The following is a 113,818-nucleotide window of genomic DNA, read 5'->3' as shown; positions in this document are numbered from 1 at the left end:
AAATAGCATCCTGCGGGGTGCTTTTTTTGTTCCCTGTAAACTGCTTCCGGTGAAGAATCTCTATAAAAAGCATCGGCTTAAAGGTAGAGTGCGGCGGCAGTTTAGAGCGAACAAATTAAAAGGGGGTAGGGTGATATGCAATGAAACTGACAGAAAAACAGAAGCGCTTTGCTGACTACTACATCGAACTAGGAAATGCTACAGAAGCCGCTAGGAAAGCAGGGTACAGCTCTAAGACCGCTAAATCAATCGGTCAAGAGAACCTGACTAAACCTGACATTAAATCCTATATTAAAGAGCGGTTGAATGAAAAGGATGCTGAAAGGATAGCTTCACAGGACGAGATCCTTGAGTTTCTAACAGCTGTCATGCGTGGAGAGAAAACAGAGCAAATACCTGTTGGCTTAGGTGAAGGCGCACAGCAACTAGAAGACAAAGACCCTTACTTGAAAGACCGAGTGAAAGCCGCTGAACTATTAGGGAAGCGTCATTCCATGTGGACAGATAAAGTTGATATGGTGGGGAATGTTGGCGTTCGTATTGTTGATGATATAGGTGATGACGATGACCATGATTAAAATATCAGAAGTGTTGGCACCTGCCTTTCATGAGTTTTGGAGGTACAGGAGAGCAAAAGAGCATCTTCATTACGTTATGAAGGGCGGCCGTGCTTCTGGTAAATCATTCAGCGTGGGCGTTGGTGTGGTAACAGACATCATTGAGTACCCTGTTTCCGCTCTCGTGCTGCGTAAAGTACAGAATACGCTTGTTAAATCAGTTTTTGCACAGATAAAGCAAGCAACGGTAACGCTGGGTGTCTCTCATCTATTCAAGTTTGTTCCTTCCAGGTTAGAGATCACATACAAGCCAAGAGGGAACAAGATTTACTTTGCTGGTGCTGACGATCCTGACAAGCTCAAATCAATCAAAGACGCTGATTTTCCAATAGGTGTTATGTGGATTGAAGAGCTTGCAGAATTTAAATCAGATGAAGAAGTAAGCACAATTATGAACTCGGTTCTACGTGAAGAACTAACACACAAAATAAAGCCGGACAACCCACGTAAACGGGCAGGGAAGTTTGATTATACGTTCTATTACACTTATAACCCGCCAAAGCGTAAGCAAAATTGGGTTAATAAGAAGTATGAAACGGCATTCCCTGCTGAGAACACGTATATTCATCATTCAACATACCTAGACAACCCTCATCTATCAAAAGCGTTTATCAATGAGGCTGAGGAAACAAAAGCCAAAAATGAAAAGAAATATAGATGGGAATATCTTGGTGAAGCGATTGGAACTGGTGTTGTTCCGTTTGATAACCTTCAAATCAAGAAAGGCAGCATAACTGATGATATGGTCCGCTCCTTCGACAATATACGACAAGGCGTTGACTTTGGTTATGGTCCAGATCCGCTCGCTTTCGTCAGATGGCACTATGATAAGAAACGAAGCAAAATATATGCACTTGATGAATTATATGATCACAAAGTTTCTAACAGAGAACTAGCGAAGTGGATTAAATCAAAAGGCTATGAAAGCAATGAGATTACAGCCGATAGCGCTGAGCCAAAAAGTATAGACGAGCTTAAAAAGGAACACGGCATTAGAAGGGTTTCAGGAGCAAAGAAAGGCCCTGACTCGGTTCAATATGGTGAGGAATGGCTTGGTGATTTAGATGAAATAGTCATTGATCCGTTGAGAACACCAAATCTAGCCCGTGAATTTGAGAACATTGATTATCAAACAGATAAAGACGGCAACCCTAAACCACGCCTTGAGGATAAAGAAAATCACTCTATTGATGCGACTAGATACGCATTTGAGCGTGATATGAAACAATCGGGGGTGAGGGTATTAACGTGAAAAAGATTAGCTTTGAAACTGAAAAACCGAATGATTGGCGCAAAAAGAATCGTGTGCAGCTTAATGAAGATCAGAAAAGCATAGTGGAATCATTAGAAAAGATGCTTGCTGATGCAAAAAGCGGAAAGATACACAAAATGATTGCTGTTTCTGAGGTTGAACAAGATCAGTACACATTGTTTTATCGAGGCGCAACCTATCAAGAGGCGTTAAACATGACACATACGCTCATGAATCACATGTTTGAACAATGGTATGGAGAGGAGGAATGACCATGTACCCAACATCGCCAACACACACAGAAGAGTTGATAAAAGTCATCGAAGACAGCGCAGAAACATCTGACAAGCTACCCGATACAACCATTCTTCAAAAGATGATTGATAAACACGCTGTAGAGCGGGATCAGATGCTCGAAGGTGTCGCTTATTATCTTAACCAAGCGGACATTAAGAAACGCGTTCGCTATTACTATAAACATGGCGTTAAAATGGTTGATACAGATAAACCGAACAATCGAATTTCTCATAACTGGCATAAGCTGCTGGTGCAACAGAAGGTCCAGTATCTTCTAGGCAAGCCAATCACCTTTAACGCAGAAGATGAAACGTTCCTTGAAGTTGTAAACGACTTTATAGACGAAGATTTTGATGATTGTATGCAAGAATTGCTCAAAAATGCTAGTAACAAGGGTAAAGAATGGCTTCATCCATTTGTTGATGAAGAAGGTAATTTTGATTATCTTCGCATTCCAGCAGAGGAAGTCATACCGGTTTATGATTCAACAAAAAAACGCAGCCTGCTTTATGCTATCCGTTACTATGATGTTAAAAACATTGATGATGAGATCACTCGCAAAGTGGAATTATACACAGATGAACAGATTTTCTACTATGTTGAGCACAACGGGTCTTTGATTCAAGATTTCGACTATAAAAACAACCCTGAAAGCCATTTCTACGACAAACGAGGGAAAGGGTATGGCTGGGGTAAGGTACCGATGATCGAGTTTAGAAACAATGAAGAGGGTGTCAGTGACCTTATCTTCTATAAAGACTTGATCGATCAATATAATAACAACATTTCAAATAACGCAAATACGTTTGATGAAATGCAAGACTTAATCTATGTCCTGAGAAACTTCGCAGGGCAAGATTTAAGCGAGTTTACAACAAATCTACGTCACTATAAAGCTGTGGAAGTGTCTGGTGATGGAGGACTAGAAATGAAGAGTGCTGAAATTCCAATGGATAGCGCAAATTCACATCTAGACCGATTAGAAGAGAATATTTACCGCTTTGGACAGGGAGTAAACAACAACCCTGACAAAGTGGGGAATTCACCTACCAATGTTGCAATTAAAAATCTATATTCATTGCTTGATCTAAAGGCGAATGAAGCAGAGCGGAAATTCCGGCCAGCTTTAAGCGCCTTTTTTTGGTTCTTCACCGAATATCTAAAAATGACAGGTCAAGGCGAATACGATCCCACGCTTTTACAGATGACATTTAACCGCTCCCGAATGACAAACGAGCTTGAGCAGGTTCAAATGTCGAATCAGAGCACAGATTTAAGCCGTGAAACACGCCTTGCGAATCATCCGTGGGTAGATGACGTGGAAGCGGAATTAAAGCGTATCGAGGCAGAGGAAGCCGAATACAGAAACAGCATGCCGCCGTTAACTGATATTGAACCAGAAACGGACGGTGAGGAAGATGAACCAAAACGAGATTGATAAACTGCTCGACGACATGATCACAGAGGATGCCAAGAAAATTGATGCTGTCTTTGCTAAGAGATTGAAAGAAATCAATCAACAAATCGCGGCACTTTATGCGAAATACAGCATAGATGGCAAGTTGTCCATGGCTGATCTCAACAAATACAACCGCTTCAAAAAAGAAATGGAGCGGATGACAGAGGAATCAAGCAAAGCATTTAAAACGGTTCTTATAATTGTAGAGGCGTTGGCTGCCAAGCAGTTTCTTGAGAACTATATGCGTTCTGCCTATCTCTACGAGATAGAAGCAGCCGTGAAAATGGGTTATACGTTGCCAACCACTGCGATGATTCAGCAGGCAATATTAAACCCGATAGCTGAATTGACTTTATCCGCTTTATATAAGCGTCACCGTGATGATTATGTCCGTCAGATTCAAATTTCCATTGCTCAAGGCATTCAAGCGGGTGAGGATTATAGCAAAATAGCCAAGCGAATTGAGAGAAGCACAGAATTCGCGAGAAAAAAAGCCCGTGACGTAGCGAGAACGGAAGTTCATAGGGTACAAGTCTCGGCGAGGATGAAAAGCGCTGAAAAGGCTTCTAAGCACGCCAATTTAGAAAAGGTGTGGAATTCTACCCTTGATCTAAAAACAAGGCTGGGGCACAGAAAGCTAGATGGGAAGACCGCTAAAAATGGATTGTTCGTTTCTATTTATGGCGGTGTTGGCCCCGCTCCCGGTCAAATGAACAACGCCAAAGATGATATAAACTGCCGCTGCACAATCTCATTTAAGGTAAATGGCAAAATGCCGGACACGAGAAGAGCGAGAAAGGGCGGTTCTGGAGCGGGCGAGGTTATCCCATACCAAACCTATGAAGAGTGGTACAAAACAATAGAGAACAAATAATCAACTGTCCTGAGCATGACATAAAAAGGCTCTTTTGCTCATTCTAAAGGCTTGGAGCCAAACTAAGCGTAAATCCTGTGCGTGAGGTGGACACGCAAAAAAACATCAAAGGAGAGGTTGAAATGAGTTTAAAAGAATTACTTGGTGATGATCTGTATGCGCAAGTCATTGAAAAAGCAGGAGATCAAAAAATTGATATTGTTAGTAACGGTCAATGGTTCCCTAAAGAGCGGTTTGACGCAGTGAACAATGAAAAGAAGGAATTGAAAAGCCAGCTTGACGAGCGGGATCAGCAGTTAAGCACACTGCAAAAGCAAGCAAAAGGGAACGAAGAATTACAATCAGTGATCGAGCAGCTGCAAGAAGAAAATAAAAAAGCGTCTGAGGAATACCAGCAAAAGCTGGACAAGCAAGCCTTTGACTTTGCTCTCGAAAGTGCTTTACGTGATGCAAAGGCGCGAAACATTAAGTCTGTGAAAGCTAATTTAAACGTTGAAGAACTTAAATTGGCTGGCGATAAGGTCATTGGTCTTGATGAACAGTTAACCGCTCTTAAAGAGAGTGACAGCTATCTATTTGAAACCGAAAATGAAAGCCCCCCGGGTTTAGCTGGAAGACAGCCACATGGAACAGGAAATTCAGTGGCTAATTTGCCAACAGCTAAAAATCCATTCAGTCAGGACCATTTAAACCTAACTGAACAGGGTCAAATTTTAAGTAATGATCCAGAGCAAGCTAAAAAATTAATCATCCAAGCAGGCGGGAATCCTGCAATCTATGGATTATAAAGGAGAATTTAAATGGCAGTAACTAGAGTTCAGGATGTTATCATCCCGGAAATTTTTAACCAGTACACAATGAACAACACTGTTGAACAAACAGCAGTATATCGAAGTGGAATTATTCAGCCTGTACCGGGCCTAATTGTTCCGAATGGCGGAGATACAGTGAATATGCCTTTCTGGAATGACCTTGAAGGAGATCCAGAAGCTATTCAATCAGACTTTGCTTTAACTCCAGAGAAAATCAAATCAGGTAAAGACGTCGCCCGGGTATTTGAGTATGGAAAGGCTTGGAGTGCGGAAGATTTAGCAGGAGAGCTTGCAGGATCAGATCCAATGAGAGCAATTGGGGATCGTGTGAACTACTATTGGGATAGACAGTTTCAAAGAATGATCTTCCTTATGTTGGATGGTGTCTTTGGTAGCAACATCACTAATAACGAAGGTGATCTAGTATTAGATATTTCGAGCGGCGACGGGAAAAAGTACACAACTTACCTATTTGCTGGCGGTGCTGTTGGTTATGCTCCAGGAATGCCTAAAACACCAACGGAAACAGATCGAAATTCATTAAAAGGTGAGGACATTCTGATCAATCGTAAGAAGTTTATTATGCATCCACGTGGTTTCAAATGGACTGAAGTTGATGTTGCTAAAGAAATGCCTACATTCAAAGAGTTGGCGAGTGCAAAGAACTATGAACGTGTTTATGACAAAAAGAAAGTCCGAATTGTGAAGATTATTTCCAATGAAGGACCAGATGCAGCAGCTAAATCAAAATTAAGCGGTGAAGTGATTCTTGATGCAGCTCAATTACTTGGGGATGCTAAAGGGAAATTCACTTCAATTGCAATGCATTCAGTAACGCATACAAATTTACAGAAACAAAACTTGATTGAGTTCATTCCTAACAACAGAGCTGATGTAGGTTTCGGAACATACCTTCAAAAATCTATTATTGTTGATGATTCACTTCCAGTGGTAGAGCCTATTCCTACGCCCTAATGCGCCCCAAAATCTACGGTTTACAAGCACAAGTAAATCTGTGACTGTTAATTGGGATGCCGTAGCTGGGGCGGATTCATACAATGTTTATCGGGGAGCAGACAAACGTCTTGATAAGAATGTAACCAAGCCTGAATACAGCACGGACGGTCTAACGCCTGATACTAAGTTAACAATCAATGTCACTTCTGTTAATGAGAGCGGCGAATCTGCAATGTCAGAAATCGCAACTAAAACGGAAGCAGAAGGGGGCACCGAGTAAATGGGAGCAACAACCTTTTGGCTCTTGGAACAAGAATTGAAAAGGCGCGCGAAGATTGAAGAAAATGCTCAAGACGACCTGTCTTATGAAGAAATGACTGTTGAGCAGCTAAAGCAGGAAGCGAAAGATAAAGGTATTGCTGGTTATTACAACATGAAGCGTGAAACACTGCTTGAAAAATTGAAAGGGTGATCCAATGGACATCCAACAGATTAAAAGAATGATAGGAATGACCACAGATAAGCACGATGATTACTTGTCTGAGGTTGTTCCTATTTTTGTTGAATATGCTTCTGATTTTTGTAAGAACAAGTTTGATGCAGATGACCTGCCGGCGGGTGTAAAATTCTTTGTTGCGAAAGCCGCTGAGTACAACTTAAAGCCAGCAGGTTTGGCAAGTCGAAGTATGGGTGATGTGTCGTACTCTTATGACACTGATTTTCCTGAAACGGTCACTAAGTACCTGTACCCGTATAGGAGGGCTTATTGGTGAGTTATGTATTTGAAGAGTTCCCACATAAAATCACGTTTCAAAAATTTGAAAAAGTGCCGGACGGTGGCGGTGGATTCACAGAAAAGTATGTGGACTATCTGACAATACCTGCTAGGGTCACGAGTGTTTCATCAAGAGAATTTTACCAAGCTCAACAACTACAATATCCAGTTGACCACAATGTGTATTTTGAATATAGGGAAGACATTGAAAAGACCATGCGAATTAAACACCAAAATAAAATACTCACATTGAAGTCAGATCCTATCGACCAAGGCGGGGAAAATGAAATCATGTGTCTCAAATGCCAAGTTTCTGAGGTGCTCAATGGCTGAGGTATCCGGGAAATGGGCTAAACAAATGGCGAAAACGGTTGAGAAATTCGAGCGAAAAGTCATAGATCGAGCAAAACAAATTGTCACAGAAACAGCAGAACTGATTTACAGTCATGCTGTCATTAATGCGCCAACAGCAATGATCGATGGTGGGAACCTTAAAAACTCGATTGAGGTTGAATATCGAGACGAAGGGTTAAAAGCCATCATCACCGTTGGTGCTGATTATGCGATATATGTTGAGTACGGAACGGGTATTTATGCAGAGGAAGGCGGCGGCCGTCAAACACCGTGGGTTTATTATGATGAAAAGCTAGGCCGATGGGTGATGACTAGAGGTATGAGGGCGCAGCCATTCTTTAACCCAGCTGTCGAAGAGGGTATGAGGCACTTTGCCCGTGAAACGCAATAGAAAGGAGCTGCTCAAATGCGCTCATCATTGTGGCCGTTACAGGCTGCTATATTTGAAAGGCTATCTATGGATAAGCGGTTAAACGAACGTGTCACAGGCGTTTTTGATGCGGTTTCCAAAGATACTAAAAAGCCTTATGTCTCTATGGGTGATGACGATGTAGCCTTATTCGAGACCAAAACGTCTGCTGGCGAGGTTGTAAACGTGGTTTTACACTGTTGGTCAGATTACAACGGAAAAAAAGAAGCACAGCAGGTCATAGACCTTATGTTGCAAGCATTAACGAAAAGGCCCCTAGAAATAGAGGGCTTTTCTTTATGCCGTTCTGAGCTGAGAGGGATGCAGGTCATCACAGACATAGACGGATATACAAAACACGGTATCTTGCGAATGAGATACACGATAAACAATTGAGAGGATGGTTTTAGTGGTAAACCTATTGAATGGTAAAGATGAAATCTATTTTGTTCAATCGATGGATGCGGCAGATGATGAGGGTTTATTTATTGCATTCCAGACGGAAGGCTCTCACACAAAAGAGCAGGACACGCTGGATGAAAGTACAAAGTCAGGCCGTATCGTTGGGTATGGCACAAAAAGTGAATCTGTTGAATTATCTTTCTACGCCGCGGACAATGATCCGGGTCAAAAAGCCATTGAAGCGGCATTTGATAATGAAGAAGCTATCCAGGTTTGGAAAGTGAATCTCAACTTAAATAAAAATGGGAAGCATGATTCGGAATATGGTCATGCCATTATTGAAAACCTTGAGAAAAGCGCGCCACAGGATGGATTTATTGAGGTTTCAACAACGTTACCTGTATTGGGTAAAACGCAAAAAGGTGAGCTAAATGCGTTAGATCCTGCTTTCATTGCTCAAATCCGCTCTACCGCTGGAGCTGACAGCTTCAAGCAGTTCGGCGAGCTTAACAAGAAAGTTGAGACACCCTAAGGAGCCCCAAAATCTATCGTTTACCGCCACGTCAGACAGTATTTCAGTAAAGTGGGATGCGGTAGAAGGGGCGACTTCATATAACGTATACAGAGGCGCAGACAAGCGTCTTGATAAAAACGTCACTGACACAAGTTATGTCGCAACAGGTATGAATCCTGATACCAAACTAACAGTGAATGTGACAGCAGTGAATGAAGCTGGCGAGTCTCCAATGAGTGAAATCGTTACACAGACGGCACCAGCTGAAACAGGAGAATAACACTTGAAGGGCCTCTATTATCTGGAGGCTCTTTTCTATTACAAAAAACAAATCGGGGGTTTTTATAAATGGCTACTTTAACAATTGGAGATAAGGAATATGCAGCAAGATGTGACTTTGCATTTGATCGTACAGCAAACGAGAAATACACAACGAAAGAGGAAGACAAAGCAGGCGGCACAATGAACATTTATATGGGTTTACTCAATGAAGATGCTTTAATGCTTTCAGCTTTTTGGGATTGTGCTCTCTCTCATTTGAAGAGTGGTAAACCAACAGCAGATCAAATTGAGGAAGCAATCATGAAAATCATTGACGAAGACACTAAAGGTGATGCTACTGACCGTTTGATTAACGAAGCATTCCAGACGCTTGAGAATGCCGGTTTTTTCAAAGGCAAGATCCGTCAGCAATGGACCATGATGGAGAAAATGGGGGCACCGAAGAAAGCGGCACCGAACGAGACACCAGAAATGGCGGCGAAACGGATCGAGGAACAGGAACAAGCGAAAGAGTACATGGAAATGCTCAAGCAAGCCCGCAAAGAGCGGATGGGATCGACTACCTCAAAGTCATAGAAGATGCAGCTCGTTGGATGGGTGTCTATGACAACGATCTTATCATGTCATGGACTCCAAACGAGTATAAACGCAAGTTAAAGGCAGCTAAGATGCGAGAAATTGATGAAATAGAGCGAATGACAATTAACGCAATGTTTCATCGGTATGCGAATAACGCCAAAAAAGTTAAACCGTCACAAATGTTTGATGCACAAAAAGCTAGGGCAGAGCTTGAGCGTGATGTCACTAGCAACCGTTTCAAAAATCAAGTGGATGCCAAACGCTTGAACGATCTCAACATTGGTTTACGGAACATACTTAGAAAATCAAAAGAAGAGGGGTGAGGGTTTGATCGAAAAATTAACGGCGGTTGTCGAGGCGCAAACACGTAAATTCAAAAAGCAAATGGACAAAGTGAATGATATGATGCGTCGGATGCGTGATCATCATACGGTTGAAGTAGATGCTGAAATTGCTGACTTCCAAAGGCGTGTAAGGGAAGCTGAACAGCAAATGGATAGTTTCTTACGCCGACACGAACGCAACCGGGTTGACCTAGACGCAGATGCAGATCCTTTAATAAGGGCGGTTCGTATTGCCCGTCAAAAATTGCGAGAAATACCGCAACGGATCAATACTTACTTTACGGGTGATAACAATCCATTAACCAGTTCAATAGCTCGTGCTAAAGCGGGGCTGAGGTCTATCGCTCAACGAGTGACGACCGTCATTGCCGGAAATCCTACTCCTTTAGGACGTGCTGTTATCGTAGCTCGAACGGCATTATCTACTATTTCTCAAAGGGTAACGTCAATCATTGCAGGGAATGCAAGCCCGCTAGTTTCAACGGTTGCTGTTGCTCGTACCGCTCTTTCTTCGATAGCGCAGAGAGTGACGACAATGATTGCTGGAAACGCAAGTAACTTAAATTCATCTGTCGCCGCTGCTCGTGCTGCATTAGCAAGCATTCCGAACAGAGTTACAACAATTATAAATGCAAGTTCTGCGGCTTTGATTCGATCTGTAGCGATTGCAAGGGCGGCTTTAGCAAGTCTTCCTAATACTGTTGTTATTAAAATAAAGGATGTATGGAAGGGTTTTGAGGAACGGCTAGATAAATTCGAGAATGCCATGAACAGGCTTTCAAAGATCACAAATTCAATCTCAAATGTCATGGGGAATGCTTTGCGTGGTGGATTGCTTGCTTTACTACCTGCTATCGCTCCTGCTTTATCTGGTGCTGTGGGGGTAATTGGGGCAATTGGTCCAATGATTGGATCGGCTACGAGTGGATTAATGGGGCTTGTCAGCGCTTTTTCTACTGCTGGTACTGGCGCAGTGGCTTTTGGTGCATTGGCTGTTACGTCAATCGGTAGTGTTATCAAAACAGGTCAAGACTTAGACAAGCTACAAGCGAAACTCGATGATGCTACAAACGCAAAAGAACGCGCTAAAATCATGGAGAAAATCAAAGTTTTGCAAGAGTCTCTAGGGAAAGAGGAGAAGAAAGCCCTTGCTACTTTAGAAGATTTTAAAGATAACTGGCAGGACATTGCGAAGATCACGCAAAAACCCATCTTGAAATCGTTCACTAACTCACTTACAACGTTTAAAGCAGTTCTGAATAGTCTTAGACCTATGTTTGTTAACGTGGCAAATGGAGCGGTTACATTAACGAAAAACCTTGATAATGCATTCAAAGCAAAAGATATGCAAAACTTTATCAAATGGATGAACAACAACGCTGGTAAAGCATTTGTTACATTCGGAAATATCGCGGGAAATGTCTTGAGAACAGTCATGAACCTAATTGTAGCTTTTGGTCCTCTAGGAAATGATATGGGTGCAAGCATGGAAAAAGCTACAGCTTCATGGGCTAAATGGGCGGCAGGTCTAAGCTCATCACAACGATTCCAAGACTTCATTGCATACACTCGTGAAAACGGTCCGAAGCTCTTACAAGTGATTACAAACTTTTCTGGTGCATTACGCCGTTTATTTGCTGCGTTTGGTCCAATGTCAGCTGATATGCTTACATCTTTGGTTGATATGACTGCTAGATTCAGAGAATGGGCCGGAACGGTTCAACACACAGAAGGATTTAAGAACTTCATCGCCTATATTGAAAAAACAGGCCCAACAGTGTGGAGCACACTTGGTCAAATTTCTCGGACTATTATAAATCTACTTGTTGGAATGGCACCATTAGGGAAAACGATTTTAGAAACTGTAAACAGCTTCTTGAAATTTTCTAATGCTGCAATGGAAGCAAATCCGGCAATTGGACAATTTATCGCAACTGGTTTATCTCTTATTGGTGTCGTTAGAGCGATTGTTCCGGCAATGGTAGCTGTCAGTTCATTAACTAACGGATTTAAAGATTTTAAAGCAGCGGCATTGTATATAAGAAACTTTAAAGAAACAGCAGCCGGAGTTAAATTAATTAGTTTAGTGGGCCAGTTGAAATTAGGGATCATATGGATTTCTAAATTCATAGCAAAGTATGCAGTTATGACGGCTCAAGCTATAGCAAACAGCGCAAAAATGGCGGTTTCTTGGACAGCAATGAAAATTTCGGCGTTTGTCACTGCTCTAAAGAACGGAATCGTTCAAATGTCTCTATGGATAAGAAACATGGCTGTTATGGCTGCTCAGTCAATTGTTCAAGCGACAAGAACAGCAACGGCATGGACGATCATGAACATAAATTCATTTATCATGATGTTGCAAAACGGCATTAGACAAATGATTCTATGGGTCACACAAATGGCGTTGATGGCTACACAATCCATTGCGAATGCCACAAGAATGGCAGCGGCGTGGACAGCAACGAAGATGAGTTCATTCATTCTTATGTTACAAAATGGAATAAAACAAATGGCTTTATTCATTGCACGAATGGCTGTTATGGCCGCTCAAGCGATGGCGAATGCAGTGCGTATGGCCGCAGCTTGGGTTGTTGCGATGGGTCCTATTGGTTGGATCACAGCAGCAGTCATTGGGATTGTTGCTTTAATTATTGCCAATTGGGATAAAGTCAAAGCCTTTACAATCAAAGCATGGGGAGCTATTTCTGAGTTCCTAAAAGGATTATGGGAAGGAATAAAAAAAGCGGCTGTGTTTGTGTGGGATTTCCTGAAAACTTACTATACAACGATGTTCAAAATATACAAAACAATCTTCACAACGGTTTGGAATGCCATTTCTAAAGTGGTTAAAGCTGTGTGGAATGGATTGAAGAAAGCCGCAATGACCATATGGAACGGGATAAAAGCGTATTTTACGACATTATTTAAGATTTATAAAACTATCTTCACGACAGCTTGGAACACTATCAAGAAGATTGTTACAACAGTTTGGAACGCTTTAAAAAATACTGCATCTAAAGTTTGGAATGGGATTAAATCATTCTTTAGCAGCGTTTTGTCTGGAATTAAGAACTTCTTCGTGAACAACTGGAACAAAATCAAAAGTACGACAACGACTGTTTTCAACACAGTAAAGACTTTTATCGGGAGTGTGTGGAATAAGATCAAATCGACAGTCGCAAATGTTGTCGGCGGTATATGGAAGGCTGTTTCAGGCAAGTTCAACGATATAAAAAATACTGTTGGAACCAAGATGAATGACGTAAGAAGTAAGATTAAAAGCATTTGGGATAAAGTGATGTCTTTCTTCAAAGGAATTAACCTTTACAACATCGGAAAGAACATCATTCAAGGTTTAATTCGCGGTGTTGGCGGGATGGCATCGAGCTTATACAAAAAAGCATCTGATATTGTGGGTAACGTCAAAAACACCTTTACCAAACTATTCAAGATACATTCCCCTTCACGGTGGATGCGTGATGAGATCGGTTATAACTTGGGTGCTGGTATGGCTGTAGGTCTTGATAGATCAACAAATACTGTGGTTTCTTCTGCTAAAAAGACAACACAAGCAGCGCAGAGAGCTTCGCAGGCTGAAATGAAAAAAGCGCAAAAGCAAGCGCAAAAACAAGCGGCAGCATTGAAGAAAAAACAAGCTGCTGCGGCACGTAAAGCGAATGCGAGAAGAAAAACAGGCATTGATAACAAGATTAGAGCTGTAGAAACCAAGTTTGACACAGGTAAGATCAGCTCAAAGACATACATCAAACAATTAAACGCGATTAAAAAGAAAAACAAGCTAACATCCACGCAAAATGCAAAGATTCAGCGGGAAATTTACAATGCGCAAAAGAAAACACAGAGTCAACAGAAGAAGAAGGCACTTGAGGCGCAGCGCAAAAAGGCAAAAGCGCAGCTGGCTTATCAAAAGAAAGTGTCTCAAAAAATTGCTAATGCAGAAGTTAAATATGACACCAAGAAAATAAGCGGTCAGACATACATCAAGCAGCTTGAAAAGATTAAAAAGAAGGAAAAACTGACAGCTGACCAGCGTAATAAAATTCAACGGGAAATCTATGCAACACAGAATAATCTAACTAGAGAAGCGCTGAAGAAGAAAGCAGATGAGAGAAAAGCAGCTGATAAGCTGAATAAAGGTCTTCTATCTGCAAACAACAGCTATTTGTCCAAGTTTAAGAGCATTAACGACAAGCTAACCAGCGACATCAAGAAAGCTAATGAAGAGTATAAGAACGCTCTTAAAGATCGTACTGATTCCATTTACAATGCAATGGGATTGTTTGATAGTGTCACCACAGAAAAAGTCAGTGGTTCCAAGCTGTTAAATAACCTGCAAGCGCAAATTGATAGAATGAAAGGTTTCCAGTCTGACCTATCAAAACTAACAGGCAGCGCACCAAAAGAATTTGTTGATGAATTAAGACAAATGGGCGTGGGATCAGCTGATCAAATAAAAGCGATTGCTTCCATGTCTGCTCCAGAGCTAGATAAATATATCTCACTATGGAAACAAAAACACAGCATGGCAAGCGAACAAGCGACCAAAGAGCTTGCGGATCTTAAGAACGCAACAACTAAAAAGATCACTGAATTGAGAAATGCGGCAAACTCAGAGCTGAACAAACTGAAAAATGATTACATGAATAAAATTGCTGAATTGACTGTCAATGTTAAGCAGCTTGGATCGCTTAAAAAGAGCGGGAAAGCGATTGGATATAACACGATGTCAGGCATTATATCCGGCATGAAAGGAATGAAAGGCGAGCTTGCGAAGGAAGCCAACAATATTGCTTCCACAATTGAAAAAACGATCAAGAAGAAGCTGAAAATTCATTCGCCTTCACGTTTAATGCGTGATCAAGTGGGTGTCATGGTGCCAGCGGGTATTGCTGTGGGGATTCAGCAAGGCGTGGGTACTGTGAGTAAAGCAATGAATGCTGTTACTGACGCTATGTATATCAAACAAGAAGATTTAAACATTGCTTACGATGCTTCTATTACAAACAGTAAAATAGGAGCGGTTAAACACGAGTTAAGCGCAGAGCTGCAAAACATTGAATTGCCCGAGCAAATGATTGTTATTGAAATGGACGGCAAAAAGGTTGGTCAAGGTGTTGCGAAGCCGGTTGAGAATGAGCAAAAACGAGCTAACGCAAGGAGGACGAGGATCACATGATCAATTATCAACAACTTGTCCCCAATGAATGGAAGATTACTTTTAACGGAACCGACATATCACAATATTTTTACCTTAAAGAGACACCAAGCGGCAGGGGTGTTGTAGGTCGAGAAGTGAAAATTGACACGATAGGGAACCGCGCAGGCGGTTTTCTTCGTGGTACTAGGTTACCCGTTAGAGTGATAACCCTAGAAGTGCTATTCGCATTCAGTAGTGAAAGTGAATTGAAGAAAAAACAAGAGGAATTGAACTATATTCTGCATACGGATGATGAAAAGCCGCTTGTTTTTTTCGATGAACCAGACAGGACATATAACGCCATATTTGAGAGTTTGACAGAAGGCGAGACAAAAGGAGGCTTACAGCATGCCACACTAACTTTTCTTTGTTCAGATCCTAAGAAATATGGAGCTGCGGCAGCGTATGAATTAGGGAAAGGAGTTCAAACATTCACAAACCCTAGTCTAGCGTCGATCGAACCGCAAATTGAATGCATTTTTACAGCAGCAGCCACTTCATATGAGGTGGCTCTTTTACATTCAGATGAGAGTGTCAACAAAGTCATAAAGATCGTACACAACTTTATTGAAGGAGATACGTTGATCATAGATATTGCAAAGCGAAAGGTCATGAATAATGGAAAAGCAATCATGAATGGATTGCAAATTCAATCCGAATTTTTTAGTTTTCCTGCTCAAAAACCAGTCAAATTAAAATTCAGTCACAAAAGCAGTATCAAATTTAAAGAAGCCTATCTATAGAAGGGGGTCCGTCATATGGCTGAGATATTCATTTTATCGCCAGAAGATGAACTTTTGGCTGTTCTGTCCAGTGACGGACAGGACTCATGTAATTTTTGGGATGCTAAATACAAAGAAGAACTCAACTTGGGTTCTTCTTTTTCTTTTATTGCGGATGCTTCCCATCATGACGCACGTTATCTATTTGAAGAGAATCAAGTCGTGTTCCGAGATAAGGACAGTGAATTGCGGGCGTTTGTTATAAAAGAGCTTGATGATACGGATGATGGTTCCGAGATTAATACGCTTGTAACCTGTGAGGCTGCAATGATGGAACTAGCGGAAACAATCATCAAAGAAAAGCGGCCAAAAGACAGAACTGCACAAGAAGTCCTTGATCAAGTATTCGAGCGCACTCGCTGGACCGCAGAAGTGACCGCCGAGCTAGGACTAAACTCGACATCATTCTATAAAATGACTGCTCTTGAATGTTTAAGCGATGTCTTGAACAAATGGGGCGGCGAATTCAAAGACGTTGTGGAGTTTGACGGGAATACCATCACCAAACGAACAATCAAGGTCTTGTCGCGCAGAGGAAAAGACAGCGGCAAGCGTTTTGAAATTGATAAGGACACTGAAAGTATCAGACGTACCGTGATCAGCTATCCTAAAACAGCTTTGTATGGTTATGGTGCTTCATTACAAACAACTGATGAAGACGGAGAGGAGACAGGTGGTTATTCTCGTTTCATCGACTTCGCAGATGTTGAGTGGAAAAAATCAAATGGTGATCCAGTAGACAAACCAAAGGGACAAGAGTGGGTAGGTGATCCTGCTCTATTACAAAAATACGGCCGCTTGAAAAATGGGGAATTAATTCATAGAGAAGATATTTTCAGCGATGAAGATATTGAAGATCCCGAAGAATTGTTGAAAGCAACTTACAATCATTTACTCACTGTGGCATCAAAAACAGAGGTCAATTATGAGCTATCAGTGAAGCTGCTTGAAGGTGTTGAGGGGTATGAGCACGAGCATGTCGATCTTGGAGATACAACCATTGCTATAGATCGCTTTTTCGCAATACCGATCGAAACTTCACAGCGAATTATAACGATGGAATACGACATCACCGATCCTGAAAATACGTGTGTCGTTGAGATAGGACAGTTCTTGTCAGTCTTACAGGGTGATGACCGAGTAAAGCAGTTGCAAAAGATAATTGATAGTAATCGTGGTACATGGGAAAGAAAACCGGAAGCGGGCAACGTGACGGATGGCAGTTTTCCGAATACAAAGCCACCCCGTCCATCAAATATCAAAGCAGAAGGTTTGTTCAAAACGGTATCTCTTACTTGGGATTACAACCCTAGTTCATACATTGCAGCATACGAAGTGTATGCATCACAAAATAAAGGATTTACGCCAACAGCAGCACAGCTTATTTTCAGAGGTAAAACAGGAGGCTGGCACCACCAAGACGGCGTAGATGTTGATCAAGTATGGTATTACCGTTTCAGAACAATTAACACGCATGGAACGGCCAGTGATTGGTCGAGTGAGTATGAGGCAAAGACTGTAAGAGTTCTTAATAATGACATTATGTTTGGTGCTGTCACAGCAGATAAACTGGCAGCTCTATCAGTGACAGCAGACAAACTGTATACGGATATTTCAAACTCGAATATCTTACCGGGTTCATTATTAAGGTCTAGTGATCTAGCTGGACTTAATTCTGCTGAATTAACTGTAAATGAACTGGATTACAATGAAGTTACTGTTACAAAAAAACTTACAGATAATATACTTTTTGGAATTTCAACATCCCCACGTAAATCGTTAAAACTTGTAAATGGAGAAACTTATACTTTTTCAATAGAAGTTAAACGAGGCAATTTGAAGAATTTCAATTACTTGAATTTCCGTTATTACGTTACACCCAGCAATCTTAAGAGACAAACCGTTGAAACTTCTTTTGGCGATATTTCTAGCTTGCCATCAGATGAGTTTGTACGATTGAACTGTACTTTTACTTACACTGGCGATACTGCAAGTAACTATTATTTGCTATTCGGCGCATATACAGAGAACGCTTCAGATGAAGGCTCATTTGTCTTTAGAAATCTCCAGTTAAGAATGGGTGAAACTATTAAAGAATGGTCTGCCAGTCCTTATGATGTAATGCTCACAGAAAAATCTGTGACAGCACTTCATGTGAATGATGCTGCGATTGGAACGGCAGCCATTCAAAACGCTGCTATCCAAAAAGCACATTTAGGCACAGCGATAATTGACACAGTGCATATAACAGATGGAGCCATCACAAATGCTAAAATAGCCAATTTATCTGCGGACAAAATTAATGCTGGCACGATTAAAGGAATCACGATTGAAGGCTCGCTTATAAAAGGTGCGAGGATAGAACCTGTTTCTCAAAATTCGAGATATAAATCCTATATAACGGCAGATGAGATCTATCAAGAGTATTTTGATGGAAACACAAATGTATTAACGATTAAAGATGGTGTATTTAAACAGTTTTATAAAGATGATAATTCAAAAGTTGTCGTTGGAGGAACCACAATTGATAAAGGTTTTATAACTCTTGAAGGTGGTACGGGAACAGTAGTTACAAATGGTGATATTTATAGAACTCATATTTATTCTGATTGGATAGAAGGATCTGTACTGAAAATGACTTCGGGCAACAGAAATGGTGAAACCGAAATCTTTTCTTTGAAAACTGAGGATAGGGAAGTTCAAATGTCCTCTAAATATGAAACTATAATGAAAAATTTAGGTGCCAAAATAGAGGTGAAAGGTAACGGATCATACATTGAATCTTTTAATGATCTTAGCTCAGAAGGCAATTTTTTAACCGATATAAACAACGGTTATTTTGCTGTACGTGCTTATAAGGGCTTTCTTATACACACAGTTGATGGATTCGGAGATCTAAGAGCTCATACCATAAAGATGTACAGCGGAAATCAAACAAATACCCTGCTGAGAGCAGCTGGTGTTTGGCATGAGCGGTATATGAATTCACTACAAACAAACTGTCAAATAATTTTTGATAACGTTACCGTCAGAATGTCTGGCAATTCGGGGAGATATGATTACAATTTTGGAGCAACTCTAAGTATCGAAAATGTTTTTAATGTCTTTTTGCAGGTGGAAGGTTCCAACTCAAGTGCTGTCGTAGCAGCATTTGAAAATAAAACTACTTCCGGTTTCAGAATCTATATTAGAAATGCTGCTGGGATAGCTAATGCCAATGACCGGGATTACACTGTTAACATTATGATGATTACTGAAGCAGTGTAGATAGGGGGATTCACTTTGATTGAAATTAGAGAGGATGAGAGATTCAATCCTTTTTTTCGCTCACTTAAAGCAAAAGAAACAGATCAAGGAATCGAATTAAGCGCTGGCACCATTCATCACATGTACGAGGGAGAATTAGTTACTGGTGATCTTCCAGCAGCTTTGATAAAGCTTGATGCGGATGAAGAAAGAAAATATCCAGTGCTGTATGACCTTTATATAACAATGGATGAGGAAAAGAAACATACTTATCATTTGGACAAAAGTTACATGTCACCTGATCAAATGCCATGTTATGCCGGGTCTGACTATCTCGTTTTAACTCTATTAAGTATCAGAGTAGATGTTAAAGGTGAAAGAGAGGGTTATATAAATGCTTTTACAGAAAGGGTGATTGAAGATGAAGGAACTGATACCCAACGTAATTAGAGGTGCCACTCCTACAAAATCACTGGAAGAAAGATTGAAAGAAGCCGAAAAAACACTTCAAGAGATTAAAGAAGAAATAAAGGTACAGGAGGAAATAATACATGGATAATGAAATGACAAAAGAACAGCTGCAAACAGAGCTAAGGGCAACACAGTTAAAAGTAATCAGTCTAAGCGAGCTGCTTAATGAAGCAAACAATAAATTTGCAGAGGTCAGGGCGACATATACGATGTTGTCAGATGAACATAAGAAGCTTAAAGAAGCTTTATTAAATCAACAAGGGAATGACACAAACGCAAACGCTGAATAGGCGTTTTTATTTTGCCTTCTTTAAGGGGGTGAGGTAACTTGATTTAGGAATGGGGGGGGCTTACTGATGTCAGGAATGACGGAGGTTAACGATGTGAACATAATTCAAAAAGATGTATCGGAATTAAAGACCAGTCAAAAAGCTTTGGAGCAGCGTGTTTCTGTACTTGAAAGAGGGTATGACCGACACGATCAGCAAATTATAAGTCTTGATCAGAAGCTAAACAAGATTGAAGAAAACACGACATGGATTAAAAGGACAATCACAGGTGCAATGATAACAGCTGTTATTACGGGTGTAATTGGTGGTGTGATTGCACTTGCATTCACATTCTTACAAAAATAAATGAAATGGGGAAATGAATTATGAAGAATTTAGACAAAGGCACTGTGATTCGCACGGTGCTTCTTTTAGTTGCTTTGATCAATCAGTTCTTAGTTATGTTCGGTAAAACGCCTTTACCATTGGATGAAGAGTCCGTAAACAATTTAGCGAACGTTTTATATGTTGCTGGCTCCACAATCTTTACAACGATTATGACGCTCATCACATGGTTTAAAAACAACTATGTGACATCAAAAGGACAAAAGCAGAAGGAAATATTAAAACAAAAAGGATTAACAAAATAGAGCTGCCTTCGGGTGGCTTTTTCTATTTCAAATATATATAAAGGGGAAGATAACATGGTGAAAGTCATTCAAGACTTCATACCGAGAAGTAATAAGAACCGCCCATGCAACTATATGAAGCCTTTATACATTACTGTTCATAACACCGCAAATACATCCAAAGGCGCTAATGCAGCAAGTCACGCAGCATTTGTTAAACACTCATCTACAGGTGTAAGCTGGCACTATACGGTGGATGAAAATTGCATCTATCAACATTTACCGTTAAACGAAAACGGATGGCACGCAGGAGACGGTAGAGGCACGGGCAATATGAAGTCGATAGGCATTGAAATTTGTGAAAATGCAGACGGCAATTTTGAGAAGGCAGTCGAGAACGCTCAATGGTTAATTCGCCAATTGATGACGGATAAAGGCATTCCATTGTCAAACGTTGTGCCGCATAAGCATTGGAGCGGGAAAGAATGTCCCCGCAGGTTGCTTGATCGTTGGGACAGCTTCAAAGCCGGGATCGCCGTTGCTAACACAAGTAAAAAGCCGTCTGCTAAACCAACAAAAGCAGAACCATCCAAAACAGCAGCTTCCAAGCCTTCTAAAAAGTCATATGGCTTGCCAGCAGGTATTTTAAAAGTTACAAAGCCTCTTACAAAAGGCGTAGGCGTGAAAGCCGTACAACTAGCCCTAGCCGCTCTTTTCTTCTATCCTGATAAGGGCGCGAAAAACAACGGGATTGATGGCTATTATGGACCGAAAACAGCGGATGCAGTCAAGCGGTTCCAGTTGATGCATGGACTTGCTGCTGACGGTATTTATGGACCAAAAACAAAGAAAGCGATTGAAAAAGCATTGAAATAAATATAAAGCCTTCTCTTTTTTTTAAAATTGAGGAGGCTATCCTCTTTACTATTAACAAATTGCAAAAGGGTATTCTTGTAATATTTCTGAAAATATAATACTATGAAAAATAAGAAAACTTTTACAGGGTGATTAAATTGTTCTACATAGATGAATCAGGTAGCATTCCAAAATTCTATCCCAAAAAATATAAAAATCGTTTTTTTGTTATAGCTTTTGTTCATACTGACAATCCTAAAAAATTAAAAAATACATATAAGAGAGCAATTAGTCGATTGAGAAAAGATTTTCCTGACTTTTTCAATAGTCTGCCTAATCCGAAAGAACTTAAAGGGTCGGAGACACCACCTTTCATGAAGTTATTTATATTTCAAAAATTGTTTAAATCAACGGATATCAGGATCGGCCATATGGTTGTTTTTAATCAAAAAATTGACCAGCGTTTTAGAGAAAATCCGGCGCGTTCATTTAATTATTTAGTTTCAATAATTATGAAAAATTTCCCATTGAGTGATGAAGACCGAAAGTTATTAAATTTGCAAATCGACAATAGGAATGCAGCCTTACCATCTTTGAAAGAACTTGAAGGTTATCTTTTCCCAGACTTAGTTCTAGAAAAGCAGATTACGAAAAAAGTTAATGTGGATTACTTATTATCAGATCAATCAATTAATATACAAGTGGCTGATATGGTTGCCAATACAATTTATCAATATTACCGATCCATTGGTTGTTCTTTCCCTCAATTTGATCAAGTGAATGAAAATACTAATCAAGTTTATTTTGAAGGATGTAATTATCTATACGAATTTTTAGAACAAAGGATATGTACACCTTACGTTTTTCCTCCATATGAAAATGCTTTCGAGGAAGTTGCTTCTTCTAAAGAATAAAGTGTTGACATACATTATACTAACATGTTATATTATATGAACAATAACAAGTGAGTCCAAGAAACACGCGACTAATTCAACGTAAGCTGCCTGTGTGGTAGCCGTGTTATGGCAAGTTATTGTGCTTAAAAAAGCCATTATTAAGGAATGCTGTATCCTTAATAATGGCTTTTTTTATTTGCCCTAAAGTACATACTTTATTACTAATACCCTTTTGAATATGGAAATTACTGTATATTTTAAGTTATGCTTAATCTGTATTTAAAGGGAATTTTATTCGTTGAAAATTAAGCTAAAGCAGCTAACGCTTCGACGACATCTAGCAGACTTACCGAAATACTCCCTCCAGGGGTCTGAATAGTATAACTTAACTTATCAGGATCAGGATTTTTCACATCAAAATCCCCCTCTACATCTGTTGTCAAACTATATATCACTATTCTTCTTCCTAAGATTTTTTGTGTATGGCGATGAACAATTTTAACACGGAATTGAACTTTTGTACCCTCGATAACTAATCTTTCAACATCTGCGTGCCCTTCGTTACCATGTGCAGTGCTGTCAAAAAAACGATCTAAAGCCTCTCTTACTACTGTTTCTGTTAACATTACTTTTCCTCCTTGTAATAATATACAATGTTATTTGTTTGTCAAAATCAAAAGAATATGTATAGAAAAAACACCCTGTTTATCAGAGTGTTTTTACAAAGACAATATCTTTAAAATTGATCAAATTTGTATCAGTTTGACTGTCTTTTACATGAAACAGCTTCTTTACGTGATCGACATATACAACTCGTCCGGATACCTCTCGAACAAACCCATTGTCAAATAGCTCGAAATTCAGAGCCAAGTCTTCGCTCATAGCAGTCGCTATTGTAAACTCAAATTCTTCAATTTGTTCCGGGCTTAATGTTGGCCGCTCGATCTTATGTTTTGCAAGATGAAGTTGCCGTAATGCTTCGTTATGCTCGGGCAATATAAACTTCATCTTCCAGCGATTTTGATCTTTTTCCTCATTCCACATTTCATACACCTCATTAGAGATTATAACCGAATATTTGTTCGGTGTCTAAATGTGATGTATAATTAGAGTATACGGTTTTACCCGCGGAAACGGGGATTTAAAAAATTCGTATATTTCAATGATGAACTTCTTCTTATATTACTCACAATTGCGACTGTCTTGTGAAAGACAGTTCTTTTTTGTTATTTTGTTATCTTTTCTGAAAAAATAACACGAAAATAACAAAAGTTGCGTTCAAATGCGAAAATGCATGATTTATCTTGATGTTAAAAGATAATTCAATTTGTTGCTTCCTTAAGGAAAAGAAAGGTCTTAAAATTGCACGAAAACAATATATATCATAAAATAGAGAATACGAAGCAATACCTCAATTCTTTAAACGGTTAACATGTAGACGGAACGGGTAAAGTGTAGTAAAGTACTATTAATTGGGAGCTTGTATGTCCCTTCAACATCTTATATAGAAGGGAAGGTTGGCAAAATGGAAATCGAAAGAATAAATGAACATACAGTCAAATTTTATATTTCCTACGGTGATATTGAAGATCGCGGATTTGACCGTGAAGAGATTTGGTATAATCGTGAGCGCAGTGAAGAGCTGTTTTGGGAAGTAATGGACGAAGTGCACGAAGAAGAAGAATTTGCAGTAGAGGGACCGCTTTGGATTCAAGTACAGGCACTTGACAAAGGTCTTGAAATTGTCGTGACAAAAGCCCAACTTTCTAAAGATGGACAAAAGCTCGAATTGCCGATTCCAGAAAATAAAAAAGATCAAACAGATGAAGAAAGCTTAGACGCACTGCTTGATGATTTTCATAAAGAAGAGCAAGATCAAGAAGACCATAATGAGAAGGACAAAAAACTTCAACTTCAATTCGTGTTGAAAATGGATGATTTTGAAGATTTGATTGCACTTTCTCAATTAAATATGCAGGATTTTACCACAAGTTTATATTCGTTTGAAAACCGTTATTATCTATATGTTGACTTCCACGAGGATTTGTCAGATGAGCAAGTGGAGAATAAGCTCAGCATTTTGCTTGAATATGCTCATGAATCAGTTGTCAGCATCTACAGACTGAAAGAATACGGTCAGCTGATTATCGAAGGGAATGCCCTTGAAACGATTCAACAGCACTTCTCGTAACTAACAAAAAGTCGATTTCTATAGAGGAATCGGCTTTTTTATCTGAATGAATAGGTAAATAAAGAGATCGGCAAGGAGAAAATGAAATGAGAAATTTAGTCAAAGTTCTATTTTTTCTAATCATTACGATAGGTGCTTATTTAATCGTCCAATTGATTGCCGGTGATTTAGCGGTAAGTGTATTAAGTTCAGTCAGTGTTCTATTTACTTTATCGATTATTTTCATCGGATTTGTTATTTTCTTGGAGAACCGGAATCCGTCTCACACGATTACATGGCTTGTCCTGCTGGGCAGCTTTCCGTTATTCGGCTTTTTGTTCTACATTTTCTTTGGACGCAATATCAAAAAGCGCCGGCTGTTTGAAAAGAAAGCGGTATTGGATGAGCAGTTAATCCAGGAAGATGAACGTATTCATAGAGAAGCAATTGAAAAAATGACGCATATGGGTGATCATCAGCAGCTCTTATTTAAGCTGGCCCACAGACTTGGACATACTCCTATTACATATCGCACGTCCTCTAAAGTCTTAACCAATGGTGAAGAAACATTCTCTCATATTTTTGAAGAGATCAAAAAAGCAACACATCACATTCATTTAGAATATTACATTCTCCGCCACGATGACCTTGGCCAAGAATTAAAGGACATTCTAATTGAAAAAGCGAAAAATGGCGTGATTGTCCGCTTTTTATATGACGATGTAGGAAGCTTAAAGCTTTCTCGTCAATATATTGCTGACCTAGAAAAGGCTGGCGTTCAGATCGTTCCATTTTTACCAGTAAGGCTCCCCCTTTTAAATAATAAAATTAACTTCCGAAATCATAGGAAAATTGTTGTTATTGATGGAGAAGTGGGATTTGTCGGCGGGCTTAATATCGGAGACGAATACATGGGCAGAAGTAGACAATATGGATTCTGGCGTGATACACATCTGATGATTAAGGGCGAAGCTGTTCGTGACCTCCAGCAGATTTTCATGCAGGATTGGTATTATATGACGAATGAAAGATGCTCAGGTGTGGACTATTTCAAAGATTTCAGCCACATTGAGAGTACAACAGAAGGCGTACAAATGATTGCTGGCGGGCCTGACAAGCAGTGGGAGGTCATTAAAAATCTCTTTTTCTCTATGATCATCTCCGCTAAAAAGTCCATCTGGATCGCTTCACCGTATTTTGTCCCGGATGATGATATTTTGTCCGCATTGAAAATTGCCGCATTGAGCGGAGTAGATGTCCGGATTATTGCTCCAAAGAATCCAGATAAACGGATTGTGTTCCATGCGTCTCGTTCATACTTCCCAGAGCTTCTTGATGCAGGGGCGAAGGTGTATGAGTATGATCAAGGCTTTATGCATAGTAAATTTATTATTGTGGATAATGAACTGGCGTCAATTGGAACGGCAAACATGGATATGAGAAGCTTTCATTTGAACTTTGAAGTGAATGCCTTCCTCTATAAAACGAAAAGCACAGAGAAGCTTGTCAACGATTTCTTAGGTGATTTAGAGCAGTCACATGAAATTGTGTCAGAAGAGTTCGCAAAGAGACCTTTGAGGGTCAGACTGTTTGAATCAACTGCAAGATTATTATCACCACTTTTATAAAGATTGTATTTTCCCTCTTTTCTATAAGGGGGATTTTTTATTTTACGGAAATATGATCAGTAAAATCATTTTTTGACACGGTGAAAATTCATTTTCCCTTTTCGCTTTCTTATAGACGAACAAGCTATAATACGGGCATCAAAGAGCGAGGGGCGAACTGAATGAATACAGCAATGATGGATAACGGTAAGCTTATCCGAATTACACATCATCTATCGAAAAGCCGGCTGGAGCATGTAAGAACGACGTGCAAATTTTATTGTCCTGAATGTAGGGAAGAGGTGCAATTAAAGCTAGGGGAGCATCGTGTCTATCATTTTGCGCATAAACAGCTGACAGCATGTTCGTTAGCCTCAGGCGAGACGGCTTATCATCAGGCGGGAAAGGAAGCCATTATGAATTGGCTGAAGCGGCTTGGACATAAACCAGCGCTGGAAAAGTATATGTCAAAGGTTCATCAGCGTCCTGATGTGACCGTCTCTATAGGAAATGAAACCTATGCAATCGAATTTCAATGTGCTAATATTTCCCGGCAGGAGCTGCGCAGAAGAACAGCAGGTCTCCGTGAAGCAGGTCTCTTTCCAATATGGATGATAGGGGCAAATCGTTTGAAACGAAAATCTGCCCAGCTTTTTTCTTTCTCATCCATTCATTGGGGAATTTTAAGGGAATCAGAGAAAAGGCGGTTGATTTTTTTCTGCCCGCTTCAAAATAAGTTCATCCATCTTGATCAATTTCTCGTGTTTCAACCAACGAAAATATGTGCGGCAATTACTGTCAGACCACCTTCCGCATACAGCAAAATTCCTTCACTCCTATCTGCGAGCTCAAGCAAGTGTCAAGTAAACCAACAATGGCTTAAATGTATACAGCAATTTAGGCAGCGTCCTCCTCGCATTTTATCAAATGAAAGCAAACGTTTGAGAGATATTTTTTATGAGCATCATCAAACGGCATTCCCTTTTTTGCCGACTGCATTATTTATCCCGGTGCAAGAAGCGTATATCTTTACAAGTCCCGTATATGTTTGGCAAGGTTGCCTCTATGATTGGATGATGAGGAAAAAGGGAAGCAGGCGAGTAACGATTCAACAGCTCATGAAAGAAATCAACCGTTGTGTGCAGATGAAAGAAGTGAAACTCCGATATAGTGATGTGTCAAGAGAAGAAATAAAAGGGGTGGTCACTGCATATGTAAAGGCGCTTGTAAGACAAGGGTTTTTACATATGACGAAAGAGGGTAATTATGAAGTATCGTCGAATCAAATGCCAATACAAACACTTGATGAAGTGCTAAAACGAGATGCTTTCTTATTTCATTAGCATGTTTCATGACCACTTTGATCATGATAAGAAAAAGGTGGTGCTGCTATTGAATCGAAAGAAACGCTTTTTTCTCATTTTTTTAGTCTGTTTGGTATTTATTTCTGCATATGATTTGACAAATATAGTTCAAAACAAAGAAGATAAATACAACACCAATTTCTTTCACTTTCCGAAAGGTTGGTTCAACACAACTCATGCAAGGGGGATTCATATGACTTCACAAAACAAAAACAATCATCTACCAGACAGAAGCGAAGTAAAAGAAGAAAACAAATGGCGCCTTGAAGATATTTTTGAAAGCGTCGATGCATGGAACAAGGAATTCGAAGCGGTCAAAAAAGAAATTCCGAAGCTGGCACAATTTAAAGGCAAGCTGGCCCATTCTGCTGATGTCCTGTATGAAGCCCTAACCTTTCAGGATCAACTTTCTGAAAAGCTTGGCAAGCTTTATACATATGCGCACATGAAATACGATGAAGATACAACGAACTCATCCTTTCAGGCGTTAAATGATAAAGCCTCGAATCTATTTACACAGCTGTCTAGTACATCTGCTTATATTGTTCCAGAGATTTTATCAATTCAAGAAGATAAATTGCAGCAATTTATTCTGGAAAAAGAAGAATTAAAACTGTATTCTCATGCTCTCGAAGAAATTAATAAAGAGCGTCCACATATTTTAAGTGAGGAACAAGAAGCTTTATTAGCTGAGGCCTCTGAACCACTTTCATCTGCATCTACTACTTTTAGTATGTTTAACAACGCCGATATTTCGTTCCCTTCTGTAAAGGATGAGAATGGGGAGGAAAAGAAAATTACCCACGGCAACTTTATTACATTTTTAAATAGTGATGATCGTGAAGTGAGAAAGAATGCCTTTAAAGCTGTGTATAAAACGTATGATCAGTATAAGAACACACTTGCTTCTACACTAAGCGGTTCAATTAAAAAGGATAATTTTTATGCAAAAGTACGAAATTACAAATCGGCAAGAGAAGCAGCACTATCACGAAACAGCATCCCAGAAGAAGTGTATGACAATCTAATTGATACAGTTCATCAATATTTACCGTTGTTACACCGCTATATTGAATTACGCAAAAAGGTATTAAAGCTTGATGAAGTGCACAATTACGACTTGTATACACCACTTGTGAAAGATGCTGGCATGAAGCTCACCTACGATGAAGCAAAGGATTATATGCTGAAAGGGTTAGCGCCATTAGGAGAAGAATATGTGTCCGTGTTAAAAGAAGGACTCGAAAATCGCTGGGTAGACGTTTATGAGAATAAAGGGAAACGAAGCGGTGCTTATTCATCAGGAAGCTATGGTACAAATCCATATATCCTCATGAACTGGCAGAATAACATTGATAATTTGTTTACGCTGGCTCATGAATTTGGGCACTCTGTCCACAGCTACTACACGAGAAAACACCAGCCATATCCGTATGGAAACTATAGTATCTTTGTAGCTGAAGTGGCTTCCACTACAAATGAAGCGTTACTAGGCGAATACCTGCTTAATCATTTAGACGATAAAAAACAGCGCTTGTATGTATTAAACCACTTGTTAGAAGGATTTAGAGGAACAGTATTCAGACAAACGATGTTTGCTGAGTTTGAGCATCTTATTCATGTGAAAGCACAGGAAGGAGAGGCTTTAACGCCAGAATTTATGACGAACCTTTATTATGACCTGAACAAGAAGTATTTTGGTGACGGCATGGTGGTTGATAAGGAAATTGGATTAGAGTGGACGAGAATTCCTCATTTCTATTACAACTATTATGTGTATCAATATGCGACAGGCTATAGTGCGGCGCAGGCATTAAGCAAGCAAATCTTACAAGAAGGAAAACCAGCGGTAGAGCGCTATACAGATTTCCTTAAAGCAGGAAGCTCTGATTATCCAATCAATGTGCTGAAAAAAGCTGGTGTTGATATGGCTTCTAAAGAACCAATTGAAGCAGCATGCCAATTGTTTGAAGAAAAACTAAAAGAAATGGAAGAGCTCATCTCCAAAACAGGTGAGTAATGAAAAGACTTCTGTCAGACGTGTGAGTGCCAGCTCATCTTTTGACAGGAGTTTTTTTCTCATAAAAAAGACCTCTTCAGATGGAGAGGCCAATCCTTTTTAATGATCAACCTTTAAAACCTCTAAAGGTCTTACGATGATTCATTCGATAAAGCGTAAAAAGAATCGCAGCAAATAAGAGTGGAGACGTCAAATAAAGAGGAAGCATTTTCATTAAGCCTAATATATTTAAAAAGAAACATAAGCCAATGGCAACAAGTCCAATAGTTGTGCTGCGCATGCAGATCCCCCCATTTTTTTGTTACTTTTACTATATGAAAGTGACAACCCTCTTATGTTTTGTGACAAAAATATGAACATATAGTATATCTGTTGTCATAAGTCGACAAAATTTGATATACTACAGATGTGAAATTAATCACATACAAACATTACCCCTTTGTTTGACCGTGAAAAATTTCTCCCATCCCCTTTGTTGTCGTTAAGACATAGTGAAACCGCGCTTATCCCGGCGCGGTTTCTTCGTGTCTATAAATAGAACAAATGTTCCTTTTTGAAGTAAAGAAAAAACATGGGTCAGCACCCATGTTCATTTTCACAGCGATATACATCAAGATCTGTATGGTTGTCATTCTCTTTATAGCGCCAAAACATTTCTTGCTGCACTTGTACACGTTCTACCTTTTGAGCGAAAGCTAGCTTCTTCATTTCTCGTTCAACTTCTTCAAGCGTCAGGTCATAAACAACGGCTATCTCTTTTGCGGATGCAAATTGAAAGTATGCAATAAACCATTCAATTGGAGGCCGTTCAGATGGTGTTGGTTTTTCACCAATCATTTCAAAAAGAATTTCCTCGTATATATCATAAGAGTAGGCACCTGAAATTTTTAATCCTTCATCTCCATTTACGGTATTAAAAAAGGCGAAGGTCGGAAGCTCAGATACGTCCATTTCAGCTGCAATTTTCATATCACATTGCAGTGCTTTCACCGCACTTTGAGAATGAATGTCGCGCTGGAATTCCTCGATGTCCAGACCAGCACTTTTTGCATTTTCTATCAGCACCTGCTCACTTGTGACATCTTGCTGATGGCAAAAAAGCGATTCTTGAATGAGACGCAAAAATTTCATTCCGCATTTTCTTCCTTGAAGCTCCGCTGCTTTTAATGCGAGTGAGGCGAGGTAGGGTGATGTCACAATTTGTTCAGACAGCATTTGTTCTTTTTTGGTCTGCGTTTTAGTGGCAAATTTCCCCCATGCTTCAGTCAGTAAATGTTTCTTTCTTTTCCGATTCAATGCATTAATACTAGAACTTGTTACTGTTCGTAAAGTGAAAAAACGGCCATATTTCATTTTCAATTTTTTAATGGATGGCTCTAATAACCAGCAGTCTGGGCTTAGCGGATCAATGAATACATAGATTTCAATCGGCTTTTGAGGATGTCCGTGACAGTGTGAGAAATATTGATCGTGCGAATTGCAGCTCAAGATCGTCCATCCTTTTCAGGTGTTTGGTTGACCATATGACGAGCCGTCAGAGAAAGCCGTTCAAATAAAAAGTCACGAATATCGCCGGTTAGTCCTACTTGATCCATTGCATCCTCCATGCATTCAAGCCAAGCGTCCGCCCGCTCCTCAGTAATCGGAAAAGGGAGATGTCTCGCCCGCAGCATTGGGTGGCCATGCTCCTCTGTATAGAGCGGTGGTCCGCCTAAATATTGCGTTAAAAACTGTTTTTGTTTTCTTGCTGTTTCTTTTAAGTCATCCGGGAAAATAGGATGAAGCAAAGGATGACACTTTACATTTTCATAAAAAGTATCAACAAGTTGCGATAGAAGTTCCTCTCCAACCGCTTCGTAAGGTGCGTTAAACGATTGTACCATGTTGACTACTCCTTTTACTCGTAGTTAATAGGATGACTCACCCTATTGCGCATTTTATTTATTTCAAAAGTGATATTCAGTTTGTTCTATTTTATTGTTTCTATTCTTGTACTTATTTTAACAACCTCATCTCAATTCCACAAACAAACAGCTTTGGTCTGCTCGAAATAAAGAGTGGGGCGGGTTCCGTGATCAATTGACCATATCATAACACATTCAGTCAAAAAAGGGGGGAAAGCGACATACAAAAAACCGAAGAGGTTATTCTCTTCGGTTTAAGCGAAATATTGAGCTGTGATTTTCTTTACATAATTTTGTGTTTCTTTAAATGGAGGGATGCCCCCGTATTTATCTACATTTCCTGAACCTGCATTATAGGCAGCTAAGGCGAGTGAGATATTTCCGTTATATTTCTGAAGCATTTGTTTTATATACTTCGTACCGCCTTCAATGTTTTGGGCAGCATCAAAGGCATTGTTGACGCCAAGTGACTTAGCCGTAGATGGCATGAGCTGCATGAGACCAAGCGCACCTGCATGGCTGACAGCATTCGTGCGATAGCCGGATTCCTGCTTAATGACTGCGTGAATCAGCTTTTCAGGAACGCCATGCTTTTGAGCCATTTGTGACACGATTTGATTAATCTCTTTTGATGATGAGCCGCTGGAGACAGCCTTTTGAAGCGGCGGTGTGTAGCTGTTGTTTAAAACATTTCCAATGCCATTCGCTGTATTTAATTGATTGTCATTTGCATACAAAGATTGAGCCTCAAGCTGATCACTGCCGGCAATCGCAGATAAATATGGGTTTGTACGCGCATATTGCGTGTTCGGAGCCGTTGATGGGTCCGTGCCCATAAAAGCAGAGATGGAAAGCGGGAGACGTGATAATTCTGATCCGCCTAAAAAATCTTGCAGCAGCGACTGAAATGAAGCTTGGGCATTCGATTCTTGACCCGCAGACATTTGCGTTTGTGCTGGGTCTGTTTGTAACGTTTTAAGCGCTTGAAGCTGCATAAAGGATTGAAGTTGATTAACGTTCATCATGTTCCTCCTTCAAGGAATTCATCTATTCTGTGATTTCATTTTTTCTTCATAAAAACGAACGACTTTGTTTTTCGTGTTTCGTACTGGGATATGAAATTTGCGGAGCAATGCGGAGAAAGCGGTTTGTCCGATTTCCAGGTCGCTCACTTCAAATTCAAGTTCATAGTCCTCTACTGTTAAATATCGGCTGTGATCCAAAACAATTAAGCCTTCTTGGATCATTTTTTCTGCTCTTGACGTTTCAAGTGAACCAAAGTACACAATTTGATCCTTTTGAATGTTCAGGTGGGCTAATCTGTCCGCAACTTCACCTTCTGGCAGCTCAAAATCGTTAAGTTGTGATGGGGGAGCGATCGTTTGGTGGGTTTCAAGCAAGCCTATCTCGTGCGGTTCCTTTAATGTGAGCACCCACTGACCGTTTTTTTCTCTCATTCTTAATGCAGCCAATTGAGATTTTATATCAAATTGAGGTGTATCAAAATAATAGTTGGTTTGCGTGTGGAAATCCGCATCCTTCAATTGAAAATGCTGTTTCAGCTGATCAAATTCTTCTTTCATTAATAATTGTTTTAGTTCTATTTCAATTTCCTGTGCCATTTTGACATCAACCTTTCATTTAGAGGAAATATGATTATTGTACATGAAGTGTGTTCACCATGTAAAAGACTGTTTTTTTCTCTTTATTTTCTTTAGGCGTGGACCAAAATGAATGAAGAATCGTGGGAAAGGATCATTTAAAAGAGAAAAACAGGATTTTCTCCAAAAGTTCGGTTTATCAATATTGAACTTGATATGATAAAATAAAGCTGTACTTTGTTGTAAAGGAGATCATGATGCAAAACAGAATTGAAATCACAGAAGCAACTTTAAAAGAAGACAGGCTGATTTTGACAATCCAGTCAGAAGAGCAAATCCAAAAAGCAAAAGCATCAGGACAAATGCTTGTTGATTCTGATCACTTTGCGTTCGTTTACATACTTGAAACCGAGGAGTCCTTTTCGTATCTTATTTTAGGGGAACATACATGGGCTCCATTAAAAGAAGCAATGAATCGTGACATCCCTGTCTATTTGGCATCGGATGAATATTCGCTGGAACTCATTCAGCTTCAACAGGAATTACATTATTTAATCGACAATATTAAAGACAATGCCAATTACGGAGATATGGAAGAGAAAGTGAAAAGCACATTCCTCTGAAATAATTAGGTATATGGAATTGGGGGAAGTTTCATGGACAAAAAACAATGGGATCAATTCCTCGCACCGTATAAACAAGCAGTCGAAGAATTAAAAGTGAAACTAAAAGGCATTCGAAAGCTGTATGAATTCGAGGATGACCATTCACCAGTAGAATTTGTCACAGGCCGAGTGAAACCCGTTGCCAGCATATTAGAAAAGGCAAAGCGTAAAAACATCCCGATGCATGAGATTGAAACGATGCAGGATATTGCTGGGCTTCGCATTATGTGCCAGTTTGTAGAAGATATACAAGTCGTGAAAAAAATGCTCCAGTCACGTAAAGATTTTGTGGTTGTAGATAAACGCGACTATATTGCAGAACATAAAGAAAGCGGATACCGCTCTTACCACCTTGTTGTGTTATATCCGCTGCAAACGATCAACGGAGAGAAGCAGCTCCTTGTCGAAATCCAAATTCGTACGCTTGCGATGAACTTTTGGGCGACCATTGAGCATTCTCTGAATTATAAATATAGCGGGAATATCCCGGAGAAGGTTAAGCTGCGCCTTCAAAGAGCATCTGAGGCAGCATCTCGTCTCGATGAAGAGATGTCCGAAATTAGAGGGGAAATTCAAGAAGCACAAGTGGCATTTTCCCGGAAAAAGAAAAACGACAGCTGAGCCAGTTTGATCAAATATGATGCTGCCCTCTCATAGCAGCAAGGTGAAAAAGGAGAAGAATTCATGAAATTTGCAGTTTCTTCAAAAGGGAATTCTGTATCTGACACGCTCAAAAGTAAAATTCAGACCTACTTATTGGATTTTGGCATGGAACTAAATGAAGAGGAACCGGATCTTGTCATTACGGTTGGTGGAGACGGCACCCTTCTTTATGCCTTTCACCGCTACAGCAACCGTCTGAATGAAACAGCCTTTGTCGGTGTTCATACAGGTCATCTTGGCTTCTATGCTGACTGGGTGCCGAGTGAGATTGAAAAACTCGTCTTAGCCATTGCGAAAACGCCTTATCATATTGTGGAATATCCGATCTTAGAGGTCATTGTCAGATACAACGACGGCGGCAGAGAAGAGAAATATTTAGCAATGAATGAATGTACGATTAAAAGCATGGAAGGGACACTTGTGGCAGATGTTGAAATCAGAGGACAGCTGTTTGAAACATTCAGAGGTGACGGCCTTTGTTTGTCTACTCCATCAGGCAGTACGGCCTATAATAAGGCACTTGGAGGCGCCATTATTCATCCTTCCATTAGAGCCATTCAGCTGGCAGAAATGGCTTCAATCAACAACAGAGTGTTCCGGACGGTCGGTTCACCGCTTATTTTGCCTGACCACCATACTTGTGTGATTAAGCCGAGGAATGATGTCGATTTTCAGGTGACGATTGATCATTTGACGCTGCTTCATAAAGACGTCAAATCCATTCAATGCCGGGTGGCAGATGAGAATGTCCGTTTTGCTAGATTTAGACCGTTTCCGTTTTGGAAAAGGGTGCAAGATTCCTTTATCGGAAAAGGAGAATAAGAAAGAGGTTGTTCTCGCTGGAATACTTTACGTTAAACAAAACCATGACAGCCAAAGAAGAAGGGCTGCTTTTAAAGGAATATTTAATTGATCTTGGTATTTCGAAAAGAATGTTGACGGATATTAAGTTTGATGGCGGTGACCTCCTCATTAATGGAGAGCATGTTACCGTGAGATATGAGCTGCATGAAGGGGACAGGCTCACCATTTTATTTCCCGAGGAAAAAGTGAGTGAAGGGCTGAAGCCTGCACCGATTCCGCTTGATATTATATTTGAGGACGAGCATGTCCTTGTGCTGAATAAAAGGCCGTATATTCCTTCGATCCCTTCTCGGGAGCACCCCGAGCACAGTATTGCGAATGGATTACTGCACCATTATGCAAAGCAGTCTGTTCGGCATACGGTTCATTTAGTGAACCGTCTTGATCGTGATACATCTGGCGTTATGCTTGTGGCGAAGCATCGCTTTGCCCATAGCCTTTTATCTAAGGCGCAAAAGAGTGGAGCGGTTAAGCGAACATACAGAGCGTTTACACATGGCATGATCACAGAAAAACATGGAACCATCGCTGCAAAAATTGCCCGAAAAGGGGATAGTATCATCGAGCGGATGGTTGATGATACTGGGCAGGAGGCAGTGACGCATTATACCTTGCGAGCGGTAATCGCTGAGTTAAATATGTCGGATGTGTCTCTCTCGCTTGAAACCGGGAGAACACATCAAATTCGTGTGCATATGCAATTTCTTGGGCATCCGCTCATCGGAGATACGCTGTATGGCGGAAGGGCCGAGCGAATAGACAGGCAGGCACTGCATAGTGAAACCCTTGTGTTTCCTCATCCGATGACAGGTGAGCAAATGACATTTTCAGCTCCGCTTCCTGACGATATGAAATCCTTGCTTTTTTAAATAGAGAAATCCGGTCACCTGCAGCGCAGGGCCGGGTTTTTTTATAATGTGAAATGCTGAAATCTTGACTCGTCATAAGGCATAGATGAGGGAACGGAGACCGTTTTAAGCTCAGGGTATGTGAGGGCAGACAGTTTGTTGCCAAATACGCAGCCTGTATCAATATTGACGGTTCTGCCAACGAATCTAGGCTCTTTCACAGGTGTATGGCCGTACACAATCCACGGTTTTCCGTGATATTCTTTTGCCCAGTCCTTGCGAACAGGCCGTCCATCTGGCCATGTTTCTCCTGTGACGGCACCAAATAATAAATAGGACCGCATCTGTTTATTCGGCTTTTTTCCAATATCCTTTTCCTTCATCGCTGCGTGTGCAATGATCAGCTCATCAGGAATGAGTACATCATAAAGCGGAGCCTTCTCGAATAACTGCTTAAATTCATGTGACAATTTGTTTTGTTCATGAATTGGCAGTTTTTTTATTTCGTTCACTGTCGTTTCGATGCCATGAAGCAATTTGACGGGATTTCCTTTTAAATAGCGATAAAGCTTAAAGCAATGGTTGCCAGGTACATAGCGGATTGCGCCGTGTGAATAGGCATGAATGACAAATCGCATGACGTCTACTGACTGAGGCCCTCGATCTGTTAAATCACCAACAAGGGCCAGCGTTCTCTTATCAGGATGGACGGGTAATCCATGTTTGAGTTCGTATCCTAGTTTGTGTATGAGGGTAAGCAGCTCTTCGTAGCAGCCGTGGATATCGCCAATGATATCGAATTTCATAAGGTTTCCTCCTGATTTTTTTCATCCATTCGTCGGATATAAAGAAGTTTGAATTTTAGAAAATATAACGAATGGCTTTCATTTCATTTAGGCAATTGTTAGAATCAATGCTTTAACGTAAGACTTATAAAATTAAACATGAATGTTAGGAGGCTTTAGCCAATGGAGCATACATCTGTTTCATCACTCGTTGTCGTTATTATTGTCGCCTTTTTCACCCCTATTTTATTGCACCGATTTAAGCTGACCATCCCGGTCGTTGTAGCTGAAATCATCATGGGGCTCATCATTGGGAAAAGCGGTCTTCAACTGGTTGTCGAACATGATGCGTGGTTAGATACATTATCCATGCTCGGTTTTATTTTTCTGATGTTTTTAAGTGGACTTGAAATAGATTTTTCTTCTTTTGAGTCAAAGAAGAAAGCACGAGAACTTCCAAATGGTTTAAAAGAACCAAATACATTTAAAGCAGCCACCATTATTTTTCTTGGGGTATTTTGTATTTCTTTTATCCTGTCCTATGCGTTTGTACTCGCAGGGTTTATCCAAAATGCCTTTTTAATGACGCTCATTATCTCTACCATCTCATTAGGCGTAGTGGTTCCAACCTTAAAAGAGGAAAAGTTGATGCAGACGAATATCGGTCAAATCATTCTGCTTGTAGCTGTCATTGCTGATTTGGTCACGATGATTTTACTTGCTGTGTTTTCCTCCATTTATGGAGATGGAACAGGGAACATGTGGCTTCTGCTCTTATTATTTGCTGCAGGCATTCTTCTTTATTTATTTGGCCGCGTATTTAAGACAAAGTCAATTTTTCAGTCGATGTCAAAAGGAACCGTGCAAATTGGGACAAGGGCAATCTTTACTCTCATTATAGTCTTAGTTGCCTTATCTGAATCACTCGGGGCTGAAAATATTCTTGGGGCGTTTTTAGCTGGCGTACTTGTGTCCCTTCTTTCGCCAAATAAAGAGCTCGTTCAGCAGCTGGATTCATTTGGCTACGGATTTTTAATCCCGATCTTTTTTGTGATGGTCGGAGTGGATCTGAATATATGGGCACTGTTTAAGGATCCGACGATTATGATCATGATTCCGCTGCTGTTTATTGCGTTGCTTATCAGTAAGCTCATCCCAATTCTTTATTTGAAAAAATGGTATGACATGAATAAGGTCATCGGCTCCGGCTTTTTATTAACTTCAACGTTATCTCTCGTCATTGCAGCTGCGACGATTGGTGAGCGGCTCGGTGTCATTGATCATAAAATGTCTGGAGCGCTGATTTTAGTTGCTGTGCTAACGAGTATTTTAACACCTGTTTGGTTTAAAGCGCTCTTTAAAAAAGAACAAGCGGCGAGCCATAAGAAGCGTGTGACCTTTATTGGTGCAAATCAGCTGACCTTACCTGTCACACTTGATTTGCATCAGGATGAATATGACATTCGGATTTTGCATGTGTTTCAAGAAAATAAGGAAGCACTGCTGGCAGACTCTATCTTTGAAGTCGAATCAATTGAACAATACGACGATGAGACGCTGAGAAAGGCTGGCGTCGGCCAAGAGGATGTCCTTGTCGTCGCAACAGGCAGTGAGACAAAAAATAAGGAAATTGCTTTATTTGCAAAAGAAGAAGGTTCAAAACAAGTCATTGCAAGTGTCAACAAAGCTGAGGCAGAGCTGACATTGAAGGAAGCGGGCATTGATACGTTTTCTACTTTCCTTTCATCTAAAACGGTGCTAAGAGCTTTGATTGAAGCACCTGATGCGATTCGATTGCTAACAAATGAGGATTCTTCTTTGTATCAAATTCAAATGAACAATCATCGTTATCATAATGTCATGCTGAGAGAATTTCCTTTCACCGGTGACTTGGTATTTGTCCGTATTTTCAGAGGAGTAGACAGCTTAGTACCGCATGGAGATACGACACTTAGAAGCGGCGACCGTGTGCTTGTATCGGGCTCCAGGGAGTATGTGGCAGGACTAAGAGCGCAATTAGAATGACAATGAACGCTTGACCAATGAACAATTCCTGATTAAGATAGAGGTACAACATCATATATTTGATCCACTAGGGGAGTCCTTTAAAAGGGCTGAGATAAAAGTGTCGACTTTTAGACCCTCATTACCTGAACAGGTTCATACCTGCGTAGGGAAGTGGTGCGGTTTTTGACTATGCTTTTTACAAATTCCAAGCCACTTTCCACGCGGAAAGTGGCTTTTTTATATGGAAAAACAGGAGGAGAGGAACATGACGTTTTCAACAGAATGTAAAGAGGCTGCAGCAACATGGTGGAATGGAAGCTTTACGCATCCTTTTGTCAAAGGGATTGGGGATGGCACACTTTCACTCGATCGTTTCACTTATTACGTGATGCAGGATTCGTATTATTTAACTCATTTTGCAAAGGTGCAGGCATATGGAGCGGCGATTAGTGAGGACTTACATACGACGGGCAGAATGGCGTATCATGCCCAGGGCACGTATGAAGCAGAGCTGTCCCTGCATAGGAAATTTACAGAGCTTCTGCAAATTTCTGATGAAGCCATTGAGAACTTTAAGCCTTCCCCGACTGCTTATGCGTATACCTCTCATATGTACCGGTCTGTAAAAAGCGGACGGTTTGAAGAGATTTTAGCCGCGTTATTACCGTGTTACTGGCTCTATTATGAGGTAGGTGAAAAGCTGAAACAAACAACACCTGACCATCCAATTTACCAAGAATGGATTTTGACATATGGAGGCGATTGGTTTAAGGAACTCGTTTTCGAACAGGTGAACCGCTTTGATGAACTAGCAGAAAAAGCACCAGAACATGTACGCGCCAATATGAAAGAAAATTTTGTGATTTCAAGCTATTACGAATATCACTTTTGGGAGATGGCGTATCAAAAAGAATTGTGGCAAACAGCATGCTTAGATGGGGTTGGTGCAAATGGAACTCCACGCAGTGACAAATGATTCGCTTCCTGCGGGTGAACTGATCAAACAAATAAAAGCCATTGCGTCTGAAGTGGATTTTATTCATATTCGGGAACGGTCTAAAACAGCAGGTGAGCTTGTTGATCTCGTGAAGAATCTCCTTTTAGAAGGTGTACCGAAAGAAAAGCTCGTGATCAATGACCGAGTAGACGTGGCGCTGCTAACCAATATTCACAGGGTGCATCTTCCGGGCCATAGCTTTTCGCCGAAGGAGCTGCGAAGAAAATTCCCTCACCTTCATGCAGGGGTGTCCGTCCATTCGATAGAAGAAGCGAAAGCAGCAGAGAAAAATGGAGCAGAGTATGTCATGTTTGGGCACGTATATGACACCTCTTGTAAACCAGGACTCCAGGCAAGAGGTGTACAGCTTGTGAAAGAACTGACTTCTGCACTAACAATTCCAGTGGTGGCCATCGGCGGGATGACCCCAGAACGAGTTCCAGAATTGAAACATGCTCATGTGAAAGGAATCGCTGTCATGTCTGGGATATTTACTCATCATCAGCCGCGTATGATGGCACAAGCATTTTCTGAAAAGGTAAAGGAGAATCCTTATGAAAAAGCATTATGACGTTGCAATCATTGGTGGTGGAATCATAGGGATGTCAATCGCCTATCACCTTGCAAAAGCAGGAAAACAGGTGGTCTTATTTGAAGCGAATGAGATAGGGAAGCAAACGACAAGTGCGGCTGCCGGGATGCTCGGTGCACATGCTGAAGGAGAGGGGCATGAGGATATTTTCTTTCAGGCAGGCAGAGCAAGCCAGGCATTATACGAAAAATTAAAGGTCGATCTTTTGCATGAATCAGGCATTGATATTCGGACTTCAGCAGGCGGCATTATGAAGGTCGCCTTTACTGAAGAAGAGAAGCAGGCCCTTTGCCGGATGCAGCATTTGTCTACATTTAAGTGGCTTGACGCAAGCAGCGTAAAAAAATGCATGCCTCAAGTAACAGATCACATGCTGGGAGCAGGTTTGATTGAAGAGGATGTGCATGTGGAGCCTTACGCTGTATGCAGGGCTTTGTGGCAGGCGGCGGTCCGGTACGGAGCAGATGTGAAAGAGTGTACACCTGTGATCGAAGTGAAGCGGGACAAAGAAGTGTTAACTGTCAGAACAACGAAGGGCACATTCACATGTGATGACCTGACAGTTGCAAGTGGTGTATGGTCTGGCCGTTTTTTTGAAGAGCTCGGATTATCGCATTCTCTTTATCCAGTAAAAGGAGAATGTGTGTCTGTATGGAATAACGGTCCAGCGCTCGCACACACCATTTATCATGATCATTGTTATATCGTTCAGCGAGATAGCGGAAAGCTTGTTATCGGTGCAACGATGAAGCCAAACGAGTGGCAGGCTGTTCCAACGCTTGGCGGAGTGGAAACTGTGATTCAAAAGGCGTCTCAGCTTATGCCTTCTATTAAAGAGATGCCGATTGAAGAGTGCTGGGCAGGCCTTCGTCCGGCGACAAACGACCGGCATCCCTATATCGGAAGACATCCAGAAGACAAGCGTATTCTTTTTGCTGCAGGGCATTACAGGAATGGCATTTTACTTGCGCCGATTACTGGAGAAATCATTCGTGACCTCATATTAGACAAACCGGTCAAAGAGGAATGGCTTCACGCATTTCGTATTGGACGAAAGGAGGCACTATTCGTATGAAGATTCAATTGAATGGCAGAATCGTTGACTTCGATCAAGAGAATGGAACGATCTATGATCTGCTATCAGCCTATCAGCTTGAAAACCGTGTGGTGATCGTTGAAAAGAACCAAGAAATTATTGATAAAGAAGCGTTTCAACAAGTAGTCATTCAACCAAATGACACGATTGAAATCGTTCATTTTGTAGGAGGAGGATGATCCAATGCTGCACATTGGCGGAAAAACATTCACATCAAGACTATTACTCGGAACAGGGAAGTACCCATCATTTGAGGTTCAAAAAGAAGCGGTGAACGTATCGGAAGCCGAAATTTTAACCTTTGCTGTCAGAAGAATGAACATATTCGAAGCATCTCAGCCTAATTTTCTGGAGCAGCTTGATTTATCAAGATATACACTGCTTCCGAATACAGCTGGTGCAAGTACAGCAGAAGAGGCAGTGCGTATTGCCCGTTTAGCAAAGGCTTCTGGTCTGTGTGACATGATCAAGGTAGAAGTCATTGGCTGTTCAAGGTCTCTTTTGCCAGATCCAGTTGAAACATTAAAAGCATCTGAAATGCTGCTCGAAGAAGGGTTTATCGTGCTGCCATATACATCTGATGATGTGGTGCTCGCAAGAAAATTAGAAGAACTCGGTGTCCACGCCATCATGCCAGGTGCTTCTCCGATTGGTTCAGGCCAAGGCTTACTAAATCCTTTGAATCTCTCATTTATTATCGAACAGGCGAAGGTGCCGGTCATTATTGATGCTGGCGTAGGCTCTCCAAAGGATGCAGCTTATGCGATGGAGCTTGGAGCTGACGCAGTATTACTAAATACCGCTGTCTCTGGTGCAAAGGATCCTGTGAAAATGGCAAAAGCAATGAAACTGGCGATTGAATCAGGAAGACTAGGCTATGAGGCAGGACGTATTCCCCTGAAAAACTATGGGACAGCGAGCAGTCCACAGGAAGGAATGCCGTCATTTTGAGCACTCGTTATTCACGCCAAGAGCTTTTTCAGCCAATTGGAACAGAGGGACAAAAGCGGCTAAATGAATCAAAGGCGGTCATTATTGGAGCGGGGGCACTTGGAACGGCTAGTGCAGAAATGCTCGTTCGTGCCGGCGTTGGATCTGTCACCATTTTGGACCGAGATTATATTGAATGGAGCAACCTTCAGCGCCAGCAGCTTTACACGGAGCAAGACGTGAAGGATCGGCTGCCAAAGGCTGTGGCGGCTGAAAAAAGACTCAAGCAAGTAAACAGTGACGTGTACGTCAAAGGAATCGTGATTGATGTGACTGCTCACAATATTGACGAACTGGTCAGCGGGGCTTCGATCATTGTCGATGCAGCGGATAATTTTGAGGTAAGAATGATTGCAAATGATGCCGCTGTCAAACATCAAATTCCGTTCCTTTATGGGGCCTGTGTAGCCAGTTATGGCATTCAATTTACTGTGATTCCTGGTGAGACGCCGTGTTTACACTGTCTGCTTGAACATTTACCTGCACAAGGCATGACATGTGATACAGCAGGTATCATTAGTCCAGTTGTGCAGCAGGTGGCCGCATATCAAGTGGCAGATGCACTTAAATATTTAACAGGACATCAAGTCACGCCAATATTAAAATCCTTCGATTTATGGAAAAATGAACGGTCTGACATTCGGTCGGCCGCATCTTTAAAGAAGAAGCAATGTCCAAGCTGTGGACTGAAGACGTATCCATTTCTTTCATATGATGACAAGAGAGCGAAGGCAGATGTACTATGCGGCCGCAATACGGTACAAATCCGCAGTGCAGCAGAAACCCCGCCGCCTTTACATGAAGTAGCTCTTCGGTTAAAGAAAGCAGGGATGGATGTGCTTGAAAATCCATATTTGCTTTCATGTCAAAAGGATGAATTTAAGCTTGTCTTATTTAAAGATGGCAGAGCGCTTGTTCATGGAACCAATGATATTGCCAAAGCAAGAACTATTTATCATCAATGGATTGGCTAATGAGAGGTGTGAAGAAATGACGATCAAAAAAGCATTCACAATCGCAGGTTCTGATTCTGGCGGCGGAGCAGGCATTCAGGCAGATTTGAAAACTTTTCAGGAGCTCGGTGTGTATGGAATGTCTGCAATCACAGCGATTACTGCGCAAAACACACTAGGTGTTCACGGGATTTACCCGCTTTCAATTGAGGCGTTAGAGCGTCAAATAGATGCAGTGGCAGAAGATTTACTGCCAGATGCCGTCAAAACAGGGATGCTGTGGAGTGCAGACATGATCAAGATCGTAGCTGAAAAAACGGTTCAATATGATATGAAGCTGATTGTAGATCCAGTCATGATTGCAAAAGGAGGAGCCTCTTTATTAAATGAAGATGCGGTCTCTGCGATGAAAACACACTTGCTGCCTGTGAGCTATGCTGTAACGCCGAATCTTCCTGAGGCAGAAGTACTGTCAGGTATACGTATTCAGACGAAAGAGGATCGCTATCTGGCAGCAGAGCGCCTTTATGAGCTCGGTACGAAACATGTCGTGATCAAAGGCGGACATGGTCCATCTGATGGGATGATTACAGACCTGCTGTATGATGGAAAAGGCTTTATTGAAATCACAAATGAACATATCGATACACCACATACACATGGCACAGGCTGCACGTTTGCAGCAGCATTAACAGCTGAAATTGCGAAAGGTTATTCGATAAAGGAAGCCTTTGAAACAGCAGAAAGCTTTGTCCATGAAGCGATCAAATTCCCTTTACGAATTGGATCTGGACACGGGCCTACGAACCATTTTGCTTATCAGCAAAACAGAATCAAACGTTAAGGGAATCGAACCGCCTTCCTTGTGAGGGCGGTTTTTTTGCGAAAATGAAACTTTCTTTCAGAGGAAATTGTCATTCTCTTATGATCTGTGATAATATTATGATCAGGTACTAATACTATGTCTTGAAAAAATAGGAGGCTTTATTACATATGAACTTTTCTTTAGAAGGCCGTAATATCGTGGTGATGGGTGTTGCCAATAAACGAAGCATCGCTTGGGGAATTGCCCGTTCACTTCATGAAGCTGGAGCTCGTTTGATTTTTACTTATGTTGGAGATCGTCTTGCTGAATCGGTAAAAGAGCTTGCAAGCACACTTGAGCGTGATGATTCAATTATTCTTCCGTGTGATGTGACAAGTGATGAAGAAATCGAAAAATGTTTTGCTGAAATTAAAGAAAAAGTACAAGTCATTCATGGCGTTGCGCATGCCATTGCATTTGCAAATAAGGAAGAGCTTGTTGGCGAATACTTGAACACGAATCGTGAAGGTTTCCTTTTGGCGCACAACATTAGTGCATACTCATTAACTGCTGTAGCAAAAGCAGCACGTCCATTAATGACAGAGGGTGGAAGCATTGTGACGCTTACATACCTAGGCGGAGAGCGTGTTGTATCTAACTACAACGTAATGGGTGTAGCGAAAGCATCACTTGAAGCAAGTGTGAAATATTTAGCAGCTGATTTAGGCGCAGAAGGCATCCGCGTGAACAGTATTTCTGCTGGTCCAATTCGTACGTTATCTGCAAAAGGCATCAGCGGCTTTAATACCATTCTGAAGGATATTGAAGAGCGTGCACCGCTTCGTCGTACAACAACTCCTGAAGAGGTTGGCGATACAGCTCTATTCTTATTCAGTGATCTATCTCGCGGCATGACAGGTGAGAATCTGCATGTTGATTCTGGCTTCCATATCATTGCCCGCTAAACGAATACATGATTTGCAGCATACCGAAGAAGGGTATGCTGTTTTTTTATTTTTCTTCTGATTTGAGCCCTCCGTTCATATATATAAGGAATGAATCATTCGGGAGGGATTAGTATGTCAAATAAAGGTGATGAGAATCAAAAGCCGCTGATGTATATTGTTCAGCCGAGCTATCATGAATCAAAGCCGGCCATGCAAAATATTGTGAGAAAGCGAAAAAAATCAGAAAAACAGCCAGAAAGTGATCACAATGCAAAAGGCGAGATCGAAGAAAGCACGCAGCAGGAGCCTGCGATTCAAGAAATAGAGCAGAAAAAAGAAGTCGAGCCGCCTGAACACCAGCAAGATCGAGATATAAAACAAGAAGCCGAATTTACAGAAGAACAAGATATCGCACAAGAGGCTGAGCTTGCACAGGAACAAGAGAACATACAAGAACCAGAGCTCATACAAAAGCAAGAGCTTCAGCAAGAAGAAGGAAACCAGCTAGAAGGTGTCTTTCATGAAACAAAAGAAGAACCAAGAAGAAAACGAGTGAAAAAGCCTTTAAGTCAGATGAGTATTGATGAAAAAGTCGATTTTCTCACAAGACTGCCTCATAATATGCCAAGGGCTCTTTGTCTGATTGAAGCTGATGGTAAAACATATAGAGGAATCATCATGGATCGAAAAGACGATACTGTGATCATTCGTACAGCAGGCGGGGGGAATCCAGTCGAATTAGTGATTGCTGAGATTTCTTCCATCCACCCGCTTGGTTTTTAACAAAGAAAAAAGTCCCATATAGGGACTTTTTTTTTAGCAGTTACGGTTGATGAGTCTTGGGTTTAGGCATTCGATTGCGCAGAAGCAGTCAAGGTCTACTTCAATGCAATATTTTGATTTTTCTAATCGGAACACATCACATAAGGAATCTTTATCTGTAAAATCTAAAATATGACGGTCTTTGTCAAATGCGATAAGCAAGCTGAGAGTTGCGCAGTGATCAGAGATGTGTTCGACTCTGAAAAATGCAGTGCTGAAGCAAGGGCCTGGATCTACTTCTCCGACATTTCCGAATGCGACGAATGGTTTTGATTTGGATGTAAAGAGAACAAATGGGACAGTGTCACCTAAAGAATGTGATGGAGAAAGGAGATTGCTGTAACAGCTGGTCGGGCAATCTTCTTCGACGGCATTTTGTAAGTCGTGAATGTTTTCAACAGCCTCTGCTACACAGTTCCATGAATGTTTGCGGCTCATATTCAACCCTCCTATACTAGGAAATTTGTTTGAGTGTTTGAGCACTGTTATCATCTACAAGCTATTTTTGCCGGTTCGTGCATCTACTTTTAACCAATGCGGAAGCGGCCGCTTCTTATGCTGCCTGCTCCGCATAATTGGCTGTCATTCGTAAGGAAGGGGATGCTTTGACTCATGACAAGTTAGATGATCGGCCTGTTGATTTAGCCGTGGTGATGATGCTTTTTATCTTTCGATGGCATGACTCTGTCGACAAGCTCTGGGTTTAAGCATTGGATTGCGCAGAAGCAGTTTAAATCAACCTCAATACAAAAGTCCGTTTTTTCTAGACCAAAGAAGTCAGGATCACAAGGGTGACACACGCTTAGCGTATGTCCGTGTACATCAACAGGTCTTAATACAGATAACGTAGCACAGCAGTCGTGTAATTTTTCAACCCGGAAGAAAATGGATTCGAAGCATTGGCAATCGTCAACGAATCCTCCAATGTTTCCGAAAGTAGAGAACAACCCGCCCTTTTTATCAAAAAGTAAAAACGGAATCGTATCTTTTCCAGAAACTGTTGGGCTTAATAAATTACTGTAGCAGCTCGTAGGACATTTATCTTCTACAGCTTCCTGCTCTGCTAAAATCTTATCAACCGCATCGCATACACAGTTTTCATCATGTCGGCCATGGTGTTTTCCGCAGCTCATGGATTTCAGCTCCTTTAACAAGGTATTTGACTTTAGTCCTTAACAACATATGTATGCGCCCTCTAGTTGGTGTGGGTAAATGACCATTTATATTTGTTGTATTTTTATAAAAGGAAAAGCAGAGCTTTTCGCTCTGCTTTTGGACATTAGAGGATGCCGATTGCAACGATTGTCGCAACAAGAGTTTGTGTAAGTGTTTGGATTGCGATAGAGATGTCCGCATCGATTGTAGATACTGTAACGTTTCTTGAATTTTCGATGACAAGTTTTTGGCGGTTTGTTTGTTTGTGAGTAGCAGCTTGTAAGAGATCCTGCGTGACGCGGTCTGCCAAATCACCGTCTGCGATTGAGATGTTTGTAATCGTGATGATCGCTGTTTGAATCGCTACTTGGATAGATGCTGCAACCTGTGCATCGACAGAAGATACGTTAATGTCACAAGAGTCCCTAACGATAATGACCTCTTCAGATGTCTGCTTTGTGAAGCTTACTTGATCCAAATCTTGTAAGACATTTTCGTCATCATAATAATCGTCACAAAGTGCTTTTCTTTCATAGTTGCAATCGTCGTGGTGTTCGTGGTATCTGTGGTGTCCGTGGTGTGAACAGTTACGATCTAGAGCGACCCAAGAATATGGTTTAGAATCCATTTCTATTCCTCCTTCCGTTTACTTTATTAAATGCTGGAATGCGTTGTTTTGTCTCGGGCATTTACCCTAGCAGGCAACCCATTTTTATTTAATCGTTATTACGCTGAGCATTACGACGCTGCTGAATACGATTTCGAAGTGAATTTCGATTTGGACGTACTTTTGGTTCAGGCACTACTTCTTCTGGCTGTTTTGCTGCCTCAGCCTGCCTTTTTTTCTCCTGCTGCTGTTCTACGAAATCATTTGCTTTCTTTTGTAAGTCCTCGACTAATTTCAAAATCATTCTTCTTTGATCATCTGAAATTTTTGCTTTCTGATCATCAGTGATATTGTTTTTGTTTAACACATCACTGACAAGAAGACTTGTTAATGGATCAATATCCGTATTGATTTGAAACTCCTTTTTTTCGTTCTCTTCAGCCACGATGATTTCACCTCTTTCATACGTCATGTTAGAAAAAGAAAGGGTCAAAGAATGCCGGCTTCAACTAATAGCACATTCAATGTTTGAGTGAGAATTTGGACGGAGTTCATAATGGATGCATCTGATAATGTAATCGTAATGTTATAGCAGTTGATGATTTGAATCACAGTTTTCTTTTGGACTTCCACTTGTTGCACAGCTAAAAGCTGATCTGTGATGTCAGCAGCCAATTCATCGTCTGGTACAAGAATTTGGATTAAAAGAGTAATGATTGTCGTTACGGTCGCTTGAAGGGAGAGTGCAGCTGTTACATCTGTTTTATGAATTGTGACATTTTCGGAATCTTTGATCTCAATGAAATCATCATAATTGCTGATTAATTCGTTTAACAGTTGTGTATATAATATTTCAGCACTTTCTTCAATAGACAATACTTTCACTCCTTTCTTATCTATACATTATTTAATGCAGCAAGGACTCAAGGTGGAATCGGAAAGTGTGAAAAAGTACAACCCAATTTTATTTCCCCTCGATTCATCATGACGGTCTTTTTTCTTGCATATATAAAGAAAGGACGGAAAAAGAAGAAAGAAGGAGGTGGAGGCTTCTGAGCGGTGCTTTGTCATTTGTCGTGTTTGCCCTCGCATCCTTTAGACTGACGAGACTGATTGTGTTTGATACCATTACTGCGCCATTCCGCCGTCTATTTCATGAAGAACAGGAAGAAGTAAACGAACAAGGTGAGGTCGAAACATATATCATCATTAAAGGTGAAGGACTGCGGTCTTGGGTTGGAGAACTGTTAAGCTGTTATTGGTGTACTGGCATGTGGTGCACTGCTGCCTTACTTCTGATATACATACTTTTTCCTGTCATCAGCATGTGGCTTAATTTACTATTAGCGATTGCCGCAGCAGCAGGCATCATTGAAACGGTCGTCTCGAAGCTTGTGAAATAAACAGGCATTCTGATCAGACACGCTTTCAATAAATGCATATACTATCATGGAACAGGAAAGGAAGGGTTGCGATGAAACCAACTGAAACGCCGTCACATATGCTTCAAGGTTATCCAGCGCAGTCAAATCAACAATCTGTATATACGAAAAAAATCAAGAAAACTGGCTGCGGCTGTGGAAACAAAAAGAAACCTCAATAATAGAAGAGAAAAACAAAAGCCGGATTTATCCGGTTTTTTTGTTGCCCTTTTTTTGAGTGGTGCATATGTAAGAGAGAAGGGGTGACTAGAATGGATGCATTCGAACAATTAATCGGTTCCTTGTTCACTAAACCCCATGATGGGAAAGAACAAGCGCATGAAAAGGCTGAAATGGATCTATCGGATAAAGCGCATGATCTTGAGGAGCACTTAAAAGCATTTGGCGTGAAGATGGAGGCTTTTGCAAAAGAAACAGAAGCATTCATGATGCGTCATACAGAGGCAGATTACGTCTTTAAACAGCAGAAATAAAAATTCCGCACTTTTTTATGTGATCGTCCAAACCATTTCTTGCATTTTTCATACTTTGTAAGGGAGAAGAGGAGGTGCTTAAATATGAGTTACGGTTACGGTGGCGGTTCTTGCGGCGGCTACGGTGGAGGCTACGGCGGCGGATATGGATCAACATTTGTTCTTGTTGTCGTGCTTTTCATCCTTTTAATCATCGTTGGTGCTTCTTTCTTTAACTACTAAAAAGTAAGAAGGTGAGGGAAGCAAGGGGGAAGCCTTTTGCTTTCCTTTCTCTTTGGTCAAACAAGGTTTTAGGATAGGCACATATTCCGCCTATTTTCATATAGTAAGGTGATTACTCCACAAAGAGGAGGCAAATGAATGGATAATAAATTCTTTAAAAGCGTAGAAAACAAAACCGGTGTGAATATGAATGATGTGTTTAAACTTGCAGGTTCTTTGCAAAATGCCAACTTTAAAGATGAGAATACCGTTCGAGGTGTCATTAAAAAAGTAGCGCAGCTTGCGAACAAACGTGTACCTAAAGAAATGGAAGACAAAATCGTTCAATCGATTACTAGTGGAAAAGAAAAGCTTGATTTCAATACAATCGCTAAAATGATGAATAACAAAAAATAAACAACAGGCTCTCCGTTTAAAGGGGGGCCTGTTGTTTTTTTGTAAATAATTCACGGTTTTTCTTTAGAAGAGGATACAAAAAGCGAGAACGATGAGCCGTTTTGCCTCGTCTAAATGAAGGAACAGACAGATAAAGAGATTGTTCAGCTCTTGTCATGGCCACGTATAATAAACGGCGCTCTTCTTCCAGCGCTTCTTCATCACCGTTTCTGAGTTCATCCAGTGAGAAATCATGAGGCAGTGCCCCATCGACCACACAAGTGATGTATACTGTCTGGAATTCGAGTCCCTTTGCGCGGTGGATCGTCATGAGCTGAACACCGGGTTCATCTGTTTTTTCCTTTTCGGCAGATTTCATATGTTCGGCATGTGCGAGAAAGGCTTCAATCGTTTCAAAGCGTCTGGCAGCTGTTTTCACATCACGTACATCATCTGTCCCTTTTTCAAGTACATTCGTATCGTTCACCCGTTTTTTTAAGTAATCACCGAGTCCCATCTTTTGTTCAATAAATGTCACCGCGTCCGATGGCTTTAATGTTCGTAACGTTCGGAACAAAGGAACGATTGATTGCAGCTTTTTCCGTTGAAACGGCTGTATATCTGTCAGCTTTCCGAGCGCATCTACCATTGAACAATCCTCTGTGATAGTCAGTGCCTTTAGTGTATTCAGCGTTTGCTGCTTTAAAAAGAAAACCGGCAGCAGCTGTTTCATGGCGGCCACATCATCTGCATCCTGACTTAAGGAAAGAAAGGCGAGGAGTACCCGAACAATTCGTCTGCTGTAGAAGGCTTTGACGCCAGCATCCGTTTCATACGGAATGGCCGATTGATGCAGCCGTTCATAAATCGCACGGCCGCCTGTATTCGTACGAAACAGCACGCAGAAGTCATTCGGCTTTGCGCCGTTTTTAATTTTCTCCTGAATATCTGCGACAATCATCGTCGCTTCCTCTTCTTCATCATATGGATAAAAGAGCGTCGGCGGAATTTTCTCCGCCCGAACGGCTTTTAACGTCTTCTCATAACGATGCTGATTTTTCTTAATAATCGCATCTGCACTTGCGACAATTGTATGATGAGAGCGGTAATTCGCATGTAAATGGACGATCTGAGCCGAAGGATAATCCTGTTTGAATTCAAGGATGAAAGCAGGATTGCTACCCCTAAATGCGTAAATGGCTTGATCATCATCCCCTACACAAAATAACTGCTCTGATTCTCCGGCTAAAAGCTGAATTAATTGATATTGCACTGGATTAATATCCTGAAATTCATCCACTAAAATATACTGGAATCGTTCTTGATACCGTTTTAACAGTTCAGGCTGTTCTGTCAGCATATGTAAGCAGGCAATCGCCATATCATCAAAGTCAAATTGCTGATGATCTCGTTTTTGTTGTTCATATGATTGATAGATCGTCCACATGTGTTTTTCCTTTTCATCCTTCAAATCAGGAAGTTCACCTGGTAAAAAGGCATTTTTCCAATAGCCGATGGATTGCAGCACTTGATCAGTAGGGTAGTCTTTCTCATCAAGCCCTTCATTCATTATGGCTTTTCGAATGTATTGCTCCTTTTGCCAGTCAAACTTGATCAGATGCTGGCCGTTCCATTTGTTTGCGTCATCGTGAAGCAGCATTTTATAAAAAAGACTGTGGAAGGTGCCTGTCACCACTTGGCTGGCTTGTGAAGGATGAAGTTGGTATTGCTTGCGCAGTCTTTCTTTCATCTCACTGCTCGCTTTTGTAGTAAAAGTTACGAGTAAAATATGGTGAGCAGGAATATGATGATGGGACATGAGATAAGCCGCTCTAGCCGTCAGGACTCTTGTTTTTCCGCTGCCGGCACCAGCCAGCACAAGCATCGGACCATCTAAATGTGTGACAGCTTGAAGCTGCGGTGTGCTAAAGGTGATATGCGGGAAGAGGTCGATCGTATGAACTTGTTCATTTTCTTCTAAATGTAAGGCGTCGCTAAATTGAATCGACTTTGGTTCCTGCCAGTCATATGATTCGCTAGTTTGCGAGATGATCTGTTTGCCGGTTGGAAAACGGAAGCCGCCAAGTTCTTTATAGGAAGCCTTTTCCTCCTGTTCAGCCGTTTGATTATGATCTGCTTGTTCTTCAGCTTGTTCACAAATCTCTTGCTGAGACATGTGCTGATGAATAAAGGCAGGTTCATCATGTATATTTAATCTAAAAAAGACCGGTTGTCCGCAATATGGGCAGAATAATTGTCCTTTTTTTCCCTCGTCATGGAGGAATTGATAATGTTCTCTCGAATACGTATGTAATGAGATCGTTCGATCATGTCGTCGTGCGCATTTCAAAGCTAGTCCTCCAATAGTCAATCAATCTTAAAATGAAACACATCTAATCATATCAAATGAGGCGTGTTTCAAACAGTCATAATTAGGGAATAGTAGAGTAAGAGAGAAGCAAAGGAGGCGTTCTTGATGGGATATATAGCCCCGATTCAGCCGGATCTGTATTTTCAATATATCAATCGTCCAGCTCCTCAGGATAAAGAAGACTACGCGAAAGTAACAAAGGTTACTCGCACCTTTCATGACAAGATTTACAGAGAGCTGGAGAAAAAAGAGGACTTAGTGACAGAAGCGGAAACGAAAGTACAGCAAAAAAAGCGGGAACGCTTTGTACGAGATATGTTTATGGAGGAAGGAAAAGGCGTTCATATCAATACGTATATATAAATGATTGCGCTTTCTTCCATTGGCGAACGATAATGAAAAAGAAAAAGCCAGGGCATTTTGAATGCTCTGGCTTTTCTTTTGGTCAAACAGACAGTGTTTTTGTCATTTTGACATGGGTGATTCCCGCTTCTTCAAACGGTTCAGAAACCGCTTTGTAGCCTTTCTTTTCGTAGAAAGGAAGCGCATGGACTTGGGCATGCATCACCGCTTCTTTTGCTCCATTAGCAATTGCTTCTGTTTCTAGCGCCTCTAATAGCTTGAGGCCAAGGCCGAAGGAGCGCGCCTCTTTTAACACACAAATTCTTTCTAGCTTTGCCTTTGATCCCTCAATGATCCGCAGTCTAGCGGCCGCCTGAGGCTTTTTGTCATCATTGTAAATGACAAAATGGGTGGCTTTGTCCTCTAGTTCATCTATTTCGATCTCTACTGGAACTTCTTGTTCTTTGACGAATACTTCTTTTCGAACGTAATATGCATCTTCTCGTTGTGTTTGTTCTGTTGCGATGACTGTTTTCAAATGTCTTTAACCCTCTTCTCCTAAAATAAATGTTTCATAGACGGTCCAAGATCCGTTTTCTAATTGATATAAAAGGTGGAAGCGATCCACTGTTTCTTCATGGTCAATCTTTCTCAGCTTTAATGTACCAAGTACGTCTGAATGCTCATCATCTGATAGTTTTTGAGCCACTGTGACATGCGGAACAAAGGCATATTCAGGTGTACCAGCCAGTGGCTCTGCGTACAATCTTTCATTGAGCGCCATGATGTCCTCGTTCGGTTCTACTTTCATATAAATGACGTTGTTTACAGGAGCGAATGAACTGAATTTTTTAATACGTAACGTAATAGGAGAAGCATTTTTTGCATAATCTCTTAACGTTGAGACGACCTCAGCCGCTTCTAGATCCGTTAATTCAAAAGGTGTTCTTAATGTTAAATGAGGCGGTATGAGTGCATAGTTCGGATCATAACGCTTCCGGTAAGAGTTCGCAATATCTTGCAATTTTTTTGATGGAAATATAACAACTCCGTATTTCATCATGTTCCCTCCTGAATAAGAAAGTATTTATTATTATTTATTATAACAAAATTCAGTTGATTAACGAATATGGGAGCATTCTTTTTAACGAAGGCGCAATGAGCGGCTGCCAATACGTCCATTTATGATCCCCTTCGAATGTCTCAAATAAATAATCCGCTCCAGATTGTTCAAGAAGGGCCTTTAAATCATCATTCGGCTGAACAAAATCAAGCACCTGGCCATCTGTTGTTTTCACAGCGGTTTCCTCCAGCCCAATTTGATGGATAATCGCATAATGAGAAAGGGCTGTCGACTGTTTGACGGCTTCTAGAACCGACTCGTCAACATAAGGGGACTGCAAAATCAGCCCGCCAAATAAAGAAGGATAATCAATGGCTGTCATGAGGGAAATCGTCGCACCCAGTGAATCACCAATAAACGTACGTCCTGATCCAATTTGATAGGTTGGATAGTGTTCATCAATATAAGGAACCAGTTCATTAGCTAAAAAGCGTTTATACGCTTCAAACTGTGTGCCGTCTGGATGATACGTGTTCCGTCTTTCCGTAACATTTTCATAAGGGACACCAATGATAATCGAGCGTTCCATTTCTTTGTTCTGCATCAATTCTTCTGCCTGTCTGCCTATTTTGCCTAGGCGGAAATAATCATGACCATCCTGGGCAATGATGACATGATATGTATAAAGGGGGGAGTAATTGACTGGCAAATAGATCAAAATGGTCATGTCCGCCCCAAGTTCTTTTGACTGTAAGGTTTCTTCTTGAATGATTCCTGTTTTCTTCACCATAATCCATTCCTCCAGCTAACCAAATTCATCATAAAGTGAAACGTTTCCATTCATTGTAACACGAAAAACAGCGTTGTTCCTATATGCTAACATGCAATCAAACCGTATAACATCGATTCTGTTATAAAATACAGAAAATTTTAATTAATCATGACATTTCCCCTTGAAAAATGAGATTTAATGGGTTACAGTATTAAGAATTAGAACAGACAGACAACACATTCTTATCGTGAGAGGTGGAGGGACTGGCCCTTTGAAACCTCAGCAACCGGTATGCATCACTTCATGTGATGTACCAAGGTGCTAAATCCAGCAAGCAGCTTTTTTGCTTGGAAGATAAGAGGAAGCGATTAAACCCCTTCTTCTTATGAAGAAGGGGTTTTCTGTTTTGAAATCAGATTTTTACTTAGGATGGTGTCAAATGACAGAACATGTGGAAACGAAATTAGCGCAGATTGGAAACCGTAGCGAAGAGGTGACTGGCACTGTCAGTCCTCCCGTTTACCTTTCGACAGCATACAGACATAGAGGTATAGGGGAATCTACAGGATTTGATTATATTCGAACGAAAAACCCAACAAGACAGCTCGTAGAGGATGCAATTGCTTCACTCGAAGAAGGGACGGCCGGTTTTGCCTTCAGTTCGGGAATGGCTGCGATTCAAACGATCATGGCTCTATTTGAAAGCGGAGATGAACTCATCGTCTCATCAGACCTATATGGCGGTACATACCGTTTGTTTGAAAACGAATGGAAAAAGTACGGCTTACGTTTTCTTTATGATGATTTTGCAGATGAAGACTGTTTACGCTCTAAAATTACGCCAAACACAAAAGCGGTCTTTATTGAAACACCGACAAACCCATTGATGCAGGAAGCAGATATTCAAAAAATAGCGAAGATTGCAAAAGAGCATGGCGCTTTGGTGATTGTCGATAACACCTTTTACACACCAGTCTTGCAAAAGCCAATTACGCTTGGAGCAGACATTGTCATTCATAGCGCAACCAAATATTTAGGCGGACATAATGATGTTCTTGCAGGGCTTGTGGTGACAAAAGGAGAGCAGCTGTCTGAAGAAATGTTCCAGCATCAAAACGCGATTGGAGCGGTTCTATCACCATTTGACTCATGGCTTTTAATGAGAGGAATGAAAACACTGGCTCTTAGAATGCGCCAGCACGAGGCAAATGCGAAGGAGCTGGCACAGTTTTTAGAAAAGCAGCCAGAAATTCAAGATGTCCTTTATCCAGGAAAGGGAGGCATGCTGTCATTCCGAGTAGCTAAAGAGGACTGGGTCAATCCATTTTTAAAGCAGCTAAAAACGATTTGTTTTGCTGAAAGCCTTGGCGGAGTCGAAAGCTTCATTACGTATCCTGCAACGCAAACACACATGGATATCCCAGAAGAGATTCGCATTGCAAACGGTGTATGTAACAAGCTGCTCCGTTTCTCTGTTGGCATCGAGCATGTAGATGACCTGAAAGCAGACCTGAAACAGGCACTATCACAAGTTAAAGAGGAGGTACACGTCAAATGACCACACACGATTGGACACTCGAAACACAACTCGTTCATAATGCGTTTAAAACAGACCGTTCAACAGGTGCAGTCAGTGTACCGATTCAGCATGCATCCACCTTTCATCAAAGCAGCTTCGATGAATTTGGCCAATATGACTACTCGAGATCGGGGACTCCGACACGTCAAGCATTAGAGGATACGATTGCGGCGCTGGAAGGAGGAACGAGAGGGCTTGCCTTTGCATCAGGCATGGCAGCCATTTCAACTGCTTTTCTTCTATTATCTAAGGGAGATCACGTGCTTGTCACAAGAGATGTGTATGGCGGGACTTTCCGAATGATCACTCAAGTTCTGTCGAGATTTGGAATTGAGCATACCTTTGTGGATATGACGGATTTGAATGAAGTCAAAAGAGGTATTCAATCGAATACAAAGGTCATTTACATGGAAACACCGTCAAATCCAACACTAGGTATTACAGATATTGAAGGTGTCGTACAGCTTGCGAAAGAGCATGACTGTTTGACTTTCTTAGATAATACGTTTTTAACGCCTGCCCTTCAGCGTCCGCTGGACCTTGGTGTGGATGTTGTTCTGCATAGTGCAACGAAATTTTTAAGCGGCCACAGTGATGTGCTGTCAGGCTTAGCTGTGGTGAAAGATGAGAAGCTGGGAGACGAACTCTATTCACTGCAAAACTCCTTCGGTGCGGTCCTTGGTGTGCAGGATTGCTGGCTCGTGTTAAGAGGGTTAAAAACCCTTCAAGTCAGATTAGAAAAAGCTAGTCAAACGGCCTTCGAGCTAGCTTCATTTCTTAAAGAACATCCTGCGGTCAAAAAAGTATACTATCCAGGCTTAGATGATCACCCGGGTGCAGATATTCAGCGAAAGCAAGCGAGCGGAGCAGGGGCTGTTCTCTCATTTGAACTAGAAAACCAAGCGGCAGTCAAAGAATTAGTGGATGCCGTCACATTACCTGTATTCGCCGTCAGCCTCGGCGCCGTCGAATCCATTCTGTCGTATCCAGCCAAAATGTCACATGCGGCTATGCCAAAAGAAGAAAGAGAAAAAAGAGGGATTACAGATGGGCTGCTTCGTTTAAGTGTAGGTGTCGAAAACGGAGAAGACCTCAAACGTGACTTCAAACAAGCACTCGATCAACTAAAGCCTGTTCTTGTGAACCAATCATAAAGAAGGAGAGAAAAAAGCCGGCACAGCCGCCGGCTTTTTGACCTTTTTTAAACAAAACCATTGACGCTTTATTATTATGGTTATATAATAGAGACTGTCAGTAACAGAAAGCCCAGAACTGATACATAACCCGATTCCGTAGCTCAGCTGGGAGAGCGCTACCTTGACAGGGTAGAGGTCGCTGGTTCGAGCCCAGTCGGAATCATCGTTGAAACCCTTGCTTAGCAAGGGTTTTTTGTTTTTCTGACAGCGAATATTTGTTCTGTTTATTTTGATTGGGGACGAATTGGGGACGAACTTTATCCGCCAGATTGTTTCTCAATATTTTTAGGATCAAAATGATTAAAGTGTTCTGCAGTGTTAAATTCTAATTTATTTGTGACATGACCATAAATATCTGACGTTGTTTTAGCACTAGCATGTCCGGCTCTTTTCTGAATAGCATTTATGCTCTCACCTGCCTCTATAAGGAGAGCGACCATTTTGCAAGAATCCTCCGAAATGTAATACGGACTTTAAATATTTTCATTTATAATTCTCTATTTGTCTATACTTTTCATATCGCTGTTGTATAAGCTCTTCTGAGGATAATGGTATCAATTTTTTTAGAGATGATTCGATGACAGATTCAATCATTTGTGCCTGTGATTTGATATCATTTTGTGCTCCACCTTTCATTTCAGGAATGATTTCATCAATAATTCCTAAATGTTTTAAATCTTTTGCTGAAATTTTCATATGTTCAGCAGCTTCTGGAGCATACTTAGCGTCCTTCCATAGGATAGATGCTGCTCCTTCTGGCGAAATTACTGAGTACCATGAATACTCTAACATATGGATATGGTTACCGACACTAATGCCAAGAGCTCCACCACTTGATGCCTCTCCAATTACAATACAAACAATTGGCACTTTAAGTGTAGCCATTTCCAATAGATTTCGAGCTATCGCTTCAGAAATTCCACGTTCTTCAGACCCTTTCCCTGGATAGGCGCCTATTGTATCAATAAATGTAATAATAGGGCGATTAAATTTATCAGCTTGTTTCATCAGTCTTAGCGCTTTTCTATATCCTTCTGGATGTGACATTCCAAAATTTCTTTCTATATTTTCCTTTGTACTTCTACCTCTTTGATGACCTATAACCGTAACGGGCATTCCTTTAAATTTTGCAATACCACCTATCATTGCTTTATCATCACCATATAATCGATCACCATGAAGTTCGAAAAAATTTGTAAACAATAAAGGTATATAATCCAATGTCGTGGGCCGGTTACGTAGCCTTGCAATTTGAACTCGTTGAAAAGCTGTAAGATTAGAATAAACTTCATCTTGCATTTTATTTAAACGTTTTTCTAATAAATGAATTTCTGACGATAAATCTACATTATTTTCTTTCATCATTTTCTTTAATTCATCAAATTTCTCTTTTAGTTCAATAATAGGACGTTCAAAATCCAAACTCATTTTATCCTCCAAAGGTTATGATTTACCTCACTCTAATCAAAAGACTTAGAAATAGAATCATTAAATAATTCAAAACCATCCACAACTATTTTTTGTTCTGATTCTGATAAATTATTAAGGATACGTTGATAAAATGTAAGGGATTGTTCTCTTAAGCGATTAACAGTAATGTGCCCTTTTTCTGTGAGGTGCAGAAAAAGTTCTCTTCTATTTTTTTCATTTACTTCACGATAAACAAGCCCCATTTTTACTAACTTATCTACCAACCTACTTACAGTTGAAGTCTCTAATCTAAGTTTATTGGATAGTTGCCAAACAGTTAGTTTTTCCATCTCTAGTTCCTCTAACGCCATCATTTGAGAAGTTGGTAGAGGTTTTTCAAATGGTCCATTCGGCAAATTTTGAGATTCGAAAACCCCAGTTAATATAATCATTTTCTTAATATCTGTTCTTAGTTTTAAGGCATCTTCTCTTTTCAAAAGGTCAACCTCCTACAATTCATGCATCATACATCAATTGTATTATACATCAATATGATTTTTTCACAAGCTTAACATAAGCCAATATGACAACATGGACGAGATATTTCTTCTTGTTAAATGTGTCTAATTTGTGAATTTAACAAATTCCACAAACTAAAATATATGGAAGTTCAGTCTATAGTAGGTAACATAATACTCATTGTTATGGCGGGTATCTAGTCTCGTAAAAGTGACAAGACTAATCATTTTGAATGAATAGAAGGAGGTTTCATGATTATTGCCATAACTGATGTTACATACGGTAGTAAGTAAGAGAGCCAAAAGGTGCTCTGCGTTACTACTATACACATGCCTTAGAAATCGAAAATTCTAAGGAAGAGCTTTCATCTAAATGGACTTTACAGATAAGCTCTCTAAAAAAAATTACACGGAGGTAATAGGAAATGAGAATTAACCACAATATCGCAGCACTTAACACATTAAACCGTTTATCTGCAAACAACGGTGCAAGCCAAAAGAACATGGAGAAACTTTCTTCTGGTCTTAAAATCAACCGTGCAGGAGATGACGCAGCAGGTCTTGCAATCTCTGAAAAAATGCGTGGACAAATCCGAGGATTAGAAATGGCTTCAAAAAACGCACAGGACGGTATCTCTCTTATCCAAACAGCTGAAGGTGCATTGACTGAAACTCATTCAATCCTTCAACGTGTACGTGAACTAGTCGTTCAAGCTGGAAATACTGGTACACAGCAAGGTGAAGACTTAGCTGCAATTAAAGATGAGATCACAGCACTTGTTGAAGAGGTCGATGGTATTTCTAATCGTACTGAGTTTAACGGAAAAAAATTATTAAATGGTACGTTTAATGGAGTAGGCACACCTGGCACACCTGCAGATCCAGATGCTGGAACACCAGAAATCCCAGCAACTGATGGCGATGCTTTAGTATTCCAAATTGGTGCAAATGCTACACAACAAATTAAGGTAAACATTCAAGATATGAGCGCTGCTGCTTTAGGCGTTACAGACAACAATGGTGCAGTTGAGACAGGTAAATCTGTTAAAGATATCGATGTATCTAAATTTGAAACAATTGCAGCTGGTGAAGATGGTGGATTTGATGATCAGTTAGCAATCGTTGATGGAGCTATTAAACAAGTTTCTGCACAACGTGCTAAACTTGGTGCAGTTCAAAATCGTCTAGAGCACACAATCAACAACCTTGGTGCATCTTCTGAAAACTTAACGGCTGCTGAGTCTCGTATCCGTGACGTTGACATGGCAAAAGAAATGAGTGAGTTCACGAAGAACAACATTCTTTCTCAAGCGTCTCAAGCAATGCTTGCACAAGCGAATCAACAGCCACAAAACGTACTTCAATTATTACGTTAATAAACCAAAAGCCCCTATATAAAGGGGCTTTTTTGTTTGTCTTTATTCGCTTAGATGTCTTATTTTATAGATCGTTCTAAAAATCGTTCTAAAAGACGCTTCAACGCCAATGAATACGACAAATAATAATACTATCCAACTAACCAAATATTCGAGAGTGGCTTTTGTATTTCTCAGTGTTGGTCATAATCCTGTTTTTAACAAACAGGGAGCTACATAAAGCAGCTCCCTGACAAGTAATCAATCTTTCTTTTTTTTGTAATCTTTTATTAAGCTTGAAACAGTTAAACCCATTACACCAAAAGCTACTACATAAAATAAAATATTTGTTACAGGTGTATCAATTTTTCCTAAAATCAACACAATAGCGATAATAGCGGCGGGTAAAGTAATTAACAAACCTTTGGATGCCTTATTTTCCTGTGTCACTAGCCGAGCACCTCCTTGTTGTTTTCCATTTAGGTGTGTTTTAGTTCATTTTAAAAAACGAACAACATGATGGTTTTAGCAACCCACCATGCTGCATTTTTACTTCCAGTCACTTTAAGAGCGCCTAAGTAAATACCATGTTCAAGAGCGCCTGTATAGTGTTCGAGAGTGATTAGAATGGTTTCTAACCCTGTTACACCGCCTATCATTACTTTCAGTTTAGTTGGTAATTGGTCATAAGCTCCTTTTATTGCTTTTATAGCCGAAGTGAATTTACCGTGTAAAGTAGCTTCTCCGTATGTTTTTGATTGAGCTTCTTTTATTACTTTTTTGAACTTTACTGTTTCTTCTTCATTGAGATTCCAATACTGTGCAATCTCATCTATTGTAGGCTCTTTTGATTGTTCAAAAGAAAATTTTACAGATGAATAAGAAAAGGACTGTTCTTTTTCTAGAGCTTTAGTAGCATTTGCTTCTGCAAAAGGTGTGAATATAAAAACAGAAATTCCTGCAACTGTTGATAAGATTAAACCTTTAGAAGAACTTAGTTTTTCCATAATAAACTCCTACTTTTGAATATATTTTAGACATTAGGCTTTCAAGGAATGTAAGCTTATTTAGTAATGCAATATTTTGTTTTAGCTGTTAGAAATATTCCTCCTACTCTAATGAATGTTATCATTTGTAAATAAAAGAAGTAAATAGGTTATTTGTTATAAGGTTTGAACGGTACAATATGCATGCATATTGATGAAAAACATGATTAACAAAGAATTTAAACAACAAAGATTAAGAATAAAGAGGTAACATTTTTAGTTCTTAAAAAACGAAGGAATACCGGAGGATAAAAAGCTTATGTAGTAACGGTAGAAGTGAATTAGAGGGTGTCACTAGTAATGACAGAATTCTATACCTCTACCTTGTCTGGGTAGAGGTGACGGTTCGATCCAGCTCAATTAGAGACCATCGTAAAGAACCCTTCTCTGTTAAAGATTAAAGAAGCAATAAGTAAAAAATATGAAACTATTTTATTTCCTCATCCATCACTTTCTTATATTTTTCAAATTCAGAATCCTTCATTTCTCCGTTCATTTGAAGCAGGAAGTTCCCTTTTGAATATGTGTGAGAGAAGAACATAGATCCAGCATTGCCCAACTCATCATAATAAGATTTGGCCTGGTTAAGATCAGTTTCATTTCCAAATTTAAAAATCCTTCCACCAGCATTTTCACCTAAAGAAGGAATGAGAATCCTTTTTCCTTCTTCTCTTATATTGCCAAACTCTTTTTGTTCAAGATCAGTTGGTTTTTCTGCTTCAAGTCCAGCACTTTTAAAAGCTTCAATCACGTTGTCTGTGGTGAGCTGTTTTTTAGTAGATGCTGCACTGCTACAAGCTGTTAGCAATAATAAACATGTAAAAAATAATACAAAATATTTCTTCATAGTAGATCCTCCTGATTGATAGATGCATAAGGATCTTACACTAAGTAATTACTTTTTACTATCATTTCGACAAAAGTAGACAAATATGAAAAATAAAGGAGGGATAAAATGATAACGTTCAGGTGAATACACATTTGATAAAATAATTAGCGAGGGGGAGAAAAATATGAAGTCATTTTTACTAATTGGACAATCAAATATGGCGGGGCGCGGCTTCAAACATGAAGTGCCTCCGATTTATAATGAAAGAATTATGATGCTGCGAAATGGTAGATGGCAAATGATGACTGAGCCCATTCATTTTGATAGGCCGGTAGCTGGCGTAGGACTAGCGGCTTCCTTTGCGGAGGCTTGGTGTAAGGATCATGAAGGAGAGAAGATTGGCCTTATTCCTTGTGCAGAGGGTGGAAGTTCCATTGATGAGTGGTCGCTGGATGGAGCATTATTTCGTCATGCTATAAGTGAAGCTAAATTTGCAAAGGAAAATAGCGAATTGGTCGGGATATTATGGCATCAAGGAGAAAGCGACAGCCAAGATGGGAAATACAAAGAATACTATGAAAAAATAATAAGATTATTTCATGAACTAAGAACTGAATTATCTGTACCTAACATTCCGCTTGTAATAGGAGGCTTGGGCGATTTCTTGGGAAAAACAGCATTTGGCGCAGGGTGTGTGGAATATCAACTGATGAATGAAGAACTAAAAAAATATGCACATCATCATGAAAATTGTTATTATGTTACTGCCAAAGGCCTTGCACCTAACCCAGACGGAATTCACATCAATGCGATGTCTCAGAGAATATTTGGTATAAGATATTATGAAGCATTTCGAAAAAAAGAACATATACATGAACCATTACCAAATGAATATGAGTTAGTGAATGAATGTCATAATAGAATGAATACCTCAGCGGAGAAAACATATATAGCACTAGAAAAATTCACGTTGGGCAAGATGACTTACGAAGAGTTGTTGAAGGTTTTATCGTAGGCTAAGTGATAGACCGAAACATAATATATATATCTTGAAAGGATGATCGTGGTGGTGAAAACAGATAAAGTCTCCTCCTGAATACAGTAAATCACATTCAGGAGGAGATAAAAAATGTTTAAAAAAATAGATGAAAATTATCCGAGAAAAGAATACTTCCATCATTATACGAAGGTAACCCGATGCTCATATAGCCTAGTTATCGATTTAGATATCACGAAATTGCATTCAATATTAAAAGAAAAAAAGCTAAAAGTATATCCTGTGCAAATTTATTTGTTAGCAAGAGCTGTGCAAAAAATACCGGAGTTTCGGATGGATATAGTGAACGATGAACTTGGTCACTGGGATCTTCTCCACCCTAGTTATACGATTCTAAATAAAGAAACAAAGACATTTTCAAGTATTTGGACGCCTTATGACGAAAAATTTGCTCGGTTTTATAAAAGCTGTGTAGCTGATTTTGAAGCTTATAGCGAAAGTAACAAACTATTTCCGAAACCTCATATGCCAGAAAATATGTTCAATATTTCAAGCCTGCCTTGGATTGATTTTACTTCTTTTAACCTTAATGTATCTACAGATGAAACTTATTTGCTGCCGATATTTACGTTAGGAAAATTTAAGGTGGAAGAAGGAAAAATCATCTTGCCAGTCGCCATTCAAGTACATCATGCTGTTTGTGACGGCTTTCATGTCGGTCAATATGTGGAATATTTGAGGTGGCTGATAGAACATTGTGAAGAGTGGTTAAACGAGTCATTGTATACTTAATTTTCAAGGTATAGTCATTTGATAGAAAAAGGCAGACTTAGTAGAGTCTGCTTTTTCTGTTGTGAGCAGAAATGTGTAAAGTCACGTTATGTTATGAACTGTTCTTTTTGCGGTTTCTTTTCGGTGCTTTGTCATCTCTTACATGTGATAATAAATGTAATATAAGGGAAATTAGTGGAAGGGGAATAAGGGATGGAGAAAGTGATTTCTTCACATGTTGGTGTGAAAATAAATGAATGGTATAAAATGATTCGGCAATTCAGTGTACCCGATGCAGAGATTTTGAAAGCTGAGGTAGAACAAGAAATTGAACGGATGGAAGAAGACCAGGATTTACTGATTTACTATCAACTAATGTGTTTTCGCCATCAGCTTATGCTCGATTATATTAAACCTTCAGAAAAACGATCGCCTTCTGTTTCTGATTTGGTTGATAAAATCGAAAATTCAAATCATCAACTTACTGGTATGTTGCAATACTATAATGCTTTTTTTAGAGGAATGTATGAGTTTAGTAAGAAAGAATACATACAGGCTATTCAATATTATAAGATCGCTGAAAGGCAGCTCGCATTGGTTGTAGATGATATTGAGCAAGCGGAGTTTCACTTCAAGGTAGCTGAAGCCTACTATATTATGAAACAAACTCATGTTTCTATGCATCACATCATAAAGGCCTTAGACATCTATAAGCAGCATGAACAATATAAAGTTCGCCAAATACAAAGCTTGATTGTTATTGCAGGAAATTATGATGATTTCAAGCGATATGACAAGTCATTAGAGCATCTAAATACAGCTTTTTCTATAGCAGAAGAGCTCGCCGATAATATGTTAATTGCTAAAATTCTATTGAACATAGCGAATACATATGATCGACAACAAAAGTACACTGAAGCAATCATACGCTACAGAGAAGTTTTAGACATTATTACACCACGAAGTATTGATATAAAACCAATCACCCTATTTAGTTTAAGTTGGTCGTTGTATAAGTCTAGTCACCATGAAGAAGCCGCTTCACTCGTAGAAGATGGTCTTAAGTGCTCCTTAGAGAGGAATGATTCGTTGTGTTTGATGTTATTTAAAGCTTTAAAAGCGATTTATATAAATGCTAATGAGAAAGCAATTCAGGAAGTGCTAGATTATTTTGAGGAAAAGCATCTATATGTCTATGTCGAGGCATTTGCTCAAAGTATTGGATTATCTTCTGAAAAAAAGGGGGACTTTGAAAAAGCTGCCGAATATTATAGAAAGGCTCTTAAAGCTCAAAATGATATTCAAAAAGGAGAGTGTCTGTATGATTATTAAAAAATTACTAGTCATTGTATCCATTGTATTGTTAAGTCTTTCAACAGCAGAAACTTTGAAAATTATTGGAACAAAATCAATTCGGAATACAACAATGGAGGAACAACAAAAATCAAATCGAAATACGACTATAATTGATCGAAATACAACCTCTGAAAACGTATAGACAAGATTAAAACAGACTTTAATAGTCTGTTTTTTTATGAAGTAGAATGAGCAATTGAACAGTTGGTCAATGTTATACTAACCTCAATAGATATAGGGAGGCATCCACTTTGAAATCATTCTGGGAGAAAGAAGAAGAGAGTCCTTTCACGTTAGAAAAGGTAGATGAGGAGAAAATTCGTGAAGCAGAGGGAAGACTTGGTGTCACTTTACCTGCTACATACAAAAAGCTCATTTTAGAATGGAACGGTGGCTTTACAATGCGTAATGCGTTTCCAACTGATCGGCCGAACTCATGGGCAGATGATCATGTTCAATTTGAACATCTAAGAGGAATCGCCAAAGGTAATGGAATTATGACTAGCCCTCAGTTAAGTGATGAATTGGAGCTGCCGGAGGGGCTTGTGATCATCAGCGGAGAAGAAGATACATGGATCGCAATGGATTATCGACAAACGAAAGAACACCCGCCTATTCACTATTTTGATTTAGAGATGGGAGTCGATTTTAAACTGGCGGATACTTTCGATGATTTTATTGAGCAGTTATATACAGCTGAAGATGCGATGATCGAGGTTGTAGAGATTGATGAGGAATCTTCGGATTTGTATGTCAGTAAAGAAGAGCTTGAACAAATATTTGAGAGACAAGACCTTCGTCAGCAGAACCTCTTTAAAATGGCACATTATCCAATGGAAGACATTGAAGAGATTGAATGGTTTTTCGATCGCATGAAACAAAGCATCAAACATATAAAAGATCAGAATGTTTTGTATGAGGCGGCCACGACGGTTCACTCCATTCTTTTGTTAAATCCAGATATGCCGAGGAATGACCGTATCAATAAAGAGCTGCAAGAGATTGCCGAGTTTCTAGAAAATAGTGGAGAGTCTAATACCGCTTTTTTGGGAGAAGACATTCATCCAGTGAAAAAACGATAGTGAAAGAATAAAAGCCCCTCAAAAGGGCTTTTAAAACGTGGTTTAAGACCTCTTTTTATTTAAAGTTTTCATGATGAATAATGCTACATATGAAGCAATGAATGAGCCTAAAGTGTAAATAACTGACCACCCTAAGAAAGAGACATTAAAAAGTGTAAATGTCAGGATGAGCAAAATGATAAAGCTCACAACTGGCATAAAATAAACCTTTTGTACAAACAATGTGACGATAAAAGAAGCGATGATTATACTTACTGGAAGCAAGCCGAATGCGAATTCTAAATGAGTCATACCAATTCTCCCTTTAAATAACTTAGCTACATTTGATTTGTTCTAATTGCCTCTCATACACTCAAAATTCAAAGTACATCGGGTTTTTGAGTTTAATAAATTTATTAGACAAAAGAATCAATAACCATATCTTAACACAAGTGAATACATTTATTATATTATGTGTAATTAATTGGTAATTTAGATGATTTAAAATCCTTCTTTTTGTAGTCTTATTGAAAGTCATATTTAAATAAAGTATAGTAGCTTTATATGACAAAGAGGAGGATGGTTAAAGATGATGCATGCAGGAAGATTACGCCAGCAAACTTTGAACAATCAGTAATTTCATATGTTCAAAGGCTCTGTTTTCATCAAACTGAGTAAACGGGGTAGTCTGCACATTTTTAATGATCTTCAGCGGGAAAGTATGCAATTTCACTAGAAGACAGGCAGATAATTGTTCTGTCTTTTTTGTATGTTTTTATAATACAAAGAAAGGCATAAGTCTAGCTTTGTTTACTCTGAACACATAAAGTAGCCTTTTGTGGATTTTTGTGATGATTTTCTTGATGCCTATTGATCATGACTAAATGAGCAATTGGAGGAATGAATATGAATAGACTAGAATTAAAGCAGTTAGCCAATCATCACGGATTAGAAATTTCAGAGAATACCATCGAAATAAATGAATCAGGTGTTGATTTCCGTGTCGCACATGTTGAAGATTCAAATGGTGTTAAATGGATATTAAGAGTGCCTCGCAGACCTGAATCAATGAAACATATCTTACAAGAAAAAAAGACATTAGATCATATGAGTAAGAAGGTTCAATTTCAGATCCCTCAGTGGTCAATCTTTACAGAAAGTCTGATTGCTTATAAACAATTAGAGGGGGTACCGGCGGCTAGTATTGATGTGGAGAAGCAATCGTATGTGTGGAGTTTTGACTCAACGAATGTACCGCAAGTTTATTATGAATCCTTAGGAAGAGTTTTAGCGAATGTACATTCTTTAGATCATCAGCCTTTTAAAACGATCGGTGTGGAGATGCTCAGTGCTCATGAATTAAGAGGATCAATGAAACAGCGAATGGAACGTGTCAAATCGCAATACACCATTAACAGCGGTTTATGGGAGCGCTGGCAAGAATGGCTAGCTAAAGATTCTTTATGGCCGCCTTTCGTGGGAGTGAAGCATGGAGATTTGCATCCTGGCCACATTCTGATTGATGAAAATCATTGTGTGACGGGGGTGATTGATTGGTCTGAAGTGGGGGTTGGTGATGTATCTGCAGACTTTTTGTCGCATCAACTTCTCTTTGGGACAGAAGGGTTAACAAAACTTATCCATGCGTATGAAAAAGCAGGCGGGAGAACTTGGAAGGGAATGGATGAACATATAATAGAACTTCTGACTACAAGTGCGATCACTGTGGCCGAGTACGCACAGAGATCAGGATTGAAAGATATGCATGAAGCTGCAGCGTACATGTTGGCAAACGAGAGCTAATCAATCAGAACGAATCCAAAAAAAGCCTCTGAAAAGGGCTTTTTTTTAATCTAATTCATGAAAAAACTGTTTGAGTTGATCAATGAAAACGGATTTGGATTTTCCTTTTTTATAAATGAACTCTAAATTGATGTTGAAATGAATGGATGGATCGATTGAAATTTGTTTTAATGTTCCTTGTTCTACTTCATTTCTAACACAATGATGAGGTAGAAACGATAGCCCCATTCCTTGTAGCACTAAATTTTTTGCGGTTTCCATATGATCAACCTCAATGGAAATGTTCGGAGTGATGTTGTTTTTTTGAAATAATCGGTGAAGCATCAACCAATCAAATGACCCGTAGTCAAAGAAAATAAAAGGCTGTTCTTCTAGTTCTTTCATATTGATATTGTCAAGGCTGGCAAGCGGATGATGAGTTGGGACGAACAGCCCAATCGGATCGCTGAAAATAGGAATCGATTCAATTTGAGGATGTGTTTCAGTCCTGACAATGCCAAAGTCTACTTGATTGTTAATCACTTTTTGGACAACATCCTTTGAATGCCCTGTTATAATTTTTACTTTCAGGTTTTCGTATTTTTCTTTTAGGGCTGGCAATATGTTAGGCAATAGATTATTGGAAATAGAGGATGCGCATCCAATTGTCAATTCATAAGGGATTATCGTTTGTTTGAGACTATGCTTTGCTTCTTGATAAGAATGGAGAATCTTTTTGGCATGCGGGTAAAACTGTTCACCTTTTTCCGTCAGAGATAGTTTATTTCTCTGTCTATCAAATAATTTCAGATCTAATTCCTTTTCTAACGATTGAATACGTGCCGAAACAGAAGGCTGAGTTAAATACAGTGCTTCTGCAGCTTTATTGATACTGCCTAGCTGGCATACATAAATAAACGCTTCTATATTCTCAATATTCATGTTATCCCCTTATATGACGTTCTTTAAATGTTTAGCTTTTCAAGCTCATACACTAATTTTACAGCTTCTTTCGCCAAAATGACAGTAGGGTCAATCACTTTCACAGCATTGGTTGACCTTAGAACTAAAGGGATTTCTGTACAGCCGGCAATGATAGCTTCTGCTCCTTGATTGATTAAAATTTCTGATGCTAATGCCAGTTCACTTTCGCCTTTACTCAATTTCCCAGCTTTCACTGTATATATCCCATTCATGACGTTTTTCTGAAGCTCTTCACTTGGGGTCATGACGTCAATCTTGTGATGAGCACAAGCCTTTTGGTAGAGCTTAGTTTTTAATGTGCCGTCAGTACATAGTAAGCCCACAGACGTATAGTGATGTTTGTTCAGGTGCTTTGCGGTTTCTAATGGCATATTCATAATAGGGATATGAGTGGATTGTTGTACATTTTCTAAAAAGAAGTGAGCGGTATTGCATGCAATCAGAATAAAGTCCGCTCCTGCGTGTTCTAATCTTTTAGCTGATGCAATCATATATTCTGTAGGATCTTCGCCTTTCCCAAATATGGAGTTGGTTCTATCAGGAATTTGCGGATAATTATCAGCAATCACATGGAGATGATCCTGATCTTTTATCGCTGGAGTATGAGAAATGATTTTTTTCATCAAATCAATCGTTGCTAAAGGGCCCATCCCGCCCATAATTCCAATCGTTGTAGACATATAAACCACCACATTTCTTTTTTTTCTATTATAAAAAAAGAAAGCATGGTGATCGTTATAGAAAAGTTCTATTTGTATATAGAAGGTTGATCAAAAACGCCTTTATCTGTCTTGAAGTATGAGTTACAATCTATCCAAAATCCATTAAAATAAAGAAAAACTGATAAAGGAGCAACCACATGAATTTTAATTTAAATGAAGCTTTGGATATGTTGAGTCGAACTCCTCACACGTTAGAAAGTCTTTTGTCGGGTTTATCGAAGGATTGGCTTCACAGCCGTGAAGGGGAGGGGACGTGGAATCCAGTTGAAGTCATTGAACATTTGATTGAAGCAGAGAAATTCAACTGGATTACTCGATTAAATGTGATTCTTGCTGATGGAGAGAATACGCCATTTCCTGCGTTTGACCGCTACTCTCATTTGAACCAATCTGAAAGACAGATAGAACAAGCATTATCTGAGTTTCATCATGTGCGGATGGAGAATGTGGCATACATTCAGCGTATGACACATTCAGGCCTTGATTTAGAAAAAAAGGGCGTTCACCCGGAGTTTGGAGTCGTGAAAGTGAGCGAATTACTTTCTGCGTGGGTTGTCCATGACTTCACACATATGTCCCAGATTGTTCGGGTCATGGCGGAACGATATCGAACCGATGTGGGCCCATGGAGCGCTTATTTAGGGATTTTAAATAGGAAATAAATGTTTAATGATGCTTGGCGGCCCACTCAGATTGAAGCATGGCATATTGATATTCATCGACCCAATGTCCCTTTGACATATAATTTTGCAGCAAATGTCCTTCGCGTCTCATTTCTAAACGTTCCAGCACTCGAATGGATTTTTCGTTGCGCACATCTGTAAAGGCAATGATTTTATGTTTGTTTAGTGTCATAAAAATATATTCGAAAATTGCACTCAGAGCTTCATGAATATAGCCCATTCCTTGGTATTCAGGCGCGAGTGTAAAACCTATTTCGACAATTCTCGGCTCACTGTCAAGTGTATGAATGGCGCAATCTCCTATCAGCTGATTGGATTCAGATAAGGCAATAGCGTATTGAAACCACGTCCCCGGTTGATTAGGTTTTTGTGTCATTTGATGTTGAACAAATGATTCAGCATCTTCGTACGTGTAATTTTCCCAGGATTGAAATTTTGCAATAGAGGGATTTGCTCGGTATTGATAAAATGCTTCAATATCCTGCCTGTCAAATTGGCGAATAACAACCCGGTTTGTTCTTGTGAATATGCTGTTTGCATTCTTCATGTGTTAACCTCACTTTTAGTTTGTTCTTGATTTGAAAAAGTCTATCAGCCATTCAGATAGCTGCTGTTGTGCTTTGCTGACAAATCGATCTGCATAATAAATTAATTCCAAGTGTCGGACAGGTGCTGGCTCAGCAATAGGAATCGAAACAATATTGGACCACGTCGAATGTTGTTTTAGTAATCCTCTTGGCTGAATGGTTGCACCGATCCCGGCTTCAACTAGCTGCAATAGCGAAAATGCGGATCCAACCTCCATGGCAGTGTCTAGTTCAACACCCTGTTCTTTACATACGTCATCTACTAAATCCCTTCCTAGATATCCCTTCGGATACATGACCAACGCATGCTGAGTCAGCTCTTCTAATGTTACTTCACTCTTCTTAGCTAAATCACTTTCTGAATGAACAAATAATTCGTAAGGCTCACTTCCAAGTGGAATTTGAACGAGCCGCTTATCCACAGGCCCTCGCAGCCCGATGCCGAGATCCACTTTATGCGAAAGGACTTCTTCACGCACGAAGATATTTGAATATGCCTTCAGATTGGTTTCGGGGTAAAGAGTTTTAAATTCTACAAAAAGTGGCACCAGCTGAAAATCAAGATCGGATGGGAGTACTGCGAGACGAACGGTTCCTCGTTTTTCTGATAATAGTTCTTTCATCGCATTTTTTGCATCTCTTTCAGCTTGAAGCATTTTCATGCCATATTGATAAAGCAGCGAACCGGCTTCGGTAGCCACGACTTTTTTGCCGATTCGATCAAAGAGCGGCATTCCAACTTCTGCTTCAAGCAGTCGAATTTGCTGGCTAAGTGTCGGCTGTGATATGCCTAGCTCCTCAGCAGCCTTTGTAAAATGCAAATGATGATATACAGCCATAAAATAGGTAATATGCCGGGTATCCATTTGTCCTCCTTTCATAAATGATAGCCTTTTCCTATCATCATAATACGATTTATTGTATTGATCAATGGATGCAGCAGTTTTATACTCAAAGTAACCTTAACGAGATGAAAGAAGGGTATTGATGAAAAAAATATATTATTTAGCCGCTTTATTTTTAGCGGCATTAAACTTACGTCCCATCATTACGTCCGTGGCTTCCATGATGAGCATGATTCAATCAGAGATTGGTGTAAACGCACTGACAGCAAGTCTTTTGACCACTTTGCCTGTCCTTTGTATGGGGGTATTTGCTCCTGTTGCGACGATACTCAGCCGGCGGTTTGGTTTAGAAAGAACGCTGTTTTTCTCAATTCTTCTTATCACGATTGCCACCGCACTGCGTGGTACAAGCCAATCGGTTGCTATCCTGCTCATGACTGCGTTTGCAGGAGGTGTAGGGATTAGCTTCGCGGGTCCTTTATTGTCCAGTTTTATTAAAAAATATTTCCCGAGAAATCCTGGTATCGTCAGTGTGTATTCAATTTCGATGACGATAGGTGCAGCGCTCGCATCCGGCTTCACCATTCCGATTTATCTACGCAGTCAGCATCACCTTACGTTAGCTTTGTCCTGCTGGGCGATTCTAGGGGTGATTGCACTTATTCTATGGGTCGGTTTAGTTCGCAAAAATGAGCGGAGTGATCATGTAACTTTGCCGTTAAAATTGCCGTTGAGAAACAAAAAGGCCATTCAATTCACCTTGTTCTTTGGCTTTATGTCCAGTATGTTTTATTCTTTGACGGCATGGATTTCACCGATTGCTCTTAGCTTTGGAAACAGTCCGCAATATGCTGCCATGCTGTTGACCATATTTACACTTATTCAGATTCCGGTGGCACTACTTGTTCCAGCGGTCGTTACTCGATTAGGAAAACCGAAATTATTTCTCATCTTATGCAGTCTGTCTGAACTCATTGGCCTTATCTTTCTTCTTCTGCCAATGCCGATCTTGCCAGCCGTCATTTTCCTAGGGATGGGTGCAGGTGGATTATTTCCTTTAGCGCTTATGCTCCCGATTATGGAGACGAATACTCCGGAGGAAGCAGGAACATGGTCAGCGATGTCGCAGATGGGCGGGTACATCGTGGGTGGATTCGGTCCGTTTTTCATTGGCTTGGTTTTCGATCTAAGCGGACATTTTTATGCTTCCATTGTGGCAATGCTTGTGATCGTCATGCTGATGATTGGCGTTCAGTTATCCATGAATCTTGGTAAAAAGCGCGAAGTGGGATCCAATTAAAGATCAATTGATCGGCTCTTTTATATCATTGCACAATGGAAATCGCAATAGCCTATTCCTAAATAAATAGGCTATTGCGGTTATTTTTTTAGAAGCTGCACGTGAACGAATTATCTTGCAAGATATTTTTCAACTTTACGGGTGGCCGTTTCTGCAGCTTCCATGATCATTTCACCTAATGTTGGGTGAGGGTGAATCGTCATTGCTAAATCTTCTGCTGTAGCGCCAATTTCAATAGAGAGAGCTAGTTCTGATATAAGAGTAGATGCTTCAGCACCTACGATTTGTGCCCCTAGAATAAGACCAGATTCAGCATGGGCTACAATCTTCACAAAACCTTCTGGTTCTTTTAATGCAAGCGCTCGGCCATTAATGGAGAACATTGCTTTCCCAATGACAGTCGGAATGGATTGTTGCTTGCAATCCGTTTCGCTTAGTCCAACACTCGCCAATTCTGGGCTGGAAAAAACAACAAGTGGGATCGCTTTATAATCTATAATTGAAGGTTTACCAGCGATTGCTTCTGCTGCAACTTTTGCTTCATAGGAAGCTTTATGAGCCAAAGCAGGCCCCTCTGTGATATCACCAATCGCATATATGTGCGGGATGGATGTTCTGCATTGTTCATCAATTTCAATTCGTCCGTGAGAAGGAATAGATAACCCGATAGAATCAAGACCTAATGTTCCATCTGTATTCGGTTTTCTTCCGACAGTAATCAGTGCATATTCCGCTTTCACCGTGTAGCTTTCTTTCTGTTTCTCATAATGAAGGTCAATTCCGCTCATATGCTGCTCGGCATCTGTGACGTTTGCTCCTGTAATCAGCGTGATTTTATCTTCTTTCAATTGACGAACGACAGGCGAGACAAGCTCACTTTCAAAGCCAGGCAATACTTGATTGCCGCCTTCCAAGATGGTGACTTTTGTTCCAAACCTAGCAAACATCTGTCCTAATTCAACCCCAATATAACCACCCCCAACTACGACAAGGCTTTTAGGGATCTCGGGAAGGGATAGTGCTTCAGTGGAAGACAAAATACGATCGCCGAAAGGGAGTGATTTAATTTCAATTGGACGGGAGCCGGTTGCTAGTATAAGGTGTTTGAAGTTGATTTGCTTTTCACCTTTTTCTGCATGTTGAATGACCGCTGTATGCTGATCGATCAAGCTTGCATCGCCTTCCAGTATGGTAACTCCCGCTGACTTTAATAAAAATTGTACGCCTCCCGCTTGTTTGTCCACAACCGCTTTTTTGAACGCTTGAGCTTCCTTGAAAGAGCCGCCTTCTTGAAAACCACCCCATTGTGTGCGGAGCTTGAACCGCTCTGCTTCTGCTATTAGCGCCTTAGAAGGGATACAGCCTACATGGGTGCATACTCCACCTAACTGATCACGCTCTACAATCGCTGTCTTCATGCCGAGATGAGCTGAACGTAATGCCGCCACATAGCCTCCCGGACCTGATCCAATTACTAATGTATCTACTGTGTCTAAATGAATCATTTCTTGCACCTCCAACTTCAAAATATGATGATCATAATATATTATAGTCATCATATTTTACTGAAGTCAATCCCATCTGAGTGTGGAAAGATGGATTTCAGTCAATTGACACAAGATAATATGATGAATATAATATTTTGATAAGAAGGAGGTTAGGTAGAGGGATGCCTTATCCAAAAGGTCATAAGTCAAAAGTGAGAGAGCAGATCATTGCAAGTGCTGCACGAGCATTTCGAACAAATGGTGTTCGTAATATCAGTTTGCCATTCATTATGAAAGGAGCAGGCCTAACTCATGGAGGGTTTTATGCTCACTTTAAGAACAAGGATCAGTTGGTGATAGAGACTTTTCATTTTGCTATTACTGATACGATTAAGCTGCTGCAAAGTGTTGCAGACAAGAAAGCAGACCAGCCTCGAATTCAGACGATCATTGAATTCTATTTAAGTTCGGTTCACCGTGATCAGACGGAGGTCGGCTGTATACTGCCTGCGCTGGCAGGAGAAATTGCTCAATTATCGCAAGAGGTACGGAATGCTTATACCGATGAATTGAAACGATTTATGGAGTTTATAGCTGATGCTGGAAACATAGATCTCTCTACAAGTTACGCACTAGTAAGCAGCATGATTGGTACAATTGCTCTTGCACGTGCTGTCAATGATTCGCAGTTCAGTGATCAATTGTTACTGGCAGGCATAATACAGGCAAAACGCGTTCTAGAGGCGAATTAACATTCAAATAAAAAACATAGGGGATGTTGCGATGTTGATTAGAGAAGCAAGCATAGAAGATTATCCAGAATTAAGACAAATCTATTTAGAATCCCGGCGCCAAAGCTTTCACTGGCTCAATCCAGAAGAACTCAATCTGCAAGATTTTGATCAAGATACGCAGGAAGAGCAAATTTTCTTAGCTGAGGAGAACAATAAAATCCTCGGATTCATTTCTCTATATGTACCCGATCGATTTATTCACCTCTTGTTTGTACATCCAGAAGCTGCGGGCCAGGGGGCTGGAGATCTGCTGCTCAAACAAGCGATCAACGTTTTGGGAACACCGGTCACCCTCAAATGTGTCTCCGAAAATCACAAAGCTTTATCTTTTTATCAAAAAAGAGGCTGGAAGGCTGTTATAGAAGAAGGAGAACCTGGGGCAGAGTACTGGGTGCTTATTTATGAATAGAAGTCTTTTTATCTTATCATTCGCATGATCATTCGCATGGCCCTTTATAGGGCTTTTTTGCGGTTTCTTTTCGGTGTCGAATGGTTCATAAAATGATAATATATGTCATTATAGGGAAAATAGAGGAAGGGGTAAGGGCTGATGGAGAAAGTGCTTTCTTCTCACGTCGGTTTGAAAATCAATGAATGGTATTATCATATTCAAAGATTTAACGTACCGGACGCCGAAGCATATAAAGAGGAAATCAAATCAATGCTTGATCGTATGGAAGAAAATCAAGATTTATTATTGTATTTCTCACTCATGGAGTTCAGACATAAATTAATGCTTGATTACTTGAATCCTTTAGAAAATGGGAAAGAGCGGGCCAACTTCAAGGAACTCGCAATGAAGATCAAAAGGGACCAAGAGAAATTAACAGGATTGCTCGAGTATTACTTCAATTTTTTCTACGGCATGTATGAATTTGAAAACTATGAATACCTAAATGCGATTACCTTCTATAAACGGGCAGAAAAAAAGCTGTCTCTTGTCAGTGACGATATTGAACGGGCCGAGTTCAATTACAAGATGGCTGAAATCTATTACCACATGAAACAAACCCACATGTCCATGCACCATATCGCACAGGCGATAGAATGTTATCGAGAAAAAGATACATACACAGTAAGAGAAATACAATGTTCTTTTGTGATTGGACTAAACTACATAGATATGGGCTGCCCCGAAAAAGCAATACCCCATTTTCAACACGCACTAGAAAAAGCCGCCGACAACTCAACAAAACGATTAAAAGGATCAGCACTCTACAATTTAGGGTTGAGTTATTTTCATCATAACGACCTTTCAATGGCAATTAAATATTTTAATGAATCTATTCATTCGTTTAAAGAACAAGGTTATGAGCATTTAAACAAAATTCTTGATCCGCTGGTCATGTTGACAAAATCATACTTTAAAAATGATCAGAGTGATTTAGGTTTATATGCATTAAACTATGGATTTGAATTAGCTGAAAAATTAAAGGATGATATTTTTATAAATACATTCATTATGTTGAAATCACTATATATAGATAACAATGTGAATCGTATAACAGAGTCAATGGCTTATTTGGAATCAAAGTCTTTTTTTGCAAATCTTGAAGATTTAGCGAAAGATGCAGCGAAGCATTATAATAAAGCAGGAGATATAGAACGCTCAAACGAATTTTACGAGAAGATTCTATATTTCCAACACCAAATTAAAAGGGGAGACTGTCTTTATGAAATTTAAGTCAGTAGCAACCGTATTTATAATTGTCAGTGTGTTAGGTGCTTTTAGCTATGTTTCGTCTAACGATATCCATAATGAAGCCCAAAGAGGACATACATCTAGTATCGGTTATTTTGCTTAAACTAAAAAAAGCCTTTTAAATGGCTTTTTTAGTTTCAATGTGCTAAGCCTTCAAAAAAATGAATAGTAATAGAAAGAGAGCGGCCTTTGTCCGTTCTTTTTTTAAAAGATTCAAATCTTGAAAAATATGTATTTTCCATCATACATTACATTATTTTTAATATCCTACTGCATTCTATTTTAAAGGATGTTACCGTTGTTTGTAAGGAATGATTGGCCAGTCTTCCAATACGAGTTGGAGGGAAATCATGAATTACAAAATTGAAATGTTAACGAATATGAAAATGGTGTATATGAGAAATATAGGATCATATGGCAGCAAAGAGAATTTTGAGATGATGAAGAGATTTAAGAAATGGATCAAGCAACATCAATTAAATGATGAATTAAAGGAATATGGTATATATGGTGTTCCTCAAGATGATCCTGGAAAAATTCCATCAGAAAAATGCAGATATGACCTCATGCTTATGACAAAAAGAGATTTCACAAATGATCAAATGGTTCAGACTGGTCATTTTGAAGGGGGAAAGTATGCTGTGTTTACAGTGACACATACAACCGAAAAAGTGAATTTGTTTTGGAAACAATTTCCCCAAATGATCCAACACAATCAATTGAACATGCGTCAGGCACCTATTATGGAGAGATATAGAGAAGAAGAAGGCGTGTGTGAGTTCTTACTACCTATCTTTTAAACACTTTATCAAACTTCAATGAAAACAGACCTCTTATGGTCTGTTTTCATGAATATGATATGTTTAAATATTCTACGACTCTTTCTTTTAAATATCGATATTGATCCTCATTCGTATCCTTAAATGCTTCTTCTCGATTCGAAAGTACATCCATATAAACGATTTCCTCAGAGAATTGTGAAGAAGTAAAGTCGATTCTTGTTCCATTCACTATGTTATAAAAGTGCCATCCGTTGGGTAACGCGGTCTTGTTTATTTTCCCGCCTAAAAGATCATGGACGACTAAAGAAGTGACGCCACATTGTCCGTTGGCTGGGTTGTCTTTACTCCACTTTGAACTAGAGTGAGAGGACCAGGCTTTATAAAGAGCATCAATGATTCTGTCTGTCGTGTAGAGGTTCATCATAAAAATCCTTTCTATTTAAAGAGTGAAATGAATGTAGTATCTGTTTAGTCTATAGTAGGTTTTTTCTCGATCAAAATCCAGATGCTATACTATGGCTAAACCAATATAACAATGAAGATTCATGACAGGAGGAGCTCGGTGTGGTATTCATCATAGGTATTGTAATCGCTTATATTGTTGCTATTTTAGGCTTTACTGTTTTCGTAGATGTAGGGAATGGGTTGGGGACGGCTCTCAGCATCATCGGGGGAATGGTCATTTTATTCATAGCTGGTAGATTACAAAGACAAAAAGAAAAGAATGAGCCAAACATATTATTAGATAAAATGATGATGCTTTTTCAAGAAGACGGTTTTCAGGCATCAACATACATCTTTTCACAAAATGTGGATAAAGGTTTTGCGATTGATGATGTGCGAAAGGTCATGCGCTTTATTACACATCAACCTGGCGGCTCATCTCGAAAATTCAGGTTTGATGTTACTGAGCTTTCCACGAAAGAGTTGAAACAAGTTGACATGTTAGAAGATGGTGTGCCGATTGAACAATCTGTTGAGAGTGATAATAATGAAGAGATCTCGACACTTGAATTGAGATTAACTATGAATGATCAGGAATCATCAACGATCACGCTCACCTTTCTAAAATTTGATGTGCCTGTTCGTAAGAGCACTGCCGAATATTTGACTGAACGAGAAAATCTGGCGGAGATTTATCATGAAATTGATTCAATGATGAAATCTGAGGATTAATGAAATGACTGTTCATAAAGAAGAAATCACAGTTTGAGGTGGTTTCTTTTTTTATGTCAATCAAGTCAAAGCTGGTCCAGTCATTGCGGTTGAATGTTTTTCTCAAAAATGAATAAAGATAGACTAGATAAGAAACGCACATTGATATTGAAATGACTCATGTGATGAGGAGGAAATATATATGCAAAAGCTTTGCAGGGAAGTCTGGATCGAGGTCAATCTTGACGCGATTAAAAGAAATATCGAAGCCATTCAAGCGCATATTCCAAAGAAAAGTAAGATCATGGCTGTCGTGAAGGCGAATGCATATGGGCACGGTTCCGTGGAGGTTGCGCGGCAGGCATTAGAAAGCGGTGCGACAGAGCTTGCAGTTGCCAGCTTGGAAGAAGGCATTGTATTGCGGAGAGCAAAAATTGAATCACCGATTCTCGTCCTTGGATTTACCCCGCTCGACTGTGTGAAAAGAGCTGCAACCTGGAGAATTGACCTCTCCGGCCTTCGTGAAGACTGGATTGTTCAAGCAAATGAGATTTTAGCGGAAGAAGAAAGTCTGCCCCGGCTTGGGATTCATGTCAATGTCGATACTGGGATGGGACGATTAGGTGTACGGACAAAGGAAGAGCTGTTAGAGGTGGTGAGGGCGCTTGAAGAGAGTGAAAACCTGAGATGGGATGGAATATTTACGCATTTTTCCACTGCGGATGAGCCTGACCCTGATTTCACACTGCTTCAGCACAGCATTTTTATTGATTTTCTTCGTTTCTTAAAAAAACAAGGCATTACATTGCCCACGGTACATATGAACAATACAGCAGCTGCCATCGCATTTCCTGAATTTAGTGCAGATATGATTCGGCTCGGCATCGGGCTATATGGACTGTACCCCTCGCAATACATTGAGAGTTTAGACGCTGTTAAGCTAGAGCCCGCTCTCAGTTTAAAAGCAAGGATTGCGTTCGTGAAGGAAATGGTGACAAAGCCAAGGACCGTCAGCTATGGGGCAACCTATGTAGCAAAACCTGATGAAGTTATAGCAACCATACCAATCGGTTATGCAGATGGGTATTCACGTGCTTTATCCAATAGAGGATTTATGCTTTTCCGCGGAAAACGAATGCCGATTGCTGGCCGAGTCACAATGGATATGACCATGATCAGTTTAGGAGAAATGAAAGCAAAAGAAGGCGAGGAAGTCGTTATTTACGGCCGTCAAAAGGACGGAGAAATTTCTGTCGACGAAGTCGCGGAAATGCTCAATACGATCAACTACGAGGTTGTCGCCACCTTAAGCCGCCGCGTTCCTAGATTTTATCGTCGAGGCGGGAAGATTATTAAAATATCAACGCCGGTGATGTATGTGTGAGGGTAAATAACAGTGCAATTTGAGGATATTTGTTCTGGCGTACAATGATAAAAATTAAATTTTATTACAAATATGTCGATAAAAGGAGGGATATTTAAGATATGGAGGAAAGAAACGATGAAAAAAAGTTTATGTTTAGTGCTTTTGACTATTTTTATGATGGTCACAATTCATCCGTTAAAAGCTCATGCAGCTGAGACAAATGGGTGGACGAAGCGAGCGGATTTACCGGAAGAGAGACTTCATTCTAGTTCCGCAGTAGTAGATGGGAAGATTTTTGTTTTTGGGGGAAGTAGTGAAAAGGCATATAGTAATAAAAATACCTACATGTACGATCCTCACAAAGATGAGTGGAGCTCAAAAGCTGACATGCCTAGAGAAAGAACAGATAGTACGGCAGTGGCGATAGGTAAAAAAGTATTTGTCATTGGAGGAGCATATCAAGATAGCACAAATACGATTGATATTTATGATGCAGAATTAGATACATGGGCAGAAACACCGATTAATATACCATACTATGCTGTGACAAAAGGTGACATAAGTGCAAGTGTTGTAAATGATAAGATTTATATTCTTGCAACGAATAAAAGTCCTTATCAAGAACATAATTTTTATAGTTATGATACAAAAACAGATAAATGGCAACAATTAAAAATGTTTCCTCAGCAATTTACTGGTATGTCCATGTCAGAAGTCGTTGACAACAAAATTTATGCTACAGGTGGAGAAAGAACAGTTAGTAATCACAAAAATTCCCAAGTATATGAATACAACATTGAAACAAATCAATGGGTACAAACAAAATCACAGTTAAAGTTTTATCAACTAGGGGCTGCATTTACAACATATCAGGGAAAATTGTTCATGGCTGGAGGTCAGTATGATGACAAAGACAGTACATTATCACCATACACACAGTTTTATGATGCTAAAACGAATTCTGTGAAACGAAGCTCGATTAAATTACCTGAAGCTAGAGTAGGTTCAAGTGCTGTAACGATTGAGGATACCATATATATCATAGGTGGACGAAATTTCATGCAAAATTATTATTCAAAATCGATTAAAAGTGATTACAAATCAGTGATTTCTATCTCACTAAAAGATTTGCAAATTGCTGAAGGTGAAACAAAGCCAGATGATGGCACAACCGAAGAACCAAAAGATCAGGACGGAACAAAACCAAGTGACGGCACAACCGAAGAACCAAAAGATCAAGACGGAACAAAGCCGGGTGACGGCACAACCGAAGAACCAAAAGATCAAGACGGAACAAAGCCGGGTGACGGCACAACCGAAGAACCGAAAGATCAAGACGGGACAAAGCCGGGTGATGGCACAACTGAAGAACCGAAAGATCAAGACGGGACAAAGCCGGGTGATGGCACAACCGAAGAACCGAAAGATCAAGACGGGACAAAACCTGGTGAAGAATCAACAAAAGGTATACTTTCAATTACCATGATAAACGGGCTGCAAAAGGATTATTTGCTTTCAATGAAAGAAATCAACGATTTTCTAAACTGGTATAAAGAGAGAAGTTTTGGAATTGGCATGAACTTCTATGAAATCAATGACGAACACAATAAAGGTCCTTTCACAAGTAAGAAGGATTACGTTGTGTACCAAAATATCTTAATGTTTGATATCAAGCAATACTGAAATTCATAAATGATAAAGCTGCTGATAAGAGATCAGCAGCTTTTATTTTTATAAAATTGTTGAAATTAGGATTAACGTCATGAAAATATGTGATATCTTTTAAAAAATCTGCTAAACATCCTATAACCACATCCGATAATAGAATTGTCAGGGTTGATAAGCCCTAGAATAAAGGACTTTTTTCAGACAAGGACGTCTGTCAGGTCCCACATACATGGAGGTAATAGAAAATGAGAATTAACCACAATATCGCAGCACTTAACACATTAAACCGTTTGTCTGCAAATAACGGTGCAAGCCAAAAGAACATGGAGAAACTTTCTTCTGGTCTTAAAATCAACCGTGCAGGAGATGACGCAGCAGGTCTAGCGATCTCTGAAAAAATGCGTGGTCAAATCCGCGGTTTAGAAATGGCTTCTAAAAACGCGCAGGACGGTATCTCTCTTATCCAAACAGCTGAAGGCGCATTGACTGAAACTCACTCAATCCTTCAACGTGTACGTGAGCTTGTAGTTCAAGCTGGAAATACTGGTACACAAGATGGAACTGACCTTGGTGCAATTCAAGAAGAAATTAATAACCTAGTTCAAGAAATTGGTAACGGCACTGATAAAAATGGTATCTCTGATCGTACTGAGTTCAACGGTAAAAAATTGTTGAATGGTGATTTTGCTAATGGTACAGCTACTTTAACATTCCAAATCGGTGCAAATAAAGCACAAAAATTAGATGTAAATATTGAAGCAATGTCTTCTGACAAACTAGGGGCTCTTAATAATGGAACTCTTGTAGCGGGTCAAGCAGTCTCTAATATTGATGTTACACAATTCGCTGCTGCTACACCAACACTTACATTTGATCAACAACTAGACATCGTAGATGGTGCGATCAAACAAGTTTCAGACCAACGTTCTAAACTTGGTGCAGTCCAAAACCGTCTAGAGCACACAATCAACAACCTTGGTGCATCTTCTGAAAACTTAACAGCTGCTGAGTCTCGTATCCGTGACGTTGACATGGCGAAAGAAATGAGTGAGTTCACAAAGAACAACATTCTTTCTCAAGCTTCTCAAGCAATGCTTGCACAAGCGAACCAACAGCCACAAAACGTACTTCAATTACTTCGTTAATAACAGGCCCCTTTATGGGGCTTTTTTATTTTGTTCCTATTCATTTTAATACAGGCTATGTGCTCATCACTTGAACGAATAGCATAATAGAAATTTTTGTGAAACTAAATAGTGAATAAAGATATGTAAAATTGATCAATAAATATTAAAAAATGTTAAACTTCCTATGAAATAATCCGATAAAAGAATTGTCAGGGTTGTAAAGCCCTAGAATAAAGGACTTTTTTCAGACAAGGACGTCTGTCAGGTCCCATATACATGGAGGTAATAACAAATGAGAATTAACCACAATATCGCAGCACTTAACACATTAAACCGTTTATCTGCAAACAACGGTGCAAGCCAAAAGAACATGGAGAAACTTTCTTCTGGTCTTAAAATCAACCGTGCAGGAGATGACGCAGCAGGTCTTGCGATCTCTGAGAAAATGCGTGGACAAATCCGCGGATTAGAAATGGCTACTAAAAACGCACAAGACGGTATCTCTCTTATCCAAACGGCTGAGGGTGCATTGACTGAAACTCACTCAATCCTTCAACGTGTTCGTGAACTAGTGGTTCAAGCTGGAAACACGGGTACACAAGACGATACAGATCTTGGTGCAATTCAAGAGGAAATCAAGAACCTTGTCCAAGAAATTGGAAATGGTACTGATAAAAACGGTATCTCTGATCGTACAGAATTTAACGGAAAGAAATTACTTGACGGTACGTTCAGCGCAGCTGGTGCTACACCAAAATCATTAACTTTCCAAATTGGTGCAAATAAAGCACAAAAATTAGAAGTTAATATTGAAGCAATGTCTTCTACAGCACTTGGTGCGGTTGATCCCGGTACAGGTGCTCTTATTGCAGACCACGCAGTAGCTGACATCGATGTAACACAATTTGCTGATCCAGCTGCTGCTGGCGCACTTTCTTTTGATGATCAATTAGATATCGTTGATGGGGCGATCAAACAAGTATCTGACCAACGTTCTAAACTCGGTGCAGTTCAAAACCGTCTAGAGCACACAATCAACAACCTTGGTGCTTCTGGTGAAAACCTAACAGCTGCTGAGTCTCGTATCCGTGACGTTGATATGGCGAAAGAAATGAGTGAGTTCACTAAGAACAACATTCTTTCTCAAGCGTCTCAAGCAATGCTTGCACAAGCGAACCAACAGCCACAAAACGTACTTCAATTACTACGTTAATGAAAGGCCCCTTTAAGGGGCTTTTTTATGTCACTGACATTTGAAAAAAGCAAATCTTGAAAAATATCATGTGAGAGCCACTTGGTGCGCAGTTATATTTTAAATTAAAAGTAAGAAAAGAAGAACTAGTATTTTAAACGGAGCACACAATATGTCTTTTACATAGAACTAAATAATGAATTAAGGCGGATAAATTAATAAATAAATATTAAAAAAGTGTTAAACTTCCTACAAAACAATCCGATAAAATAATTGTTAGGATAGATAAATTCTAGAATCAAGGGCTTTTTTCAGATAAGGACGTCTGTCAGGTCCCACATACATGGAGGTAATAGGAAATGAGAATTAACCACAATATCGCAGCACTTAACACATTAAACCGTTTGTCTGCAAACAACGGTGCAAGCCAAAAGAACATGGAGAAACTTTCTTCTGGTCTTAAAATCAACCGTGCAGGAGATGACGCAGCAGGTCTTGCAATCTCTGAAAAAATGCGTGGACAAATCCGTGGATTAGAAATGGCTTCTAAAAACGCACAAGACGGTATCTCTCTTATCCAAACAGCTGAGGGTGCATTGACTGAAACTCATGCGATTCTTCAACGTGTTCGTGAACTAGTGGTTCAAGCTGGAAATACTGGTACACAAGATGGAACAGACCTTGGTGCAATTCAAGAAGAAATCAGTAACCTTGTCAAAGAGATTGGCGGTGGTACGGATGGAAATGGTATTTCTGATCGTACTGAATTCAACGGTAAAAAATTGTTGAATGGTGACTTTGAAACAGCTACATTAACTTTCCAAATCGGTGCAAACAAAGCGCAAAAATTAGATGTAAACATCAAAGCAATGTCTGCTGATAAACTTGGAACAGACCCTACTGATGCTACTAAAACAGTATCTGCTATTAAAGTGACTGATTTTGCAACTACTAGTTTCGATGATCAGCTTGATATCGTTGATAATGCAATTAAACAAGTTTCAGATCAACGTTCTAAATTAGGTGCGGTCCAAAACCGTCTAGAGCACACAATCAACAACCTTGGTGCTTCTGGTGAAAACTTAACAGCTGCTGAGTCTCGTATCCGTGACGTTGATATGGCGAAAGAAATGAGTGAGTTCACAAAGAACAACATTCTTTCTCAAGCGTCTCAAGCAATGCTTGCACAAGCGAACCAACAGCCACAAAACGTACTTCAATTACTACGTTAATGACAGGCCCCTTTATGGGGCTTTTTTTATGTTGTTTTCTTCGAATTACCTCCACTCTTATGATTCTTAAATCCCTCTGATAAATCATGAAAAATGACCTTTAAATTTGGCATGCTCTAGCGAAACGATCATAGTGAATGAGACTTTATTCTTATTTATCCCTTTTTTGTTAAACATATCCCAGTTAAGTTCGATAAATGGATTGTAAGGCTTACAAAAAAATTTTAATTTAGAACTTTTGGATAAGGACGTCCAATTGGTTCAAACACATGGAGGTCATTTAACATGAGAATTAACCACAATATCGCAGCACTTAACACACTAAACCGTTTGTCTGCAAACAATGGGGCAGGACAAAAGAACATGGAAAAGCTTTCTTCTGGTCTTAAAATCAACCGTGCAGGAGATGACGCAGCAGGTCTTGCAATCTCTGAAAAAATGCGTGGACAAATCCGCGGATTAGAAATGGCGACGAAAAATGCACAAGACGGTATTTCTCTTATTCAAACTGCTGAGGGAGCATTGACTGAAACTCACTCAATCCTTCAACGTGTTCGTGAACTAGTCGTTCAAGCTGGAAACACAGGTACTCAGGATGATACAGATCTAGGTGCGATTCAAGAAGAAATTGATGCGCTAGTTCAAGAAATTGGTAACGGTACAGATAAGAACGGTATTTCTGACCGTACTGAATTCAATGGAAAGAAACTTCTTGATGGTACTTTTGCTGCTGAACCAGAAGGCGGAGAAGCGAAGAAACTTACTTTCCAAATTGGAGCTAACGGTGCGCAGCAATTGTCAGTTCATATTGAAGCAATGTCTGCTGATAAACTTGGAGTTGAGGATAAAACAGTTTCTACTATTAAAGTAACTGATTTCGCCGAAATTGCAGCAGATGAAGAAGGTGGATTTAACGACCAATTAGCAATCATTGATGGAGCAATCAAACAAGTTTCTGATCAACGTTCTAAACTAGGTGCAGTCCAAAACCGTCTAGAGCACACAATCAACAACCTTGGTGCTTCTGCTGAAAACTTAACAGCTGCTGAGTCTCGTATCCGTGACGTTGACATGGCGAAAGAAATGAGTGAGTTCACAAAGAACAACATTCTTTCTCAAGCATCTCAAGCAATGTTAGCACAAGCAAACCAACAGCCACAAAACGTACTTCAATTATTACGTTAATGAAAAAGCCCCAATAAAGGGGCTTTTTTTAGTTCAATCAAATGACAGCAAGTGCTCTAGACGAAAGTCAGGAACCGCTTCATGGAAAAAAGCTCGGTTGCCTTCATCGTTCTTTTGATCCCATTGCTTCCACCATTCGGCGGTTTCTCCTGAGGTGTCAGCTTGAATCATGTCGTGCAGCTGTTCTAAGTTGATGATTTCTCTCGGTTCTGTTAAGAAAGAATGCATTCGGTGATACACCTCAAGACGTTCAGGCTGTTTTGTGACAATGGCGTATTGTACGTAGCGATTTAAAAATTCCTGTACGAACGTCAAGTGGGGTATGGTTGTTTCTCCTTTTAACTCAACACCGTCCCAAGCCATATCAGCAATTGCACAAAGCCACCAGCCAAGTTCACTCGCGTGCTGCATTTGTTGTAATGTGTCCTTTTCAAAAGACAGCCGCTCATTTTTTTGTGCTTGTTTGAGCATACGGTCAAGTGTTTGTGCTTCAAGAGCTGCTTTGGTCATGCCCTGCCCATGAATGGGATCTAACGTACACAAGGAATCGCCCATCACCAATAATCCACTTGGCCAATCCTGCATTTGTTCATAGTGATGTCTCACGCAAGAAGGAACTCTAAATCCTTTTGGTTTTGTAAAGGGCGTTAAATGGGTGATGGCTTCTGCTATCGCGGGATCGCTCAGAGCAGCGGTTTCTGAATCAAACTGATCAGCATCCGTTGTTGGATAATGTGAACCGCCGGCTGCAGAAAGAAGCACAGCTACTAAATCATGATCAACCCGTTCAAACAGCCCTGTTGGGATTTGCTTGTCTGGCTGGCCAACTACGACCATTGATTGCAGGGGTGGCGCACCTGATAGTATTTGATAATATCTTGTGCTGTAGCCTAGAAACACACTTAACTCATCAGTCTGTGGCAAGGTTAATCCAGCGTCTTTCAACCATTTTGGCAACTTAGACATTCTTCCAGACGTATCGATCACTAAGTCTGCTTTCATTTCATGAATGCTGCCAGGTTTTACTTGCCGGTCCTTCACGATAAGCCCCATGACTTGATTAGTTCCCTCTTTAAACTGAAGGGAGATGGCTTCATGTTTTTCTAAAAACTGCACGCGTTCCTCTGTTACCATTCTTTGCATCAATACCCACTCTAGCATTGCGCGTCTTGTGACGGCGGTTTCTTCTCTATCAGTGAGCGTTAATTCGCCATCTTTTGTGATAAATCGAGAGGTTTGATGCATGGTATTAAATCCGCCCATTGCCAGTAACTCTTTTGTATAACCAGGAAATAGACGTTCAACGATTTGCTTGCCAAGTGGCAGCATTCTATGTGGATGAAAGGCTTGAGGAGTGCCGAGACGATTCTCAGGAGAGTCCGGCAGTTCATCCTTTTCAATAATCAATACTTGATGATAAAACGTTGATAAAACTTTTGCAGCGAGCATCCCAGTGATACCTCCGCCAATGACGATTGCCCGCTCATATTTCATGGGTTGTGTCAAAACATGCGCCTCCATTGAATACACAAAATGGTTACATGACCATTTCATCATATGTTGATTCATTAATTATAGCAAATTTCCGCTTGAATATAGAAAGGAAACGTACTTCTTTTTACTCGTAAATATGAAGAATTTCTTCAATCATTATTATTATTTTTAAAAAGTAACTATTAATTTAAGAAGAACGACCGATAAACTATATAAGGGGGTAGAGAAATTGGATATACTACAGAGTATTGTGACAGCAGCACCTTATATGATGCAGATTTTAAAAAACGAAGTGACGATGGGTGTCATTGATCGAGAGAAATTCTTGCTGTATTTGCCATCGAAAGATGTAGATTTTCAAATTCGTGCTGGAGAACTTATTAAACCAGATGATTTAAATATGAAAAAAGCGCTCAGAGGTGAAACATCAAGTACGTTTGTACCTGAATCGGTCTATGGAATACCGTTAAATGCAATGGGTTTGCCAATTTTTGATGAAAATCAACAGGTTATTGGTGCACTCGCTTTAGGTTTTCCGATTAAAAATCAATTAGAGCTTGAAGCGTATATGGAGTCATTAAATGACATCATTCATAGTATTCAAGAAAAGGTGCATGTGGTGGCGGCGCATTCAGAGGAGCTTTCTGCGACAAGTGAGGAAATGACCTTACAAACGCAGCAAACACTTGAAAGCTCGAAAAAAACATCTGATATTACAAAAATGATTAAAGGTATTTCGAAACAAACGAGTTTGCTAGGATTGAATGCGTCAATTGAAGCAGCCAGGGCAGGAAAAGAAGGGGCTGGTTTTAGTGTTGTAGCCAGTGAGGTTCAAAAGCTTTCAAGTGAAACTTCACGTGCAACAGAAAATATCGAAAGCTCTTTGCAAGGAATTTCCTCCAATATACATACATTACTTGAGAGTATGGACCATATGAAAGGTTCATCATCAGAGCAGGCTTTACTTGTAACAGAGTTTAGTGAAATTGTGGAACGACTGACGATCGTAAGTAAAGAAATGAAAGAATTTATGCAGCATGTGATGTCAACGTAAAAAACGAATCCAAAAGGGATTCGTTTTTTTAATACGCTATTTTCTTGTGTTCCGATCAAAGCGATAATCGTATGTTTCACCCTTTACCACATTTAAAAATTCATGCCCAATTTGAACAAGCTGTCCATTTTTCCATTTAATGAGGGGGTCTTTATCAGGGTATTTCCAGTAAATCGTTTTTTTTCGGTGGGTGAGTTTGTTTTCAATTTCTGCTCTAACTGCGTTCTCCTTTAGTTTCCCTCCGCTATGTCGATAGGTGTTGATGATATATGTTCCGTCAGGTGAAGTCATCGAGCGGATAAAGGTTCCGTGAGATACGCCTTGAAGAGAAAAGCATTTCCAGTAAATGATACCAGCGAAGCTAAGGAATAAGATGACAAGGGTGATGGTGGTTTTCTTTTTTAACATGAATTCCTCCAGATGTAGATCACAATATTTCTAATTTATGAGAGAGAATGCAAAAAGATTCATATAGTCCAAAAGTTCTATTCATTTCAATTATCGGTCATTTTTTCTCAAAATTCAACAGATAGCCGTAAAGATAAGGAAAATTTAAGGATGTTTCATGTCGATAGGTCATTCGAAATCCCTTTACAAAAGAATTTAAGATCAGTAGACTTATGCTCATATAGAGAAATGGGGAGGATGGAATGACGCAATTCATTGATACATATCAAAGTTACGAAGAGCTTTCCGCTCATGAAAGAGAAGGAATCGATTATCAAATTCTTCACGAGCGGAAAGGTGACCAGCTTTTGGTTTTATCCCCTCATGCCGGAGGAATTGAATCTGGCGTGAGTGAGCTCATTCATGAAATCGCAAGTAATCAGTCTATGTATTTATTTGAAGGCCTTAAAGTGAAAGGCAATCATGTGCTTCACATTACAAGCACACGTTTCGATGAGCCGGTCTGCCTTTCTCTAGTGCATACCCATCATTACACGTTTGCGCTCCATGGCTACGGGGAAACGGAGATGCTTCAAACATTAGTGGGCGGGACAGACAGAGAAAGAGCGGCGGAAACAGTGAAACGTTTAACGCTTAATGGCTTCCAAGCAGTGCTGCTATCTGAATCTGATCGTTATTCTGGAACACATCCTCATAATATCAATAATCAATGTCTGACGGGAAAAAGTGTACAACTTGAAATCAGTCAGGCGCAAAGAAGAGCATTCTTTCAAGACTTCAGACGGCGCTATCGCCGCGAAACGCAAAATGAGCAATTTTATCGGTACACAAATGTACTCAAGCAAGTATTAAACCTGTATGAATAAACGCCTGTTCCCCTATGCAGAGAGGCTTACGTTTGATAAACAGCTTCTTTTTCCGCGACCTTTTCGGCTTTCATTAAATAAGATGTAAACTCTTGTTGAAAGCGAATGCCTGCTTTCCGCTGTTCGAATAAGGCAAGCCGCTTTTCAGCAAAAGCCCAGGTGACGTGAAATGTTTGCGCAATGTGTAAAATGGCTTGCTGCCGAAGGTTTGGAAGCTTCATTTGCATCAGCATAAAGGTCGGTACACAAAAGTGATACATAAATTGTTTAGCCTGAAACTCTTGCAGTTCTCGAAAGAGTTTGTGCATCTTGAAATGATTGCCTGCATGCTTGAGCACATGACAAAGCTCGTGGGCAAAATCCTGCCATTGTTCCTCTGATGATAGAGATCTGTTTAATATAATACTGTAAAGACCTTGATGTTTGATCATCATGCTGCCAGTATCCTCATAGTGGACCCATACATGAAATTCAGAAGCGATCCTTTGCATGTCTCTATAAGCAGGACCGCTTATTTGTAGTTTGGCATATAACCGTTTAATCTCTTCTTCTAAATGGGTTAAAAATCCAGTCATTTAAAAACCTCCAAGCAAACGTATGTTCTGTTTTTGGCGTAAAAGAAAAGTCCATATAGGACTAAATAGCTAATTGAGCTATTGCTTACTTTTATTATCGGCTTATTTTTAACAATTTTAACATAAAATCAAGGAAAAATGGAATTAATTCCTGTTTTTTTCTTCATTTTTACGTTTTCCACTACTAAAATGAGTGATTGAATTCAAATTTTACCATAGTCTTATCACTAAAACAAACTCATGTTGTCTTACGAACGCCACCAATTGATGAGAAAGATCAATTCAATCTAGCAAAAGGGAGTGCAGAACATGGTAGAAATTTATCAAGATTTTATTCCAGTTGGAAACGGAAACCGCCCAGGATACGCCATGACACCGATGTATGTGACGGTGCATAACACAGCAAACACATCAAAAGGAGCGGATGCGAAAAGTCATGCGGCATATGTGAAACGCCCAACGACAGAGGTGAGCTGGCACTTTACAGTGGATGATCATGAAATTTTTCAGCATCTGCCGTTAAATGAAAATGGCTGGCATGCAGGGGACGGACAAGGCAATGGTAATCGAAAGTCGATCGGCATTGAAATTTGTGAAAATGAAGATGGGAATTTCCAGCAAGCGGTCAAACATGCGCAATGGCTCATCCAAAAGCTGCTGAAAGAACATAACATTCCACTAGCTAACGTGGTTACACATCAGCACTGGTCTGGAAAAGCATGTCCACGCCTGCTTCTTGCTACATGGGATGAATTTAAAAAAGGAATTGAAACGGCAGGAGACCCTGAGACGGTCATCACGTATGTCGTCAAAAGCGGGGATACGTTAACGAGTATTGCTAAAGCTCATGACGTCACAGTTCAGGATCTACAGAAGTGGAATAACATTAGCGACCCGAACAAGATTCAAATTGGACAGGTTCTTAAAATTTATCGAAATGATGGAAAAATGATGTATGAGCTGCCGGATGGGATTTTAAAGGTGACTTCGCCTCTAACGAAGGGAGAGCACGTACGCCTCGTCCAAAAAGCGCTTGCTGCCGTTTATTTTTATCCTGATAAATCGGCTGCAGATAAAGGCATCGATGGTGTTTACGGAGAAAAAACGGCGAATGCCGTGGCACGCTTTCAGCTGGTGAACGGTCTGACAAGTGATGGGGTATACGGTCCTAAAACGAAGGAAAAGCTGCTTAAACTATTAAATCAGTGAGTGTTTCTGTTTGTATGATTGGATGGCTGTTTCACTTTTTTCAATTAATCGCCTAGTATATGGGGATGGCTGATATTCGGCAAACTGAACATATCTTAGTTGTTTGATTTTCTTTTTCATTTTGGCACCTCAATCGTTGCAGCGTATAGCGTATTGTATGCAAGTCTATGAAAAAATGGAATCAGGACGCGGATTTCGTTCCGCGTCCTTTAGTGTAATCAAGCCTTTTTGTTTTTATACTCATCGAGAAGCTGTTCATTCTTTTTAAAAATTCGCTCAGTATGGGGGCTTACCTTATAATCGGCCATACTGATATGGCGTTTTTTCTTTAAAATTTTAAAAGGGTTTTTCTTAGGATTGTTGTTATCCCCTTGAAGTGCGTGGTCCATCTTCATCACCTTCCTCTTCGTCAGGCAAGATTAGGTCATAAATTGTTGTAAGTGATGTCATTAATAAATAGTCGAACTCCGTGACAATCTCATCGGAGGTGAGCTTAATGACAAAATGAGCTTCTGCTACAGAAAATGGGATGAGCACCAAATGACCAAAATCATCATAATATACTTCCTGCCTGTCAAGCTTCGCCTGAATGAGAGCCCGCTGGTCAAGTGTCCGAAGCAGGTCATCTTTTTGTTCCTGCGTATCGTATGGACAAAGCACCGCTTGAATATTCATCTTGTCGGCAAAAGAATAAATCAGCCGCTCAATTCCCTCTATATATGCCTCTACACTTCCATAATATACATGGATCGGTTCATTTTTCAATAGGTATTGGTACGTTTTTAGTTTATTAAGGTAAGAATGAAGCAGATCGTTATTTTGTTCAAGGAGTTGATGGGTGTCGGTTTCCAGCTCATGATTTCCGAGTTTCTTAATATAGGAGCTAAGAAAGATGAAAGCATCGGTTAATGCGAAAAAAACGGCAATGATCAAGTAGTGCATCCAATCAGTGAAGATAGAAGAAGGATCATTTGTCCAGTACACGACAGCACCCGCTACATAAATCCAATACCACGTTTTACGAATGGCAAACATCTTTTCTTTTACTTTTTGTTCAAAGCGCCATACCGCAAATACATACACAGCAAGAGCACCTAGCAATAACCATACAGTCAATTGAAAAAATAATAGCATGTTCTTCTCTCCCATAGACAGATGAATACTTGTTTATTTCTATGGATATGATTGGAAACCCTGCTTCATGAAAAAATGTCCTGCGGGGAAAGGATATTTAAGTGTGCAGACAAATAAAAAAAGACCTGTCAGACAGGTCTTTGAAATTAGAGAATCGCATTTAACACAAAGTATATAAGAGCTCCTAGAGTTCCTGAAATCGGTAATGTAATCACCCAAGTGACAAGCATACGTTTTGCCGTACCCCAGTTTACCCCTTTGACTCTGTGTGCAGAACCTACACCTAGAATAGAAGATGAGATCACGTGAGTGGTACTAACAGGTAAGTGAATAAACGTCGCACCGAAGATAATAGCTGCACCCGTTAAGTCGGCAGATACTCCGTTTACTGGACGAATTTTCATAATTTTACCGCCGACTGTTTTGATAATCTTCCAGCCGCCAATAGAAGTACCGAGTCCCATTGCAAGCGCACAAGAGAATTGTACCCAGAAAGGAATGTCGTCTGTTGTATGCAAATTACCTGCAATTAAAGCCATCGTAATAATTCCCATCGCTTTTTGCGCATCGTTTGTTCCATGGGTATACGATTGCAGTGCAGCCGTTAAAATTTGAACACGTCGGAATTGTTTATTTGTTTTTGCGAGATTGTTGTTTCTAAATATAATTTTGATAATGGTATACACGATATATCCCAATACGAAAGCTAGGATAGGTGAAAGCAAAAGGGCTTGAATGATTTTAATGAATCCCGAATAGTTTAAAGCGCCAAAACCAGCAGAGGCAATAACCGCTCCTGCAATTGATCCGATTAGTGCATGTGAAGAACTACTCGGAATCCCGTAATACCAAGTAAGCAAGTTCCATGTGATGGCGGCAATTAAAGCAGCCAAGATCACAACAGAGCCGTTTTGAAGTGTAAATGGATCTGCGATATCTTTTGTAATGGATTTTGCCACACCTGTAAATGTCATTGCTCCTAAGAAGTTCATGAACGCTGCCATGATAATTGCATGTCTAGGCTTTAATGCCTTCGTTGAAACTGAAGTCGCAATGGCATTTGCTGTATCGTGGAACCCGTTAATGAAATCAAAAGCAAGTGCACAAATGACAATAAGTATGGTAAGGATGAGTAATGTGTCCATGTTTAACTAACCCCGTTACGCATTCTTCATAATGATTGTTTCTAGATTGTTGGCAACACTTTGACAGGAATCAGCGATTTCTTCAAGTGTTTCGTAAATTTCTTTGTATTGAATCACCTTAATTGGATCTGTTTCTTTTCCAAACAAGTTCTTTAATGATTTACGATGAAGATTGTCACAATTATGTTCAATCTCTTTAATCTTGATTGCGTGCGGATGAATATCTTTCAAGCGATTTTCAGCTAGTAAATCAATTGTGATTAAAATTTCTTTCGCACACTCTCTGATGTAGTGGCTGAATTTGTCGATATGTTCGTCAGAGCTTGTGATTGAGTAAATTTCTAATGTTGCGGAAAAATGCTCAATTCCATCTAAAACATCATCGAGGCTATTCGTTAATTGAAGAATGTCTTCACGTTCAATCGGTGTAATAAAGGCTTTGTTCAGCTCTTTAATCATGGTATGAACATGATTATCACCTTTTGTCTCATATTCCTTCAATGTGTCAGAAAATTCTTTCAGAGTGGTTTGATTTGTTACTTTATAGCTAACAAAATACTCAGCAGTTTCATCTAAATTTTTAGCAATTTCCGTTAACAAGACGGAAAACTTGTCTTTTTTCCTTTTTAACATGTAAAAACCCTCCATTGTATAAATGAGACAATGCACACATCAAATAATTATATATTCTTTTGTCGAAAAAAAACAGGTGTAGTCGAAAATTTCTTCACTTTTTCTATTTGATCTTATTCTGACCTAAAGATGTGATCTCAACACACCTTTTTCTAAAAGGGGAAAAGCAACGAAAAAAGCGGGCCATTTTTGGCACCGCTTATAGGCTAAGAAGCCGAATGAATCAGCTTAAACCTTTCACAAACAAGAAGCATATCCTCTTTGAAATCTAATCCGTATGATTGGAGTGCTTCTGTGAAAAATTCTTTATGTTCTCTATACCAATAGTCATAAGATAAATCGCCTTCACCTTCTGCTTTTGCAAATGATTCGGGGACTTCATTCATTGGCATGACATCTACATCTGTAATTTCAATGATGGCTTTTGGCTCTTCCTGGCTATCCAAAATGACCGCATATTGTCCGGGTTTTGGAAGCGGCACATGTTCCTTTTCATAAAACAGGTGACCAGAACAAGTGGCTGTTTTCTTTCCTTGCTTGACAAGATCAAGTAAATGATCTGGATCTGATCCGAATGCCCACGCCGATACAAATGCGTCAGCGGGTGCTTGTTCTGATTTCTCTTTCCAATAGTCTTCCCAAAATAATCTGCTTTTGTTGTTCACCGTTTTTTCCCCCTCTTTGTTGTATTTATTATACCTTGAACCCGAATCGTTGGAAATGCTGTGTCTTTATTCCTAATGATCGAGTGCGTCATATGTTTTGAAAAACAATGTCCGATTTGGGAAATGTAGGATGATAGGATGAAAATTTTAGAAATTTTAGAATAATCTATTGTATTCTGGTCAAGAAGTCGGTAAGGTCAAAGTAAGAATATGGAAGGGGTGTTGTTCATGAAACGCATTTCTCTAACTGTTTTGTCCATATGTCTGTTTGTTTTCTCGTTTTTTCTGCCTGTCAGCCAAGTCAATGCGAACGAATCTCATGGGAGTAAAGTAGCTGTTGGTAAAGATGGCATGGTTGCTACTGCTCACCCGCTGGCATCAGAAGTAGGTGCTGATGTATTGAAGAAAGGTGGAAACGCAGTGGATGCTGCTGTTGCCATCCAGTACGCACTGAATGTGACAGAGCCAATGATGTCTGGAATTGGCGGCGGTGGTTTTATGATGGTTTATGATGGAAAGACAAAAGAAACGTCCATCATCAATAGTAGAGAACGAGCACCACAGGGCGCAACACCTGACATGTTTTTAACGGACGAAGGAAAAGTCATCCCATTTGCTGAGCGGTCTACACACGGTAATGCGGTTGGTGTTCCAGGGACAGTAAAAGGTCTCGAGGCAGCATTGGATAAGTGGGGGACCCGTTCGATGAAGGAATTGATTGAGCCTTCCATTCAGCTTGCAGAGGATGGATTTGAAATCGATTCTGTTCTGGCACAAGCCATTGAAGATCATCAAGGAAAGCTGAAAAAAACGGCTGCAGCGCCAATCTTTCTTCCAGATGATCAGCCGCTCAAAGAAGGCGATCTGCTTGTACAGCCAGGTCTTGCTAAAACATTTAAGCTCATTGCGAAAAAAGGAAGTAAAGCATTTTATGAAGGAAAAGTAGCAAAGGCACTTGCAAATACAGTCCAAGATTTTGGCGGAACGATGACAACTGATGACATTGGTCGTTATGAGGTCAAGACTGACAAGCCTATCTGGGGGGACTATAAAGGATACCAGCTTGCAAGTATGCCTCCACCAAGCTCAGGCGGTGTGTTTATGCTGCAAATACTCAAAATACTAGATCACTTCAATCTATCACAATATGACCCCAAATCATTCGAAAAATATCAGCTGCTTGCTGAAACAATGCATCTCTCCTATGCTGACCGTGCTGCATATGCAGGCGACCCCGAATTCGTAGATGTTCCACTAAAAGGACTACTAGACGATGATTACATTTCAAAAAGAGCTTCTCTCATTCAATTAGATCAAATGAACAAAAACCCGAAAGAAGGAGATCCATGGGCTTATGAGGATGAAAAAAATCCATCCCCGATTGTCCCGCAGCCAGAAGATAAAACCATTGGTGAGACCACTCATTTTACTGTTGCCGATCAGTGGGGAAATGTCGTGTCATTCACAACAACCATTGAACAGTTATTTGGTACAGGGATTCTTGTTCCGGAATATGGCTTTTTCTTAAACAATGAACTAACAGATTTTGACGCAAGACCAGGCGGAGCAAATGAAGTCCAGCCGAATAAACGTCCATTATCCAGTATGACCCCGACGATCATATTCAAAGATAACGAGCCGGTCATGACTGTTGGCTCACCTGGAGGAACGACCATTATTGCTTCTGTTTCACAAACCATCCTAAACTTGCTTGAATACGATATGGAGCTTCAAGATGCAGTGGAAGAGCCGCGGATATATACAAACAGTCCAACTTCTTACCGTTACGAAGTAGGAGTTCCCCTTGATGTGAAAACGAAGCTAAATGACATGGGTCACCGTTTTGGCAGTTCGCCTATTGATATAGGAAATGTGCAAGCTTTACTCATTGATCGAAAAGCAGGGACATTTACTGGAGTAGCTGACTCCTCGAGAAATGGAACCGCTGTTGGTGTCAATTTAAAGCTATCTGCCGATTAAAACCATTTCCCGGGAAAAGAAGCGCCTCTGCAAGATGGCGTTTCTTTTTTTGTTTAAATAAAAAACAGAGTTGACACCTGTGAATAGTTTGAATAATATATAGACTAACATCAATCATACATAGCTGATCGGACAACCGAAGGCTCTTGGCAATTTGAAGTGCAGGACTGTAATGTATTTCAAGTGGCTAAGGGTCTTTTTTGCGTATGAAACGGCAAGGTTGGTGTCACTATTATTTGATAACAGGGGAGCGGGATAACGTGAAAAAGTGGAAATGGGTCTCGGTTGTAACCATCGTAGTGGTCTTGGCTGTGACGAGTGCTGCGTGCTCAAACGCAAACGAAGCCTCAAAGCAAAAAGGGAAGGTTGAGCTGTTAAATGTTTCGTATGATCCTACACGTGAATTGTATCAGGAATACAATCAAGCCTTTCAGACGTATTGGAAAGACAAAACAGGTGAGGATGTCACGATCAAGCAGTCTCACGGTGGATCAGGAAAGCAGGGAAGATCGATTATTGATGGACTCGAGGCAGATGTGGCAACGCTGGCTTTAGGGTATGACATTGATGCGATTGCAGATCGCGGACTGCTTTCGAAAGATTGGCAAAAAGAATTTCCAAATCAGTCAACTCCTTATACATCCACCATTGTGTTTCTTGTGAAGAAAGGGAACCCCAAAAATATTAAAGACTGGGACGACTTGATTAAACCAGGTGTGTCCATCATTACACCAAATCCGAAAACGTCCGGCGGTGCGAGATGGAATTACTTAGCTGCATGGGCATATGCCGATAAAACATTTCATGGGAATGAAGACAAAACAAAGGATTTTGTCAAAAAGCTATATGAACATGTCGAAGTCCTTGATTCAGGTGCACGCGGGGCCACAACGACCTTTGTTGAACGCGGTCTTGGAGATGTGTTAATTGCATGGGAAAATGAAGCCTATTTAACACAGCACGAACTAGGCAAAGACAAATTTGAGATTGTCACCCCATCGATTAGTATTCTAGCAGAGCCGCCTGTTGCGGTCGTGGATCAAAATGTGAAACGTAAAGGAACAGAGAAAGTGGCAAAGGCTTATTTAGATTATTTATATTCTAAAAAAGGGCAGGAAATTGCGGCGGAAAACTATTATCGTCCTAGAAATCAAGAAGTCTTAAACAAATATAAAGACCAGTTTAAAAAGATTGATATGGTGACGATTGATCAAGCGTTTGGCGGGTGGAGAAAGGCGCAGAAAAGATTTTTTGATGATGGCGGCTTATTTGATCAAATATACAGCGGACAAAAATAGGGGGCGATGTGATGAAGAAAACACATGCAGCCGCCAATAAAAGAAAACGTATATTGCCTGGATTTGGGCTGAGCCTTGGGGTGACGCTCGTTTATGTAAGTGCGATTGTCGTCATTCCTTTATCCATGGTATTTATTTGGACGGCTTCATTAGGAGCAGGGGGGATTTGGAAGGTGTTTACCGATGCAAGAGTATTGAAGTCGCTCCAGCTGACCGTGACGACTTCCTTTGCAGCTGCTCTCATCAATGCAGGGTTTGGTGTACTGATTGCCTGGGTTCTCGCCAGGTACACATTTCCCGGAAAGAAAATTTTAGATGCTCTCATCGATTTGCCTTTTGCGCTCCCAACGGCTGTTGCGGGTATCGCTCTCACCACCCTTTATTCTCCAAATGGGTGGATTGGTCAATTTCTGCATTTAAAGGTGGCATACACACCGATTGGGATTATTTTGGCACTTATTTTTATCGGCATTCCATTCGTTATCCGAACCGTTCAGCCTGTGATAGAAGGGCTGCAGCAGGAAGTAGAAGAGGCTGCGGCAATTCTTGGTGCGACAAGGAGACAGACCTTTTTTCACGTGCTACTGCCAGCTTTGTTTCCTGCGGTGATGACTGGATTTTCACTTGCGTTTGCAAGAGCACTAGGGGAATATGGCTCTGTTGTGTTTATTGCTGGAAATATTCCGTTTAAAACAGAAATTACACCACTGATGATCATGTCCAAGCTTGAACAGTATGATTATCATGGTGCCGCAGCGATTGCGTGCTTGATGCTGCTTCTTTCGTTTGTCATCCTGTTATTGATTCACGGCATTCAGTGGTATGTTGAGCGGAAAAAACAAGTATACGTGAGGTGAAACCATTGGAGAGAGAGCTTAGTCATCGGCATCATGTTCAGTATAAAAGTCCTGTAACCGAATCTAAAGCGGTGAAAATCCTATTAATTACGGTGGTGTATGCTTTTTTGATTTTATTTTTACTCATACCGCTGATCGCCGTGTTTTCAAAGGCCTTTGAGAAAGGGTGGAGTTCATACCTTATGGCCATCTCACATCCAGATACACTAGCGGCAATCAAATTGACCGTTTTCATTGTCGTCGTCACCTTGCCGCTTCAAATGATCTTCGGGGTGAGTGCTGCATGGCTTATCACAAAATTTAACTTCCGCGGCAAACGTTTGTTAACGACTGTAATTGACCTCCCGTTTGCCGTTTCGCCTGTGATTGCTGGACTTGTATTTGTGCTTTTATTTGGTTCAAACGGGCTTTTAGGACCTTGGCTTATGGAGAATGGATGGAAAGTCATTTATTCTGTACCAGGCATGATTCTAGCAACCATATTCGTGACATTTCCGTTTATTGCTAGAGAATTAATCCCGTTTATGCAGCATGAAGGCATTCATGAGGAGGAAGCATCACTCACACTTGGTGCAAACGGATGGAAGACTTTTTTCCTTGTGACACTCCCAAATATCAAATGGGCTCTTTTTTACGGCGTTATTTTAGCCGGGGCAAGAGCGATTGGTGAATTTGGTGCTGTGTCGGTTGTATCAGGTCATATTCGAGGGATGACCAATACGATGCCGCTTCATATCGAAATTTTATACAATGAGTACCAATTTCAAGCCGCTTTTGCTGTGGCGTCTCTTATGGCATTTGTGGCAGTCATTACTTTAATCATTAAACAAATCATTCAGCAGAGGGATCACCGGCTTGGCAAGCGGTCAACATAAATGGAGGGATCGGCCTTGGGGATTACAGCAAAACAAATATCAAAACAATTTGGTCAGACAAAGGTTTTGCAAAACGTGGATTTATCGATAAGAAATGGTGAATTGATTTCTTTATTAGGACCATCTGGCTCTGGAAAGACGACGTTATTAAGAATCATTGCAGGTCTTGATTACGCCAATAACGGGCAAGTTTTATTCGGAGATCAGGATTACACACACATTCCAGTACGAAAACGGCAAATCGGTTTTGTGTTTCAGCAATATGCGCTTTTTCGAAATATGACGGTTTTTGATAATGTGGCATATGGGCTGAAAATTAAACCTAGAGGAGAAAGACTGCCTAAAAAAGACATCAAAGAGCGGGTGCATGAGCTTTTAGAGGTTGTTCAGCTCACGCAGTATGAGCAGCGTTATCCAGAGCAGCTGTCAGGCGGACAAAAGCAGCGTGTAGCACTGGCACGAGCACTTGCCGTTCAGCCGAAGGCACTCCTCTTAGATGAACCCTTTGGCGCTCTTGATACAAAGGTGAGGAAAGAATTAAGGCATTGGCTGAAAAAAGTTCATCGTGACTTTCAAATGACCACTATTTTTGTGACACATGATCAAGAAGAAGCATTCGATATTGCTGATCGTGTCGTGGTGATGAATGAAGGAAGAATCGAAAAAATTGGCACAAAGGAAGAAATGGCAGTACAGACAGACAATCTATTTGTATCTGAATTTTTAGATATAGGAAGCCACATTTAACAAGAAGTATAGAAGGCGAGTAGAGAAAGACGCAGTGATCACTGCGTCTTTTTTTTATAAAAATTTCCCTAGGAACATTGACTTATAATTTTGAATATTATAATATCTTTACAAAGGTAACAACATTGAACATTTTTCGTAACGTATAATTGTAAGCGCTTTATAAAAGGTTCTATTCTAAAATGTTCATTCTTTTTGTTACATGTGTTCATATTTATACCAAATGAAAGGGGTGGTTGTTTGAATAACTTGTTTGAGTTAAATGAACAACTGATTACGCTGCAGTTCGAAACATCTTCGAGAGAGGAGGTGACGACATACTTAGCAGACAGGTTAGAAGCTGGAGGGTACATTAAATCGAGCTATTTACCTGCAGTGCTTGAAAGAGAAAAAACATATCCTACAGGTCTCCCGCTTGCAACTTTTGGGGTAGCGATTCCGCATACAGATCCTGAGCATGTGAACAAACCGGCGATTAGTGTTGCTACATTAAAGGAACCTGTCGTGTTTCATAAGATGGGGAGCCCCGATGAAACAGTGCAAGCCAAAATTGTGTTTGTCCTAGCAATCTCTGAGCCTAGTAAGCAGCTTGTGATGCTCGAGAAGCTGATGACACTTTTTAGAAAAGAAGAAGTGATGACAAAGCTGTCTCACATGACCTCTTATGAAGAAGCGGCTCACTTGCTTCAACAAGAGCTAAACCAATAATCATTCATGAAATAATGTAAGCGCTTTATCTGAAAAATTCAGGAGGTGGATGTATGATCAAGCAAGCCGTCGATTTTATATTAGACCTTGGACCAACTATTATGCTCCCGATTATTATGACGCTTTTCGGTATGATTTTAAGACAGGGCTTTAAGAAATCTTTCCGAGCCGGTATTACGATCGGAATTGGATTTGTCGGTGTCAATCTTGTCATTAATTTGCTCGTGAGCGGTCTTGGGCCAGCAGCGAAAGCTATGGTTAATTCCCTTGGACTAAAGCTCGACATTTTGGATGTTGGATGGCCGATTGGCGCTGCCATATCCTTTGGTACACCTGTTGCCCCGCTCATGATTCCTCTTGTGCTTTTGTTAAATGTGATTTTATTGTCCGTAAACTTCACGAAAACACTGAATGTGGATATTTGGAACTTCTGGCATTTAATTTTCGCAGCCTCTGTTACTTACTACGCTTATCATAATATGTTCTTGGCTCTTGCTGTTGGCTTGATTGTTTCTGCGATCACGCTTAAATTAGCCGATTGGACAGCGCCGACAATCGAACACCATTTTGGATTAAAAGGCGTATCGATGGCTCATGCTGAAACGGTCAACTTCGCACCGCTGATGTATGCGTCCAACCGCGTCATTGATAAAATTCCTGGTTTAAACAAAATTCATGCTGATCCAGAAACATTAAAGAAACGCTTTGGCATCTTTGGTGAACCGCTTGTGATGGGTCTCATACTTGGTATCATTATTGGTCTTCTCGGCGGCTATGATGCAAAAGGCGTGATGACACTCGGGATTCAAATGGCAGCAGTTCTTGTCTTAATGCCAAGAATGGTTGCGTTATTAATGGAAGGACTCATTCCAATCTCTGAGGGCGCTCGTTCTTATATTCAAAAGCGTTTCCCAGGGAAAAATGTCTATATTGGTTTAGATACAGCAATTGTCATTGGTCATCCAGCGAATATGGCGGTAGCCCTTTTAATGGTGCCGATTACGATTTTGCTCGCTGTTGTTCTGCCTTACAATGGCATGCTTCCGTTTGCTGACTTATCGGTTCTGCCATTTACAGTTGTCTGGGCAGTAGCAGCCGCTCGTGGAAATATTATTCGCGGCCTTATTAACAGTGTTTTTACATTAATGATTGTCTTCTTTATCGCAACGAACCTTGCACCGCTTGCAACAACCATGGGGAAAGCCGTCGGCTTTGATTTCCCAGAAGGGGCAAACATGATTTCAGGTATTGACCTTGGTTCTCACGTCATTCCTTGGATCATGGTGAGACTTCTTGATCCGAGCAACCCTTACTTTATTGCAGCGATTATCTGTGCTCTGGCTTATGCGCTTCTATGGTACTGGGTGCGAAATGATATTAAAAAGCAGTATGCAAAAGAAATGGGCTTAGATCAGAAAGAACAATAAATGAGCTGGAGGGATTCTAATGGCGAAGAAAATATTAGTATCATGCGGAACGGCAGTTGCAACATCAACGGTTGTGGCTAAAAAGGTAGAAGAGACATTAAAGGAAAAAGGATATGATGTCGTGGTGGAACAATGTAAGGCATCTGAAGTCCCGCAAAAAGCAGAGGGTGCTGATTTAATTGTGACGACAACACCTGTTAGTGATACAAAAGGAACGCCTGTGATTCAAACATTATCCTTTTTAACTGGATTTGGTATTGAAGATGATATCGAGAAAATCATAGAGCATATCAAGTAGAGGGCTATTTTCTGAAGGAGCTTTCGCGGCTCCTTCTAGTGATTTGAAAGGAGGAAGTCTCATGCAGCATCATGCTTATAGCCGAACGTCGGCAGTGTTGTCTATTTTTCTTCCGGCTGTGCTCATCTGTCTGTTTTTTCTCTGGTCTCTTTATACGTTATGGTCAGCAGGACCTGAGCCGTTAGCTGTGCTGGGCGTTTATACACTGCCGATTCTCATGCTGTCTAGTATCACAGGACTGAACCAGCCGACAAACGTCATCATTAGTGAAGATCAACTGAAGATAGGGGCTTTTGGCAGATGGCACACATATGCTGTTTCTGATATTAAAGGAAAGCTTTTTTTAAAGCCATATCCTCATATTGGGAAAGTCTATGTCAGGGTGGGACCAGCCCGGATATTCGGAGGGCGTTACTGGATATCAAGTGAGATGAGTGAGTACAAGCAGCTTGTTCAAACGTTACAGGATTTTGCGAAGGGTGATGAAAAGGAGGATGCCGCTACATGAAATCAGCTGTCTTTTATTCTTCAGAGGACATTCGGTATGAGGAGCGGAACCGGCCAGTCATCGGTGATGATGAAGTTCTGTTAAAGCTGCGAGCCTGCGGCTTATGCGGAACGGATATTTATAAAGCAACGCATGAGACAGTACCTCCTGGGACCGTGCTGGGACATGAAATCGCTGGTGATATTGTCGAGACCGGCAAGCGCGTGACAAATGTCCAGACGGGAGACAGGGTCTATGTGGCGCATCATGTGCCTTGTTTCACCTGTGACTTTTGTCAAAAGGGGTTTTATACGATGTGTCCGCAGTTTACAGCCACAAATGTAGAGCCAGGCGGGTTTTCAGAATATATCCGTATACCTGCTTTGCATGTCAAGCACACGATGGGCAAGCTTCCAAAAGACGTATCGTATGAGCAAGGGGCGATGGTAGAACCCGTTGCCTGCTGCCTGCACGGGTTTGAACGAGCACCTGTTCATCCAGGAGATTCCGTCTTGATCCTTGGAGCGGGGCAAATTGGCTGTATTCAATTGCAGCTTGCCAAATATTATTTAGCTGGAAAAGTGATGATAACAGATGTGAATGAGAACAGGCTGCTGCGTGCGAGAAGTTTAGGTGCAGATGCCGCTTTTCATCCAGCAGCTGAACCAGTGGAAAACCGGGTGATGAAAGAAACAAATGGAAAGGGAGCAGACCTCGTTATTATTTCTGTTGGAAGCAGTGCGCTTTTAAAAGAGGCGTTTCAGGCTGTAGCGCGAGGCGGGACAATTTTGGTATTTGCTCATTTTCCAAAGGGAGATGTGGCCATTCCTGCTGAACGATTTTTCAATGATGAAGTGAAGGTAGTAGGTGCCTATTCATCGCATCCATATCATTATCGTGAAGCCCTTGAGCTTCTGAAAGCAAAAGTGGTCAACACTGAAAAGATGGTGACGCACCGTTATCCGTTAAGCCAGCTGCTTCAGGCGATAGAATGTGCAAGGAATCCTGAGGGTGAGAGCGTCAAAATCATGATGTATCCAGATGAATGAGTGTAGGAGATTAAAAGAGAAAGAGAAGTTCTTTGGAAAAGGGCTTTGCCTTTCTCTTTTTTTCTGACAAAAGATGAAAACGCTTAAAAATGAGAGAGAATTGCTTGACTTCGTTGACACTTAAACGTATGATAATTACAAATGTAACACACAAGAACAAATGTAAAGGGGAGAGAAGAAATGCAAAAACAAATCACTTTGCCTGAACAGATTAGTCATGAGAAGTTAGCAGATTTATATAAACAAATGTGGTTAGTGAGATATTTTGATGAAAAGGTCGATCAATTCTTTGCAAAAGGACTTATCCATGGCACCACTCATTTATGTGTTGGACAGGAAGCGTCAGCTGTTGGATCGATTGCCGTGTTAAAGGATAAAGATAAGATCGTCAGCACACACCGAGGACATGGTCACTGTATTGCAAAAGGGGCCGAGGTCAATAAAATGATGGCTGAATTGTTTGGACGTGAAACCGGTTATTGTAAAGGAAAAGGCGGCTCCATGCATATCGCGGACTTAGAAAAAGGAAATCTTGGGGCAAATGGAATCGTTGGCGGCGGTATCCCGCTGGCAACAGGTGCAGCGCTCACATCTAAAATGAAGCAGGAAGGCTTTGTTGTTCTTTGTTTCTTCGGAGATGGTGCCACAAATGAAGGCAGCTTCCATGAAGCTTTAAACCTCGCATCCATTTGGGATTTACCGGTTGTGTTTATTTGTGAAAACAACCAGTACGGTATGTCTGGTCCTGTGAAAGAAATGATCAACATTGAAGATATTTCAACAAGAGCAGAAAGCTACGGAATGCCAGGGAAAACAGTTGATGGAAATGACATGGTTGAAATTATGAACACAGTTGATGAAGCAGTCAACCGTGCGAGAGCGGGAGAAGGCCCATCACTTATTGAAATGAAAACGTACCGCTGGAAGGGTCACTCTAAGAGTGATGCGAAAAAATACCGTACACGTGAAGAAGAGACAGAGTGGAGACAAAAAGATGGCATCAAACGCTTTAAGTCTCTCTTGATTGAACTGAATGTTTTGACAGAAGAGCAGGCAGCAAGCTTACAGGAAGAAGCGAAGCAGGAAATTGAAGCGTCTGTAGAATTCGCCAAAAACAGTAAAGAACCGTCAATTGACACACTATTAGAGGATGTATACGCCTAATTAGGAGGGGAATCACGTGACAAAAACAACAGTGAGAGAGATTTCATATTTAGAAGCCGTTCGAGAGGCTATGAGTCAGGAAATGAGAGAAAACCAAGATGTCTTCATTTTAGGTGAAGATATTGGCGTATATGGAGGTGCTTTTGGGGTCACGCGCGGCATGATTGAAGAATTTGGGCCAGAGCGCGTTCGCAATACACCTATCTCAGAGGCTGCCATCGCAGGTGGGGCAGTCGGAGCGGCTTTAACCGGTATGCGTCCGATTTTAGAACTTCAATTCTCTGACTTTATTACAATCGCAATGGATCAGCTTGTGAACCAAGCAGCCAAAACACGATACATGTTTGGAGGAAAAGGGAAGGTGCCGCTCGTTGTAAGAACGCCAGCAGGATCGGGAACGGGTGCAGCGGCGCAGCACTCACAAAGCTTAGAAGCGTGGATGGCCCATATTCCAGGACTCAAAGTGGTTCAGCCTTCAACAGCCTATGATGCAAAAGGTCTTTTAAAAGCAGCGATGGATGATGACAACCCTGTCATTTTCTACGAGCACAAGCTTTTATATAAAACAATCGGTGAAGTGCCTGAAGAGCAATATTCAATTCCTCTAGGAAAAGCAGATGTGAAAAGAAGCGGGAAGGACGTCACGATTGTAGCAACAGCGATTATGGTACACAAAGCGTTAGAAGCGGCGAAGGAACTAGAAGCAGAGGGAATCGATGTTGAAATCATTGACCCAAGAACACTTGTCCCATTAGATGAAGAAACGATTATCGAATCTGTGAAGAAAACAGGTAAATGTATCGTGGTTCATGAAGCGGTAAAACGAGGCGGCTATGGCGGAGAGATTGCAAGTATGATAGCGGAAAGTGAAGCCTTTGACTACTTAGATGCTCCAATTAAACGACTTGGCGGTCTTGCGGTTCCAATACCATACAACCCGACGCTGGAAAAAGCGGTCATTCCACAAGTGCCAGATATTATTGAAGCAGCAAAAGAGCTTGTGCGCTCTTAAGTAAAGGGGAGAAGATCATGCCAAAAGAGATATTTATGCCGAAGCTAAGCAGTACGATGGAAGTCGGCACCTTGCTTCAATGGTTTAAAGAAGAAGGAGATTCGGTTGAAATCGGTGAGCCTCTTTTTGAAATTATGACAGACAAGATCAATATCGAGGTGGAAGCCTATGATGATGGTATTTTTCTAAAGAAATATTATGAAGCCGATGATCAAATTCCAGTCAATGCTGTCATTGGATATATCGGAGAGGCAAATGAACAGGTGCCAAGCGAACCGCCAGCACAATCAGATGAAGATTTATCCGGCAGCAGCGAATCGGCTTCATCAGACACGGCTTCATCCAGTTCTACTGAAGCCCCAAAAACACCTAATGAAAAAGTGCGTGCCACTCCTGCGGCGAGAAAAACGGCAAAGGATCATCATGTAGCGATTCATGAGGTATCTGGTACAGGACCTAAAGGCAGAGTTCAAAAGCGGGACGTCGAGGCGGCTGTCCACTCTAATGAGAAAGATCAGCGCGTGTCACCTCTAGCAGAGAAAGTGGCTGCTCGTGAAGGAATCGATTTAGCGAATGTTGCTGGATCTGGTGCGCACGGAAAAATTATGAAGAGTGATGTAACGGCAGCAGCTGCACAAACAGCTGAGTCTTCTCCAGTCAAAACACAAAAACTAGCTGGCATGAGAAAAGTGATCGCTGATCGCATGTCACAAAGTGCCTTTACAGCACCGCACGTGACATTAACAAGTGAAATCGATATGACAAAAGCAAAAGAAGTACGCAAACAGCTATTGCCAGCGATTGAAAAAGAGACAGGCTACAGACTGTCGTTCACAGAAATTATCATTCATGCGGTCAGCAATGTACTCACGCGCCACCCGCATATCAATATGACGTTTGAACAAAATGAGCTCCATTTTCATGATGATGTGCACATTGGTCTCGCTGTCGCTGTAAAAGATGGCTTAATGGTTCCAGTCATTTCTCATGCGAACCAAAAAGGATTAAAACAGCTGACAAAAGAGGCGAAAGAAATCGGCCGAAACGCACGTGACCAAAAACTGCTGCCAGACCAGCTGAAAGGGTCTACTTTTACCATTAGTAACTTAGGTATGTATGCCATTGATACCTTTACCCCGATTATTAATCAGCCAGAAGTGGCGATCTTAGGCGTTGGGCGCATTCAAGAAAAACCTGTTGTGGTAGATGGAGAAATTCAGGTGCGGCCGATGATGGGCGTTAGTTTATCGTTTGATCACCGAGTGGTAGATGGCGCACCAGCGGCTGCCTTTTTAACAGACCTTAAAAAAGTGCTTGAACAACCATTTGAATTGCTAATGTAGGAGATGAATCGGATGACGAAAACGTATGATCTGACAGTCATTGGCGGAGGGCCTGGCGGGTATACTGCCGCCCTTCAAGCAGCTGAGCGTGGACGGAAGGTCGCATTGATTGAAGAGGATTTTCTTGGCGGTACTTGTTTAAATCGGGGCTGCATTCCTTCAAAGACACTGCTCAAACATGCAGAAGTCATTGAATCAATTGAGAAGGCGAAAAGCTGGGGAATTGAAACAGGTGATTTGGTCCTTTCCTTCGATAAAATGAGAAAGCGCAAAGATGACGTCATTGAAAAGCTCAGAGGCGGAATTGCCTTTTTATTAAAGCAAGGAAAGATTGATGTATATAACGGCAGAGGTACAGCTGTGACAAGACACCAGATTGAGATTGAAAAACAAGACGGTTCAGAATCGATTGAAACGAAAGAGCTCATGATTGCCACTGGATCTTCACCCGCTATTCCGCCTATACCGGGCCTTAAAGACATTCAATTTGACACAAGTGATACGATCTTTGACATCCCAGATATTCCTGCTTCTGTCGTCATCATTGGCGGCGGTGTCATTGGACTTGAGCTGGCTTGTATCTTCCAGAGCCTTCAATCAAAAGTCACGATTATTGAAGCAGCTCCGTCCATTATTCCGCAAGAGGATGAGGAAGCATCTAAGCTGCTAGAAAGAGAATTAAAGAAAAAAGGCATCCATATCGCGAAGAAAACCACTGTGACAGAGGTAACGGAGAGCGAAGGAGTCAAAGCGGTTCATGCATCAGACGATAAAGGGGAGACGCATATCTTCACGGCTGAAAGATTGCTTGTTTGTGTAGGAAGAAGACCTAGTGTTTCTGCTGTCAGCCAGCTTGACCTGCAGCTGGATGGTCCTTTTATCAAGGTGAATGACAAGATGCAGACAAGCGTTGAAGGTGTCTATGCAGTTGGGGATGTTGCTGGCGGCTATCAACTGGCTCATGCAGCGATGGCAGAGGCCGCTGTTGCGGTCAGTAATATTTACGGTGTGTCTGAAAAAATGAATGCTGATATCATGCCTAGATGTATTTATACATTACCAGAGGTAGCAAGTGTCGGTCTGACTGAGAAAGAGGCAAAAGCCAAAGGACTTAACGTGCGGGCAGAACGATTTGATTTAGCGGCAAGCGGTAAAGCACTAGCGGCAGGTGAGCAAACAGGCTTTATTAAATTGGTATACGATACAGCCTATGGTGAAGTGATTGGCGCGACGATGGTTGGCCCGCACGTCACAGAGATGATTTCAGAAGCTTCCTCCTTTATGTATTTAGAAGGAACAGCAGAAGAGATGGCGAAAATGATTCATCCGCATCCGACCATCTCAGAAGGTTTTTATGAAGCAGCACTTGATATCGTGAGTAAGCTGAGAAAATAATGGCCAAACAAGGGATAGGGAGGAGATACGTGTGCACGTCCAGCTTCATCAGAAAGCGGCACTTGTGACAGGTAGCACAGATGGATTTGGAGAAGCCATCTGCCTGGCTTTAGCCCGGGCAGGTGCACAAGTTTTTTTACACACGTTTCATGATGAATCAAAGGCTAAAACCATTCGTGAAGACATTCAAAAAATGGGCGGTCAAGCGAGTATTATTCAGAATCCGCTGGAAACGCCACGTGATGCGACACGGATGCTGAGGCAAGTGATTGATACATGCGGTAAACTGGATATTCTGGTCAATCAAGCAGAGCAAGGAGCAGGCGCAGAGCTTGATGACGTGAGCCCTGATGGATGGGTAGATGAAGTGGAATCGGCTGTGAATACCGTCTTTCTTTCCAGTCAGGCTGCCGTATGGCATATGGTTGATCAGAAGCAAGGCTGCATCATTAATATATCGTCATCAGGCAGTATCACAGGAGATGGCGGGATCTCGCATGCTACTTCGAATTCTATGCTGAATGCCATGACAAAAGGGTTAGCGAGAGAATTTAAAGACAAAGGCATTCGGGTGCTTGCGCTGCTGCCTCCGCCTCTCGATTTGGTTCCTGATACAGAGCAAATCAAGGAGACTGTGGCCCATATGACGGTGTTCCTCAGTACATCCTATGGTGCATTTACAGATGGCGTGGCGATTATGCTTGATGGGGGTGAGAGCGCTGGCTAATGATCAAAAACCAGTTCTCATCGTTGGCGGAGCACAAGGGATCGGACAAGAAATAGCTGAGCGTTTTTTAAAAGAAGGACAGCCAGTTGCTGTGTCAGATATAGATGAAAAGGGACTTTCGCTCTTAAAGACACAGTATCCTCAGCTGCTGATATTTCAAGCTGACGTTTCATCGTGGGAAAGTGTTCAGCAAATGATATCAGCAGCTGAAAGGGAGCTGGGCGGTATTGCTCATCTTGTGTATTCAGCAGGAATGACAAAATCACTACCTTTTTTAGAAGTCGATTTTTCACTCTGGAAAAAGACATTGGCTGTGAACTTATATGGTCTTTACTATTGCATCAAAGCGTTGGCACCCTATATGTGTGAGCGGGAGGAAGGCAGTGTTGTCATTATTGGATCGGGATCGGCCATCACCGGCTCAGGCGGCGGTATTCAATATTATGCATCAAAAGCAGGTGCTTTTGGATTGATGCGATCGCTCGTAAAGGACCTAGGCTCCCATCATATACGCATCAATGTGATTGCTCCCCGCGTGATTGAATCTCAAATGCTTGATACACTCTATCCGACTGTTGAGGAGAAACGGCAGCTGCAATCACTCATTCCCATCGGAAGGTTAGGAAAACCTGATGATATCGCGGGACTCACTTTATTTCTCACACGTGATGAGGGGAGTTATTTGCACGGACAAATTATCTTGTTAGACGGTGGGAGAACGTATCAGCCGAAATATACTGAGGGAAAAAGAGCGGAGAGTTAATCGCTCTTTTTGTCATTTTCATAACAATTGTTCCAATTGGAAACGAATGTTTGATATACTGGTAATCATAGTATATTAAAAGGATGATGTCACATGCTGAATTGGGAAGAAAGACGACAGCTCGTCAAAGTTGCTCATCTTTATTATACAGACGGGTGGACGCAGCAAGAAATTGCAAAAAAGCTCAATGTCTCAAGACCAGTCATTTCAAAGCTCTTACAAAAAGCAAAAGATGTGGGAATCGTTGAAGTGTACATTAAAGACGAAAGCATTCATACAGTGGAACTTGAGAAGCAGCTGGAAACAACCTTTCAATTAACAGATGCGGTCGTTGTCCCAAGTGTTGGGACAATGTCCGAGATGGTGAAGCGGGCAGTCGGTCAAGCAGGCGCCTATTATTTGTCTAAAAACATGAAAAATGCGGAGAAAATCGGTATTTCATGGGGGACGACACTTGCTGAGCTTGTCAAAGAATATCCGTTTGAACGAAGAAACGATGTGAAGGTCATTCCTTTAGAGGGCGGAATGGGCAGGCAGGCAGTCGATATTCATGCCAATCAGCTGGCATATGAGCTGGCAAAGAAAATGAACGGCACATGTTCCTATTTATATGCCCCTGCGATTTTAGAAACAGAAGAATTAAAAGAACGGCTTATGGCGATGCAGGACATAGAAGCTGTGCTTGAAGAAGGCAGAAATGTGGATATTGCCCTCATCGGTATTGGCAACCCGCATAAAGGGTCGACTTTAAAAACAGTCGGTTATTTAAAAGAAGAGGATTTATCTGGTTTAAGGCAATCAGGCGCTGTCGGTGATATTGGTTTTCGTTTCTTTGATGGAGAAGGAAAACCTGTCCAAGATGAACTGAATCAAAAGGTCATAGGCTTATCGCTGGAACAATTAAAGAGCGTCAAAACGGTCATCGCTGTTGTAGAAGGAACCCATAAAGCAGAAAGTATTTTAGGGGCTTTAAATG

At 40.5% G+C, this 113,818-nt stretch carries 129 protein-coding genes, 1 tRNA gene, 1 pseudogene and 2 riboswitches (2 of these 133 cut by a window edge); of the genes and pseudogenes, 93 read left to right on the top strand and 38 right to left on the bottom strand.

Features of this window, described 5'->3' with window-relative positions; translation table 11 throughout:
• The 27 genes and pseudogenes from AC3WTB_RS03895 to AC3WTB_RS03765 form a co-directional block, all read left to right on the top strand.
• Positions 1-6, top strand: partial view of a hypothetical protein gene (locus AC3WTB_RS03895; RefSeq protein ID WP_492333343.1) — the 3' end only. 216 nt of this gene lie to the left of the window's left edge; only the last 6 of its 222 coding nucleotides appear in the window; the start codon falls outside the window, past its left edge; the stop codon is at positions 4-6.
• A gap of 134 nt (positions 7-140) precedes the next feature.
• On the top strand, positions 141-578 hold the full coding sequence (locus AC3WTB_RS03890) for a terminase small subunit (protein ID WP_098676728.1): 438 nt from the start codon (positions 141-143) through the stop codon (positions 576-578).
• Complete coding sequence (locus tag AC3WTB_RS03885; RefSeq protein WP_098676727.1) at positions 565-1,869, top strand: PBSX family phage terminase large subunit; 1,305 nt, start codon at positions 565-567, stop codon at positions 1,867-1,869. Before AC3WTB_RS03890 ends, AC3WTB_RS03885 begins: the two co-directional genes overlap by 14 nt.
• Positions 1,866-2,141 carry a hypothetical protein gene (locus AC3WTB_RS03880; protein ID WP_098676726.1) on the top strand — a complete coding sequence of 92 codons (276 nt, stop codon included), beginning with the start codon at positions 1,866-1,868 and terminating at the stop codon, positions 2,139-2,141. The genes AC3WTB_RS03885 and AC3WTB_RS03880 overlap by 4 nt, the downstream gene beginning before the upstream one ends.
• A gap of 2 nt (positions 2,142-2,143) precedes the next feature.
• Positions 2,144-3,604: a phage portal protein gene (locus tag AC3WTB_RS03875; RefSeq protein ID WP_492333342.1), complete on the top strand. Its 1,461-nt coding sequence runs from the start codon at positions 2,144-2,146 to the stop codon at positions 3,602-3,604.
• Positions 3,585-4,499, top strand: coding sequence for a phage minor head protein (locus AC3WTB_RS03870; RefSeq protein ID WP_492333341.1), 915 nt, complete (start codon positions 3,585-3,587; stop codon positions 4,497-4,499). The genes AC3WTB_RS03875 and AC3WTB_RS03870 overlap by 20 nt, the downstream gene beginning before the upstream one ends.
• 122 nt (positions 4,500-4,621) lie before the next feature.
• Entirely contained in the window at positions 4,622-5,287 is a 666-nt protein-coding gene (locus AC3WTB_RS03865) for a phage scaffolding protein (RefSeq protein WP_492333340.1), read from the top strand.
• Between the two features lie 12 nt (positions 5,288-5,299).
• Positions 5,300-6,286, top strand: a complete 987-nt coding sequence (locus tag AC3WTB_RS03860; RefSeq protein ID WP_492333339.1) for a coat protein — start codon at positions 5,300-5,302, stop codon at positions 6,284-6,286.
• A 13-nt stretch (positions 6,287-6,299) separates the two neighbouring features.
• A pseudogene (locus tag AC3WTB_RS03855) lies at positions 6,300-6,548 on the top strand (fibronectin type III domain-containing protein); the annotation flags it as partial.
• Positions 6,549-6,740, top strand: a complete 192-nt coding sequence (locus AC3WTB_RS03850) for a hypothetical protein (RefSeq protein WP_410610377.1) — start codon at positions 6,549-6,551, stop codon at positions 6,738-6,740.
• Positions 6,741-6,744: 4 nt separating this feature from the next.
• The gene (locus tag AC3WTB_RS03845; protein ID WP_350391402.1) at positions 6,745-7,041 is read left to right on the top strand and encodes a phage head-tail connector protein; all 297 of its coding nucleotides are present in this window, start codon (positions 6,745-6,747) and stop codon (positions 7,039-7,041) included.
• A complete protein-coding gene (locus tag AC3WTB_RS03840; protein ID WP_492333338.1) occupies positions 7,035-7,376 on the top strand; it encodes a phage head closure protein in 342 nt (113 codons plus the stop codon). Before AC3WTB_RS03845 ends, AC3WTB_RS03840 begins: the two co-directional genes overlap by 7 nt.
• Positions 7,369-7,788, top strand: a complete 420-nt coding sequence (locus AC3WTB_RS03835; RefSeq protein ID WP_046526966.1) for an HK97-gp10 family putative phage morphogenesis protein — start codon at positions 7,369-7,371, stop codon at positions 7,786-7,788. Before AC3WTB_RS03840 ends, AC3WTB_RS03835 begins: the two co-directional genes overlap by 8 nt.
• Positions 7,789-7,803: 15 nt before the next feature.
• The gene (locus tag AC3WTB_RS03830) at positions 7,804-8,202 is read left to right on the top strand and encodes a DUF3168 domain-containing protein (protein ID WP_117729829.1); all 399 of its coding nucleotides are present in this window, start codon (positions 7,804-7,806) and stop codon (positions 8,200-8,202) included.
• A gap of 13 nt (positions 8,203-8,215) precedes the next feature.
• Positions 8,216-8,740 carry a phage major tail protein, TP901-1 family gene (locus AC3WTB_RS03825; protein ID WP_269794404.1) on the top strand — a complete coding sequence of 175 codons (525 nt, stop codon included), beginning with the start codon at positions 8,216-8,218 and terminating at the stop codon, positions 8,738-8,740.
• Positions 8,727-9,002 (top strand): fibronectin type III domain-containing protein, encoded by a 276-nt coding sequence (locus tag AC3WTB_RS03820; RefSeq protein ID WP_409481916.1) that lies wholly within the window; start codon positions 8,727-8,729, stop codon positions 9,000-9,002. The genes AC3WTB_RS03825 and AC3WTB_RS03820 overlap by 14 nt, the downstream gene beginning before the upstream one ends.
• Before the next feature lie 68 nt (positions 9,003-9,070).
• Positions 9,071-9,580: a tail assembly chaperone gene (locus AC3WTB_RS03815; protein WP_409481915.1), complete on the top strand. Its 510-nt coding sequence runs from the start codon at positions 9,071-9,073 to the stop codon at positions 9,578-9,580.
• A 17-nt stretch (positions 9,581-9,597) separates the two neighbouring features.
• Complete coding sequence (locus AC3WTB_RS03810; protein ID WP_492333337.1) at positions 9,598-9,906, top strand: hypothetical protein; 309 nt, start codon at positions 9,598-9,600, stop codon at positions 9,904-9,906.
• Between the two features lie 4 nt (positions 9,907-9,910).
• The gene (locus AC3WTB_RS03805; RefSeq protein ID WP_492333336.1) at positions 9,911-15,127 is read left to right on the top strand and encodes a phage tail protein; all 5,217 of its coding nucleotides are present in this window, start codon (positions 9,911-9,913) and stop codon (positions 15,125-15,127) included.
• On the top strand, positions 15,124-15,891 hold the full coding sequence (locus AC3WTB_RS03800) for a distal tail protein Dit (protein WP_492333335.1): 768 nt from the start codon (positions 15,124-15,126) through the stop codon (positions 15,889-15,891). Before AC3WTB_RS03805 ends, AC3WTB_RS03800 begins: the two co-directional genes overlap by 4 nt.
• A gap of 15 nt (positions 15,892-15,906) precedes the next feature.
• The gene (locus AC3WTB_RS03795) at positions 15,907-19,197 is read left to right on the top strand and encodes a phage tail spike protein (RefSeq protein WP_492333334.1); all 3,291 of its coding nucleotides are present in this window, start codon (positions 15,907-15,909) and stop codon (positions 19,195-19,197) included.
• Between the two features lie 15 nt (positions 19,198-19,212).
• Entirely contained in the window at positions 19,213-19,626 is a 414-nt protein-coding gene (locus AC3WTB_RS03790; RefSeq protein WP_492333333.1) for a hypothetical protein, read from the top strand.
• A 101-nt stretch (positions 19,627-19,727) separates the two neighbouring features.
• Positions 19,728-19,937 carry a hypothetical protein gene (locus AC3WTB_RS03785; protein WP_492333332.1) on the top strand — a complete coding sequence of 70 codons (210 nt, stop codon included), beginning with the start codon at positions 19,728-19,730 and terminating at the stop codon, positions 19,935-19,937.
• Positions 19,938-20,003: 66 nt separating this feature from the next.
• Positions 20,004-20,282 (top strand): hemolysin XhlA family protein, encoded by a 279-nt coding sequence (locus AC3WTB_RS03780; protein ID WP_080701224.1) that lies wholly within the window; start codon positions 20,004-20,006, stop codon positions 20,280-20,282.
• Between the two features lie 20 nt (positions 20,283-20,302).
• Complete coding sequence (locus tag AC3WTB_RS03775) at positions 20,303-20,566, top strand: phage holin (protein WP_411244665.1); 264 nt, start codon at positions 20,303-20,305, stop codon at positions 20,564-20,566.
• Positions 20,567-20,620: 54 nt separating this feature from the next.
• The gene (locus AC3WTB_RS03770) at positions 20,621-21,421 is read left to right on the top strand and encodes a peptidoglycan recognition protein family protein (protein ID WP_492333331.1); all 801 of its coding nucleotides are present in this window, start codon (positions 20,621-20,623) and stop codon (positions 21,419-21,421) included.
• A 137-nt stretch (positions 21,422-21,558) separates the two neighbouring features.
• Positions 21,559-22,314 carry a DUF3800 domain-containing protein gene (locus tag AC3WTB_RS03765; RefSeq protein WP_210552111.1) on the top strand — a complete coding sequence of 252 codons (756 nt, stop codon included), beginning with the start codon at positions 21,559-21,561 and terminating at the stop codon, positions 22,312-22,314.
• A gap of 287 nt (positions 22,315-22,601) precedes the next feature.
• On the opposite strand, the gene AC3WTB_RS03760 is transcribed toward AC3WTB_RS03765, so the two are convergent.
• Both AC3WTB_RS03760 and AC3WTB_RS03755 read right to left on the bottom strand, forming a co-directional pair.
• Positions 22,602-22,922: a hypothetical protein gene (locus tag AC3WTB_RS03760; protein ID WP_492333330.1), complete on the bottom strand. Its 321-nt coding sequence runs from the start codon at positions 22,920-22,922 to the stop codon at positions 22,602-22,604.
• Between the two features lie 82 nt (positions 22,923-23,004).
• Positions 23,005-23,340 (bottom strand): YolD-like family protein, encoded by a 336-nt coding sequence (locus AC3WTB_RS03755; RefSeq protein ID WP_492333329.1) that lies wholly within the window; start codon positions 23,338-23,340, stop codon positions 23,005-23,007.
• A 481-nt stretch (positions 23,341-23,821) separates the two neighbouring features.
• Here AC3WTB_RS03755 and mecA point away from each other — a divergent pair, with 481 nt between their 5' ends.
• The 4 genes from mecA to pepF all read left to right on the top strand — a co-directional run bounded on the left by mecA (position 23,822) and on the right by pepF (position 29,457).
• Positions 23,822-24,487, top strand: coding sequence for an adaptor protein MecA (gene mecA / locus AC3WTB_RS03750; protein WP_492333328.1), 666 nt, complete (start codon positions 23,822-23,824; stop codon positions 24,485-24,487).
• A gap of 86 nt (positions 24,488-24,573) precedes the next feature.
• Positions 24,574-26,094 carry a cardiolipin synthase gene (cls, locus tag AC3WTB_RS03745; protein ID WP_064498302.1) on the top strand — a complete coding sequence of 507 codons (1,521 nt, stop codon included), beginning with the start codon at positions 24,574-24,576 and terminating at the stop codon, positions 26,092-26,094.
• Positions 26,095-26,255: 161 nt separating this feature from the next.
• On the top strand, positions 26,256-27,416 hold the full coding sequence (locus tag AC3WTB_RS03740; protein WP_492333327.1) for a competence protein CoiA: 1,161 nt from the start codon (positions 26,256-26,258) through the stop codon (positions 27,414-27,416).
• Positions 27,417-27,630: 214 nt separating this feature from the next.
• Positions 27,631-29,457, top strand: coding sequence for an oligoendopeptidase F (pepF, locus tag AC3WTB_RS03735; RefSeq protein ID WP_282960901.1), 1,827 nt, complete (start codon positions 27,631-27,633; stop codon positions 29,455-29,457).
• 106 nt (positions 29,458-29,563) lie between these two features.
• Here the strand turns inward: pepF and AC3WTB_RS03730 are convergent, their stop codons facing one another.
• From AC3WTB_RS03730 to AC3WTB_RS03710, 5 genes are all read right to left on the bottom strand, one after another.
• Positions 29,564-29,737 carry a hypothetical protein gene (locus AC3WTB_RS03730; RefSeq protein WP_039177829.1) on the bottom strand — a complete coding sequence of 58 codons (174 nt, stop codon included), beginning with the start codon at positions 29,735-29,737 and terminating at the stop codon, positions 29,564-29,566.
• 296 nt (positions 29,738-30,033) lie between these two features.
• The gene (locus AC3WTB_RS03725; protein WP_039177830.1) at positions 30,034-30,945 is read right to left on the bottom strand and encodes a ClpXP adapter SpxH family protein; all 912 of its coding nucleotides are present in this window, start codon (positions 30,943-30,945) and stop codon (positions 30,034-30,036) included.
• Complete coding sequence (locus tag AC3WTB_RS03720; RefSeq protein ID WP_008355333.1) at positions 30,942-31,340, bottom strand: globin domain-containing protein; 399 nt, start codon at positions 31,338-31,340, stop codon at positions 30,942-30,944. Before AC3WTB_RS03720 ends, AC3WTB_RS03725 begins: the two co-directional genes overlap by 4 nt.
• Positions 31,341-31,615: 275 nt before the next feature.
• On the bottom strand, positions 31,616-32,383 hold the full coding sequence (locus AC3WTB_RS03715) for a lytic transglycosylase domain-containing protein (protein WP_039177832.1): 768 nt from the start codon (positions 32,381-32,383) through the stop codon (positions 31,616-31,618).
• Positions 32,384-32,404: 21 nt separating this feature from the next.
• Positions 32,405-32,983 (bottom strand): CYTH domain-containing protein, encoded by a 579-nt coding sequence (locus AC3WTB_RS03710; RefSeq protein WP_492333326.1) that lies wholly within the window; start codon positions 32,981-32,983, stop codon positions 32,405-32,407.
• A 236-nt stretch (positions 32,984-33,219) separates the two neighbouring features.
• Between AC3WTB_RS03710 and AC3WTB_RS03705 the strand changes: the two genes are divergently transcribed.
• The 4 genes from AC3WTB_RS03705 to AC3WTB_RS03690 all read left to right on the top strand — a co-directional run bounded on the left by AC3WTB_RS03705 (position 33,220) and on the right by AC3WTB_RS03690 (position 36,023).
• Entirely contained in the window at positions 33,220-33,585 is a 366-nt protein-coding gene (locus AC3WTB_RS03705) for a UPF0738 family protein (RefSeq protein WP_024425029.1), read from the top strand.
• Between the two features lie 33 nt (positions 33,586-33,618).
• Entirely contained in the window at positions 33,619-34,248 is a 630-nt protein-coding gene (gene yjbM, locus AC3WTB_RS03700) for a GTP diphosphokinase (protein WP_039177834.1), read from the top strand.
• Between the two features lie 63 nt (positions 34,249-34,311).
• A complete protein-coding gene (locus tag AC3WTB_RS03695; protein ID WP_039177835.1) occupies positions 34,312-35,112 on the top strand; it encodes an NAD kinase in 801 nt (266 codons plus the stop codon).
• A gap of 17 nt (positions 35,113-35,129) precedes the next feature.
• Positions 35,130-36,023, top strand: coding sequence for an RluA family pseudouridine synthase (locus AC3WTB_RS03690; RefSeq protein ID WP_492333435.1), 894 nt, complete (start codon positions 35,130-35,132; stop codon positions 36,021-36,023).
• A gap of 41 nt (positions 36,024-36,064) precedes the next feature.
• On the opposite strand, the gene prpE is transcribed toward AC3WTB_RS03690, so the two are convergent.
• Positions 36,065-36,808, bottom strand: a complete 744-nt coding sequence (gene prpE / locus AC3WTB_RS03685) for a bis(5'-nucleosyl)-tetraphosphatase PrpE (protein WP_492333325.1) — start codon at positions 36,806-36,808, stop codon at positions 36,065-36,067.
• Positions 36,809-36,970: 162 nt separating this feature from the next.
• Between prpE and AC3WTB_RS03680 the strand changes: the two genes are divergently transcribed.
• The 10 genes from AC3WTB_RS03680 (at position 36,971) to AC3WTB_RS03635 (ending at position 45,957) form a co-directional block, all read left to right on the top strand.
• Complete coding sequence (locus AC3WTB_RS03680; protein ID WP_099663161.1) at positions 36,971-38,812, top strand: monovalent cation:proton antiporter family protein; 1,842 nt, start codon at positions 36,971-36,973, stop codon at positions 38,810-38,812.
• A 59-nt stretch (positions 38,813-38,871) separates the two neighbouring features.
• Positions 38,872-38,981: riboswitch (TPP riboswitch) on the top strand.
• Between the two features lie 78 nt (positions 38,982-39,059).
• A complete protein-coding gene (gene tenA, locus AC3WTB_RS03675) occupies positions 39,060-39,770 on the top strand; it encodes a thiaminase II (RefSeq protein ID WP_039177838.1) in 711 nt (236 codons plus the stop codon).
• Positions 39,745-40,362 (top strand): thiazole tautomerase TenI, encoded by a 618-nt coding sequence (gene tenI, locus AC3WTB_RS03670; protein WP_039183061.1) that lies wholly within the window; start codon positions 39,745-39,747, stop codon positions 40,360-40,362. The genes tenA and tenI overlap by 26 nt, the downstream gene beginning before the upstream one ends.
• Positions 40,346-41,458, top strand: a complete 1,113-nt coding sequence (gene thiO, locus AC3WTB_RS03665; RefSeq protein WP_492333324.1) for a glycine oxidase ThiO — start codon at positions 40,346-40,348, stop codon at positions 41,456-41,458. Before tenI ends, thiO begins: the two co-directional genes overlap by 17 nt.
• Entirely contained in the window at positions 41,455-41,658 is a 204-nt protein-coding gene (gene thiS, locus AC3WTB_RS03660; protein WP_039177840.1) for a sulfur carrier protein ThiS, read from the top strand. Before thiO ends, thiS begins: the two co-directional genes overlap by 4 nt.
• A 4-nt stretch (positions 41,659-41,662) precedes the next feature.
• Positions 41,663-42,430 carry a thiazole synthase gene (locus tag AC3WTB_RS03655; protein WP_034282033.1) on the top strand — a complete coding sequence of 256 codons (768 nt, stop codon included), beginning with the start codon at positions 41,663-41,665 and terminating at the stop codon, positions 42,428-42,430.
• Positions 42,427-43,443 (top strand): thiazole biosynthesis adenylyltransferase ThiF, encoded by a 1,017-nt coding sequence (locus AC3WTB_RS03650; protein ID WP_492333323.1) that lies wholly within the window; start codon positions 42,427-42,429, stop codon positions 43,441-43,443. The genes AC3WTB_RS03655 and AC3WTB_RS03650 overlap by 4 nt, the downstream gene beginning before the upstream one ends.
• 16 nt (positions 43,444-43,459) lie before the next feature.
• Positions 43,460-44,266, top strand: coding sequence for a bifunctional hydroxymethylpyrimidine kinase/phosphomethylpyrimidine kinase (gene thiD, locus AC3WTB_RS03645; protein WP_247544362.1), 807 nt, complete (start codon positions 43,460-43,462; stop codon positions 44,264-44,266).
• Between the two features lie 149 nt (positions 44,267-44,415).
• The gene (gene fabI, locus AC3WTB_RS03640; protein ID WP_039177844.1) at positions 44,416-45,192 is read left to right on the top strand and encodes an enoyl-ACP reductase FabI; all 777 of its coding nucleotides are present in this window, start codon (positions 44,416-44,418) and stop codon (positions 45,190-45,192) included.
• 114 nt (positions 45,193-45,306) lie between these two features.
• Complete coding sequence (locus AC3WTB_RS03635) at positions 45,307-45,957, top strand: CotO family spore coat protein (RefSeq protein ID WP_492333322.1); 651 nt, start codon at positions 45,307-45,309, stop codon at positions 45,955-45,957.
• 33 nt (positions 45,958-45,990) lie between these two features.
• Here the strand turns inward: AC3WTB_RS03635 and AC3WTB_RS03630 are convergent, their stop codons facing one another.
• The 5 genes from AC3WTB_RS03630 to AC3WTB_RS03610 form a co-directional block, all read right to left on the bottom strand.
• Entirely contained in the window at positions 45,991-46,434 is a 444-nt protein-coding gene (locus AC3WTB_RS03630) for a CotY/CotZ family spore coat protein (RefSeq protein WP_039177847.1), read from the bottom strand.
• A gap of 203 nt (positions 46,435-46,637) precedes the next feature.
• Positions 46,638-47,129: a CotY/CotZ family spore coat protein gene (locus tag AC3WTB_RS03625; RefSeq protein ID WP_003211658.1), complete on the bottom strand. Its 492-nt coding sequence runs from the start codon at positions 47,127-47,129 to the stop codon at positions 46,638-46,640.
• Positions 47,130-47,275: 146 nt separating this feature from the next.
• Complete coding sequence (locus tag AC3WTB_RS03620; RefSeq protein ID WP_268473842.1) at positions 47,276-47,779, bottom strand: spore coat protein; 504 nt, start codon at positions 47,777-47,779, stop codon at positions 47,276-47,278.
• Positions 47,780-47,867: 88 nt separating this feature from the next.
• Positions 47,868-48,203, bottom strand: coding sequence for a hypothetical protein (locus AC3WTB_RS03615; protein WP_024425013.1), 336 nt, complete (start codon positions 48,201-48,203; stop codon positions 47,868-47,870).
• A 44-nt stretch (positions 48,204-48,247) separates the two neighbouring features.
• Complete coding sequence (locus AC3WTB_RS03610) at positions 48,248-48,643, bottom strand: spore coat protein (RefSeq protein ID WP_224426357.1); 396 nt, start codon at positions 48,641-48,643, stop codon at positions 48,248-48,250.
• A 167-nt stretch (positions 48,644-48,810) separates the two neighbouring features.
• Between AC3WTB_RS03610 and AC3WTB_RS03605 the strand changes: the two genes are divergently transcribed.
• The 5 genes from AC3WTB_RS03605 to spoVIF all read left to right on the top strand — a co-directional run bounded on the left by AC3WTB_RS03605 (position 48,811) and on the right by spoVIF (position 50,291).
• Entirely contained in the window at positions 48,811-49,161 is a 351-nt protein-coding gene (locus AC3WTB_RS03605) for a DUF1360 domain-containing protein (protein WP_047201814.1), read from the top strand.
• 71 nt (positions 49,162-49,232) lie between these two features.
• Entirely contained in the window at positions 49,233-49,361 is a 129-nt protein-coding gene (locus AC3WTB_RS03600) for a hypothetical protein (RefSeq protein WP_254967544.1), read from the top strand.
• Positions 49,362-49,451: 90 nt separating this feature from the next.
• Positions 49,452-49,673: a hypothetical protein gene (locus AC3WTB_RS03595; RefSeq protein WP_025093421.1), complete on the top strand. Its 222-nt coding sequence runs from the start codon at positions 49,452-49,454 to the stop codon at positions 49,671-49,673.
• Positions 49,674-49,757: 84 nt separating this feature from the next.
• A complete protein-coding gene (locus tag AC3WTB_RS03590; RefSeq protein WP_024426457.1) occupies positions 49,758-49,895 on the top strand; it encodes a YjcZ family sporulation protein in 138 nt (45 codons plus the stop codon).
• A 138-nt stretch (positions 49,896-50,033) separates the two neighbouring features.
• The gene (spoVIF, locus tag AC3WTB_RS03585) at positions 50,034-50,291 is read left to right on the top strand and encodes a sporulation-specific transcription regulator SpoVIF (protein ID WP_008348417.1); all 258 of its coding nucleotides are present in this window, start codon (positions 50,034-50,036) and stop codon (positions 50,289-50,291) included.
• Positions 50,292-50,307: 16 nt separating this feature from the next.
• On the opposite strand, the gene AC3WTB_RS03580 is transcribed toward spoVIF, so the two are convergent.
• Entirely contained in the window at positions 50,308-52,620 is a 2,313-nt protein-coding gene (locus AC3WTB_RS03580) for a UvrD-helicase domain-containing protein (protein WP_492333321.1), read from the bottom strand.
• Between the two features lie 126 nt (positions 52,621-52,746).
• Between AC3WTB_RS03580 and AC3WTB_RS03575 the strand changes: the two genes are divergently transcribed.
• Entirely contained in the window at positions 52,747-53,004 is a 258-nt protein-coding gene (locus AC3WTB_RS03575) for a hypothetical protein (RefSeq protein ID WP_003210759.1), read from the top strand.
• A gap of 82 nt (positions 53,005-53,086) precedes the next feature.
• On the opposite strand, the gene AC3WTB_RS03570 is transcribed toward AC3WTB_RS03575, so the two are convergent.
• Genes AC3WTB_RS03570 through AC3WTB_RS03560 form a run of 3 tightly spaced genes read right to left on the bottom strand, consistent with a single transcriptional unit; the run spans position 53,087 to position 54,836 of the window.
• The gene (locus AC3WTB_RS03570) at positions 53,087-53,521 is read right to left on the bottom strand and encodes a GNAT family N-acetyltransferase (RefSeq protein WP_039177857.1); all 435 of its coding nucleotides are present in this window, start codon (positions 53,519-53,521) and stop codon (positions 53,087-53,089) included.
• Between the two features lie 6 nt (positions 53,522-53,527).
• Positions 53,528-54,043, bottom strand: a complete 516-nt coding sequence (locus AC3WTB_RS03565; protein WP_039177859.1) for a YjcG family protein — start codon at positions 54,041-54,043, stop codon at positions 53,528-53,530.
• A gap of 52 nt (positions 54,044-54,095) precedes the next feature.
• Positions 54,096-54,836 carry an alpha/beta hydrolase gene (locus AC3WTB_RS03560; protein WP_492333320.1) on the bottom strand — a complete coding sequence of 247 codons (741 nt, stop codon included), beginning with the start codon at positions 54,834-54,836 and terminating at the stop codon, positions 54,096-54,098.
• Between the two features lie 221 nt (positions 54,837-55,057).
• Positions 55,058-55,179: riboswitch (SAM riboswitch) on the top strand.
• A 78-nt stretch (positions 55,180-55,257) separates the two neighbouring features.
• Here AC3WTB_RS03560 and AC3WTB_RS03555 point away from each other — a divergent pair.
• From AC3WTB_RS03555 to AC3WTB_RS03545, 3 genes are all read left to right on the top strand, one after another.
• Positions 55,258-56,376: a methionine biosynthesis PLP-dependent protein gene (locus AC3WTB_RS03555; protein WP_372555938.1), complete on the top strand. Its 1,119-nt coding sequence runs from the start codon at positions 55,258-55,260 to the stop codon at positions 56,374-56,376.
• On the top strand, positions 56,373-57,551 hold the full coding sequence (metC, locus tag AC3WTB_RS03550) for a cystathionine beta-lyase (protein ID WP_044334821.1): 1,179 nt from the start codon (positions 56,373-56,375) through the stop codon (positions 57,549-57,551). The genes AC3WTB_RS03555 and metC overlap by 4 nt, the downstream gene beginning before the upstream one ends.
• A 132-nt stretch (positions 57,552-57,683) precedes the next feature.
• Positions 57,684-57,756, top strand: a tRNA-Val gene (locus AC3WTB_RS03545).
• Positions 57,757-57,850: 94 nt separating this feature from the next.
• On the opposite strand, the gene AC3WTB_RS03540 is transcribed toward AC3WTB_RS03545, so the two are convergent.
• Genes AC3WTB_RS03540 through AC3WTB_RS03530 form a run of 3 tightly spaced genes read right to left on the bottom strand, consistent with a single transcriptional unit; the run spans position 57,851 to position 59,500 of the window.
• Positions 57,851-58,033, bottom strand: coding sequence for a hypothetical protein (locus tag AC3WTB_RS03540; RefSeq protein ID WP_492333319.1), 183 nt, complete (start codon positions 58,031-58,033; stop codon positions 57,851-57,853).
• A 43-nt stretch (positions 58,034-58,076) separates the two neighbouring features.
• Complete coding sequence (locus tag AC3WTB_RS03535) at positions 58,077-59,021, bottom strand: acetyl-CoA carboxylase carboxyltransferase subunit alpha (protein WP_492333318.1); 945 nt, start codon at positions 59,019-59,021, stop codon at positions 58,077-58,079.
• A 32-nt stretch (positions 59,022-59,053) separates the two neighbouring features.
• The gene (locus AC3WTB_RS03530; protein WP_059377829.1) at positions 59,054-59,500 is read right to left on the bottom strand and encodes a MarR family winged helix-turn-helix transcriptional regulator; all 447 of its coding nucleotides are present in this window, start codon (positions 59,498-59,500) and stop codon (positions 59,054-59,056) included.
• A gap of 446 nt (positions 59,501-59,946) precedes the next feature.
• On the opposite strand from AC3WTB_RS03530, the gene hag (AC3WTB_RS03525) reads away from it, so the two are divergent.
• Complete coding sequence (gene hag / locus AC3WTB_RS03525) at positions 59,947-60,897, top strand: flagellin Hag (RefSeq protein ID WP_492333317.1); 951 nt, start codon at positions 59,947-59,949, stop codon at positions 60,895-60,897.
• Between the two features lie 240 nt (positions 60,898-61,137).
• On the opposite strand, the gene AC3WTB_RS03520 is transcribed toward hag (AC3WTB_RS03525), so the two are convergent.
• The 3 genes from AC3WTB_RS03520 to AC3WTB_RS03510 form a co-directional block, all read right to left on the bottom strand.
• Positions 61,138-61,326 carry a hypothetical protein gene (locus AC3WTB_RS03520; protein WP_059377832.1) on the bottom strand — a complete coding sequence of 63 codons (189 nt, stop codon included), beginning with the start codon at positions 61,324-61,326 and terminating at the stop codon, positions 61,138-61,140.
• Between the two features lie 50 nt (positions 61,327-61,376).
• Positions 61,377-61,883, bottom strand: a complete 507-nt coding sequence (locus AC3WTB_RS03515) for a hypothetical protein (RefSeq protein WP_492333316.1) — start codon at positions 61,881-61,883, stop codon at positions 61,377-61,379.
• 466 nt (positions 61,884-62,349) lie between these two features.
• On the bottom strand, positions 62,350-62,769 hold the full coding sequence (locus AC3WTB_RS03510) for a stress protein (protein WP_285707914.1): 420 nt from the start codon (positions 62,767-62,769) through the stop codon (positions 62,350-62,352).
• Between the two features lie 166 nt (positions 62,770-62,935).
• On the opposite strand from AC3WTB_RS03510, the gene AC3WTB_RS03505 reads away from it, so the two are divergent.
• The 4 genes from AC3WTB_RS03505 to AC3WTB_RS03490 all read left to right on the top strand — a co-directional run bounded on the left by AC3WTB_RS03505 (position 62,936) and on the right by AC3WTB_RS03490 (position 66,957).
• Positions 62,936-63,766 (top strand): sialate O-acetylesterase, encoded by an 831-nt coding sequence (locus AC3WTB_RS03505; protein ID WP_492333315.1) that lies wholly within the window; start codon positions 62,936-62,938, stop codon positions 63,764-63,766.
• A 114-nt stretch (positions 63,767-63,880) separates the two neighbouring features.
• A complete protein-coding gene (gene catA, locus AC3WTB_RS03500; RefSeq protein ID WP_492333314.1) occupies positions 63,881-64,540 on the top strand; it encodes a type A chloramphenicol O-acetyltransferase in 660 nt (219 codons plus the stop codon).
• A gap of 192 nt (positions 64,541-64,732) precedes the next feature.
• Entirely contained in the window at positions 64,733-65,851 is a 1,119-nt protein-coding gene (locus AC3WTB_RS03495) for a response regulator aspartate phosphatase (RefSeq protein ID WP_492333313.1), read from the top strand.
• Positions 65,852-66,126: 275 nt separating this feature from the next.
• Positions 66,127-66,957, top strand: a complete 831-nt coding sequence (locus AC3WTB_RS03490) for an SMI1/KNR4 family protein (protein ID WP_492333312.1) — start codon at positions 66,127-66,129, stop codon at positions 66,955-66,957.
• Between the two features lie 42 nt (positions 66,958-66,999).
• Here the strand turns inward: AC3WTB_RS03490 and AC3WTB_RS03485 are convergent, their stop codons facing one another.
• Positions 67,000-67,248, bottom strand: a complete 249-nt coding sequence (locus AC3WTB_RS03485; RefSeq protein WP_041085110.1) for a DUF2651 family protein — start codon at positions 67,246-67,248, stop codon at positions 67,000-67,002.
• A 594-nt stretch (positions 67,249-67,842) separates the two neighbouring features.
• Between AC3WTB_RS03485 and AC3WTB_RS03480 the strand changes: the two genes are divergently transcribed.
• Positions 67,843-68,739: a macrolide 2'-phosphotransferase gene (locus tag AC3WTB_RS03480; protein ID WP_492333311.1), complete on the top strand. Its 897-nt coding sequence runs from the start codon at positions 67,843-67,845 to the stop codon at positions 68,737-68,739.
• Positions 68,740-68,784: 45 nt separating this feature from the next.
• Here AC3WTB_RS03480 and AC3WTB_RS03475 read toward each other — a convergent pair whose 3' ends face one another.
• Both AC3WTB_RS03475 and cuyB read right to left on the bottom strand, forming a co-directional pair.
• The gene (locus AC3WTB_RS03475; RefSeq protein ID WP_268474521.1) at positions 68,785-69,660 is read right to left on the bottom strand and encodes a LysR family transcriptional regulator; all 876 of its coding nucleotides are present in this window, start codon (positions 69,658-69,660) and stop codon (positions 68,785-68,787) included.
• A 23-nt stretch (positions 69,661-69,683) separates the two neighbouring features.
• Positions 69,684-70,382, bottom strand: a complete 699-nt coding sequence (gene cuyB, locus AC3WTB_RS03470) for a cysteate racemase (protein ID WP_268474520.1) — start codon at positions 70,380-70,382, stop codon at positions 69,684-69,686.
• A gap of 179 nt (positions 70,383-70,561) precedes the next feature.
• Between cuyB and AC3WTB_RS03465 the strand changes: the two genes are divergently transcribed.
• Positions 70,562-71,086: a DinB family protein gene (locus AC3WTB_RS03465; protein ID WP_410560301.1), complete on the top strand. Its 525-nt coding sequence runs from the start codon at positions 70,562-70,564 to the stop codon at positions 71,084-71,086.
• A 4-nt stretch (positions 71,087-71,090) separates the two neighbouring features.
• Here AC3WTB_RS03465 and AC3WTB_RS03460 read toward each other — a convergent pair whose 3' ends face one another.
• Positions 71,091-71,654: a GNAT family N-acetyltransferase gene (locus tag AC3WTB_RS03460; protein WP_047202760.1), complete on the bottom strand. Its 564-nt coding sequence runs from the start codon at positions 71,652-71,654 to the stop codon at positions 71,091-71,093.
• Between the two features lie 15 nt (positions 71,655-71,669).
• Positions 71,670-72,560 (bottom strand): LysR family transcriptional regulator, encoded by an 891-nt coding sequence (locus AC3WTB_RS03455; protein ID WP_492333310.1) that lies wholly within the window; start codon positions 72,558-72,560, stop codon positions 71,670-71,672.
• A gap of 121 nt (positions 72,561-72,681) precedes the next feature.
• Here AC3WTB_RS03455 and AC3WTB_RS03450 point away from each other — a divergent pair, with 121 nt between their 5' ends.
• On the top strand, positions 72,682-73,839 hold the full coding sequence (locus AC3WTB_RS03450; protein WP_492333309.1) for an MFS transporter: 1,158 nt from the start codon (positions 72,682-72,684) through the stop codon (positions 73,837-73,839).
• A gap of 110 nt (positions 73,840-73,949) precedes the next feature.
• On the opposite strand, the gene lpdA (AC3WTB_RS03445) is transcribed toward AC3WTB_RS03450, so the two are convergent.
• Positions 73,950-75,344 carry a dihydrolipoyl dehydrogenase gene (gene lpdA, locus AC3WTB_RS03445; protein WP_492333308.1) on the bottom strand — a complete coding sequence of 465 codons (1,395 nt, stop codon included), beginning with the start codon at positions 75,342-75,344 and terminating at the stop codon, positions 73,950-73,952.
• A 164-nt stretch (positions 75,345-75,508) separates the two neighbouring features.
• Between lpdA (AC3WTB_RS03445) and AC3WTB_RS03440 the strand changes: the two genes are divergently transcribed.
• The 4 genes from AC3WTB_RS03440 to AC3WTB_RS03425 all read left to right on the top strand — a co-directional run bounded on the left by AC3WTB_RS03440 (position 75,509) and on the right by AC3WTB_RS03425 (position 78,622).
• On the top strand, positions 75,509-76,078 hold the full coding sequence (locus AC3WTB_RS03440; RefSeq protein ID WP_047202756.1) for a TetR/AcrR family transcriptional regulator: 570 nt from the start codon (positions 75,509-75,511) through the stop codon (positions 76,076-76,078).
• A gap of 31 nt (positions 76,079-76,109) precedes the next feature.
• Complete coding sequence (locus AC3WTB_RS03435; RefSeq protein WP_410560308.1) at positions 76,110-76,529, top strand: GNAT family N-acetyltransferase; 420 nt, start codon at positions 76,110-76,112, stop codon at positions 76,527-76,529.
• A gap of 141 nt (positions 76,530-76,670) precedes the next feature.
• On the top strand, positions 76,671-77,804 hold the full coding sequence (locus tag AC3WTB_RS03430) for a response regulator aspartate phosphatase (RefSeq protein ID WP_338594635.1): 1,134 nt from the start codon (positions 76,671-76,673) through the stop codon (positions 77,802-77,804).
• Positions 77,805-78,172: 368 nt separating this feature from the next.
• On the top strand, positions 78,173-78,622 hold the full coding sequence (locus AC3WTB_RS03425) for a GyrI-like domain-containing protein (protein WP_492333307.1): 450 nt from the start codon (positions 78,173-78,175) through the stop codon (positions 78,620-78,622).
• A 46-nt stretch (positions 78,623-78,668) separates the two neighbouring features.
• On the opposite strand, the gene AC3WTB_RS03420 is transcribed toward AC3WTB_RS03425, so the two are convergent.
• Positions 78,669-79,025 carry a YunG family protein gene (locus tag AC3WTB_RS03420; RefSeq protein WP_492333306.1) on the bottom strand — a complete coding sequence of 119 codons (357 nt, stop codon included), beginning with the start codon at positions 79,023-79,025 and terminating at the stop codon, positions 78,669-78,671.
• 143 nt (positions 79,026-79,168) lie between these two features.
• Here AC3WTB_RS03420 and AC3WTB_RS03415 point away from each other — a divergent pair, with 143 nt between their 5' ends.
• The 7 genes from AC3WTB_RS03415 (at position 79,169) to hag (AC3WTB_RS03385) (ending at position 87,529) form a co-directional block, all read left to right on the top strand.
• Positions 79,169-79,780 carry a hypothetical protein gene (locus AC3WTB_RS03415; RefSeq protein WP_492333305.1) on the top strand — a complete coding sequence of 204 codons (612 nt, stop codon included), beginning with the start codon at positions 79,169-79,171 and terminating at the stop codon, positions 79,778-79,780.
• A 181-nt stretch (positions 79,781-79,961) separates the two neighbouring features.
• Positions 79,962-81,143, top strand: a complete 1,182-nt coding sequence (gene alr, locus AC3WTB_RS03410; protein ID WP_492333304.1) for an alanine racemase — start codon at positions 79,962-79,964, stop codon at positions 81,141-81,143.
• A gap of 117 nt (positions 81,144-81,260) precedes the next feature.
• Positions 81,261-82,808 carry a Kelch repeat-containing protein gene (locus AC3WTB_RS03405; protein WP_492333303.1) on the top strand — a complete coding sequence of 516 codons (1,548 nt, stop codon included), beginning with the start codon at positions 81,261-81,263 and terminating at the stop codon, positions 82,806-82,808.
• Between the two features lie 230 nt (positions 82,809-83,038).
• Positions 83,039-83,938 (top strand): flagellin Hag, encoded by a 900-nt coding sequence (gene hag, locus AC3WTB_RS03400; protein ID WP_064498329.1) that lies wholly within the window; start codon positions 83,039-83,041, stop codon positions 83,936-83,938.
• A 274-nt stretch (positions 83,939-84,212) separates the two neighbouring features.
• Positions 84,213-85,133, top strand: a complete 921-nt coding sequence (gene hag, locus AC3WTB_RS03395; protein WP_008346310.1) for a flagellin Hag — start codon at positions 84,213-84,215, stop codon at positions 85,131-85,133.
• Positions 85,134-85,471: 338 nt separating this feature from the next.
• Positions 85,472-86,344, top strand: a complete 873-nt coding sequence (gene hag, locus AC3WTB_RS03390; protein WP_064498330.1) for a flagellin Hag — start codon at positions 85,472-85,474, stop codon at positions 86,342-86,344.
• Positions 86,345-86,629: 285 nt separating this feature from the next.
• Positions 86,630-87,529, top strand: a complete 900-nt coding sequence (gene hag, locus AC3WTB_RS03385; protein WP_034623420.1) for a flagellin Hag — start codon at positions 86,630-86,632, stop codon at positions 87,527-87,529.
• A gap of 33 nt (positions 87,530-87,562) precedes the next feature.
• Here the strand turns inward: hag (AC3WTB_RS03385) and AC3WTB_RS03380 are convergent, their stop codons facing one another.
• The gene (locus AC3WTB_RS03380) at positions 87,563-89,035 is read right to left on the bottom strand and encodes an NAD(P)/FAD-dependent oxidoreductase (protein WP_492333302.1); all 1,473 of its coding nucleotides are present in this window, start codon (positions 89,033-89,035) and stop codon (positions 87,563-87,565) included.
• A gap of 217 nt (positions 89,036-89,252) precedes the next feature.
• On the opposite strand from AC3WTB_RS03380, the gene AC3WTB_RS03375 reads away from it, so the two are divergent.
• Positions 89,253-90,077: a methyl-accepting chemotaxis protein gene (locus AC3WTB_RS03375; RefSeq protein ID WP_268474508.1), complete on the top strand. Its 825-nt coding sequence runs from the start codon at positions 89,253-89,255 to the stop codon at positions 90,075-90,077.
• Between the two features lie 36 nt (positions 90,078-90,113).
• Here AC3WTB_RS03375 and AC3WTB_RS03370 read toward each other — a convergent pair whose 3' ends face one another.
• A complete protein-coding gene (locus tag AC3WTB_RS03370) occupies positions 90,114-90,485 on the bottom strand; it encodes a DUF5412 domain-containing protein (RefSeq protein WP_492333301.1) in 372 nt (123 codons plus the stop codon).
• Positions 90,486-90,727: 242 nt separating this feature from the next.
• Here AC3WTB_RS03370 and AC3WTB_RS03365 point away from each other — a divergent pair, with 242 nt between their 5' ends.
• Positions 90,728-91,351, top strand: a complete 624-nt coding sequence (locus tag AC3WTB_RS03365; protein ID WP_492333300.1) for a poly-gamma-glutamate hydrolase family protein — start codon at positions 90,728-90,730, stop codon at positions 91,349-91,351.
• A 26-nt stretch (positions 91,352-91,377) separates the two neighbouring features.
• On the opposite strand, the gene AC3WTB_RS03360 is transcribed toward AC3WTB_RS03365, so the two are convergent.
• A complete protein-coding gene (locus AC3WTB_RS03360; protein ID WP_024424963.1) occupies positions 91,378-91,926 on the bottom strand; it encodes an ImmA/IrrE family metallo-endopeptidase in 549 nt (182 codons plus the stop codon).
• A 309-nt stretch (positions 91,927-92,235) separates the two neighbouring features.
• Here AC3WTB_RS03360 and AC3WTB_RS03355 point away from each other — a divergent pair, with 309 nt between their 5' ends.
• Positions 92,236-93,135 (top strand): N-acetylmuramoyl-L-alanine amidase, encoded by a 900-nt coding sequence (locus AC3WTB_RS03355; protein WP_039177933.1) that lies wholly within the window; start codon positions 92,236-92,238, stop codon positions 93,133-93,135.
• 218 nt (positions 93,136-93,353) lie between these two features.
• Here AC3WTB_RS03355 and AC3WTB_RS03350 read toward each other — a convergent pair whose 3' ends face one another.
• The 5 genes from AC3WTB_RS03350 to AC3WTB_RS03330 form a co-directional block, all read right to left on the bottom strand.
• Positions 93,354-93,524: a type II toxin-antitoxin system SpoIISB family antitoxin gene (locus AC3WTB_RS03350; RefSeq protein ID WP_024424961.1), complete on the bottom strand. Its 171-nt coding sequence runs from the start codon at positions 93,522-93,524 to the stop codon at positions 93,354-93,356.
• Positions 93,499-94,269 (bottom strand): type II toxin-antitoxin system SpoIISA family toxin, encoded by a 771-nt coding sequence (locus tag AC3WTB_RS03345; protein ID WP_064498335.1) that lies wholly within the window; start codon positions 94,267-94,269, stop codon positions 93,499-93,501. Before AC3WTB_RS03345 ends, AC3WTB_RS03350 begins: the two co-directional genes overlap by 26 nt.
• Positions 94,270-94,415: 146 nt before the next feature.
• The gene (locus tag AC3WTB_RS03340) at positions 94,416-95,414 is read right to left on the bottom strand and encodes an inorganic phosphate transporter (protein ID WP_017359158.1); all 999 of its coding nucleotides are present in this window, start codon (positions 95,412-95,414) and stop codon (positions 94,416-94,418) included.
• A gap of 15 nt (positions 95,415-95,429) precedes the next feature.
• Positions 95,430-96,047 (bottom strand): DUF47 domain-containing protein, encoded by a 618-nt coding sequence (locus AC3WTB_RS03335; RefSeq protein WP_024426775.1) that lies wholly within the window; start codon positions 96,045-96,047, stop codon positions 95,430-95,432.
• Between the two features lie 206 nt (positions 96,048-96,253).
• Positions 96,254-96,712: an ASCH domain-containing protein gene (locus AC3WTB_RS03330; protein WP_058838927.1), complete on the bottom strand. Its 459-nt coding sequence runs from the start codon at positions 96,710-96,712 to the stop codon at positions 96,254-96,256.
• A gap of 228 nt (positions 96,713-96,940) precedes the next feature.
• Between AC3WTB_RS03330 and ggt the strand changes: the two genes are divergently transcribed.
• The 17 genes from ggt to AC3WTB_RS03245 all read left to right on the top strand — a co-directional run.
• The gene (gene ggt / locus AC3WTB_RS03325; protein WP_492333299.1) at positions 96,941-98,692 is read left to right on the top strand and encodes a gamma-glutamyltransferase; all 1,752 of its coding nucleotides are present in this window, start codon (positions 96,941-96,943) and stop codon (positions 98,690-98,692) included.
• A gap of 260 nt (positions 98,693-98,952) precedes the next feature.
• Positions 98,953-99,990, top strand: coding sequence for a sulfate ABC transporter substrate-binding protein (locus tag AC3WTB_RS03320; protein ID WP_492333298.1), 1,038 nt, complete (start codon positions 98,953-98,955; stop codon positions 99,988-99,990).
• Between the two features lie 11 nt (positions 99,991-100,001).
• On the top strand, positions 100,002-100,847 hold the full coding sequence (cysT, locus tag AC3WTB_RS03315) for a sulfate ABC transporter permease subunit CysT (RefSeq protein WP_126681729.1): 846 nt from the start codon (positions 100,002-100,004) through the stop codon (positions 100,845-100,847).
• A gap of 5 nt (positions 100,848-100,852) precedes the next feature.
• Positions 100,853-101,722, top strand: a complete 870-nt coding sequence (gene cysW, locus AC3WTB_RS03310) for a sulfate ABC transporter permease subunit CysW (RefSeq protein WP_492333297.1) — start codon at positions 100,853-100,855, stop codon at positions 101,720-101,722.
• A gap of 15 nt (positions 101,723-101,737) precedes the next feature.
• Complete coding sequence (locus tag AC3WTB_RS03305) at positions 101,738-102,469, top strand: sulfate/molybdate ABC transporter ATP-binding protein (RefSeq protein WP_185847123.1); 732 nt, start codon at positions 101,738-101,740, stop codon at positions 102,467-102,469.
• Positions 102,470-102,709: 240 nt separating this feature from the next.
• Positions 102,710-103,177: a PTS sugar transporter subunit IIA gene (locus tag AC3WTB_RS03300; protein WP_106025257.1), complete on the top strand. Its 468-nt coding sequence runs from the start codon at positions 102,710-102,712 to the stop codon at positions 103,175-103,177.
• 53 nt (positions 103,178-103,230) lie between these two features.
• Positions 103,231-104,604 (top strand): PTS galactitol transporter subunit IIC, encoded by a 1,374-nt coding sequence (locus AC3WTB_RS03295; RefSeq protein WP_047203577.1) that lies wholly within the window; start codon positions 103,231-103,233, stop codon positions 104,602-104,604.
• Positions 104,605-104,623: 19 nt separating this feature from the next.
• Positions 104,624-104,902 carry a PTS sugar transporter subunit IIB gene (locus tag AC3WTB_RS03290; protein ID WP_047203576.1) on the top strand — a complete coding sequence of 93 codons (279 nt, stop codon included), beginning with the start codon at positions 104,624-104,626 and terminating at the stop codon, positions 104,900-104,902.
• Positions 104,903-104,963: 61 nt separating this feature from the next.
• Positions 104,964-105,410 carry a hypothetical protein gene (locus tag AC3WTB_RS03285; protein ID WP_268474502.1) on the top strand — a complete coding sequence of 149 codons (447 nt, stop codon included), beginning with the start codon at positions 104,964-104,966 and terminating at the stop codon, positions 105,408-105,410.
• Complete coding sequence (locus tag AC3WTB_RS03280) at positions 105,407-106,438, top strand: alcohol dehydrogenase catalytic domain-containing protein (protein ID WP_492333296.1); 1,032 nt, start codon at positions 105,407-105,409, stop codon at positions 106,436-106,438. The genes AC3WTB_RS03285 and AC3WTB_RS03280 overlap by 4 nt, the downstream gene beginning before the upstream one ends.
• Positions 106,439-106,618: 180 nt before the next feature.
• Positions 106,619-107,602: a pyruvate dehydrogenase (acetyl-transferring) E1 component subunit alpha gene (pdhA, locus tag AC3WTB_RS03275; RefSeq protein WP_047203574.1), complete on the top strand. Its 984-nt coding sequence runs from the start codon at positions 106,619-106,621 to the stop codon at positions 107,600-107,602.
• A 31-nt stretch (positions 107,603-107,633) separates the two neighbouring features.
• Entirely contained in the window at positions 107,634-108,614 is a 981-nt protein-coding gene (locus tag AC3WTB_RS03270) for an alpha-ketoacid dehydrogenase subunit beta (RefSeq protein WP_034281944.1), read from the top strand.
• Between the two features lie 17 nt (positions 108,615-108,631).
• On the top strand, positions 108,632-109,957 hold the full coding sequence (locus AC3WTB_RS03265) for a dihydrolipoamide acetyltransferase family protein (protein ID WP_099663186.1): 1,326 nt from the start codon (positions 108,632-108,634) through the stop codon (positions 109,955-109,957).
• 12 nt (positions 109,958-109,969) lie between these two features.
• Positions 109,970-111,352, top strand: a complete 1,383-nt coding sequence (gene lpdA / locus AC3WTB_RS03260; protein WP_492333295.1) for a dihydrolipoyl dehydrogenase — start codon at positions 109,970-109,972, stop codon at positions 111,350-111,352.
• A gap of 31 nt (positions 111,353-111,383) precedes the next feature.
• Positions 111,384-112,079 (top strand): SDR family NAD(P)-dependent oxidoreductase, encoded by a 696-nt coding sequence (locus AC3WTB_RS03255; protein ID WP_492333294.1) that lies wholly within the window; start codon positions 111,384-111,386, stop codon positions 112,077-112,079.
• Positions 112,057-112,842 (top strand): SDR family NAD(P)-dependent oxidoreductase, encoded by a 786-nt coding sequence (locus tag AC3WTB_RS03250; RefSeq protein ID WP_251180831.1) that lies wholly within the window; start codon positions 112,057-112,059, stop codon positions 112,840-112,842. The genes AC3WTB_RS03255 and AC3WTB_RS03250 overlap by 23 nt, the downstream gene beginning before the upstream one ends.
• Positions 112,843-112,935: 93 nt before the next feature.
• Positions 112,936-113,818, top strand: partial view of a sugar-binding transcriptional regulator gene (locus AC3WTB_RS03245; protein WP_024424944.1) — the 5' portion only. The gene runs 74 nt beyond the window's last position; 883 of the gene's 957 nt are visible here — the first part of the coding sequence; it begins with the start codon at positions 112,936-112,938; the stop codon falls past the right edge of the window.

The sequence above is a fragment of the Bacillus sp. EB106-04-04-XG123 genome (assembly GCF_058791855.1).
This window is presented reverse-complemented; position numbering and strand designations above follow the sequence as displayed.

Bases quoted from the DNA above. Each gene is read 5' to 3' on its own strand.
- AC3WTB_RS03435 (WP_410560308.1), top strand. From the start codon at position 76,110: ATGTTGATTAGAGAAGCAAGCATAGAAGATTATCCAGAATTAAGACAA.
- AC3WTB_RS03800 (WP_492333335.1), top strand. From the start codon at position 15,124: ATGATCAATTATCAACAACTTGTCCCCAATGAATGGAAGATTACTTTT.
- AC3WTB_RS03365 (WP_492333300.1), top strand. From the start codon at position 90,728: ATGACGCAATTCATTGATACATATCAAAGTTACGAAGAGCTTTCCGCT.
- hag (WP_008346310.1), top strand. From the start codon at position 84,213: ATGAGAATTAACCACAATATCGCAGCACTTAACACATTAAACCGTTTA.
- AC3WTB_RS03695 (WP_039177835.1), top strand. From the start codon at position 34,312: ATGAAATTTGCAGTTTCTTCAAAAGGGAATTCTGTATCTGACACGCTC.
- AC3WTB_RS03565 (WP_039177859.1), bottom strand. From the start codon at position 54,043: ATGAAATACGGAGTTGTTATATTTCCATCAAAAAAATTGCAAGATATT.
- AC3WTB_RS03480 (WP_492333311.1), top strand. From the start codon at position 67,843: ATGAATAGACTAGAATTAAAGCAGTTAGCCAATCATCACGGATTAGAA.
- AC3WTB_RS03870 (WP_492333341.1), top strand. From the start codon at position 3,585: ATGAACCAAAACGAGATTGATAAACTGCTCGACGACATGATCACAGAG.
- AC3WTB_RS03705 (WP_024425029.1), top strand. From the start codon at position 33,220: ATGCAAAACAGAATTGAAATCACAGAAGCAACTTTAAAAGAAGACAGG.
- AC3WTB_RS03515 (WP_492333316.1), bottom strand. From the start codon at position 61,883: ATGGAAAAACTAAGTTCTTCTAAAGGTTTAATCTTATCAACAGTTGCA.
- mecA (WP_492333328.1), top strand. From the start codon at position 23,822: ATGGAAATCGAAAGAATAAATGAACATACAGTCAAATTTTATATTTCC.
- AC3WTB_RS03810 (WP_492333337.1), top strand. From the start codon at position 9,598: ATGGGTGTCTATGACAACGATCTTATCATGTCATGGACTCCAAACGAG.
- AC3WTB_RS03450 (WP_492333309.1), top strand. From the start codon at position 72,682: ATGAAAAAAATATATTATTTAGCCGCTTTATTTTTAGCGGCATTAAAC.
- catA (WP_492333314.1), top strand. From the start codon at position 63,881: ATGTTTAAAAAAATAGATGAAAATTATCCGAGAAAAGAATACTTCCAT.
- AC3WTB_RS03360 (WP_024424963.1), bottom strand. From the start codon at position 91,926: ATGACTGGATTTTTAACCCATTTAGAAGAAGAGATTAAACGGTTATAT.
- hag (WP_492333317.1), top strand. From the start codon at position 59,947: ATGAGAATTAACCACAATATCGCAGCACTTAACACATTAAACCGTTTA.
- AC3WTB_RS03875 (WP_492333342.1), top strand. From the start codon at position 2,144: ATGTACCCAACATCGCCAACACACACAGAAGAGTTGATAAAAGTCATC.
- AC3WTB_RS03405 (WP_492333303.1), top strand. From the start codon at position 81,261: ATGAAAAAAAGTTTATGTTTAGTGCTTTTGACTATTTTTATGATGGTC.
- AC3WTB_RS03430 (WP_338594635.1), top strand. From the start codon at position 76,671: ATGGAGAAAGTGCTTTCTTCTCACGTCGGTTTGAAAATCAATGAATGG.
- AC3WTB_RS03485 (WP_041085110.1), bottom strand. From the start codon at position 67,248: ATGACTCATTTAGAATTCGCATTCGGCTTGCTTCCAGTAAGTATAATC.
- AC3WTB_RS03590 (WP_024426457.1), top strand. From the start codon at position 49,758: ATGAGTTACGGTTACGGTGGCGGTTCTTGCGGCGGCTACGGTGGAGGC.
- AC3WTB_RS03785 (WP_492333332.1), top strand. From the start codon at position 19,728: ATGGATAATGAAATGACAAAAGAACAGCTGCAAACAGAGCTAAGGGCA.
- thiD (WP_247544362.1), top strand. From the start codon at position 43,460: ATGACGATCAAAAAAGCATTCACAATCGCAGGTTCTGATTCTGGCGGC.
- AC3WTB_RS03775 (WP_411244665.1), top strand. From the start codon at position 20,303: ATGAAGAATTTAGACAAAGGCACTGTGATTCGCACGGTGCTTCTTTTA.
- AC3WTB_RS03535 (WP_492333318.1), bottom strand. From the start codon at position 59,021: ATGAGTTTGGATTTTGAACGTCCTATTATTGAACTAAAAGAGAAATTT.
- AC3WTB_RS03630 (WP_039177847.1), bottom strand. From the start codon at position 46,434: ATGAGCCGCAAACATTCATGGAACTGTGTAGCAGAGGCTGTTGAAAAC.
- AC3WTB_RS03560 (WP_492333320.1), bottom strand. From the start codon at position 54,836: ATGGTGAAGAAAACAGGAATCATTCAAGAAGAAACCTTACAGTCAAAA.
- thiO (WP_492333324.1), top strand. From the start codon at position 40,346: ATGAAAAAGCATTATGACGTTGCAATCATTGGTGGTGGAATCATAGGG.
- AC3WTB_RS03850 (WP_410610377.1), top strand. From the start codon at position 6,549: ATGGGAGCAACAACCTTTTGGCTCTTGGAACAAGAATTGAAAAGGCGC.
- thiS (WP_039177840.1), top strand. From the start codon at position 41,455: ATGAAGATTCAATTGAATGGCAGAATCGTTGACTTCGATCAAGAGAAT.
- AC3WTB_RS03295 (WP_047203577.1), top strand. From the start codon at position 103,231: ATGATCAAGCAAGCCGTCGATTTTATATTAGACCTTGGACCAACTATT.
- prpE (WP_492333325.1), bottom strand. From the start codon at position 36,808: ATGAAATTCGATATCATTGGCGATATCCACGGCTGCTACGAAGAGCTG.
- metC (WP_044334821.1), top strand. From the start codon at position 56,373: ATGACCACACACGATTGGACACTCGAAACACAACTCGTTCATAATGCG.
- AC3WTB_RS03455 (WP_492333310.1), bottom strand. From the start codon at position 72,560: ATGGATACCCGGCATATTACCTATTTTATGGCTGTATATCATCATTTG.
- AC3WTB_RS03595 (WP_025093421.1), top strand. From the start codon at position 49,452: ATGGATGCATTCGAACAATTAATCGGTTCCTTGTTCACTAAACCCCAT.
- AC3WTB_RS03655 (WP_034282033.1), top strand. From the start codon at position 41,663: ATGCTGCACATTGGCGGAAAAACATTCACATCAAGACTATTACTCGGA.
- cysT (WP_126681729.1), top strand. From the start codon at position 100,002: ATGAAGAAAACACATGCAGCCGCCAATAAAAGAAAACGTATATTGCCT.
- AC3WTB_RS03680 (WP_099663161.1), top strand. From the start codon at position 36,971: ATGGAGCATACATCTGTTTCATCACTCGTTGTCGTTATTATTGTCGCC.
- AC3WTB_RS03600 (WP_254967544.1), top strand. From the start codon at position 49,233: ATGAAACCAACTGAAACGCCGTCACATATGCTTCAAGGTTATCCAGCG.
- lpdA (WP_492333295.1), top strand. From the start codon at position 109,970: ATGACGAAAACGTATGATCTGACAGTCATTGGCGGAGGGCCTGGCGGG.
- fabI (WP_039177844.1), top strand. From the start codon at position 44,416: ATGAACTTTTCTTTAGAAGGCCGTAATATCGTGGTGATGGGTGTTGCC.
- AC3WTB_RS03575 (WP_003210759.1), top strand. From the start codon at position 52,747: ATGGGATATATAGCCCCGATTCAGCCGGATCTGTATTTTCAATATATC.
- AC3WTB_RS03420 (WP_492333306.1), bottom strand. From the start codon at position 79,025: ATGAACCTCTACACGACAGACAGAATCATTGATGCTCTTTATAAAGCC.
- AC3WTB_RS03720 (WP_008355333.1), bottom strand. From the start codon at position 31,340: ATGGTACAATCGTTTAACGCACCTTACGAAGCGGTTGGAGAGGAACTT.
- AC3WTB_RS03370 (WP_492333301.1), bottom strand. From the start codon at position 90,485: ATGTTAAAAAAGAAAACCACCATCACCCTTGTCATCTTATTCCTTAGC.
- hag (WP_064498329.1), top strand. From the start codon at position 83,039: ATGAGAATTAACCACAATATCGCAGCACTTAACACATTAAACCGTTTG.
- AC3WTB_RS03780 (WP_080701224.1), top strand. From the start codon at position 20,004: ATGTCAGGAATGACGGAGGTTAACGATGTGAACATAATTCAAAAAGAT.
- AC3WTB_RS03760 (WP_492333330.1), bottom strand. From the start codon at position 22,922: ATGTTAACAGAAACAGTAGTAAGAGAGGCTTTAGATCGTTTTTTTGAC.
- AC3WTB_RS03345 (WP_064498335.1), bottom strand. From the start codon at position 94,269: ATGCTATTATTTTTTCAATTGACTGTATGGTTATTGCTAGGTGCTCTT.
- ggt (WP_492333299.1), top strand. From the start codon at position 96,941: ATGAAACGCATTTCTCTAACTGTTTTGTCCATATGTCTGTTTGTTTTC.
- AC3WTB_RS03740 (WP_492333327.1), top strand. From the start codon at position 26,256: ATGAATACAGCAATGATGGATAACGGTAAGCTTATCCGAATTACACAT.
- AC3WTB_RS03555 (WP_372555938.1), top strand. From the start codon at position 55,258: ATGACAGAACATGTGGAAACGAAATTAGCGCAGATTGGAAACCGTAGC.
- AC3WTB_RS03475 (WP_268474521.1), bottom strand. From the start codon at position 69,660: ATGAATATTGAGAATATAGAAGCGTTTATTTATGTATGCCAGCTAGGC.
- AC3WTB_RS03815 (WP_409481915.1), top strand. From the start codon at position 9,071: ATGGCTACTTTAACAATTGGAGATAAGGAATATGCAGCAAGATGTGAC.
- lpdA (WP_492333308.1), bottom strand. From the start codon at position 75,344: ATGATTCATTTAGACACAGTAGATACATTAGTAATTGGATCAGGTCCG.
- tenI (WP_039183061.1), top strand. From the start codon at position 39,745: ATGGAACTCCACGCAGTGACAAATGATTCGCTTCCTGCGGGTGAACTG.
- AC3WTB_RS03265 (WP_099663186.1), top strand. From the start codon at position 108,632: ATGCCAAAAGAGATATTTATGCCGAAGCTAAGCAGTACGATGGAAGTC.
- AC3WTB_RS03730 (WP_039177829.1), bottom strand. From the start codon at position 29,737: ATGCGCAGCACAACTATTGGACTTGTTGCCATTGGCTTATGTTTCTTT.
- spoVIF (WP_008348417.1), top strand. From the start codon at position 50,034: ATGGATAATAAATTCTTTAAAAGCGTAGAAAACAAAACCGGTGTGAAT.
- pepF (WP_282960901.1), top strand. From the start codon at position 27,631: ATGACTTCACAAAACAAAAACAATCATCTACCAGACAGAAGCGAAGTA.
- AC3WTB_RS03505 (WP_492333315.1), top strand. From the start codon at position 62,936: ATGAAGTCATTTTTACTAATTGGACAATCAAATATGGCGGGGCGCGGC.
- AC3WTB_RS03290 (WP_047203576.1), top strand. From the start codon at position 104,624: ATGGCGAAGAAAATATTAGTATCATGCGGAACGGCAGTTGCAACATCA.
- cls (WP_064498302.1), top strand. From the start codon at position 24,574: ATGAGAAATTTAGTCAAAGTTCTATTTTTTCTAATCATTACGATAGGT.
- AC3WTB_RS03495 (WP_492333313.1), top strand. From the start codon at position 64,733: ATGGAGAAAGTGATTTCTTCACATGTTGGTGTGAAAATAAATGAATGG.
- AC3WTB_RS03460 (WP_047202760.1), bottom strand. From the start codon at position 71,654: ATGAAGAATGCAAACAGCATATTCACAAGAACAAACCGGGTTGTTATT.
- AC3WTB_RS03285 (WP_268474502.1), top strand. From the start codon at position 104,964: ATGCAGCATCATGCTTATAGCCGAACGTCGGCAGTGTTGTCTATTTTT.
- AC3WTB_RS03335 (WP_024426775.1), bottom strand. From the start codon at position 96,047: ATGTTAAAAAGGAAAAAAGACAAGTTTTCCGTCTTGTTAACGGAAATT.
- cuyB (WP_268474520.1), bottom strand. From the start codon at position 70,382: ATGTCTACAACGATTGGAATTATGGGCGGGATGGGCCCTTTAGCAACG.
- AC3WTB_RS03885 (WP_098676727.1), top strand. From the start codon at position 565: ATGACCATGATTAAAATATCAGAAGTGTTGGCACCTGCCTTTCATGAG.
- AC3WTB_RS03865 (WP_492333340.1), top strand. From the start codon at position 4,622: ATGAGTTTAAAAGAATTACTTGGTGATGATCTGTATGCGCAAGTCATT.
- AC3WTB_RS03770 (WP_492333331.1), top strand. From the start codon at position 20,621: ATGGTGAAAGTCATTCAAGACTTCATACCGAGAAGTAATAAGAACCGC.
- AC3WTB_RS03635 (WP_492333322.1), top strand. From the start codon at position 45,307: ATGTCAAATAAAGGTGATGAGAATCAAAAGCCGCTGATGTATATTGTT.
- hag (WP_064498330.1), top strand. From the start codon at position 85,472: ATGAGAATTAACCACAATATCGCAGCACTTAACACATTAAACCGTTTG.
- AC3WTB_RS03715 (WP_039177832.1), bottom strand. From the start codon at position 32,383: ATGAACGTTAATCAACTTCAATCCTTTATGCAGCTTCAAGCGCTTAAA.
- AC3WTB_RS03620 (WP_268473842.1), bottom strand. From the start codon at position 47,779: ATGGATTCTAAACCATATTCTTGGGTCGCTCTAGATCGTAACTGTTCA.
- AC3WTB_RS03755 (WP_492333329.1), bottom strand. From the start codon at position 23,340: ATGTGGAATGAGGAAAAAGATCAAAATCGCTGGAAGATGAAGTTTATA.
- AC3WTB_RS03625 (WP_003211658.1), bottom strand. From the start codon at position 47,129: ATGAGCTGCGGAAAACACCATGGCCGACATGATGAAAACTGTGTATGC.
- AC3WTB_RS03830 (WP_117729829.1), top strand. From the start codon at position 7,804: ATGCGCTCATCATTGTGGCCGTTACAGGCTGCTATATTTGAAAGGCTA.
- AC3WTB_RS03280 (WP_492333296.1), top strand. From the start codon at position 105,407: ATGAAATCAGCTGTCTTTTATTCTTCAGAGGACATTCGGTATGAGGAG.
- AC3WTB_RS03340 (WP_017359158.1), bottom strand. From the start codon at position 95,414: ATGGACACATTACTCATCCTTACCATACTTATTGTCATTTGTGCACTT.
- AC3WTB_RS03845 (WP_350391402.1), top strand. From the start codon at position 6,745: ATGGACATCCAACAGATTAAAAGAATGATAGGAATGACCACAGATAAG.
- AC3WTB_RS03250 (WP_251180831.1), top strand. From the start codon at position 112,057: ATGGGGGTGAGAGCGCTGGCTAATGATCAAAAACCAGTTCTCATCGTT.
- AC3WTB_RS03440 (WP_047202756.1), top strand. From the start codon at position 75,509: ATGCCTTATCCAAAAGGTCATAAGTCAAAAGTGAGAGAGCAGATCATT.
- AC3WTB_RS03425 (WP_492333307.1), top strand. From the start codon at position 78,173: ATGAATTACAAAATTGAAATGTTAACGAATATGAAAATGGTGTATATG.
- hag (WP_034623420.1), top strand. From the start codon at position 86,630: ATGAGAATTAACCACAATATCGCAGCACTTAACACACTAAACCGTTTG.
- alr (WP_492333304.1), top strand. From the start codon at position 79,962: ATGCAAAAGCTTTGCAGGGAAGTCTGGATCGAGGTCAATCTTGACGCG.
- tenA (WP_039177838.1), top strand. From the start codon at position 39,060: ATGACGTTTTCAACAGAATGTAAAGAGGCTGCAGCAACATGGTGGAAT.
- AC3WTB_RS03355 (WP_039177933.1), top strand. From the start codon at position 92,236: ATGGTAGAAATTTATCAAGATTTTATTCCAGTTGGAAACGGAAACCGC.
- yjbM (WP_039177834.1), top strand. From the start codon at position 33,619: ATGGACAAAAAACAATGGGATCAATTCCTCGCACCGTATAAACAAGCA.
- AC3WTB_RS03835 (WP_046526966.1), top strand. From the start codon at position 7,369: ATGGCTGAGGTATCCGGGAAATGGGCTAAACAAATGGCGAAAACGGTT.
- AC3WTB_RS03540 (WP_492333319.1), bottom strand. From the start codon at position 58,033: ATGGTCGCTCTCCTTATAGAGGCAGGTGAGAGCATAAATGCTATTCAG.
- AC3WTB_RS03350 (WP_024424961.1), bottom strand. From the start codon at position 93,524: ATGGACCACGCACTTCAAGGGGATAACAACAATCCTAAGAAAAACCCT.
- AC3WTB_RS03465 (WP_410560301.1), top strand. From the start codon at position 70,562: ATGAATTTTAATTTAAATGAAGCTTTGGATATGTTGAGTCGAACTCCT.
- AC3WTB_RS03710 (WP_492333326.1), bottom strand. From the start codon at position 32,983: ATGGCACAGGAAATTGAAATAGAACTAAAACAATTATTAATGAAAGAA.
- AC3WTB_RS03795 (WP_492333334.1), top strand. From the start codon at position 15,907: ATGGCTGAGATATTCATTTTATCGCCAGAAGATGAACTTTTGGCTGTT.
- AC3WTB_RS03510 (WP_285707914.1), bottom strand. From the start codon at position 62,769: ATGAAGAAATATTTTGTATTATTTTTTACATGTTTATTATTGCTAACA.
- AC3WTB_RS03890 (WP_098676728.1), top strand. From the start codon at position 141: ATGAAACTGACAGAAAAACAGAAGCGCTTTGCTGACTACTACATCGAA.
- pdhA (WP_047203574.1), top strand. From the start codon at position 106,619: ATGCAAAAACAAATCACTTTGCCTGAACAGATTAGTCATGAGAAGTTA.
- AC3WTB_RS03860 (WP_492333339.1), top strand. From the start codon at position 5,300: ATGGCAGTAACTAGAGTTCAGGATGTTATCATCCCGGAAATTTTTAAC.